The sequence below is a fragment of the Heliomicrobium gestii genome, from assembly GCF_009877435.1.
Lineage (GTDB): Bacteria > Bacillota > Desulfitobacteriia > Heliobacteriales > Heliobacteriaceae > Heliomicrobium > Heliomicrobium gestii.
The window spans coordinates 57,672-151,517 of sequence record NZ_WXEX01000009.1; the positions used below are offsets into that span (position 1 = coordinate 57,672).

The 93,846-nt window shown below is 54.8% G+C and carries 84 protein-coding genes (1 of these 84 cut by a window edge); 55 read left to right on the forward strand and 29 right to left on the reverse strand.

All coding sequences use genetic code 11. From position 1 onward, the window contains the following. The 4 genes from moaC to GTO89_RS11400 all read left to right on the forward strand — a co-directional run. Nucleotides 1-110, forward strand: partial view of a cyclic pyranopterin monophosphate synthase MoaC gene (gene moaC / locus GTO89_RS11385; RefSeq protein WP_161262217.1) — the 3' portion only. 370 nt of this gene lie to the left of the window's left edge; 110 of the gene's 480 nt are visible here — the last part of the coding sequence; its start codon lies off the left edge, out of view; it ends in the stop codon at nt 108-110. Nucleotides 111-112: 2 nt separating this feature from the next. Then, the gene (locus GTO89_RS11390) at nt 113-589 is read left to right on the forward strand and encodes an MOSC domain-containing protein (RefSeq protein WP_161262218.1); all 477 of its coding nucleotides are present in this window, start codon (nt 113-115) and stop codon (nt 587-589) included. Then, nucleotides 586-1,077, forward strand: coding sequence for a molybdopterin adenylyltransferase (mog, locus tag GTO89_RS11395; RefSeq protein WP_161262219.1), 492 nt, complete (start codon nt 586-588; stop codon nt 1,075-1,077). Before GTO89_RS11390 ends, mog begins: the two co-directional genes overlap by 4 nt. Before the next feature lie 106 nt (nt 1,078-1,183). Next, entirely contained in the window at nt 1,184-1,900 is a 717-nt protein-coding gene (locus tag GTO89_RS11400) for a hypothetical protein (protein WP_161262220.1), read from the forward strand. 93 nt (nt 1,901-1,993) lie between these two features. On the opposite strand, the gene GTO89_RS11405 is transcribed toward GTO89_RS11400, so the two are convergent. Beyond that, nucleotides 1,994-2,224, reverse strand: coding sequence for a hypothetical protein (locus GTO89_RS11405; RefSeq protein ID WP_161262221.1), 231 nt, complete (start codon nt 2,222-2,224; stop codon nt 1,994-1,996). 150 nt (nt 2,225-2,374) lie between these two features. Between GTO89_RS11405 and GTO89_RS11410 the strand changes: the two genes are divergently transcribed. From GTO89_RS11410 to GTO89_RS11430, 5 genes are all read left to right on the forward strand, one after another. Then, complete coding sequence (locus GTO89_RS11410; protein WP_161262222.1) at nt 2,375-2,686, forward strand: CC/Se motif family (seleno)protein; 312 nt, start codon at nt 2,375-2,377, stop codon at nt 2,684-2,686. Nucleotides 2,687-2,864: 178 nt separating this feature from the next. After that, on the forward strand, nt 2,865-3,407 hold the full coding sequence (gene hpt, locus GTO89_RS11415; protein ID WP_161262223.1) for a hypoxanthine phosphoribosyltransferase: 543 nt from the start codon (nt 2,865-2,867) through the stop codon (nt 3,405-3,407). A gap of 101 nt (nt 3,408-3,508) precedes the next feature. Beyond that, complete coding sequence (gene guaA, locus GTO89_RS11420) at nt 3,509-5,050, forward strand: glutamine-hydrolyzing GMP synthase (protein WP_161262224.1); 1,542 nt, start codon at nt 3,509-3,511, stop codon at nt 5,048-5,050. A 344-nt stretch (nt 5,051-5,394) separates the two neighbouring features. Then, complete coding sequence (locus GTO89_RS11425) at nt 5,395-6,651, forward strand: AAA family ATPase (RefSeq protein ID WP_161262225.1); 1,257 nt, start codon at nt 5,395-5,397, stop codon at nt 6,649-6,651. Beyond that, on the forward strand, nt 6,651-7,070 hold the full coding sequence (locus tag GTO89_RS11430; protein WP_204758231.1) for a hypothetical protein: 420 nt from the start codon (nt 6,651-6,653) through the stop codon (nt 7,068-7,070). Before GTO89_RS11425 ends, GTO89_RS11430 begins: the two co-directional genes overlap by 1 nt. Before the next feature lie 253 nt (nt 7,071-7,323). Here the strand turns inward: GTO89_RS11430 and GTO89_RS11435 are convergent, their stop codons facing one another. Then, the gene (locus tag GTO89_RS11435; protein ID WP_161262226.1) at nt 7,324-7,944 is read right to left on the reverse strand and encodes a hypothetical protein; all 621 of its coding nucleotides are present in this window, start codon (nt 7,942-7,944) and stop codon (nt 7,324-7,326) included. Between the two features lie 409 nt (nt 7,945-8,353). Between GTO89_RS11435 and GTO89_RS11440 the strand changes: the two genes are divergently transcribed. Then, nucleotides 8,354-8,677, forward strand: coding sequence for a DUF4405 domain-containing protein (locus tag GTO89_RS11440; protein ID WP_161262227.1), 324 nt, complete (start codon nt 8,354-8,356; stop codon nt 8,675-8,677). A 232-nt stretch (nt 8,678-8,909) separates the two neighbouring features. Here the strand turns inward: GTO89_RS11440 and GTO89_RS11445 are convergent, their stop codons facing one another. Both GTO89_RS11445 and GTO89_RS11450 read right to left on the reverse strand, forming a co-directional pair. Beyond that, nucleotides 8,910-10,868: an SLC13 family permease gene (locus tag GTO89_RS11445; protein WP_161262228.1), complete on the reverse strand. Its 1,959-nt coding sequence runs from the start codon at nt 10,866-10,868 to the stop codon at nt 8,910-8,912. Nucleotides 10,869-11,174: 306 nt separating this feature from the next. Continuing rightward, entirely contained in the window at nt 11,175-13,133 is a 1,959-nt protein-coding gene (locus GTO89_RS11450; RefSeq protein WP_161262229.1) for an SLC13 family permease, read from the reverse strand. Between the two features lie 205 nt (nt 13,134-13,338). Here GTO89_RS11450 and htpG point away from each other — a divergent pair, with 205 nt between their 5' ends. Continuing rightward, entirely contained in the window at nt 13,339-15,219 is a 1,881-nt protein-coding gene (gene htpG / locus GTO89_RS11455; protein WP_161262230.1) for a molecular chaperone HtpG, read from the forward strand. A gap of 67 nt (nt 15,220-15,286) precedes the next feature. Here htpG and GTO89_RS11460 read toward each other — a convergent pair whose 3' ends face one another. Then, entirely contained in the window at nt 15,287-15,937 is a 651-nt protein-coding gene (locus GTO89_RS11460) for a stalk domain-containing protein (RefSeq protein WP_161262231.1), read from the reverse strand. 245 nt (nt 15,938-16,182) lie between these two features. Here GTO89_RS11460 and GTO89_RS11465 point away from each other — a divergent pair, with 245 nt between their 5' ends. From GTO89_RS11465 to GTO89_RS11510, 10 genes are all read left to right on the forward strand, one after another. Continuing rightward, nucleotides 16,183-16,563, forward strand: a complete 381-nt coding sequence (locus GTO89_RS11465) for a restriction endonuclease (RefSeq protein ID WP_161262232.1) — start codon at nt 16,183-16,185, stop codon at nt 16,561-16,563. Nucleotides 16,564-17,328: 765 nt separating this feature from the next. Next, nucleotides 17,329-20,400 carry an anti-phage-associated DUF499 domain-containing protein gene (locus GTO89_RS11470; protein WP_161262233.1) on the forward strand — a complete coding sequence of 1,024 codons (3,072 nt, stop codon included), beginning with the start codon at nt 17,329-17,331 and terminating at the stop codon, nt 20,398-20,400. Next, nucleotides 20,397-20,993 (forward strand): anti-phage-associated DUF3780 domain-containing protein, encoded by a 597-nt coding sequence (locus GTO89_RS11475; RefSeq protein ID WP_161262234.1) that lies wholly within the window; start codon nt 20,397-20,399, stop codon nt 20,991-20,993. Before GTO89_RS11470 ends, GTO89_RS11475 begins: the two co-directional genes overlap by 4 nt. Next, nucleotides 20,993-23,830 carry an anti-phage-associated DUF1156 domain-containing protein gene (locus GTO89_RS11480; protein ID WP_161262235.1) on the forward strand — a complete coding sequence of 946 codons (2,838 nt, stop codon included), beginning with the start codon at nt 20,993-20,995 and terminating at the stop codon, nt 23,828-23,830. Before GTO89_RS11475 ends, GTO89_RS11480 begins: the two co-directional genes overlap by 1 nt. A 3-nt stretch (nt 23,831-23,833) precedes the next feature. Further along, entirely contained in the window at nt 23,834-26,551 is a 2,718-nt protein-coding gene (locus GTO89_RS11485) for a phospholipase D-like domain-containing anti-phage protein (RefSeq protein ID WP_161262236.1), read from the forward strand. A 411-nt stretch (nt 26,552-26,962) separates the two neighbouring features. Beyond that, a complete protein-coding gene (locus GTO89_RS11490) occupies nt 26,963-27,343 on the forward strand; it encodes a DUF262 domain-containing protein (RefSeq protein WP_161262237.1) in 381 nt (126 codons plus the stop codon). Between the two features lie 11 nt (nt 27,344-27,354). Then, nucleotides 27,355-27,609 (forward strand): hypothetical protein, encoded by a 255-nt coding sequence (locus tag GTO89_RS11495; RefSeq protein WP_161262238.1) that lies wholly within the window; start codon nt 27,355-27,357, stop codon nt 27,607-27,609. A gap of 189 nt (nt 27,610-27,798) precedes the next feature. Continuing rightward, nucleotides 27,799-28,806: an AAA family ATPase gene (locus GTO89_RS11500; RefSeq protein WP_235920421.1), complete on the forward strand. Its 1,008-nt coding sequence runs from the start codon at nt 27,799-27,801 to the stop codon at nt 28,804-28,806. 506 nt (nt 28,807-29,312) lie between these two features. Next, on the forward strand, nt 29,313-29,678 hold the full coding sequence (locus GTO89_RS11505) for a hypothetical protein (RefSeq protein ID WP_161262240.1): 366 nt from the start codon (nt 29,313-29,315) through the stop codon (nt 29,676-29,678). A gap of 14 nt (nt 29,679-29,692) precedes the next feature. Further along, entirely contained in the window at nt 29,693-30,415 is a 723-nt protein-coding gene (locus GTO89_RS11510) for a reverse transcriptase-like protein (RefSeq protein WP_161262241.1), read from the forward strand. A gap of 3 nt (nt 30,416-30,418) precedes the next feature. Here GTO89_RS11510 and GTO89_RS11515 read toward each other — a convergent pair whose 3' ends face one another. Genes GTO89_RS11515 through GTO89_RS11530 form a run of 4 tightly spaced genes read right to left on the reverse strand, consistent with a single transcriptional unit; the run spans nt 30,419 to nt 33,395 of the window. Further along, a complete protein-coding gene (locus tag GTO89_RS11515; RefSeq protein WP_161262242.1) occupies nt 30,419-32,158 on the reverse strand; it encodes a helicase-associated domain-containing protein in 1,740 nt (579 codons plus the stop codon). Then, on the reverse strand, nt 32,155-32,394 hold the full coding sequence (locus GTO89_RS11520) for a helicase-associated domain-containing protein (RefSeq protein WP_161262243.1): 240 nt from the start codon (nt 32,392-32,394) through the stop codon (nt 32,155-32,157). The genes GTO89_RS11515 and GTO89_RS11520 overlap by 4 nt, the downstream gene beginning before the upstream one ends. Nucleotides 32,395-32,400: 6 nt before the next feature. Continuing rightward, the gene (locus GTO89_RS11525; protein WP_161262244.1) at nt 32,401-33,159 is read right to left on the reverse strand and encodes a Fic family protein; all 759 of its coding nucleotides are present in this window, start codon (nt 33,157-33,159) and stop codon (nt 32,401-32,403) included. Nucleotides 33,160-33,179: 20 nt separating this feature from the next. Next, the gene (locus GTO89_RS11530; protein WP_161262245.1) at nt 33,180-33,395 is read right to left on the reverse strand and encodes a helix-turn-helix domain-containing protein; all 216 of its coding nucleotides are present in this window, start codon (nt 33,393-33,395) and stop codon (nt 33,180-33,182) included. A gap of 442 nt (nt 33,396-33,837) precedes the next feature. On the opposite strand from GTO89_RS11530, the gene GTO89_RS11535 reads away from it, so the two are divergent. The 5 genes from GTO89_RS11535 to GTO89_RS11555 all read left to right on the forward strand — a co-directional run bounded on the left by GTO89_RS11535 (nt 33,838) and on the right by GTO89_RS11555 (nt 39,269). After that, the gene (locus GTO89_RS11535; protein ID WP_161262246.1) at nt 33,838-34,140 is read left to right on the forward strand and encodes a nucleotidyltransferase family protein; all 303 of its coding nucleotides are present in this window, start codon (nt 33,838-33,840) and stop codon (nt 34,138-34,140) included. Beyond that, nucleotides 34,128-34,535: an HI0074 family nucleotidyltransferase substrate-binding subunit gene (locus GTO89_RS11540; RefSeq protein ID WP_161262247.1), complete on the forward strand. Its 408-nt coding sequence runs from the start codon at nt 34,128-34,130 to the stop codon at nt 34,533-34,535. The genes GTO89_RS11535 and GTO89_RS11540 overlap by 13 nt, the downstream gene beginning before the upstream one ends. A gap of 366 nt (nt 34,536-34,901) precedes the next feature. After that, on the forward strand, nt 34,902-37,019 hold the full coding sequence (locus tag GTO89_RS11545; RefSeq protein ID WP_161262248.1) for a methyl-accepting chemotaxis protein: 2,118 nt from the start codon (nt 34,902-34,904) through the stop codon (nt 37,017-37,019). 361 nt (nt 37,020-37,380) lie between these two features. Further along, nucleotides 37,381-38,010: a 5-bromo-4-chloroindolyl phosphate hydrolysis family protein gene (locus GTO89_RS11550; protein WP_161262249.1), complete on the forward strand. Its 630-nt coding sequence runs from the start codon at nt 37,381-37,383 to the stop codon at nt 38,008-38,010. Then, nucleotides 38,007-39,269, forward strand: a complete 1,263-nt coding sequence (locus GTO89_RS11555; RefSeq protein ID WP_204758232.1) for a toxic anion resistance protein — start codon at nt 38,007-38,009, stop codon at nt 39,267-39,269. The genes GTO89_RS11550 and GTO89_RS11555 overlap by 4 nt, the downstream gene beginning before the upstream one ends. Nucleotides 39,270-39,415: 146 nt before the next feature. On the opposite strand, the gene GTO89_RS11560 is transcribed toward GTO89_RS11555, so the two are convergent. The 7 genes from GTO89_RS11560 to GTO89_RS11590 form a co-directional block, all read right to left on the reverse strand. Next, nucleotides 39,416-40,252 (reverse strand): alkaline phosphatase family protein, encoded by an 837-nt coding sequence (locus GTO89_RS11560; protein WP_204758233.1) that lies wholly within the window; start codon nt 40,250-40,252, stop codon nt 39,416-39,418. Beyond that, on the reverse strand, nt 40,249-41,364 hold the full coding sequence (locus GTO89_RS11565) for an ABC transporter ATP-binding protein (protein WP_204758234.1): 1,116 nt from the start codon (nt 41,362-41,364) through the stop codon (nt 40,249-40,251). The genes GTO89_RS11560 and GTO89_RS11565 overlap by 4 nt, the downstream gene beginning before the upstream one ends. Beyond that, nucleotides 41,318-42,205 carry an ABC transporter permease gene (locus GTO89_RS11570; RefSeq protein WP_161262251.1) on the reverse strand — a complete coding sequence of 296 codons (888 nt, stop codon included), beginning with the start codon at nt 42,203-42,205 and terminating at the stop codon, nt 41,318-41,320. Before GTO89_RS11570 ends, GTO89_RS11565 begins: the two co-directional genes overlap by 47 nt. Then, on the reverse strand, nt 42,192-43,103 hold the full coding sequence (locus GTO89_RS11575) for an ABC transporter permease (RefSeq protein WP_235920422.1): 912 nt from the start codon (nt 43,101-43,103) through the stop codon (nt 42,192-42,194). Before GTO89_RS11575 ends, GTO89_RS11570 begins: the two co-directional genes overlap by 14 nt. A 9-nt stretch (nt 43,104-43,112) precedes the next feature. Then, complete coding sequence (locus GTO89_RS11580; protein ID WP_161262252.1) at nt 43,113-44,237, reverse strand: ABC transporter substrate-binding protein; 1,125 nt, start codon at nt 44,235-44,237, stop codon at nt 43,113-43,115. A gap of 306 nt (nt 44,238-44,543) precedes the next feature. Continuing rightward, nucleotides 44,544-44,993, reverse strand: coding sequence for a hypothetical protein (locus GTO89_RS11585; RefSeq protein ID WP_161262253.1), 450 nt, complete (start codon nt 44,991-44,993; stop codon nt 44,544-44,546). Nucleotides 44,994-45,012: 19 nt separating this feature from the next. Next, nucleotides 45,013-45,720 carry a nitrite reductase gene (locus tag GTO89_RS11590; protein WP_161262254.1) on the reverse strand — a complete coding sequence of 236 codons (708 nt, stop codon included), beginning with the start codon at nt 45,718-45,720 and terminating at the stop codon, nt 45,013-45,015. A 223-nt stretch (nt 45,721-45,943) separates the two neighbouring features. Between GTO89_RS11590 and hepT the strand changes: the two genes are divergently transcribed. Together hepT and GTO89_RS11600 are read left to right on the forward strand one after the other, a co-directional pair. Next, the gene (hepT, locus tag GTO89_RS17965) at nt 45,944-46,183 is read left to right on the forward strand and encodes a type VII toxin-antitoxin system HepT family RNase toxin (protein ID WP_161262255.1); all 240 of its coding nucleotides are present in this window, start codon (nt 45,944-45,946) and stop codon (nt 46,181-46,183) included. Nucleotides 46,184-46,254: 71 nt separating this feature from the next. Beyond that, entirely contained in the window at nt 46,255-46,509 is a 255-nt protein-coding gene (locus GTO89_RS11600) for a hypothetical protein (RefSeq protein ID WP_161262256.1), read from the forward strand. A 164-nt stretch (nt 46,510-46,673) separates the two neighbouring features. On the opposite strand, the gene GTO89_RS11605 is transcribed toward GTO89_RS11600, so the two are convergent. Next, nucleotides 46,674-47,447, reverse strand: a complete 774-nt coding sequence (locus tag GTO89_RS11605) for a 4Fe-4S binding protein (protein ID WP_161262257.1) — start codon at nt 47,445-47,447, stop codon at nt 46,674-46,676. A 108-nt stretch (nt 47,448-47,555) separates the two neighbouring features. Here GTO89_RS11605 and GTO89_RS11610 point away from each other — a divergent pair, with 108 nt between their 5' ends. The 4 genes from GTO89_RS11610 (at nt 47,556) to spoVG (ending at nt 51,609) form a co-directional block, all read left to right on the forward strand. Continuing rightward, the gene (locus tag GTO89_RS11610) at nt 47,556-48,248 is read left to right on the forward strand and encodes a Crp/Fnr family transcriptional regulator (RefSeq protein ID WP_161262258.1); all 693 of its coding nucleotides are present in this window, start codon (nt 47,556-47,558) and stop codon (nt 48,246-48,248) included. A gap of 135 nt (nt 48,249-48,383) precedes the next feature. After that, entirely contained in the window at nt 48,384-48,785 is a 402-nt protein-coding gene (locus tag GTO89_RS11615) for a hypothetical protein (RefSeq protein WP_161262259.1), read from the forward strand. A gap of 365 nt (nt 48,786-49,150) precedes the next feature. After that, nucleotides 49,151-51,091, forward strand: coding sequence for a methyl-accepting chemotaxis protein (locus tag GTO89_RS11620; RefSeq protein ID WP_161262260.1), 1,941 nt, complete (start codon nt 49,151-49,153; stop codon nt 51,089-51,091). A gap of 233 nt (nt 51,092-51,324) precedes the next feature. After that, a complete protein-coding gene (gene spoVG / locus GTO89_RS11625; RefSeq protein ID WP_161262261.1) occupies nt 51,325-51,609 on the forward strand; it encodes a septation regulator SpoVG in 285 nt (94 codons plus the stop codon). A gap of 108 nt (nt 51,610-51,717) precedes the next feature. Here spoVG and GTO89_RS11630 read toward each other — a convergent pair whose 3' ends face one another. Continuing rightward, a complete protein-coding gene (locus tag GTO89_RS11630; RefSeq protein ID WP_161262262.1) occupies nt 51,718-52,515 on the reverse strand; it encodes a creatininase family protein in 798 nt (265 codons plus the stop codon). Between the two features lie 179 nt (nt 52,516-52,694). Between GTO89_RS11630 and GTO89_RS11635 the strand changes: the two genes are divergently transcribed. Together GTO89_RS11635 and GTO89_RS11640 are read left to right on the forward strand one after the other, a co-directional pair. Then, nucleotides 52,695-53,111, forward strand: coding sequence for an EamA family transporter (locus tag GTO89_RS11635; protein ID WP_161262263.1), 417 nt, complete (start codon nt 52,695-52,697; stop codon nt 53,109-53,111). A 176-nt stretch (nt 53,112-53,287) separates the two neighbouring features. Continuing rightward, entirely contained in the window at nt 53,288-55,708 is a 2,421-nt protein-coding gene (locus GTO89_RS11640; RefSeq protein ID WP_161262264.1) for a DUF4855 domain-containing protein, read from the forward strand. Nucleotides 55,709-55,851: 143 nt separating this feature from the next. Here GTO89_RS11640 and GTO89_RS11645 read toward each other — a convergent pair whose 3' ends face one another. Continuing rightward, entirely contained in the window at nt 55,852-57,219 is a 1,368-nt protein-coding gene (locus tag GTO89_RS11645; protein ID WP_161262265.1) for a sodium-dependent transporter, read from the reverse strand. Nucleotides 57,220-57,471: 252 nt separating this feature from the next. Then, nucleotides 57,472-58,038 carry a hypothetical protein gene (locus tag GTO89_RS11650; protein WP_161262266.1) on the reverse strand — a complete coding sequence of 189 codons (567 nt, stop codon included), beginning with the start codon at nt 58,036-58,038 and terminating at the stop codon, nt 57,472-57,474. 334 nt (nt 58,039-58,372) lie between these two features. Between GTO89_RS11650 and GTO89_RS11655 the strand changes: the two genes are divergently transcribed. The 3 genes from GTO89_RS11655 to GTO89_RS11665 are packed head-to-tail and all read left to right on the forward strand — an operon-like array spanning nt 58,373 to nt 62,339. Next, the gene (locus GTO89_RS11655; RefSeq protein WP_161262267.1) at nt 58,373-59,974 is read left to right on the forward strand and encodes a spore germination protein; all 1,602 of its coding nucleotides are present in this window, start codon (nt 58,373-58,375) and stop codon (nt 59,972-59,974) included. Between the two features lie 54 nt (nt 59,975-60,028). Beyond that, the gene (locus tag GTO89_RS11660) at nt 60,029-61,147 is read left to right on the forward strand and encodes a GerAB/ArcD/ProY family transporter (protein WP_161262268.1); all 1,119 of its coding nucleotides are present in this window, start codon (nt 60,029-60,031) and stop codon (nt 61,145-61,147) included. Then, nucleotides 61,140-62,339 carry a Ger(x)C family spore germination protein gene (locus GTO89_RS11665; RefSeq protein ID WP_161262269.1) on the forward strand — a complete coding sequence of 400 codons (1,200 nt, stop codon included), beginning with the start codon at nt 61,140-61,142 and terminating at the stop codon, nt 62,337-62,339. The genes GTO89_RS11660 and GTO89_RS11665 overlap by 8 nt, the downstream gene beginning before the upstream one ends. A 72-nt stretch (nt 62,340-62,411) precedes the next feature. On the opposite strand, the gene GTO89_RS11670 is transcribed toward GTO89_RS11665, so the two are convergent. After that, entirely contained in the window at nt 62,412-63,221 is an 810-nt protein-coding gene (locus GTO89_RS11670) for a UbiA family prenyltransferase (protein WP_161262270.1), read from the reverse strand. Between the two features lie 131 nt (nt 63,222-63,352). Between GTO89_RS11670 and GTO89_RS11675 the strand changes: the two genes are divergently transcribed. From GTO89_RS11675 to GTO89_RS11725, 11 genes are all read left to right on the forward strand, one after another. Continuing rightward, on the forward strand, nt 63,353-64,717 hold the full coding sequence (locus GTO89_RS11675; protein WP_161262271.1) for an NCS2 family permease: 1,365 nt from the start codon (nt 63,353-63,355) through the stop codon (nt 64,715-64,717). A 458-nt stretch (nt 64,718-65,175) separates the two neighbouring features. Next, a complete protein-coding gene (gene purE, locus GTO89_RS11680) occupies nt 65,176-65,691 on the forward strand; it encodes a 5-(carboxyamino)imidazole ribonucleotide mutase (RefSeq protein ID WP_161262272.1) in 516 nt (171 codons plus the stop codon). A gap of 290 nt (nt 65,692-65,981) precedes the next feature. Next, nucleotides 65,982-67,274, forward strand: coding sequence for an adenylosuccinate lyase (gene purB, locus GTO89_RS11685; RefSeq protein ID WP_161262273.1), 1,293 nt, complete (start codon nt 65,982-65,984; stop codon nt 67,272-67,274). Nucleotides 67,275-67,369: 95 nt separating this feature from the next. Continuing rightward, entirely contained in the window at nt 67,370-68,095 is a 726-nt protein-coding gene (gene purC, locus GTO89_RS11690; RefSeq protein WP_161262274.1) for a phosphoribosylaminoimidazolesuccinocarboxamide synthase, read from the forward strand. A 3-nt stretch (nt 68,096-68,098) separates the two neighbouring features. Beyond that, entirely contained in the window at nt 68,099-68,431 is a 333-nt protein-coding gene (locus GTO89_RS11695) for a phosphoribosylformylglycinamidine synthase subunit PurS (RefSeq protein ID WP_161262275.1), read from the forward strand. 22 nt (nt 68,432-68,453) lie between these two features. Further along, nucleotides 68,454-69,899 carry an amidophosphoribosyltransferase gene (gene purF / locus GTO89_RS11700; RefSeq protein ID WP_161262276.1) on the forward strand — a complete coding sequence of 482 codons (1,446 nt, stop codon included), beginning with the start codon at nt 68,454-68,456 and terminating at the stop codon, nt 69,897-69,899. Between the two features lie 9 nt (nt 69,900-69,908). Next, complete coding sequence (gene purM / locus GTO89_RS11705) at nt 69,909-71,009, forward strand: phosphoribosylformylglycinamidine cyclo-ligase (protein WP_161262277.1); 1,101 nt, start codon at nt 69,909-69,911, stop codon at nt 71,007-71,009. After that, nucleotides 71,006-71,611 carry a phosphoribosylglycinamide formyltransferase gene (gene purN / locus GTO89_RS11710; protein ID WP_161262278.1) on the forward strand — a complete coding sequence of 202 codons (606 nt, stop codon included), beginning with the start codon at nt 71,006-71,008 and terminating at the stop codon, nt 71,609-71,611. Before purM ends, purN begins: the two co-directional genes overlap by 4 nt. Before the next feature lie 29 nt (nt 71,612-71,640). Continuing rightward, nucleotides 71,641-73,203 (forward strand): bifunctional phosphoribosylaminoimidazolecarboxamide formyltransferase/IMP cyclohydrolase, encoded by a 1,563-nt coding sequence (purH, locus tag GTO89_RS11715; protein ID WP_161262279.1) that lies wholly within the window; start codon nt 71,641-71,643, stop codon nt 73,201-73,203. Nucleotides 73,204-73,239: 36 nt separating this feature from the next. Continuing rightward, a complete protein-coding gene (gene purD, locus GTO89_RS11720) occupies nt 73,240-74,532 on the forward strand; it encodes a phosphoribosylamine--glycine ligase (RefSeq protein WP_161262301.1) in 1,293 nt (430 codons plus the stop codon). Between the two features lie 100 nt (nt 74,533-74,632). After that, entirely contained in the window at nt 74,633-75,061 is a 429-nt protein-coding gene (locus GTO89_RS11725) for a CBS domain-containing protein (RefSeq protein ID WP_235920423.1), read from the forward strand. Between the two features lie 96 nt (nt 75,062-75,157). Here the strand turns inward: GTO89_RS11725 and GTO89_RS11730 are convergent, their stop codons facing one another. From GTO89_RS11730 to GTO89_RS11750, 5 genes are all read right to left on the reverse strand, one after another. After that, nucleotides 75,158-76,015, reverse strand: a complete 858-nt coding sequence (locus GTO89_RS11730) for a methyl-accepting chemotaxis protein (RefSeq protein ID WP_161262280.1) — start codon at nt 76,013-76,015, stop codon at nt 75,158-75,160. A gap of 224 nt (nt 76,016-76,239) precedes the next feature. After that, complete coding sequence (locus GTO89_RS11735) at nt 76,240-76,737, reverse strand: DoxX family protein (RefSeq protein WP_161262281.1); 498 nt, start codon at nt 76,735-76,737, stop codon at nt 76,240-76,242. Between the two features lie 266 nt (nt 76,738-77,003). Beyond that, nucleotides 77,004-77,510, reverse strand: coding sequence for a DinB family protein (locus tag GTO89_RS11740; protein ID WP_161262282.1), 507 nt, complete (start codon nt 77,508-77,510; stop codon nt 77,004-77,006). Between the two features lie 158 nt (nt 77,511-77,668). Beyond that, the gene (locus tag GTO89_RS11745; RefSeq protein WP_161262283.1) at nt 77,669-79,333 is read right to left on the reverse strand and encodes a divergent polysaccharide deacetylase family protein; all 1,665 of its coding nucleotides are present in this window, start codon (nt 79,331-79,333) and stop codon (nt 77,669-77,671) included. A 211-nt stretch (nt 79,334-79,544) separates the two neighbouring features. Further along, on the reverse strand, nt 79,545-80,762 hold the full coding sequence (locus GTO89_RS11750) for a cation diffusion facilitator family transporter (protein WP_161262284.1): 1,218 nt from the start codon (nt 80,760-80,762) through the stop codon (nt 79,545-79,547). Nucleotides 80,763-81,320: 558 nt separating this feature from the next. On the opposite strand from GTO89_RS11750, the gene GTO89_RS11755 reads away from it, so the two are divergent. The 5 genes from GTO89_RS11755 (at nt 81,321) to GTO89_RS11775 (ending at nt 87,024) form a co-directional block, all read left to right on the forward strand. After that, on the forward strand, nt 81,321-83,267 hold the full coding sequence (locus GTO89_RS11755) for an HlyD family efflux transporter periplasmic adaptor subunit (protein ID WP_161262285.1): 1,947 nt from the start codon (nt 81,321-81,323) through the stop codon (nt 83,265-83,267). 2 nt (nt 83,268-83,269) lie between these two features. Further along, the gene (locus GTO89_RS11760) at nt 83,270-83,989 is read left to right on the forward strand and encodes an ABC transporter ATP-binding protein (RefSeq protein ID WP_161262286.1); all 720 of its coding nucleotides are present in this window, start codon (nt 83,270-83,272) and stop codon (nt 83,987-83,989) included. 1 nt (nt 83,990) lies between these two features. Next, nucleotides 83,991-85,208 carry an ABC transporter permease gene (locus GTO89_RS11765; protein WP_161262287.1) on the forward strand — a complete coding sequence of 406 codons (1,218 nt, stop codon included), beginning with the start codon at nt 83,991-83,993 and terminating at the stop codon, nt 85,206-85,208. A 262-nt stretch (nt 85,209-85,470) separates the two neighbouring features. Next, entirely contained in the window at nt 85,471-86,517 is a 1,047-nt protein-coding gene (locus tag GTO89_RS11770) for a PocR ligand-binding domain-containing protein (RefSeq protein ID WP_161262288.1), read from the forward strand. Nucleotides 86,518-86,550: 33 nt separating this feature from the next. Then, nucleotides 86,551-87,024, forward strand: a complete 474-nt coding sequence (locus GTO89_RS11775; protein WP_161262289.1) for a chemotaxis protein CheW — start codon at nt 86,551-86,553, stop codon at nt 87,022-87,024. A 126-nt stretch (nt 87,025-87,150) separates the two neighbouring features. Here GTO89_RS11775 and GTO89_RS11780 read toward each other — a convergent pair whose 3' ends face one another. Further along, entirely contained in the window at nt 87,151-89,130 is a 1,980-nt protein-coding gene (locus tag GTO89_RS11780) for a methyl-accepting chemotaxis protein (protein WP_161262290.1), read from the reverse strand. Nucleotides 89,131-89,501: 371 nt separating this feature from the next. Here GTO89_RS11780 and GTO89_RS11785 point away from each other — a divergent pair, with 371 nt between their 5' ends. After that, complete coding sequence (locus GTO89_RS11785) at nt 89,502-91,223, forward strand: putative bifunctional diguanylate cyclase/phosphodiesterase (protein ID WP_161262291.1); 1,722 nt, start codon at nt 89,502-89,504, stop codon at nt 91,221-91,223. 244 nt (nt 91,224-91,467) lie between these two features. Beyond that, entirely contained in the window at nt 91,468-92,679 is a 1,212-nt protein-coding gene (locus GTO89_RS11790; protein WP_204758235.1) for an MFS transporter, read from the forward strand. Here GTO89_RS11790 and GTO89_RS11795 read toward each other — a convergent pair. Both GTO89_RS11795 and GTO89_RS17180 read right to left on the reverse strand, forming a co-directional pair. Then, nucleotides 92,676-93,464: an EcsC family protein gene (locus GTO89_RS11795; RefSeq protein ID WP_161262293.1), complete on the reverse strand. Its 789-nt coding sequence runs from the start codon at nt 93,462-93,464 to the stop codon at nt 92,676-92,678. The genes GTO89_RS11790 and GTO89_RS11795 overlap by 4 nt on opposite strands. 179 nt (nt 93,465-93,643) lie before the next feature. Next, nucleotides 93,644-93,846, reverse strand: a 203-nt coding sequence (locus tag GTO89_RS17180; protein ID WP_207708926.1) for a hypothetical protein, incomplete at its 5' end; no start/stop codon positions are given.

Below are 93,846 nucleotides of genomic sequence, written 5' to 3' on the forward strand. Positions count from 1 at the left end.
TGACCATCTACGACATGTGCAAGGCCATGGACAAGGGCATGGTCGTCAGCGACATCCGGCTCGTCGAGAAGATAGGGGGCAAGAGCGGGCACTTCATCAGGGAGGAATGACTGTGGCAATGATCGTGGCTGTTTGCAGCAGCGAAAAAAAGGGGATGCGCAAGCAGAACGTCGGACAGGGGATGTTGGAGGCGGGCTTCGGTCTCACCGGTGACGCCCACGGCGGCCCCTGGCACCGTCAGGTGAGCTTGCTGGCGATTGAGAGCATTCAAAAGATGCGCGATCTGGGCCTTGATGTCCATCCCGGCGATTTTGCCGAAAACATCACCACCGAGGGCATCGACTTGACCGCACTGCCCATCGGCGCCCGGCTAAAACTGGGTTCGGAAGCCGTTGGCGAGGTGACCCAGATCGGCAAGGAGTGCCATACCCGTTGCGCGATTTACCACCAGGCCGGCGACTGTGTCATGCCCAAAGAGGGTATCTTCATCCGGGTGCTGGCAGGCGGCCTTGTCCGGGTTGGCGATGCGATAGAGGTCAGCGAACTTGAAACAGGAGCGAAGGTTGCCGGAGAGGGGGAGCGCCCATGATCCGCGTTGGCATCCTCACGGCCTCTGACAAGGGAAGCCGTGGCGAGCGGGAGGATCGCTCAGGCCGGCTGATCGAAGAAGCCGTCCAAACCATCGGCGGCGCGATGGCCGCCTACAAGGTCGTTCCCGACGAGCGGGATCAGATCGCCGCTGCGCTCCGGGAGATGACCGACGATCTTGGATTGGATCTGATCTTCACCACCGGCGGGACGGGTTTCTCGCCCCGTGACGTCACCCCCGAAGCGACCCTCGATGTGGCGGAACGAATGGTTCCCGGCATCGCCGAGGCGATGCGGGCGGAAAGCATGAAGATCACGCCCCGGGCGATGCTCACCCGCAGTGTCGCCGCGATTCGCGGCCGAACCCTGATCGTCAACCTTCCCGGCAGCCCCAAGGCGGTCCAGGAGTGCCTCGATATCATCCTGCCGGCTTTGCCCCACGGGATCGAGATCCTCAAGGGCGAAGCGAGCGAGTGCGCGCGCAGATAGACGGGCGATCGTGTTCCTTAAGCGAAGGAAAATTCCTCCGGTTCTAGCCCCCCTTGAAGGCAAAATACCCTCTCTGTAGGAGGTTTTTCCGGAAGGGGGGCTCCCCATGCGACGATGGTGGTGGTGGATCGCCGGTTTCACCGCCCTGTTTTTGATCGTGGGCCTCGGCGGCGGTTACCTGATGTGGAAAGCCCATGAAGAACTCTGGAATCCCAAGGATCCGATGACGGTCGTCAAGCGCGCCGTCGCGGGCACCCTGCAAAGCCCCAGTTTTTCCTTCGAGAGCACCTTTCTCATCCGTGTCGACGGGCGCGAAGAGGTGATCAGCCGGTTTTCTGGCGACCGGGCCGAAGGGGAGAAGTTTCACCTGAAAGGGACGCTCCTTCAATCGCCGGCCGAGATCTACACGGCGGGCAACCTCTTTTACCTCTGGGATCCCGTCAAGAAAAACTGGTACACCATTGAGAAAAACCGCTTTGGTCCTCAGGACTTGCTGCTTTCTGAGATCAGCCCGCTGACGGCGTTGGACATCAAAAACATCGAAGGCGTCACCGTCACCGGGATCGATAGTGTCGACGAAGACAAGTGCCTGATCATGGAGTGCCGGACCGAGGTGTCTAACCGCCTTTTGGCGGCTCTCTGGAAAGATTTTTACTACCGCATCTGGGTGGATCCTGAGAAAAACCGCATCTGCAAGGTGGTCGTCGAGGCCACCAGCCGCAACGGACCGAGGGATCGGCTGATCCTGATGCTGAAGTTTTGGAATTATGGCGGCCAACAGAACATCGATCTGCCGAGGGTGGCGGAACGGCAGCAGTTGTAAAATAGGAAAAAGGGATCGTGTCTGCCACGATCCCTTTTTCCCCTTGATCATTTGGCGCTTGGCGAAAAACCTACCGGTCGGCGGGAAGGTCCATCAAGAGGATTGCGCCAATTCGACGGGCACAACGGCCACCCAGGCTTTCTCTTTAGGGCTAAAATAAACACGATGACAGCGCAACTGCTGTTCTTCGACCCAACGGACGGCGTCGACGAGCCGTTCCGGATCGGCATCGACCGGGATGACAATGCCCTGCTCGGCGCTCCAGTTTCCAGCCCTATGTACCGCCTCAATGAAGGCCACCTTGGTTTTTTTCACCACCGGCATTCAATCACCCCCTTCAGGGAGATTATACCACCAAAATATGGAAATGACATAGGCGATTGTGATAAAAAACAGTTAAATCACAGCCCATCTGGTCTCGCGTTAACGGTAGAGGGCTGACATTGCAGCGAAAAAAGGCGCAAGGAGATAGATATGCATCATCACCGCTTTTTTCAGGATTGGACCATCACGCCGGCAGCCCAGGCTTTCATTGAACAAAAGGGCGGCGCCATCCATATCCCCATGAACCTGTCTGTGGGCTGCTGCATCCACCTGGACGCGCCGCCGGAGATCGAAGTGGGACCGCCTCGCCCGCAGGATCCTGCCGCCTATGAGCGCTTTGAAAAAGACGGTGTGACCATCTATCAGGACAAGCGCTTTGATTGCGGTCACCCGCTCACCATCGATCTCTCACGGGGCTTGCTCCGGGCGAAGCTGGCCGTAAAGGGCTGGCGGCTGGCCTAACAACGCCGAAGGATTTGAGCCGACCTTTGCGAAAGGAAACAAGGCTTTTCTGTTGACATCATTTTTCATTCGTTGGTATAATTTTAGCGATTCAACAAAGAGTATACCTGATTGGAACGTCGTCATGGCCGGGCTTAAGAGCCGGCCTTATTTCGTATTTCAGGAGGCGGCAACAGCGATGGACAAGGTCATCGATCGCGTACTGGTCAGTGAAGCAGCGATTCAAGCCAAGGTGCGCGAATTGGGCGAACAACTTTCTACGGACTATGCAGGCAAGGATTTGTTGGTCGTGGGCATCCTCAAAGGCGCCCTCGTCTTCATGGCCGACCTGATCCGGGCCATCCGCATCCCCATCGAGATCGACTTCATGGCTGTCTCCAGTTATGGACAAGGGACCAAATCATCGGGCGCCGTTCGGATCATGAAGGACCTCGATCGGGCGATCGAAAACCGGCACATCCTCATCGTCGAAGACATTGTCGATACCGGTCTCACCCTGAACTATCTGGTGGACAACCTCAAATCGCGGGGCGCTGCCTCGGTGAAGGTCTGCACCATTCTGGACAAGCCGAGCCGCCGCAAGACGCCTGTCGCCCCCGATTACAACGGTTTCACCATCCCGGACGAGTTTGTTATCGGCTATGGTCTTGACTATGCCGAACAATATCGCCACATTCCTTTTGTGGCCGTGCTGAAGCGGGAAGTCTACGAAAAAAAGTAGTCCTGCCAAAAGAAGTGGTTACGCGAGAAACATATCGACCCGCTGGAAACAAAAAGGTAAGCAAAACGGATCTGCTAGGACTTCGAGAGGAGCGAACTTTTTTGACGAAACCCCATGAAACCATCCTGGTCCTCGATTTTGGCGGTCAGTACAACCAACTGATCGCCCGCCGCGTCCGGGAATTGCACGTCTACTGCGAGATGCACCCCTTCACGATGAGCATCGACGCCATTCGGGAGATGAACCCGAAGGGCATCATCTTCACCGGCGGCCCGTCCAGCGTCTATGCGGAAAAGGCGCCTGCCGTCGACCCGGCCATCTATGACCTGGGCATTCCCATCCTGGGCATCTGCTATGGCATGCAGCTCATGGTCAACCAGCTCGGCGGCAAGGTCGGCGGGGCTGAGTCGCGTGAATTCGGCAAGGCGTCCCTCACCATCACCGTTTCGGAAGGTCCCTTCGCCGGCATGGAAGGCGATGTGCAGTGCTGGATGAGCCATGGCGACAAGGTCGAGATGTTGCCCCATGGCTTTGTCAGCTCCGGCAAAACGGACCATGCCCCCTTTGCGGCTATGGCCGATCCGGTGCGCCGCTTCTACGGCGTCCAGTTCCACCCCGAAGTGCGTCACACGCCCCAAGGCATGGATATGATGCGGAGCTTCCTCTTCGGCGTCTGCGGCTGCACCGGCGAGTGGACCATGGAGAACTTCATTGAAGAACAGGTGGCCGCCATTCGTGAACGCGTCGGCGGCGGCAAAGTGCTCTGCGCCCTCTCGGGCGGCGTTGACTCCTCTGTGGCGGCGCTCCTCGTCCACCGGGCCGTCGGCGAGCAACTGACCTGTGTCTACGTGGATCACGGCTTCATGCGTCTCAACGAATCGGAGCGGATCGTTAAAACCTTCCGCGACGAGTTGGGCATGAACCTGATCGCCGTCGAAGCGTCGGAACGCTTCCTGGCCAAGGTGGCCGGCGTCTCTGATCCGGAAACGAAGCGCAAAGGCATCGGCAACGAGTTCATCCGCGTCTTTGAAGAGGAAGCGGCCAAACTGGGTCAGGTCGACTTCCTGGTTCAGGGCACCCTCTACCCGGACGTGGTCGAGAGCGGCACCGCGACGGCAGATACGATCAAAACCCACCACAACGTGGGCGGCCTGCCGGAGGACATGAAGTTCGAATTGATCGAGCCCCTGCGCACCCTCTTCAAGGACGAGGTCCGGGAAGTCGGTCAAAAACTGGGCCTTCCCGAAGACATCGTCTGGCGCCAGCCCTTCCCCGGACCGGGCCTGGCCATCCGCGTTCTCGGCGAGATCACCAAGGAGAGCCTGGACATCCTGCGCCACGCCGACGACATCGTCTTCCAGGAGATCAAAAAAGCCGGCCTCTACCGGCAGATCTGGCAGTCCTTTGTCGTGTTGCCCACATCTGTCCGCAGCGTCGGCGTCATGGGCGACTGCCGCACCTACGAATACCCGGCCATCCTGCGCGCCGTCACCTCGGACGACGCCATGACGGCCGACTGGGCGCGACTGCCCTATGAACTGCTCGAAAAGATCTCCAACCGGATCGTCAACGAGGTCAAAGGGGTCAACCGGGTCGTCTATGATATCACGTCGAAGCCGCCGGGGACGATTGAGTGGGAGTAAGGGAGAGCCTCTCGCATAAATCGCTTGTCGCATAAATAGGCATATAAAGTGAAAAGAGGTGGCTATGATTTCCTGATGAATAGCGGAAATCGTAGCCACCTTTTTTTCGAATCTTTGTGAACGGTGCCCAGCAAGGATGGGTCAGCCCGCAAGGGTTGCTGGAACCGGAAGGAGGGGAAGGTCCCTCCTTTTCATTCATAGTCTTGGTTGCTCAAAACACATAACTAGCAGGGAATCGTCCCTGTTCAATCGAAAGAATTATGCGCGGATCGTGAGATGCATCGTCGACGCGGTGAAATAATAAAGCTCAGCTTCATCGATTTGGAGATAAGGGAGAATGACGGATGCTGCGTTGGATTGATTTACAGGGTGTTGGCCCTGCACCCAAAATGCGGATAGACTTCTCCGAACGAGTCAACGTCATCACCGGAGATAACGGGTTAGGGAAGACCTTTATGTTGGATGTGGCATGGTGGGCATTGACGCGTACTTGGGCTGACACACCAGCTTTGCCGCTCGGCGGAAAACGGGGGATTATTGAATACCAGATCCGGGGGAAAACAGGTGATGCGACGCCCGTTAAGTCCCTCTACCGGCCGGATGCGCAGGAGTGGCCTGTGAGAGCTGTCCGCCCAGCCATTCCTGGCATCGTCGTTTACCTGCGCATTGATGGTGGTTATTCCGTTTGGGATCCGGCTAGAAATTACTGGCGTAAAGAAAGTCCTGACCGTCCCGCCTCTTATCATTTTGACAACCGCCAGATCTGGGATGGTTTAAAAATTGGTGACATGAGTGTCTGTGAAGGACTGGAACGTGATTGGGTAAGTTGGCAGAAGGGGTCAGAGCCGCAATTCGAAATGCTGAAGGCGGTGTTGGAAAAACTATCGCCACCTGGAGAACGGTTATGTCCGGGAAAGCCAAAGCGGGTATTTTTGGGGGAAGGTTTTGATCGGCCGACCCTACAGTTTGGTCAAGAAGAAGTCCCGGTAGTTCTCGCTTCCGCCGGTTTGCGACGGGATCTAGCGTTGGCCTACCTGTTGGTTTGGGTTTGGCATGAACATCGACAAACAGCGAAACTCCTATATCGTGAACCAGAAACTCGGATAACGGTGCTGATTGATGAACCGGAAACCCACCTGCATCCCGGTTGGCAACGCCGCATTGTCCCGGCGTTGTTGCAAGCGGTTGACGTTCTTCAGGGCGACCAAGCCGCTCAGATCCAGTTGCTGTTAGCGACTCATTCCCCGATGGTATTGGCTTCACTGGAACCGATATTTGATGAGGAACGCGATGTGCTCTATCACCTCAAGACGGTCAGCGGAGAAGTGGAACTGAATCTTCAGCCATGGACAAAACAGGGGGACGTGACCAATTGGTTGGTTTCTGAGGTGTTTGGTCTCGAACAGGCTCGATCGGCGGAAGCGGAGCGGGCTATCGAAGCGGCAGAGGCGTGGATGCGGGGAGAAAAGGCTAACTTACCGGAAGGACTAAACGATGCGGCGAGTATCCAGCGAGAACTGGAACGAGTACTTGCTGGGCACGATTCCTTTTGGCCTCGATGGGTCATATCGGTAGGAACGGGCAGTGGAGGAACAGCTTGATGATTCACTTTGATCCTGTTCCGGAACCGCGTGACTTTGATGAAAAGTGTCGTAAAAGAGGTAGAACTTGGCTTGAAGCTCATCCCGATGTATCGCGACCCAAAGATTTTTGGAACCCTTTCAGGAGTCAACTCGCTGACGGATTTAGAAACTTATGCGCATATACAGCAATGTATGAACCGGTCGGCACGGTCGATCACTATCTGAGTTATACGAATCGACCGGAACTTACATATGAGTGGAGCAACTATCGATTTGCAGCCAGTTGGGTAAATTGCAGTAAACAGAATGCGGATGATAACATCCTTGACCCTTTCAAGTGGGGGATGATTGGTTTGAAATCATACTCTCGTCACTTCAACTGGTTGTCTCAGATTCTATCCCGGAGGAAAACAAAGAAATTGCTCTATATACGTTGAAACGGTTGCGCCTGCGCGATGATGAGCGGGTCATCCGCCAGCGTCGAGCGTGGTATCACTCGTATTGTGAAGGAAAGTTAAATATTGATGGGTTGCGTCAATATGCCCCGTTGATCGCACGTGCAGTTGAAAAACAGACTGCCGGGTTGAGGGACCCCCATAATTCTTGAAGTCAATCCTTTAAATCATCCGAAAAAACGGCCTGGGCCGCTCACGATTCTCGTGACGTCCAGGCCAGGGTATTGAAAACGAGTTATTTGTACAACCACACGACTTTTCTGTTTTTAACGATATTTGTAGCCCAACATAATACTCGGTGGTAATCATCCGAAACAATCAGATCCTCAACGAATGCATCATGTAAATCAGACGCTATTCTTAGAACGGCATCCGTTCCTAGTGTTTCATTAGGAAGTAGATCCTCTTTTTCAGGGTCATTACAATTGATTTGGTAATAGGCAGGGGTCTTTAATTGGGGGCAAACGACTACATGGATGTTTGAAATAGCGCCTTTTCTCGCTTGTTCCGCCATAGGGGGACTATAGGCCAGATAAGAGATTAGATCATCACCAGTAACATGCTTAAAAAAGCTCATGATGCCGTGGTGGTCCAAAGAACATCCCCGCTTGAATCCGGCTAATTGAAATATACGCTCTTCCTTAACTACCTCCATGATTTCTCTGATTTCTAACCCTAAGAGCATTGCAATCTCGAAGATTTCATTCGGCTCAAAAGAGTTTCTGTTTAACTTTCCCCATAAAGTTCTTTCATTTACCGGTTCACCGTCTGTTTGCCGGATCATCTGTCCCGATAACCAACGTATCGTTTTATTTTGCTTTTTTAGTTCGTCTAAGAAGTAGCGACCGAAATTCAAAGAAAGGCACCTCCATTGTTACCCCTTTCCGCATTCTGATTACGAGTATATTATACTTCAAAATAAACAACAAGTATTCGAGTGCAATTTTTTGGATGAAATATAAAAATAGATCGACTTCGTGCCAACCATAGTGGAATCAACGGTGGTTACGCGTTGCAGAGTATATGCAAAACCGTGACCACCGTTTTTCATTGCCCTCATGTTTTATCGATAAATCGCATAATCTGGGTAGAGTCGGTGCAGGATGGCGCGCTCCGAGTCGCCGTCGAGCGGTTCCGTGTGGGATAAACAGGCGCCTCTTCTTAAAACGTTCAACAAAAGGACACAAACCTTTCAGATGCATTTCATTTTTGTCTGATATCTTTAGTTCACAGACAAAAACAACAAACATCTGGGAGGTTTTCAAATGAGTTCCATCACCAATTCATCGATGCCCCACGTGAGCACCGATTGCAAAATCGCCACCCGCTCATCGGTAGGGAAAGTAAAAGGCATCCTTTCCACCGCCTTGGCCTTGCTCGGCCTGATCGTCACCGTAACCGGCGTCGGCCTGTTCGTCGCGCCCCATGGCCCTTCCGCTGCCAAAGGCTGGACCTTCTTGGGGATGAATGTGCCGGCCATGAAAGGCCTGCACATCTGGCTCGGATTTGGGATGGTTGCCTTCGTTCTCGGTCACTTTGCGCTGAATCTCAAGACGCTCATGGCTGAACTCAAACAGGTCTTTCGGTGATCTGACGAAGGAATCCTAATCCTCAAACCCCAGGAATAAAAACCCGATATTCCGCCCCGTTGAACCAAATCTGATCAACTACCCCTCCGACCGTCAGTTTCGACCGACGGTCTTTTCCTTTTCCACTCCATTCAATTATCTTTCCTTACCTTTCCGTTCCTGTCCTGTTCTCTTTTCATTGCGACTTCCTTTATCTTTTAGTTTCTGTCCCCAAGTCGGCGACAAGGAAACCCTAGTAAATCAGTCCAAGCATCTCCCAGTAGGGCTCGGCGACACAGATCGAGATCGCGCAGATCATGCCGTAGAGGATCGCCAACGACCGTGTCTGTCCGTGCGTAAATACCCGCTTATCGGTTCCGTCCAACAGGGTGAAGTAGATGGCGTTTTGGTTCGGCAGGATCCAGGGATTGCAGGCCATCAGCATGATCAGGCCGACCAGGAGCGGACTGAGGCCCATGGCCTCGCAGAGCGGCGTCACCGTCAACATGCCCACAAGCAAACCGGGCGAGATGGGCAGCACAAACCGCAGCAGGGTAATATAGAGGGCGACCGATAACAAAAAGATCAAGGGACTGCCCATGACCGACTGCAACAACGGTTGCAACAACCGGGATAAGGCATCGGTCAAGCCGGCCTCTTTCATGGCGTTGCCAAAGCCCAGCATCGATCCGAAGGTGATCAGAAAGCCCCAGTCGATGCCGGAGCGAATCGTTTGATCGGTCAGCACAGCGCCCACATAAAGAATCAGGAAGCTGGTCAGAGCCACCCAGGCGCCGTCGATGCGATGCCAAGACTGGGTCAGAAAGCCGATCAGGGAGAAGGAGGTCGCCAACAGGCAGACCTTTTCTTCGCCCGTCAGGGCGCCCAGGACCTTCAGTTGCGCCTCAATCATGGCGGGTTTGATCACCAGTTGTGACTTGTAGGGAAAGAGCAACAGAATCGCCAGGAGCGACAGGAGAAAAAAGGGGAGGCCCAGGGGAGCGGCGGTGAGAAACCAGGTCTGATAGGAGAGGGATTGCGCCAGCGGCTGGGGGAGCAGTCCGAGCACGACATAACAGACGGCCGCGCCGTTCATGAACAGGAAGGACATGTGGCCGAAGCCGAGGAGGCAACTCATCGCCAAGCCGACAGAGGCGCTGCTGCCGGCGGGAAGGCGCAGCGTTTCACTCAGCGCGACCAGCATGGGCGTCATCAGCGCCACCCGGCCGTTGGCCGACGGGATCACCGGTGTGAGCAGCATGCCCGTGATCGCCCATGCCAGGGTTTGTCCGCCATAGTTGGGCGGAAAGCGCTTCATCACCAGCAGCGCCAACCGGTACATCAGCCCGGTGCGTGAAATCCCTGCCGTGAGCGCCGATACGCCAAGGATCAGAAACCACGAGGAGTTCGAAAATCCGGAAAAGGCCGCAGTGGGTGTGGCGGCATGCAGCAAGACGGCGGCCAAGGGCAGGCACAACGCGACGGCATGGGGAGAAACCACGTCGACAGACCAGAACAACGCTGCTGCGGCGATGATCTGCAACAAGGCGATATGGGAACCCTTCATCCCGAGTGAGTGAAGGAAGATAGACAGAAGCGACTCCACCAGGACCACGAAGATCAGTAAAGCCAGCAGTTTTTGTTTTTTCCGGAGCCGCAGCCAGGGGGCGAGGGGGGACAACCAGGTCAGCGCAATGGTTGACCAAAGGGGCTGGCGCCGCGGGTGCGCTTCTTCTACAGATACGCCAGCGGAACGAGGGGAGAGCGCCTGTTCCTTCGCCCGAGCCACATCATGACCGGAGTGAATGGCCAACCGTTCTGACAGCAGCTTGGCCAAGTCGATGGCCAGGCTGTGATGCTTCGATAACAAGTCGTCGAAACGCTCCTTCGATAAGCGGGCCAGCAGGCAAGGCGTGTCGGTCTCCACGGTGGCGGTCCGGGGAACACCGGTCAGCAAGGCCATCTCGCCGAAACAATCACTGGCGCCAAACTGAGCGAGGAGGCGTGGTTTTTGTCCGGGAAGCGGTTCACGGTACACCGATACGGAACCGGAGAGAATCACATAGAGCGAATCGCCACGATCGCCCTCGCGAAAGATCACATAGCCCGCCGGCAACTGCACCTCTTCAAACTCCGGCAACAGTTTCGCCCGGTTAATGCGGTCCAGGCCCGAGAAGATGGGGATAGTGGATAACCGTTCATCAATGTCCACGAGGCAAACATCTCCTTTGGCGCCGGCGGTGTCCATGCGATTTTTAACTATATATACACATATGTGATGATTGAATCGGACATAACGCCAGTGGGAGCGTCGATCTCCCCGAAGGTGACACCGTCGCCGGTTTACCCGCCTCGAAGGGGTCGGCCATGGGTGTCCTGTTTGTGCGGCTGGCGCGGCAGCGCGCAAAAAAAACGAAGCGAAACCCACCGGGATTGACGGGGTGGCTCTCGCTTCGCCTTTGCTTCTGCATGGATGCTTACCGGCATCGCGCAGGGGGATGTTTATTTGAGCGGATCGCTAATAGATCAACCCCACCATTTCCCAGTAGGGCACCGAAACGCCGATGGCGATCAAACAGATCAGGCCATAGAGCATCGACAAGACCCGTGTTTGTTCATGCTTGAATAACCGGTCATCGGTTCCGTCCAGCATGGAAAAGTACATGGCGTTTTGGTTGGGCAGCACCCAGGCGTTGCTCGTCAGCAACAGGATCAGGCCGACCACAATTGGATGGATATGCATGGCGCCACAGAGCGGCGTCACCGTCAACATGCCCACGAGCAGGGCCGGCGTGATGGGCAGCACGAAACGGAGCAGATAGATGTACAGGGCGACAGCGAACAAAAAGGCGATCTGATTGCCCATGACCATCGCCAGCAGCGGTTGCAGCATATGGGACAGGGTGTCGGTCAAACCGGTGTCTTTCATGGCGTTGCCGAAACCCAGCATGGACCCGAAGGTGATCAGAAAGCCCCAATCGATGCCGGAGCGGATGCTCTTATCGTTCAACACAGACCCGGCATAGAGGATGAGGAAACTGGTCAGGGCGACCCAGGCGCTGTCGATCTGGTGCCACGTCTGGGTGAGAAAGCCGATGAGGGAAAAGGAGGTCGCCAGCAGGCACACCTTTTCCTCGCGGGTCAATGGTCCGAGCACGGTGAGCTGCGCGTCGATCATCTCCGGCTGGATCTGCAGCGGTTCCTTGTGCGGAAAGAGCAGCAAAATCGCCGCAAAGGATAAAATGAAAAAGGTCAAGCCCAGCGGCGCCGCATCAATCAGCCAGGTCTGATAGGAGATCCACTGGGCATCGGCGTGGGGAATCAACCCCAGAATCAAGTAACAGACGGCAGCCCCGTTCAGAAACAGAAAAGACATGTGCCCGAATCCCAGCAGGCAGCTCATGGCCAGGCCGGCGGTGGCGTTGCCGCAACCGGGCAGCCGCAGCGTTTCGCCGAGCGCGAGCAGCATGGGCGTCATCAGGGACACGCGGGCGTTGGACGAGGGGATGACCGGCGTCAGCAAGGCGCCTGTGAGCGCCCAAGCCAAGGCTTGTCCGCCATAGTTGGGCGGAAAACGTTTCATCACCAGCAGCGCCAGCCGGTACATCAGCCCTGTGCGCGATATTCCCGCTGTGAGCGCCGAAACGCCGAGGATGAGAAACCAGGAAGAATGAGAAAACCCGGAAAAGGCCACAGCCGGCTTGGTGGCGTGCACCAACACGGCGGCCAGGGGTAGGCATAAAGCGATGGCATGGGGAGAGAAAAAGTCATAGGCCCAGAACAGGGCCGCCGCGGTGATGATCAGCAACAGGGCGATATGGGCGGCTTGCATCCCCGCCGATTGGAGAAGGCAGTACAGCAGTGTCATCAACAGGGCCGTCGAGGAAAGGAGCCAAAAGGGCTTCGCCTCTTTCAGCCATCCTAGCCAAGCGGCGCCGCCGGCGCCGGAGGGGAGGGGCAACATGGCAAACAAGCGCCAGCGGCTCGTAACCGCCGCTTCGGGAAAATCATCGAGATCGATGTCCGTTGCCGCGATCACGTCGTGGAGCTTGCGGTTGTGACCGGAATAGATGGCCAACCGTTTCGACAGCAGCCGGGCAAAATCAATGGCCACACGGTGATGGTGATTCACCAGATCGTCGAAACGCTCCTTGGACAGGCGCGCCATCCGGCAGGGAGTGAGGGTCTTGGCGGTGGCGGTCCGGGGATCGCCGGCCAAGAGGGCTGTCTCGCCAAAACAATCGTTGGCGTCATAGCGGGCCAAGATGCGCGGCCCTTGCCCGGGGGCCGGTTCGCGATACACCACCACAGAGCCGGAGATAATGATGTATAGGGAATCGCCCCGATCGCCTTCGTGAAAGATGATCTGGCCCGCCGGAAAGCGGATCTCCTCAAACTCCGGCAGCAGCTTTGCCCGGTGGACCCGGTCCAAGCCGGAAAAGATGGGCATCTCCAATAAACGCAGATCGACATCCACAGACAAAAAACCCCCGTTTCCGCCAGAATTAGAGAGTCGATCTCATCTTACTTGATTTCACTGGAAAAGAACAATAACCGGGTGAATCTTTGTTGACATCCATCCTTTAATTTGGTAAAAAAAATATAGCGATTAGCACTCAAACATCGAGAGTGCTAATCGCGCCTGAAGAGGACATGCTCGAATTGCTGGAGGAGGAGTCGCGATGACAGTAAAACAGTTTCAAGCGGAATCCAAAAGACTGCTCGATCTGATGGTGAACTCCATCTACACCCATAAGGAGATTTTCCTGAGAGAACTGATCTCCAACGCCAGTGACGCCATCGACAAAATCTACTACAAGGCCCTGACCGACGAATCGATCAGCTTCAACCAAGCCGATTACTTCATTAAAATCGAGGCGGACAAGCCAAACCGGACCCTGAAGATCATCGACAGCGGCATCGGCATGACCCAGGCCGAGATGGAAGAGAACCTTGGCGTCATCGCCAAGAGCGGCTCCTTGGCCTTCAAAAAGGAAAATGAGCTAAAAGACGGCTTCGACATCATCGGCCAGTTTGGCGTCGGCTTCTATTCCGCCTTCATGGTCTCCGATGTGGTCACCGTGATCAGCCGCGCCTTAGGCAGCGATCAGGCCTACAAGTGGGAATCCCAGGGCGCCGATGGCTACACCATCGAACCCTGTGCGAAAGACACGGTGGGCACTGAGATCACCCTCAAGATCAAAGCGAATACGGAAGACGAAAGCTATGACGAGTTCCTGGAAGAGTACCGCATCAAGTCGATCATCAAGAAGTACTCCGACTTCATCCGCTACCCCATCAAGATGGACGTGACCAAATCCCGCCTCAAAGAGGGCAGCGAAGAGGAGTACGAGCAGTACACGGAAGAGCAGACCCTCAACAGCATGGTGCCCATCTGGAAGAAGAATAAGAGCGAACTGACCAAGGAAGACTACGACAACTTCTACTCGGAAAAGCACTTCGGCTTTGACAGCCCGCTGCGGCACATCCATATCAACGCCGAAGGCACCATCAGCTACAAAGCCATCCTCTACATTCCCGAGAAGATGCCCTTTGACTTCTACACGAAAGAGTACGAAAAGGGCCTCGAACTCTACGCCAACGGCGTGCTGATCATGAACAAATGCGCCGACCTGCTGCCTGACTACTTCAGCTTCGTCAAAGGGATGGTTGACTCGGAAGACCTGTCGTTGAACATCTCCCGCGAACTGTTGCAGCATGACCGGCAACTGAAGCTGATCGCCAAGAACATCAAGTCGAAGATCAAGAGCGAACTGGAAGACCTCCTGAAAAACGACCGCGACCAGTATGTGGAGTTCTTCCAATCCTTCGGAAAGCAGTTGAAATACGGCCTCTACAGCGATTTCGGCTCCCACAAGGATGTGCTGCAAGACCTGCTGCTCTTCTACTCGTCGAAAGAGAAGAAGCTCGTCACCCTGGACGAGTATGTCTCCCGCATGCCTGAGGACCAGAAGTTCATCTACTACGCCGCCGGCGACTCCATCGAGCGCATCGACAAGCTGCCCCAGACGGAACTGGTCGCCGACAAGGGCTACGAGATCCTCTACTTCACCGACGATGTGGACGAATTCGCCATCCGCATGCTGCGGAGCTACAAGGAGAAGGAATTCAAGTCCGTATCGAGCAGCGACCTGGGCATCGAGGCCGAGGAAAACAAAGAGGCATCTGATGCGGAAAAACAGGAGAACCAGGAACTCTTTACGGCGATGAAAGACCTCCTGGCCGACAAGGTCAAAACGGTCAAGGCGTCGAAGCGCCTGAAGCAGCACCCCGTCTGCCTGTCCAACGAAGGCGAACTGAGCATCGAGATGGAGAAGGTGCTCAAAGCCATGCCGAACGGACAAGAGGTCAAAGCCGACAAGGTGTTGGAGATCAACGTCAACCATGCGGTGTTCCAGGCGCTAAAAGAGGCGCGGGAGCGGGATCAAGAGAAGTTTACGCTGTACACGGATCTCTTGTACAACCAGGCCTTGTTGATTGAAGGCCTGCCTGTCGACGACCCGGTTGCCTTCTCCAATAACATCTGCAAGATCATGGCGTAAGCAAAATCATGGCGTAAAGGAAAAGGCGGCCTTTAAGAGCGAAGATTCTTAAAGGCCGCCTTTTTGTTCATTCTGCAACCGGATCCAGGTCATACGATGGCAGTTTTCCGCTCGTCACGAACCAGTTTGCGTAGTTGTCATGACTGTCGTAAGTAAACTTTTTGATGGTGATGCTCTCCTTTGACCGGTACTTTTGACCGGTCGAATCGGTCAAGACATAGCTGATATCGAAGGTCGCCGTATCGGCGTCATTGCCGGGTTTCTCCGATAACTCATAACTGACGATCCAAGGGCTGGAGCCCCCGATCACCCAGTTTAAATCCTTATAGTCCCCATACTGCTGCTGCTTTAATTCTGGAGACAACAGGGCGTAGCGCAGTGCGCCGTTCCTGTGCATGGCCGCCTCGGCCCAACGCCGCGCCGCCTCCTGTTTGTCTGCCGGTTTCAACGCCGATTCCAGCTGTTGGATTTGAGTTTGTCTTTGATCCAGTATGGAAATGGTCTGCTTGGCCTCATCCCATTCGACGGATCCGCCCATGGCTTCAACAATCTGCCGCACAGAACCGACGATGTGGCCGTTGTCGAGTCGCAAGGGAACAACCGGTGGGACGTCCTTGTAGTTGAGCGATAATTTTACTGTGCTCGCTGCATAGACAACGCCGGCAGATAATGCGGGGAGCAATAGGGCAATGGAGCCGAAAAGGAGTTTTTTGTTCATGGAACATCTCCTCCAATGCTGGTGTGTTTGACTTGAAGCTACACCTTCTTACGTTATATGGTAACACAAATGGGATTAACAGTAATACAGGTTTTCCTTGATCTCGTCATTTCCTTTGCACATCTGCCTGAGCTTTGAAGGGAAAGAGGCAACGATTTATAGAAATAGCTACATGACATAGGGGCAACAAGGTTAATCGAACATAATCACGATGAAACTACCCACTGTTCTGCTTGGAGAAATGTTTGATCTCTTTTGAGAACCTTTGCAAAGATCTATTTGAATTCAACGGCAACACCATCACCCAGCGCAATAAGTACGATGGCAAAGGTGGAGACATCCACTTCTGCTGCATTCGACAACGAATCGACCAGTCGCGCTTTGAGAATGGTCAGGTAAATTTATTTGTTCAGGTCAAAAAGCATGTGGGGACGATCGATGACTGGGCGGAGACACAATTGCTGCAAATGATGCAAAATGAGCCAGATGCCGACGGTTGCGTTATGTCATTGGCTGACGGTTTTAGCGATGACGCCCGAGCATTGGCCGAAAACAACAACATTCTGCTGATGGACGGCTTGAAGATCAGTGAATGGCTGCTGAAGAGAATGGTCGCCAAATTCTAAAGGCTGTGAAACAAGAGGGCCGTCAGTGTTCACTGGCGGTCTTTATGTTATAGCGCGTCAGGCATGGGCGTTGTTTCTAGAGTGAGAGTTCTGAACGATGAAGGTGCTAGTAAGCGTGGCGGTTGATTTACCAGAGAAAAGCCAACGCTGAAAGAAAAGAGGAACTTTACAAAAAGATGAATGAGGACGATGGTCGTAGTTGTAAAGCCTATGCTTCTAGGCGGCCCTGAAGGATGGGGATGGAATCTCGGGTGTGGTGGAAAGTTGCCGTCTTTGCACCAGCGCTTTCTTCGATTAACCATTGACGGCATTGAAGAAGATTTCGTCGTCGGCGATCACATGCTGAAAATCCTCGTAATGGGAAAATACAATTTATAACAAATATGGTATTTGCGCTGAGTTCCATAAAGTTATTATTTATTCGAAGTAATATAAAGCATGGTGAATGGCGGATAATCAGAACTTAAATTGCGTGCAAAAACAAATATTTGTATTTAGAAGGGAAAATAACCTTATTTGTAGAACCAATAAATGTTTATTAAAAACAAGCCTAGATAACTAGGGCCCTGTCAGAGCACGGTAGTCTGAAAAAAGGAGTTAATTTACATTTAAAGGAATCTGGACTTAAGGCTAATAAATACTGTGGGAGTTCGATATGTAACACAACGTTAAAGAAATGGTAAAAGTGGAAAAATAACATAAATCCCCGCGCCCTAATAATCCCACATTCCATGCAGGGTTTAGGTGAAAGAAAGGAGCTTGTACGTGAAAATAATCAAATCAGCATGCCAATTACACCCCAAGGCCCTTGAAATAAGTGTTGGTGACCAGATCGAGCAACTTGATCAGATCATTCATGGCACCAATGGGCAGGATTACTTTAAGAAAACGTTCATAACAGATGGAATGAAGACTCTTCTTTCCAAAGGTATGGCACGTCTTGCCGGAAAGTCAAATGATACAATATTCCATCTTAAACAGGCCATGGGTGGTGGTAAAACGCACTTAATGGTTGGGTTTGGACTTCTAGCAAAAGATCCGGCCCTTCGAGAAACACAAATAGGCTCCATACCATATCAGTCAGATTTTGATTCGGCAAAAATAGCCGCTTTTAACGGTCGTAACAATCCCCCGACTTATTTCTGGGGGGAAATTGCACGTCAGTTAGGCAAAGAGAATCTCTTCAGGGAATACTGGGAATCCGGCGCAAAGGCACCTGATGAACAGTCATGGTTAAATCTATTCGATGGCGAAGAACCCATTCTGATTCTCTTGGATGAGATGCCTCCCTATTTCCATTATTACAGCACACAGGTCTTAGGGCACGGAACGATTGCCGACGTGATTACCAGAGCATTTTCTAATATGCTCACCGCAGCTCAAAAAAAGAAAAATGTCTGTATTGTCGTATCAGACTTGGAGGCCGCCTACGATACGGGTGGGAAGTTAATTCAACGCGCTCTTGATGATGCGACACAGGAGTTGGGACGTGCGGAAGTTTCCATTACTCCCGTAAATCTGGAATCTAATGAGGTTTATGAAATTCTTCGCAAACGGCTCTTTCTTTCGCTACCGAATAAAAGCGAGATAGCAGAAGTTGCCTCTGTTTATGCGTCACGGCTGGCAGAAGCGGCAAAGGCAAAAACGGTTGAAAGAAGCGCCGAGGCATTGGCCAACGAGATTGAATCAACCTATCCCTTCCATCCGAGCTTCAAGAGCATCATTGCCCTGTTTAAGGAAAACGAAAAGTTCAAACAAACGCGTGGGTTAATGGAATTGGTTTCCCGTCTTTTGAAGTCTGTCTGGGAAAGCAGCGAAGACGTGTATTTGATCGGTGCTCAGCATTTTGACCTTTCCATCCACGATGTCCGTGAGAAGCTGGCCGAAATCTCTGAAATGCGGGATGTCATTGCAAGAGATCTCTGGGATTCCACCGATAGTGCCCATGCGCAGATCATCGACATAAATAGTGGAAATCATTATGCAAAACAGGTTGGAACCTTATTGCTTACAGCCAGCCTTTCAACAGCCGTCAATTCTGTAAAAGGGCTTACTGAATGTGAAATGCTTGAATGCTTAATTGACCCTATCCACAAAGCAAGTGGTTTCTTAACCGCATTTAGTGAGCTTCAAAAGTCGGCTTGGTATTTACACCAGACCCAGGATGGGCGTAATTACTTCAGTCGTCAGGAAAATTTAACGAAAAAGCTTCAGGGTTATGCCGATAAAGCACCGCAAAACAAAGTGGATGAACTAATACGCCACCGCCTTGAAGAGATGTATAAACCAGTTACCAAAGAAGCTTATGAAAAGGTATTACCTTTACCTGAACTGGACGAAGCAGAGGCTATTCTTAAAACAGGACGTGCCCTTCTGATAATTAGCCCTGATGGAAAAACTCCCCCGGGTATTATTACAAATTTCTTCAAAAATCTAGTTAATAAGAATAATGTACTGGTTTTGACTGGCGAGAAGTCGTCGATCGCCAGCATAGAAAAAGCCGCTCGCCATGTCTATGCTGTAACAAAAGCAGATAATGAAATTTCCGATTCACATCCGCAGCGAAAAGAACTGGACGAGAAGAAAGCTCAATACGAACAGGATTTCCATACCAACGTTCTTTTGGTTTTCGATAAAATTTTCTTTCCGGGAAGCAATCGAGGGGAAGATGTACTTCGGTCAAAAGCACTCGATAGTACCTATCCATCAAATGAACCTTACAATGGTGAGCGGCAGGTTGTAAAAACGCTCACTTCAGATCCCATTAAACTGTATACCCAGATCAGTGAAAACTTTGATGCTCTTCGCGCCAGAGTAGAGTCGTTGCTTTTCGGTGCTCAGGATGAGGCACGTAAGACGGATTTGCTAGATAAAATGAAGCAGAAAACTCAGATGCCCTGGCTTCCAAACCGTGGATTTGAACAACTGGCCATTGAAGCGTACCAGCGTGGTGTATGGGAAGACTTAGGGAACGGATATATCACAAAAAAGCCGAAACCCAAAACGACAGAGGTCATTATCAGTGGTGAAGATTCTTCCCCTGATGATTCGGGAACGGTACGTCTGAAGATTGATGTGGTGAATGCAGGCAACAGTCCCCGAATCTATTATGCAGAAGATGGTGAGGTATCTGAAAGCAGTCCCGTACTGAGCGAAAATACACTGGTAACTAAAGCACTGCGAGTTCAGTTTCTAGCCGTTGATCCTACTGGGAAAAATCAGACCGGTGCCCCAAAAACATGGACGAATCGCCTAACACTACGCAACCGATTTGACGAAATATCTCGAACGGTAGAACTGTTTGTTGCACCGAGAGGTACGATTAAGTACACTTTGGATGGTTCAGAAGCCCGAAACGGAACTGACTATACTGGATCTATTCAATTGGGAGATGAAGAAACGACAGTTTACGTCTTTGCCGAGTGTGACGGTCTTGAGGAAAAGCGAAACTTTACCTTCAACAAGGCGGGCTCCAAGGAAGTACCCATCATAAAAGAAGCCCCTGCAATCTGGCAAAGCGCGTCACCAAAACGCTTGGATAGTTCCTCGAAGACTTATGAGGGACTGAAGCTGGCTAAGGAGAAAAGCATCGAATTTGAACAGGTAATGCTGTTGGTTGGCTCTGCACCAAAGGCGATCCATCTTTCCTTAGGTGAAATTAAGATCAGTGCAGAGTATATCGAAAAGACATTGAACCATCTGCAAACCCTTCTTAGCCCGGACGTTCCTGTGATTATGACATTCAAAAAGGCCTATACACCAACCGGGTACGCTTTAGAGCAATTTACTAAGCACCTAGGTATTGAGATTGGCCACGGAGAAGTAGATCAAAAATGAGTAAAACTACAGATTTTGGCGCACCGACAGAATTCGGCATGCATCATTTTTATGTAGAAATTCCCACATCACCGCGGGATGCTATCCGTATTTATGAGGATTTTGGCTTCGACGGCGATGAAGCTCGTCGTGAGACTGTTGAATGCAGACTGGTTCTTGCGCGTGAGCTTTGGAACAAAATCAGGGATGATGCAAGACGAGACTTTAATGAGCGCCTAAAAAGCAAAAAGCAAAGTACCGGCAGTTGGACAATCGGAAAAGTCAAGTTAGACCGCTTTCTTGGGAGAGAGATTTGTGTTCTTGGCTGGGCAGCAGAACATGCCTCACCTGAGGAGTGCCTTGTAATCTGCCAAAAGTGGCTGGCATTGCGTCCTGAGGAACGCTGGTGGCTTTACAGCAAAACGGCCTCGGAGGCAGGGCTTGAAGATCAATCTGGACGAGGCTGGCGCAAAGCACTTTACTGCGCCTTGTCTGACGGTTCAAGTATTAAGGTGGAGCCTAAAAAAAATCCAAAGATAAAAGAGAAACCAGAGCAATCAGAGCAACAAGAGACACTGACTCTTTTTAATCTCATTGAAAAGGGAGACATCTAATGGCACTAGCACCATTTGAATGGAAAGATAAACCGGCACTGATTGAACATCTTTTTCCAGTACAAAAAATATCCGCGGAAAGCTATAAAGAGCAGATGGCGGGATCCGGTAAAACGCTTACAGCCCTTGGCAGCTATTGGAAAGGTAGAAAACCGCTCATTCTCAATAAGGCATGTATTCTGGGGTCATTACTTCCAGCCACAGAGGATCATCTCAAAGATCTGGAAATTTTTGAAATGCTGATGGGCATGGATACGGAGACGATGAAGAAACGCCTCGAAGCAACGCTTCCCTTTTCCAAACGCGATACTGTAGGAGAATTATTGGTGTTGCCTTATTCTGAACAAGTAAGTAAGGCGAAACGCTCCGAAGAACTGGGCGATCTCCTTTACGCACATATCTGGTCTCGCGTAAACCGACATCTAGATACATCTGCCAATTCTATTTCCGAACTGGTGGAGCAGATGGGCATTGCCCGCTTTGGAAGACGTCCGAAGGTTGCAGATGTCTTTTCTGGCTCAGGGCAGATTCCCTTTGAAGCGGCACGCCTGGGCTGTGATGTTTATGCTTCCGACCTCAATCCCATTGCCTGCATGCTCACCTGGGGAGGTTTTAATATTGTCGGAGCATCCAAAGAGGAACGGGCTAATATTGTTGAGGCTCAGAAGAAACTAATTGAGCATGTTCAAAAAGAGATTGATGATCTAGGCGTTGAGAAAGATGGGGGCGGCTGGAGAGCAAAGGTTTATCTTTACTGTGTTGAGGTTGTCTGCCCACAGTCTGGCTGGAAAGTACCACTAATCCCAAGCCTGGTTATTAGCAAAGGATACAAAGTTATCGCTGAACTGATTCCGATTCACATAGAAAAACGTTACGACATCAAGATTCGCTATGTCGATTCTACTGAAAAGGTTGAATTGGCAGAAAAAGGAACGGTTCAAGACGGAGATCTTGTTCATTCACCGGATGGAATTACTCAATATCGAGTGAGTATCAAAACTATCCGAGGAGATTACAAAGAGGGTAAAGAAAATAAGAATCGGCTTCGCATGTGGGAAAAAGCCGATTTTACCCCACGCCCGGATGATATTTTTCAAGAGCGGCTTTATTGCATCCAATGGATGAAAAAGAAGCCAACGGGTTCTAAATACGACTATGAGTTTCGCTCAGTTACACATGATGATCTGAAGCGAGAACAAAAGGTTATTAACTATGTTGGGAAGCATCTGGAGGAGTGGCAGGAGAAGGGCTATATACCCGATATGGTCATTGAAGCTGGAGATAAAACAGACGAGCCTATCAGAACTCGCGGCTGGACCCATTGGCATCATTTGTTTAATCCGAGGCAGTTGCTTGTAGCTACATTCGTGCAAAAATATCTAAGTGCGTACACCTCGTATATTTTAACAAGTATTTTAGATATAAACAGCCGAGTGTGCCGTTGGAATAATAGTGAAAGTAAAGGTGCTGGTGGCAATACTTCTAATACCTTTGACAATCAGGCTTTGAACACTTTGTATAATTACGGAACTCGTAGCCTGGGGAACATGATAAACTTTTTCTTCCCTCAATATAAAGAAAGCTCGATATATGGAAAGTGGAAAGTCTTTACGCACTCTGCGCAGAAAATTAATGAAGAAAATGACATATATGTGACTGATCCTCCTTATGGTGATGCCGTCAAGTACGAGGAGATAACCGAATTTTTTATCGCGTGGCTCCGCAAAAATCCTCCTAAGGAATTTGCTCACTGGACCTGGGACAGCCGTCGTACATTAGCTATTAAAGGAGAGGATGAGGATTTCCGTCAAGGCATGGTGGCTGCTTACCGAAAGATGGCCAATAATATGCCTGATAACGGAATCCAGGTTTTAATGTTTACCCATCAAAGCGGGGCTATTTGGGCAGACATGGCAAACATTATCTGGGCTAGTGGATTGCAGGTGACAGCCGCTTGGTATGTGGTAACTGAAACTGATTCAGCTTTGCGTCAGGGGGCTAATGTCAAAGGAACCATTATTCTGATTCTGCGAAAACGACATCATGAGCTTGAAACTTTCCGTGATGATCTTGGATGGGAGATTGAAGAGGCAGTTAGAGAACAGGTGGAGTCGTTGATAGGACTGGATATAAAGGTGAAAGCCCAAGGTTCCGAAGGGCTCTACACCGATGCTGACTTGCAGATGGCTGGATACGCCGCTGCTCTGAAAGTCCTGACCGCCTACTCACGCATTGACGGTAAGGACATGATCGCTGAAGCCGAAGCCCCTCGCCAAAAAGGAAAAAAGACTTTTGTCGATGAACTGATCGATTTTGCCGTGCAGACCGCCGTGCAGTTCCTTGTCCCAGTGGGATTTGAAAAAGTTGAATGGCAGAAGCTGCAGCCTGTGGAACGGTTCTATCTTAAGATGGTGGAGATGGAGCATCAAGGTGCCAAAACACTGGACAACTACCAGAACTTCGCCAAAGCCTTCAAAGTTCATCACTATGACCAGTTAATGAGTGATAACTCAAAGGCGAATTCTGCACGTTTGAAACTATCGACGGAGTTCAAAGGCGCGATGATATCCGGAGATGCTGAATTTGCGGGGACACCGCTGCGAGCATTGCTCTACGCTGTCTTTGAACTCTCCAAAGAGGTGGAAGTGGATGATGTGCTTTTGCACCTGATGGAAAACTGCCCCAACTATCTGCCTAACAAAACCTTGCTCGCCAAAATGGCAGACTATCTGGCAGGAAAACGGGAAGGTATCAAAGGAACGAAAACCTTCAAACCCGAATTGGAAGCAAGCTGTGCGCGTATACTTGCCGAGGCCATAAGAAACCAGAGGTTATAAGCGATGGCGTTAAAGCGTTTTTCATCTCGAACACAAAGATTGGATACGGAGTTTTTAGCGGAAACTCTAAAAGGTGCATCCAAGTATTTCCGAATTGCAGGCTATTTTAGGAGTTCTATTTTCGAACTGGTTGGCGAGCAGATAGCTCAAATTCCAGAAGTGAAGATCATCTGTAATTCTGAACTGGACCTGGCTGACTTTCAGGTGGCCACTAGGCGAAACACAGCCCTTAAAGAGCATTGGAACGAAGTGGATGTAGAAGCCGAAGCACTCCTGAAAAAAGAGCGCTATCAGATCCTCGATCAGTTATTGCAGTCTGGTAATGTGGAAATCAGGGTTGTACCGAAGGAACGCCTGTTTCTCCATGGAAAAGCCGGATCCATCCACTATCCCGACGGTAGTCGCAAGTCTTTCATTGGTTCTGTGAACGAGTCGAAAAGTGCCTTTGCCCATAACTATGAACTGGTATGGCAGGATGACGACGAGGAAAGTGCTGACTGGGTTGAGAAAGAATTCTGGGCTTTGTGGAACGACGGTATTCCTCTACCAGAAGCTATCTTGGCAGAAATCAATCGTGTCGCTAACCGTCGCGAGGTCACGGTAGAGGTATTAAAACCGGCAGAAGTCCCGGCTGCTGCAATCGCGGAAGCTCCCATATATCGAGGCGGGGAACAATTGCAGCCATGGCAGCGCTCCTTTGTCACCATGTTTTTGGAGCACCGAGATACATATGGAAAAGCCCGCTTGCTACTGGCCGACGAGGTCGGAGTGGGTAAAACACTCTCCATGGCAACCAGCGCGCTGGTGAGTGCTCTTCTCGAAGATGGTCCGGTTCTTATTCTTGCTCCGTCCACATTAACGATTCAATGGCAAATTGAGATGATGGATAAGCTGGGGGTTCCCGCGGCAGTCTGGTCTTCTCAAAAAAAAGTGTGGCTTGGTGTTGAAGGTCAGATTTTATCCCCACGCGGAGATTCATCATCGATAAAAAAATGTCCCTATAGAATCGCTATCGTTTCGACTGGATTAATCATGCACCAGCGCGAGAGATCCGAATTTGTCAAAGAAGCAGGAATGCTCCTTAAGAATCGATTTGGAACTGTCATTCTAGATGAAGCACACAAAGCACGAGCAAGAGGTGGACTGGGTGATAAAGCAGCTGAACCCAATAATCTTCTCGCTTTTATGCAGCAGATCGGAAAGCGTACCCGACATTTGATACTAGGTACGGCGACCCCCATCCAGACGGATGTCCGGGAACTTTGGGATCTTTTAGGGATTCTGAATAGTGGCGCAGAGTTTGTTCTTGGTGATTCATTATCGCCTTGGCGAGACCATGAACAAGCGATCCCACTGGTGACTGGAAAAAACCAAGTCACTTCCGAGCAAGAAGCCTGGCGGTGGTTAAGCAACCCACTGCCTCCGGCTAATGAGCATCATATTGTTCAGCAGATTCGCGATTATTTGGCGATCGACTCCCAGTCTTTCTTTTGCCCACACCGGTTTGAGGATTTGGACTATATGATTCAGAACATGTGGCTTTCTGAATGTCTGGTCCATGGATTTTTTAAAGAAAATAACCCCGTCTTGCGTCATACCGTTTTGAGAAAACGAAAGCAACTTGAAGACGATGGTCTGTTAGAAAAAGTTGGTGTTAATACGCACCCGGTCACCCGAAATCTTGCACAGTATCAGTCTCGTTTTGTCGGTTTGGGAATTCCAACAAACACACCCTTCCAGGTTGCCTACGAAAAAGCCGAAGAGTTTTGCAAGCTTCTTAATTCCAGAACGAAAGCCGGCGGCTTTATGAAATCACTGATGCTGCAACGCATTTGTTCAAGTTTTGCCTCCGGTTTGAAAACGGCGCAGAAGATGCTTAAGCATTCTATTTCCAATGAGGATGAGGACCGTATTGAAGAAGTAGAACATATCCTTTCTGAGATGACGCCTGCAGAGGTGGTCTGCCTCAAAGAAATAGAAACACAGTTATCCCGTGCTGAAGCCGTAGATTCTAAATTCAATACAGTGAAGTGGTTCCTCTCTGAATTTAGGACTGACGGAAAAACGTGGCTTGAACACGGCTGTATTATCTTCAGTCAGTACTATGACACTGCAGAATGGATGGCCAAAGAGCTGGCCAAATCCTACAAAGATGAAGTTGTCGCAGTATATGCGGGTGTAGGAAAGAGCGGACTTTTTCGGGGCGAACAATTTAACAATGTCGAACGTGAAGTCATAAAAGCTGCCGTTAGAACTCGTGAGATTCGTCTGGTCGTAGCAACTGATGCGGCCTGCGAAGGCTTGAACCTTCAAACATTAGGCACCTTGATTAACATTGATCTTCCGTGGAATCCGTCTCGCCTTGAACAACGATTAGGTAGAATCAAGCGGTTTGGTCAAGCCCGTAAGTTTGTTGATATGCTCAATCTTGTCTACAGCGAAACACAGGATGAGAAGGTTTACAACGTCTTATCAGAACGCCTGCGCGACACTTACGACATTTTTGGCAGTCTTCCGGATACAATCGACGATGAATGGATTAAAGACGAAGAAGAGCTTAAACGCAGAATGAACGAATACATGCACGAAAGGAAAAAGGCTCAGGACGCTTTTACTGTGAAATATCGTGGTACCATAGATCCTGAGGCGCATTTATGGGAACGCTGTGCCTGTGTTTTATCGCGTCGTGATATAGTAAAGAAACTCAGTGAGCCTTGGTAGTAAGAGTTGGATCCTCATTAATTGTCTATAAAGAAACGGTTCAAACCCCTAATTCTAGAGCATAGCCCCCTTCTATAAAGCCCCCTCATAATATTTGAGCTTAGACGCTCAAATGGGCTACAACGAGAACGCATGGATGGGACGAGAAAATGAGACGAACTCGATACCCAAAAGAACTAAATGAGCAACTGATCCAGGAAGCCATGGAAGTGGGAAATGCAACATAAGTGGCCCGCCGACATGGGATCGATCTGAAACGACTGAATTATTGGATTCGAGAATCGGACAATTAAGCAAGCAAAGAATTATGACGATTTTTTGCTGAACATCACTGTATAGCAAGCGAATTGCCAGTTCTGATGACTGTTGCAAGAAGATATGAAGGAACCTTGATGAGAAAGGAGACTTCTATTGAAAGCAAACGAAACCGTGTTGACGAATATTCTGGAGGGCACGAAACAGTACATCGTGCCTCTTTTTCAGCGGCCCTACACATGGCAGAAAAAGCATTGGGAAACGCTTTGGCAGGATATTATGGATCTTTATGAAGACGATACGAGAAGAACGCATTTTATTGGTGCGATGGTTACCTTTCCAACCGTCTCTGTACCGGAAGGTGTAGCCAAATATCTGCTCATAGACGGGCAACAACGCCTGACCACACTGGCGATAAGGTCATCCTATATCGACTGGGATCATTCGAAATACTTCCCAGCCCCATTGAAAACATCTACGAAGATGGAAAGGGTCGACGCTTTTCCAGCTACCGATGGGCCTCCCGGCTATCGTTAGAATGGGCAAAAGTGTTGGAAGAGTTGCTTTTAGAGACGGAACCGGAATGGCGGCTCTATGAATGGTTGAACGCCAATCAAGTTGCCTTTTCCTTAGACCCCGCGCAAGCACTATTAATGGATCCCGATGATCCGCAGGGCCGGGTTTGGTTTGTGATAGAGCAGGAAGGAATTCGTGTTCGTTATGCAGGTCCGTCGGGGTTCTTGATTCGGGGCCACAGTGGGAAGGAAAGAATTGAAGCGAATGTAGATGGGATTTTACAGTAACCGGAACGGGGTCGCAGGCGACTCACCTTTTGGCTGGGGTAGTCAAGAATGAGCACGTTTGATTCAACCGATTGTGCTGTTATACTATTTGTGAATGGTAAAAATTCCTTATAAATAATGTGATTGAATTAGTTCGGTCGCCCCGCGTGGTTTTAGAAAGGGTTATGCATGATGGCAAGAGCCGATTTATTGAAAAAAATATTTCGCGGATATAAACTGGGCGACCGTCAGATGTTTATGGAAGCCGCAAAAGACATCATTGATGAGGAACGCAAAAAAGCCCATGTGGTCTTAGCTAATGAACTGGCGCGGATATTGGAAAAAGGTAAGCCGCTTCCCGGACCGGGCGCTTTTATTCCGCTGGAACCACTGCCGAAGGATAGCGATCGCGGTGCGTCTCTGTTGGAGTTTCGGCAACCGGATCGCTATTTGGATGACCTTGTCCTCCTGCCGGAACAGCGGGATTGCTTTGAAGAGGTGCTGTACGAATTTCGCCGGTGGGATATACTGGAGTGCCACAATCTGCGTCCGCCCCACAAGTTATTGTTTTGCGGTCCCCCCGGATGTGGAAAGACGGCTACGGCGGAAGCCTTGTCGCGGGAACTGGGAATTCCCATGCTCTATGTGCGTTTTGATGCCGTCGTTTCCAGCCTGCTTGGGGAAACGGCGGCCAATCTGCGCAAGGTCTTCGACTATGCAGCCCAGGGCTCCTGGCTCATTTTGTTTGATGAGTTCGACGCCATTGGTCGTTCGAGGGACGATGAATTGGAGCATGGCGAATTGAAGCGGGTCGTCAATTCCTTTTTGCAAATGCTTGATCAGTTCTCTGGTAAATCGCTCGTTGTGGCTGCCACCAATTTTGAACAATCACTCGACCCTGCGTTATGGCGTCGCTTTGACGAGATCATCCGTTTCGACAAGCCGGCGCCCGATCAAATCGGTCTCTTGTTGCGAAAAAAGCTGGCTTCTAAAAAAGGAGCCGTGCTCCCCAGTGAATCAATGACACCTCGGCTTACCGGAATGAGCCATGCCGAGATCGAACGCATTTGTCTTGATGTATTGCGAGCGGCTGTGTTGCGAGGCGATTCAACCTATACGTTGCAGGATCTGGAGAAAGCGATTGAAAAACAAGAACGGCGCAAACAAACGTTGCAGAATATCACCGCTTCCGATAAGCCGCACATTGCCAAGGAGTGATGTTGCGTGCCAGTGCCACCAGGTTTTTATGACAACATTCGTTGGAATCGATTGCCGCAAGCGGCACGGAGAAGAACCAGACCGATAACACCTCCAGGACCGCCCCTACGGATAAATCCCGCGCAGCATGGCGGCAGACTCGTCCGGCAGGCGGGAGCGGCAATAGGTAACGAGCGTCGCATGCGGGAAAATCTTGGGATTGATCCCTCTCGTCTTTTCAATAATTTGCTGGCCTTCCTTCAGATAATCGCGCTGCGGACGAAGAGTATGTTGCTTGGAACGGCTACGCCCGTGCAGATTCACCCTATCGAGGCGTGGGACCTCTTACGTGTCTTGTCAATTGGCAATGAGTTCGTTCTTGGTAATCAGGTGAGTCCATGGCAGTTTACGAGTGAATCTTTGCCGGTCGTGATGGGTCAGGCAAAACCGCCGGAAGAGGATACGGAGCGATGGCGATATATGCGAAACCCCTTTCCCGTCGGGACAGAGGATCCGGAAGACCGCGATTGATCATCCGTAGATCCTTAAAGATTTCTGATGAGATTGCTGTGCTTCCTGTTGACGCCTTTGAACATATGACGGCGCAGGATCGCACGAGGGTTAAACGTATGGCAAAAACGTTTTTTGCTCAGCATAATCCCTACGTCCGGCACATCGTGCGGAGAACGCGCAAGTACCTGGAAGAAACAATTGATCCCGAAACACGAGAGCCCTATTTGAAGCCTGTGGGCATCGAGTTGTATGGGGAACGGGATGAAGATGCCATCGTGCTTCCCACGTACCTGAACGACGCATATCAAAATGCTGAAGAATTAAAGGCGGAGGCATTTGGCAATAGGATGGAATTAAATGGAAATCCTTCTGGTCACTAGGAAGGATGTAGTTAGTGACGGATGGCTATGATGATAACATAGAACCAGTCTCCCCGGCATACCAGGTGTTTTTCGACGTTTCTCCCCGCCAACGCTCTGATAAAGACACAACCTACAGCATGGGCATCTATATTATCGCAGAACAGCGAAGGGCGGAAGTGTCCTTCCTGTTTTCGGCCCACTCCTTCGCTGCTGCCGAAATGTCCGGCCTGTACGCGGCGATGAATGTCGTGAAACAGGAAGGGCTTCTGGCAGATGCGGTCATGATCGCAGGCGACAACCATCACGTCCTATCCTTTCCCGAAACGCGCAAGCCATCTTCAGACAAACATGCCAAAAAAGTGGCCAATAAGATTGTCGCGCTGTTGCCGAAGTTGCCGAATGTAACATTCAAGTGGGTTCCCCGTGAGGAAAACAAAACAGCCCATGGGCTTGCCCGCAGACAACTCCATATGAAAGGCCAGACGGCGTCTCCCGCTACGCCGCCTCCGGTTGAATGGTCTCAGCCAACGCTTGTGACGGCAAAGACCGAAGAAGTTGCAGAAAGCCCGCTTTTTTCAGGCATGCAGGTTACCGTTCCGGCGAAAAGCGTTCGTGAAGTGGTGGAAGGGGCAAAACGGTATTTTGTCGACTTGGATACTTGCTTTTGCACCTGTGGCCAGTCATCCTGTTCCCATCTGGTGATGGCCTTGTGGCAGGAATATCAGATGCAACGGGATATGGACTTATTCAAGTAGCCACTACTCCCCCTCGAATTCAACGATACAAAAGCGGTTCTTCTTCTCGATTTCCCGCTTCACCTTCATGGATGACTTCGGATCAAGTTCGATCATATAGGGCAATTCCTTGATGATATGGGCCCGGAGGGACTTGTCGCTTTTTAGTTCTTCCAGCACGAAGGGGTCATCGGTCTCCAGGATGAGCGCCTGTCGGATGCGGATTTTCTGACTGGCGGCGTTCCATTCTTCGAGCGTATGCAGGACGTTTTGAGGGAGGTCTTTGGTGCTCCATTTTTGCAAGTAGGCGATGATGTCACCGATAGAAACCCCTTGATCAAGGGCAGATGCCGCCGATTTGAAGGTCAGTTTATAGAGGCAGGCCGGGTGGTCAGATATCTTTTCCGCGACTTGGTCCAGAAATAATTCATGACTTTCTTTCATGGCGCCTTCCGAGAGAAGGATCTCATAGTTGGGCTGGACGATGAAGCCGGACGATTCCTCCCTTTTTGGTTCTCTGTAGGCATCTGTGGCGCCGAGCACATAGGCGCCGAGCGGGGTCAAGCGGATGTAGTTGACTTCAAATATGTCGGTTTCTTCGAAGTATCCACCGACGCTAAATGAAAGGGCCGTATCGATGATGCCCAGGGCACATAAGTATTCAAGACAGACCACTTCGACAAAGCGTCCTTCCAGTTCGCGCCAGCTTTGGGCGCGGCCGAGATACATCCGTTCGTATTCGGCGTAGGACAAAATCTCACCGGTAACCCTCTCGAGAAACAGAGCATCGCTTCTCTTTATGTATTTGAGGAGTTCTTCGATAGATATCCATTTGTCGACAGGACAGCGGGCCAAATGGTCGCAGATCATCCTTCGGCAGCTAGAGTACTTGGGGACGAAGGTTGTTTTTACTTTCACTTCTGGGATGCGGGACAGTTCATCAATCGCTGCCGATGCGATATATGCTTGAAGCAACATTGTGCATTTATCTACAGGGCTTGCCTGTAAAAAGGTTTCCACACCGTTGCCGGTAAGGATACGATCGCCAGCGATGGTCCATAATTGGCCGGCCAAGGCTAACTGGGCCATGCCATAGATGCGCACCGACGATTCCACCGTGCGCAAAGCCCAGATCCCATCAGACCCGTCAAGGCTATACTCCTTGATGACCAGCGCTTCGTTGATTTTCTTCATAGCGGTTTTTGCCGGCAATCCGCCGACTCTGGTGCAACTCAGTTTTGTCTGGTTGGTCAGTTTGATGAGACGAAAAAACTCTTTTTCGAAGTTCTCTCGAATCACCACCTCTTCATCAATGTCAACATCTTCCGGTAATGTATCCAGCCCTTGATATTGATACTGGATGGGTTTGAACCGTTTTTTGATAAATGACACCAATGGCGCGGGGACGCTGTTTCGAATGATAAAGGGGCGAGCAGGGGACATGTCATCAAGAACGTCAGAGATTCGGTAAGGACGGAAGAAGGAATCTTTTTGTGGACGGTTATGTTTTTGACAGAGCTCGTACAGGTCGTCGCTGTCAAGCCGGCCGGAACGGACGCATTCTTCCAATAGTTCTTTTTCAAAGGCATTGAGGCGATTCCACAGGGCGATGAGGTTTTCTTCGCGGCTGTAAAAGTTGTCCAGTGCGTTGATCATGTCGGCTTTACGTGTCGACGAGGCCTTGACGCCGGCCAGACGCAACAGTTTTGGTAGGCTGTCGCTATCATAGCCTTGGGTGGTTAATGTTTGGAGAATGGACTTCATCGTTCGCTTGTCTCCTCTAAGACGGCAAGGATGTGACTGGCGCTGTGGCCGCTGGCGGCCGCATTCCACAGGGACAGGGGAGAAAGGCGGTATGTATGGATATGTTCATGGCTTTTTTCCAGCTCCGAAAATTGGGCCACTTCGTCCCTCGCCGCTTCGAATAAGGGGTTGTCCACTTCTAGCAAAAGGCTGAAATCGCCTTGGACGATGACTGGGTTAGTCGGCTGATTGGTCATGATCAGTTATCTGCTCCTTGTTGAAGTCGGAACGGGAATATGCAACAGCCGCATGATCTCCTTCTGAGACTCCAGAACCCGCTCTGCCATAAAAGTCATGAACGGTCGATCATCGACGTGAGCCTTCTCCAGCAGTGCAATATACTCATGGCGCAAGACCGGAGGAATGATGGCAAGCATATATCCATCCTGGATTAGAGCCGTATTCATCAGCAAACGAGATATGCGCCCATTCCCGTCGATAAAGGGATGGATAAAGACAAAGCGCTTGTGCAGTTGCGCCGCAAACGATACAGGGTGATGCTTATCCCGTTCTCTCGCTGCCCATAGAAACAAAGCACGAACTTCTTCCTCGATCCGCTCCGGTTTGCACACGGCGTATTTCGAGCCGGAGATGAACACCGGGCCGATGCGGTACCGTCCTGCCGCGTTGGTGTCAATGTTATGATAGAACATCTGATGCATGGTCAGGGCATCGGCTTCGGTAATCTGGCGGTTATGCAACAGGGTGAACATATAATCGTAGGCGTTCGCGTGCCCCAGGGCTTCAAAGGTGTCCTTCAGGGGCTTGCCGCCGGCGGTGAGCCCCTCTTCCAACAGCACTTTTGTCTCACTCTCGGTGAGTGTGTTACCTTCCAGCGCATTGCTCGACCAGGTTAAGCCGATGCGGTAGTAGGCTTTCAGTTCGCGCAGCAGTTCGCCTTCGAAGGGACGCAGCGCGTCGATGGCTGCTTTATAGAGGTCAAGCTTTTTGTAAATGTCCATGAGCGCCTTCCTCCTTCCGGTCAATAAGTGACCTTTTCGCCGTTCGGGATCATAAAAGCGCCTTCATAGGTACAGCCTGCCGCTTCTGCGATTTGTTTCAATTCGTCAACGGTGAAGCTTTCCCTTTTCATTTTCTGGCTAAAGGCTTGCGGGCTTTTCCCGACCATCCGCGCCAGTTCGGAAACACTGATCCCGAGTTTGACGCATAGTATTTTCAGTTGCTCAGACACGGACATGCAACCACTCCTTTGTATGCTTATATTATAAACAATTATGTTTATGATATAAGCATCCGCATCGGCTACCCTGTGAAACCTACTTCAATATTCGCCCTGCAAAATCCCCCTCATCCCCCTCCGAAGCCCCGGCGTCTCCCCATTCGACAGGTGAAGGACATCACGATGTGGGATCCCCATCTTCGCCGGCGTCTCCTCCGGATGCCTGCCAATGGCGACCACGAGCAGGCCGTCTGCGTCGGACGCTAAAGGCAGCAGTTACCCAAAAAAACGCGGCCCCAGACGCCAGTTTCTCCTTCAAAGAAGCCATCGGGAGTACATTGACGAATTGAACATCTATATCGCGGCGGAAGTTCAAGCTGACTTGCTAATTTATGGGAAACGTTGTAAGATGAAAGATGATGACACGATATACCTCGCGCTGTGAGTGTGGTGAGTCGCTATGAAAAAAGAACGCGAACGTTTTTCCACGATCATAGATAACATCTTAAAGGATAATTTGGGTTCTTATCAGGTTAAGGTTTTTTTCTTTGGCTCCTGGTCTCGGTTCGAGGAACGCCCATCCTCTGACATCGATATTGCGATCTGGGCAGAGGAGCCGTTGCCTCTGGGAACATTGGCTAGGTTACGTGCAGCCTTTGAAGATTCTCCGTTACCCTACCCGGTCGATGTAGTAGATTTGACTAATACGGAGACGGTTTTTCGGGAGCACGTGATGAGGGAAGGGATTCCATGGAACGCCTGATACAACGTATCGAAACGGCAAGTCGAGCCGTTTCGACCCTGGAAGTATTATTGCAAGTGCCCACACCAAATGAGGTGGAACGCGACGCCTCGTTGCAACGTTTCGAGTATTCTTTCGAGGCAACCTGGAAATCGGCCCTTCATTACTTACGTGACATTGAAGGGATTGAAGTCGGCTCGCCCAAAGGAGTGGTCAGGGCTTGTATGCAGGTTGGACTGCTGACGCCATCGGAAACCAGTGAAGCGTTGGAAATGGTCGATGACAGGAATCTTACCGTTCATACATACAACGAAGAGTTGGCGAAAGCTATTTTTACGAAGCTGCCTCGTTATGCCGCGCTATTAAGACGTTGGGTGAGAGCGATACGAGATGGGATATACGCTGTCGAGGAGTAGATCTTCCTCCGCTCCTTCCCATTTCGCCGGTTGGGCATGGAGCCGTCTGTCGTAAGGTACGGAGGATATACCCGATTTGAAGTGCTCTGATTGTAGCTATGACGGACTTCATCGAATCGTTGCAGAGATGATCATGGACCGCTCCAACGAGCGCAAGAAGCGGAGTTAGCGAGGGAGAACCGACACGTTCGATGACGGGGAAAAAGTGATGCAACCTTGACCGGGGGAAGATTCCCTCCGGTCATTTTTTCTTTCAAAATAACCATCGTTTTGAAGGAGTTTGTTGCTGCACGTGGAAACATATCGAAAAACAATTTGTTATAACGAGTGCTATTCGCAACCGCTGAAAGGAACGGTGAGGTGCAGATGAACAGTTCATCACTGTTACGGAAGACGCTGGTCCTTGTCCTGTTGCCGACATTGCTCATTTTCATCAGTTTGATCAGCTTTGTTGCCTATCGGTCACAATCGGTTGCCCAGGCCAATGCGGAGGAGTTGGCAGAGCATCTCGGAAATGAAAAAGCCAATATCATCAAAGCCGAGATTGAGATCGCCCTTGATGCGGCACGGACGATGGCCCATTCTTTTGAAGGTGTCGGTGAAAGCAAAAACCGCATCACCCGCCAACAAGCCAATGACATCCTCTATAGCGTGTTGAAACATAGCCCGAACTTTTTTGGCGTCTGGTTGTGTTTTGAACCGGACGCTTTTGATCAGCAGGACCATCTCTTTCGCAATCAGCCGATCCATGATGCGACGGGGCGTTTCATCCCCTACTGGTATCGCTCCGGAAGCAGCTTGAAGACGGAGATGCTCCTTGACTACGATAAACCAGGAGCTGGCGATTACTATTTACTGGCGAAAAACAGCGGGGAAGAGACGGTTTTGGAACCCTATCCGTATACGGTCGATGGGAAGAGCTATCTGATGACCTCGGCTGTCATTCCGATCAAGGTGGGCGGAAAGGTTGTTGGTACCGCCGGTGTCGACTTCTTATTGACGTCTTTGCAAAGCCTTGTCAAGGATATCCAAGTCCCCGGTGGTGGTCACGTGATGACCTTGTCCAACAAAGGCAATTTTGTCACTCATCCCGATGAGACCTGGCTGGGGAAAAATATTCGCGACATGGGCGATCCAAAAGACATGGATGCGATCGTGCAGGCCATTCAATCGGGAAAAGCATACCAAGTGATCAGCGAATCACCGAATCAAAAGGGGGAGATCTTCAAGGTCTTCGTCCCGATTGAAATGGGTAGCACCAAGACACCCTGGTCTTTTGCGCTGGCCTTCCCGATGGAAGCGATTTTGGCCGAATCCCGTTCTGCCACGATGATGGTGCTTGTTCTAAGCGCCGTAGGGATACTGTTGATTGTGGGCGCAGTGTACTTGGCGATTCGTTCGATCGTCAAACCCATTGAAAGCTGCGTCGCTTTCAATGAAGCGGTTGCAGAAGGCGATTTCTCTTCCGATGTGCCGGAAGAGTTCACAGGGCGAAACGATGAGCTCGGAAAAATGGCTCGCGCCAATCAAAAGGGAGTCGAAAATGTTCGAGCCGTGCTCCAGCAGATCCGTACGACGTCGCTTACACTGTCCGAATCGACGCGCCAACTCTCTGAACTGTCAGAAAACTACTCCGCCATGACGGAAGAGGTGATCGCTTCGACCGGTGAGATTGCCTCATCCATGGAAGCCATGTCAGCCACGACAGAGGAAGTGGCGGCTTCCACTGTGGAAACGCAGGGGCTCATGGAGAAGATGAATCAACTTGCCCAAGAGGGGCAGGGAAAGTCGGTGGCGGTCGACAAAAAGGCGCAGGAGATTGGACAGGATGTGAAGCAAGCCCATCGCAAAGCCCGGGATACCTTCGCTGCGCTCAAGCAGAAACTGGAACATTCGCTCCTTGAAGCCCGTGTGATCACCCAGATATCGGGCTTGGCCGATTCCATATCGAACATTGCAGAGCAGACCAACCTGCTCGCGCTGAATGCGGCCATTGAGGCGGCTCGTGCCGGTGAACAGGGCAGAGGCTTTGCTGTTGTCGCAGAAGAGGTGCGCAAGCTGGCCACAGCGTCTGCGACGGCGGTGAGCGGCATCCAGCAGTTGACCCAGCAGGTGCTGCTTGCGATAGACGAGTTGATCGCCAATGCGAATCAGTTGCTGCAGTTTGTCAACAGCGATGTCAATGTGGACTATGAAAAGTTTTTGAATATCAGCCTCCAGTATCAACAAGATGCGCAGGAATTTTTCCAGGTAGTCCAGGCGATCGCTGACGGTTCCCATAAGGCGAAACAAGCTGTGGAAGAGGTTGCGACCGCCATAGAAACGGTGGCAGCTTCTGTTGAAGAAAGCACAACCAGCACAATGGAAATTGCCCAGGGTTCAGAGCAATCAAAAGAGTCGTTGCAAGATGTGGTCTTTGCGGTGGAGCGGCTGAGTCAAGAAGCGGAACAATTGACGATGCTGATGGGGAAATACAGATTGTAAAAAAACAAGACGATGATGACGCCGCCAAAAAGAGAAAACCCGCCTCCCCAGCATCAGCAGGGAGGCGGGTTATTTTTCTGCCTGCGATTCTGTTAATCCTTATCTTGCCAGATAGGCCCGTCCGATGGCGGCAGCGCCGAGAAGCGCCTGATCCACCATGGGTAGCCAGATCGTCTATTCGCATTTGGAGATGGCCTCATGGCAAGAATACCGGACATCCAATGAAATGAACGAATCGAATAAAGGAACAAATTCACCCTGTTGGGCAAATATGCCGATTGGAAGGAAAGACGCGCCGATTCTGATGCGATATAATAAGATGTAGTCGAAAAAAGTCCACGCTCTCGGAGGTGGGAAATTTGTGAAAGAAATATTGATAACCACACTGCGCGTCTTCCTCTCCAGTTCGATCGCTCTGACGGCCTTTTTGGTCACCTATCTGTTCAACGGGTTGGACCTGGCGCCGGCCCTGGGCCTTGGCGTCGTCGCCTATTGGTTGACATCAAAAGGGATCGCGCGCCGATTTGCCTTGCCTGCCGCGCAGCATCAGCTGATCGACGGGGCCGATCCCCATTACCAGGAAAAGAGCTATAAGGAAGCCCGTCGCAAGTGGAAAGTCATCGGGCGCTACCGCTTTCAGGTTCGCTCCCTGTCCGTTTGGCTCAAGGTGGCCCGCCTCTATAAAATCGCCGAACAGATCCTGGACATCACAGGGAAAGACCTCCGCCAGATGAATAAAGCGCAGGCCTTCTTCAACCATTACCTGGACGCCACCCTCACGATCCTGGAGAAATACACACTCCTGTCCAAACAACCCATTTCCAGCGATGAGATTCGTGAGGCGATGCAGAAGATCAACGTCGGATTGGAAGACCTGATTCGCGCCTACGAAGAAGAGCTGAACCATCTTATCGCCAAAGATTTGCTCGAACTGGATGTGGAAGTGAACGTCTTGAAACAGGCCCTTGATTCGAAAGGAGAGAAAAAATGACCAGCCCGAATCCGACCGATCCCTTCGCCATTCCGGGACCCTTTGATCAGGCGCCTGCGCCGCTGACGCCTGATCCCCTTCCGGTCGCTCCTTTCCTGACGAATCCTGCGCCGCTGGGAGCGCCCGGTCTGACGCCCAACCTGTCTTCCGCGCCGTCCGCAGCGCCCCTAACGGGAAAGCCGCCCGAAGCGCCGGCAGTGACGGTGGCCGCCCTGCCGGTCGATCAGCAGCCAAAAGCCCTGGCCTTGGCCAAACAAATTGACGCCAAAAACCCGCAGACCCTGTTGCAATACGGCTTGCCGATCCAGTCGGAGCTTTCCCGCTTTGCCGACAACATCCTCGATCACGTTCGGACGAAAGACGCCGGCCCCGTCGGGGAGATCATCGGCAGCCTGATGGTGAAGCTCAAGGAAGCCAACCCCGACGATCTGCAGGAATCGCAAGGCGGTTTTTTTACGAAGTTCTTCGGCTCGGCCAAACGTTCCGCCGAAAAGGTTCTGGCCCGTTACCAGACCTTGAGCACAGAGATCGACCAGATCAGCCAGCAACTGGACAAAGCGCGCCTCCAACTCCTCCGAGATGTCACCTTGCTGGAAGCCTTGTTCCAAAAGAACCGGGAGTACTTCAACGAACTGAACATTTACATCGCCGCCGCCCAGCACAAGCTGGAGGAACTACGCACCCAGACCATCCCCCAATTGCAACAGCGAGCTCTCGCCAGCAACGACACCGCCGCCGTGCAGGAGTTGAATGATCACCTCCAATTTGTCGACCGGCTGGAAAAAAAGGTGCACGACCTGTTGATCAGCCGCGCTGTCACCTTGCAGACAGCGCCGCAGATCCGCCTGATCCAAAACAACGATCACGTGCTGGTGGAAAAGATCCAATCGTCCATTGTGACAACGATTCCCCTGTGGAAAAACCAGATCGTCCTCACATTGACCTTGCAACGGCAGCAAACAGCCCTGGCGATGCAGCGCCAAGTCACCGACACGACGAACGAACTGCTCCTGCGCAACTCGGAGATGCTCAAAACCAATACCATCGGTGTGGCCCGGGAGAACGAGCGGGGCATCGTCGACATGGAAACCTTGAAAAAATCGCAGGAGAACTTGATGGACACGCTGGAAGAAACCTTGAAAATCCAGCAGGAAGGCCGCATCAAACGCCGCGAAGCCGAGACAGAACTGGCCCGCCTGGAGCAGGATTTGAAAAATCGCATGGCCGCCATGGTCACCGGCGGATACCGTCCGAAATAAGGACAAAAACGACAGAGGCACAAAAAGGACAGGCGTTACACCGGGGGGCACTGGACGGCCCTCGGGTTAACGCCTGTCTTTTTTCCTGTAGGATGTTTGAAAAAATCGCTGAAGGTTATGCATTGCCGCACTTTTGTTGACAGATGTCAGCGCATAAAATCCAAATCGCTCTGCCTCAACGGCATCATCCCATCGGCCGGCGCGATGCCAAGGAGTGTGCAGAGCAGCGGCGCGATGATCAACTGGGACTTTGCTTCCTCCCATCGTCCCGCCCGGAAGGCTGAACCGATGGCGAAGAGGGGCACCTGGCGTTCGTCAGGACCGGTGCCGCCGTGGCAGCCGTCGCGGTTCATGCCGTGATCGGACGTGACCAGAACCTGGTAGCCTTCGCTCAGCCAACGAGGCGCATACTCGGCCAGCAGACCGTCCATCTGAATCACCTGGCCGCGGTACTCCTTCGAGTCGGCGCCGAACAAGTGTCCTGCATGGTCTACCCCCATGGGATGGATCAGCAGAAAGGCGGGATCAAACAAGCGCCGCAGCAACTCGCCATCGGCAAAGACGTGGGAATCGGGATAGGCCTCGTCATGGTAAAAGCAACCGTGCTGGATCGGGAGAAAGGCTTCCTGATCAAACCCCTGAAACCGGTCGTTTTTTCGATCAAAGGGATACCGGTTGTACAACTCGCTGATCCAATAAAAGGCCGCCGCTCCGTTGCGCAGTCCCTGCCGGCGGGTCAAGTGAAAGAGGCTCTCCTGGCTGGACATGCCCTGAAAGTGGTTGCAGGTGATCCCGTTGACCGACGGCGGCGTGCCGGTCAGCAGCACCTCATAGAGGGGGCGCGACAGGCTGGGCAATTCGGAGCGAATCAACAGGCGAGCGGCGAGATGGTTCTCGACCAGATGGTGAAGATAGCCCATCTGGCTGCAGGCTGTCCCATAATGGAGACCGTCGATCAGCACCAGGATGACTTTATGTGTCAACAATGGCTCACCTCGTTTTTCGCCTCCGCTAGGAACACGCAACTGGCCGGATCGATCTGTAAATGAACCCGTGTGCCTTCGCCATATCTCTCGGCCTGATGCGGGTCATACAACTGGTCCACGGTGATCATATGATCCTGGACCTGCACCCGGTAGCGCATCAAGCTGCCGAGAAGGATCCGCGAACGTATCGTTCCGGTCAGGGCGTCGCAGCGACTGCTGGAAGGAGCGCCGGTATTTTCACTGGAGCGATCGGCGCCATCCGATTCGGTAGCCTCCGGCTCCGGCAGAGCCATGCGGATCTGTTCCGGGCGGACGGCGAGGCAGCAGATCTCCGGCGGAACGGGCCGGTCCAACACCAGCGGAAAGGGGACATAGACGCGGTTTTCCTGCACCCGCGCGATGGGGAACAGGTTGGTCGTGCCGATGAACTCAGCGGCGAAGGTTGTAGCAGGGCGGCTGTACAGGTCTACCGGCAGGCCCACCTGTTCGATGCGGCCTTCCCTCATCAGGGCGATCCGGTCGGAGATGGAGAGGGCCTCTTCCTGATCATGGGTGACGAAGACGGTCGTGATCGCCAACTCATTTTGCAGTTCCCGGATGAACTGGCGCATGGACAGGCGGATTTTTGCGTCCAGGGCGCTGAAAGGCTCGTCAAGCAGCAACACGCTCGGTTCCGGCGCCAGGGCGCGGGCCAGGGCGACCCGTTGCTGCTGGCCGCCCGACAGTTCATGGGGCATGCGGTGCCCCAGAGCGCCCAGACCGACTGTGTGCAGCATCTGTTCCACCCGCGCCCGTCGTTCCTCCTTGCCGATATTTCGCATCTTCAACCCAAAGGCCACATTTTCGAAGACGCTCATATTGGGAAACAGGGCGTAGGACTGGAAGACGAAGCCCATGTCCCGGCGGTTCGCCGGCAGACGGCTGATTTCCTTGCCGTCGACCCAGATTTGGCCGCTCTCTTTCGGTAAAAATCCCGACAGGACCCGCAGGAGCGTGCTCTTGCCACAGCCGCTCGGTCCCAGCAGGGTGAGAAACTCGCCTTTTTCCACCGTCAAGGAGATGTTACGCAGGGCGACCTGATCGGCAAAGCGTTTGTTGATGCCCTTCAACTCGATGTAACTCAGGGGGGTTCTCCTCCTCGACCGTTTTCACGTTCATTTTGGATTTTCCTCTGGCAGTCTGAATGGACACGATGGCCAAGGTGACCAAGAGGATGAACAGGGTGTAGAGGGACACGATAGCGCTGGAGAGATGGCCGTTTTCCCAACTCATCTTATAGAGAAAGAGCTGGACTGTCTGGAAGCCGGATCCGACGAGCAGATTGGCCAGCACGAATTCGCCGAAAAGCACCGAAAACGAGAGCAGGGCGGCCACCGTCAAGCCGGGGGCAAGGTTCGGCAGCACCACGTGCCAGAAGGCCTGAAGGCGTGAGGCGCCCAGGCTCTCGGCGGCGTTCAACAGGGTCGGCGCGTCGATGGCCCGAAAGCTGTTTACTGTGGCCTGATAGACGTAGGGCAGCAGGAGTACGAAGTAGGCGCCCAGGAGGATGTAGATGGAGCCTGTCAGCACGAAGGGCTTGTGGCTGTATAACTCCAGGAGGCCTACCGCCAATATGACGGGGGGGAAGGAGAAGGGGAGGGTGGAGAGAAACTTCAGCACCCCTTCCAGCCGGGGAAAATAGATGACAGTGACAAGCACGGCGGGAACGATGACGATCAAGCCGATGATTGTCGCCAGGGCGCTGACACCAAAACTGCGCCCCAGGGCTTCGATGAAGTGGTCGTTCTGAAAAAGCAGGCGGTACCATTCGAGGGTGTAGCCCTTCGGTAGGATGGTTGTCTGCCATTCCTGGGCGACAGAAAACAGGAGCGTCGCCGCCAAGGGCAACAGAAGATAGCCCACGATGGCGGCCAGGACGATCCGGGGCCGCCAGTCCTTATTTGCCGCCATGTTGCATCCTCCTTTGCACCCAGTGCGCTGTCCAGTGGTTGACAGCCATGGCGGCGATCAGCAGCGCCCCTATGGTGACGGCGATAGCGGCGGCCAGGTTGGGGTTCAGTTCCACATTGCCGGCGATCAGATTGCCGATGCGCAGCGGCGCGAGGCTGTAGTTGCCGCTCGTCAGGGCATAGGCTGTCGCGTAGGCGCCCATGGCGTTGGCGAAGAGGATGCTGAAGGCGCCGGCCAGAGAGGGGAGGATGTTCGGCAGCCCCACATAGAGCCAGTAGTGGCGGGCGCTGCCGCCCAGGCTGTGGACGGCGTCGCGCCAGTCGTCGCGCAGTCCGGCAAAGGCCGGGTAAAGGAGCAGGATGGCCAGCGGCGCCTGGAAATAGACGTAGACCAGCATCAAACCGGACCAACTGTAGAGGCTGAAGTGGTCGTAGAGGGGAAAACCGAGGGCGTTGAGGCCCAGGGTGAGCAGGCCGTTGGTCCCCAGCAGGACGATATAGGCGAAGGCGAGGGGCACGCCGGCGAAGTTGGAGGTGGAGTTGATCAGCACGAGCAGGCGATCGCGCCCATCCTCTCCGAGGAGGGTGAGGGCGTGGGCGCCGATCATGCCGATCAAGAGGCCGATGACGCTGCAGGCCAAGGACAGGCTGATGCTGTTTCCCAGGGCGATGAGGAAAAACTTCTGTTGAAACAGTTCGACGTAATGGATCAGGGAGTACCCCCTGGGTGACTCGATGCTCAAGCAGGCCATCCGCAAAAAGGGCAGCAGTTCAAAGGCGATCACGAAAAGGAAAAAGGGGAGAAGAGGCAGCCAGAGACCGCCTCTTCTCAACGCCGAGGGTGGGGATGTCGATGGGAGCCTGTCGGTGTTCCTATTCATGGCGCGTTGCATGGACATGGGCGTCCCTTACTGCATCTGGGTGAGGACTTGTTCCTGCCACAAACGGGGCAAATCCTTCGTCGTCTTTTCCCAGGTGGCAAAGTCTTTGATCGGCCGGGAGGCCTTGTAGGCTTCCTTCGGCAGCAGTTTGGCCTGTACATCGGCGGGCAGTTTCACGTCGCGGATCGGCCGGGCGAAGCCTTTGGCCAGCAGGATCTGTCCCTCATCGCTGAGGATGTGGTCCACCATGGCCCGGGCCGCGTAGGGATGGGGGGCGACCTTGTTGATCATGCACACGTAGGCGGAGATGGCCGAACCGTCGGAGGGGATGACGACCTTCAACTCATCCATCTTCAGTTGATCCTTATACCCCAGGGCGTTGAAATCGTTCAACACGGCGATGGGGACTTCGCCTTTTTGGATGTTCGCCACAGACAGGTCGATGGGCTTGAGGTTGCCCGCTTTGGCCAGTTTGGCGAGGAATTCGATGCCTGGCTGGATGTTGCTTTCATCGCCGCCATTGGCGAAGGCCGCCGACAGGACGCCCATCATGGCCTGATTGGCTTTCGTGGGATCGCCCAGCACCACCTGGCCCTTGTACTCGGGCTTCAACAGATCGGCCCAGGAGGTGGGCACATTTTTGACCAGCTTCGTATTGACGAGGAAGCTCGTCGAGCCCGTGTACCAGACACACCAGTTGCCGTCGGGGTCTTTCGCCCAATCGGGGATCTCATTCCAGTACTTGTTTTTGTAGGCAGCCGAGACGCCTTCCGCTTTTGCCTTGGCGCCGAAGCCGATGCCGATGTCGCCCAGGTCGGCCACCGGGTTGTCTTTTTCCGCCTTGAACTTGGCGATCTCCTCGGCGCTGGACATGTCTGTATCGGTGTGGATGACGCCGTACTTGCCCGAGAAGACCTCCCAGCTCTCTTTCCAGTTGGCCCAGGAGTCAGGCATGCCGTAAGAGATGATCTTGCCTTCTTTTTGGATCGCCCCTTTGAGCGCATCCCCTTCGAGCATCTTGAATTCGCTGGTGGCAGCGGGGGCTGTCGATTGGCTGGAGGTCTCTTTGGCCGGACCGCCGCAACCGGCCAGGGCGGCGCCGGTCAGTGTCAGGGCCATGAGAAGACCGGTCCCTTTTTTCCAGAGATTCATCGATTCCATCCTCTCGTCGCTTCTTTGGCAAACATCGACTCGCTGTCTGCCGCAACAAGAAAATAGCAAAAAAGGGTTGTGAATGATGTTATTGCCAGGTTAATCCCCTGTTAAGTTTCCTTTTCACGACAACTAAGGGGATGCCCCGCGCCGTCCAGGCGTCAGGGCATCCCCTCATCATCGCTATGTAGACTCTTCACCGAAGTAGACTCTTCATCGAAGACTGTATCGCTTAAAACACTACGGTGTTACCGCAGCACTGTTGATGGCTCTTTTATGTCTAATTCCCATGATGTCGTGCAAAAACTAGTGCTGGGCCGCCTTCAATGCAAGGAAGGTGTCTTTCAACTGCTTGCCGATCCGTTCGCTGGACTTGTGCGCGTCAAGGAAGTACATGGTCGTGCTGCCCCGGTAGGGGAAGGTGTCGCCGAAGAGGGCGTATTCCAAACAGAGGCGCACGATGTTGACGGAGCAGTCTTCTTCATGATTGTCCCGGCAGTCCTTGCATTCCAGGAGAACCATGGCGAGCGCTTCGATCATGTCCTGCTCGGAATAGGTCTTCAGGTCTTTATTCGGAATCATGGAGCTGCCCTGGGGAATGCTGGTGACCTTCTTCGTCACCACATAGGTGGCCACTTTTCGGGCAAAAAAGACGAGGCACTTGTTTTTTTCACAGGTCCCGCAAGCTTCTCCATGCAGGCACAGTGCATCCAGCTTGTGTTGGAGCGCCTCGAAGTTGATCTCTCTTTCAGTCACGCGTCGTCACGCTCCATTCTCAGTCGTTCAGGAAATCGAGAAAATCGTTGGCTTCTTCTCCCGCTTTGGGCAGCTTGTCAGCAGGGAGGATGAAAGGTTCCATGCCGACGCGGCGGATCGTCAGGCAGAGGCGCTCTTTCTCTTCGGCCAACTGGCGGTAGGTTTGCAGCACATGTTCCAGGATGGTGAAGACTGCCTCGCGGGAGACTTTTTGGTAGGCTCGCTGGGCATGGACCGGGTTGCGGCTGCCGCCCCGACCGCCGAGATAGATGTCAAAGTCGTTCTGGCCTACGGCGGTGACTCCGAAATCGGCGCAGTGCGGGTCGGTGCATCCCCGGTGGCAGCCGGCGACGCTGATCTTGAAGTCATGGGGTGTCGGCTGGTTGCTGAATTTGCCCTGGATCTCCACAGCCAGTTCAAAGACATCGCTGAGGCTGCGGTGACAGAGGGCAGGGCTGCCGGGACAGCCTTTGACGTTGCGGACGATGTCGCCGAAGCCGCCCAGTTCCAAGCCGAGGGTGCGCAACCCTGTGGTGAACCGTTCCAGATTCTCTTCCGGGAGCAAAACCAGCAGGGTCTGCCGGGTCGTCAGTTTGCTGCCGACGGCCCCCACTTCCGGCAATAACTTGCCCAGCCCCAACAACTGCTCCGGTGTGATAAATCCGCAGGGGGTGATGATCCCGACGCCGAGAACGCCGTTGCGCTGTTTGAAAATGGCTTTTCCCATGTACCGATCATCCTTTCTGAGTGGTTAGGGCGGTGATTTCCGGAGAATGACAGAGAAAGATAAAACTGATAAGGATTTTGATTATCATTGATCATTTTATCGTTTATCCATAGTGATTGGCAAGAATTACGATTTGTTGGATAATTCTAAGGGGAGAGATGTCGATGGGCTATCACTGGCTCGGTGCAAAACCAGCTTGTAAAATTATGGAAAGACGTGTAAGATGGAGTATGAACATAGAGCGAACAGCCACAATAGGGATATTTTCGCAGTGCTCGCTGAAAGTGGAGTGATTGCAGAGACGCATCTGGCGAATCTAAAAAAAATGGCGCAGTTTAGAAACTTGTTGGTTCATGACTATGCTCGGATTGATCCTGAGATAATATATGCAGTCTTATACAACGGGCTAAACGATATTGAAATGTTCTTTACGGAGATAAAGGAGAGATTTTTGCCGTACTGAAACAAACATGGTTTAGCAGGTGACAAAGCGGCATAAAGTGTATTACATGAGCGCTCTAGGGGGAGGGTCTGTTGGCATATAAGGTTACTTGTCCCAGTTGTGGGAACAGGACCTTTCGCAGCAAGGGCGGCTATTGTCAATGCTCTCAATGCAACCTCGTCGGTTGGGAATGGAACCGCTCACCGGACGGAGAGACGGAGGAAGCGGGGTTGACCTGCCCGGATTGCGGGTACAACGACTTCCGGCGTGTCGTTACCGTGGACTTCCGGTTCAGCCTCTATCGTTGTTCCGCCTGTATGTACACGCTGATGAAACCAAGTGAATAAAAAAGCGACAAGACGGAGCCAACCGGTTATGGTTGGCTCTCGTTCTGTCGCTTATAAACAATAGGGGTGCGCCCTTTCAGCGCTTTTTTGAGACCCCCATGATCAGGCCACGGCGAGGGACATCCGAATATCTTGTTAATGACCGTCAAGACAGGGCATTTCCTTTAGACCCCTTGGACGATGCGCCCGTCGGTGCCGATGATGACGATCTGCCAGGGGATGATCTTGCCGCTGGCGGCGAGGGCTTTCTTCACGGCGTTGACGATGCCGCCGCAGCAGGGAACCTCCATCCGGAGCACGGTCAGGCTCTGCAACTCATGGGTCGCCAGGATCTCCGTCAGTTTTTCGGCGTAGTCGATGTCATCCAGCTTCGGGCAGCCGATCAGGGTGATCTTGTTTTTCATGAACTCATGGTGAATCCCGGCATAGGCGAAGGCGGTGCAGTCGGCGGCGATGAGCAGGTGACAGTTGTCAAAGAAGGTCGCCCGTGGGGAGACGAGCTTCAGTTGGCAGGGCCATTGGCGCAGTTGCGACTCGACCCCAGACTGTACGGGCGCGTCGGAACCGGCGGAGGGAGCTACCGGTTCGGATGTTCGTTGGAAAAGGCGAGTTTTCATGCCAGGGCAGCCGCTGGGGCTAGCGGGAGCAGTGGCGGGCCTATCGCAAGCGGAAGCGGCCCCGTGGGGATGGGCCTGTTTCCGTTCCTCTATCCGCTCTTTCACCGCCACTTCGTCAAAGGGTTCCGCTTCTCGTTCCACCAGCGTGATGGCGTCGGTGGGGCATTCGGGGAGGCAGTCGCCGAGACCGTCGCAGTAGACGTCAGAGACGAGTTTCGCCTTGCCCTCGACCAGTTGCAGGGCCCCTTCATGGCAGGCGGAGACGCAGAGCCCGCAGCCGTTGCATTTTTCCTCATTGATTGTGACGATTTTCCGTTTCATATCGTGTATCCTCCTCTGGATTGGTTTGCTTTTGCATGTTCACTATAATAAAATTGAACGAAAAAATCGGTAGCCATAGCTACCGAAAACGCGCAAAGGAATGAATCCATGAACAGGGAAGAGATCCTCCGGCTGAGCGCCTGCCCGCTCTTCAACGGCCTGACACCCGAGGTGGTCAAGGCGATGCAGGTATGCCTTGAACCGAAAATTGCCCGGTATAAAAGGAACGATGTCATCGCCTTTGCCGGCGAAGCCTTTGACAGCATCGGCATTCTGCTCACAGGCGAAGCCCAGGTGATCAAGGAAACGGCGGCCGGTCACCGAGCGATGATGGACATGCTCCGTCCCGGGGGCCTCTTTGGCGAGATCGTTGTCTTTTCCACCAACGCCAGCTGGCCGGCCACGGTCATCGCTCAGGAAGAGAGTCAGGTCATGTTCATCCCCCGGCGCAAGCTGATCGGTCAATGTGAACGCAGTTGCGACTGGCACCGCGTCATCATCCAAAACATGCTTCGCATCATCTCCGAGAAGGCCATGATGCTGAACAAAAAAGTAGAGTACCTGTCCATCAAGAGCATGCGGGGAAAACTGAGCGCCTTTTTCTTGGAGCAGCAAAAAAAAGCCGGCGCCGCCACCTTTCGCTTGCCCATGAAGCGAAACGAACTGGCCGACTTTCTGAACGTGTCCCGGCCCTCTATGTCGAGGGAGATGGCGCGCATGCGTGAAGAGGGGTTGATCGATTTTCACCTGGAGACGGTGCGCATCATCGACATGGAGGCATTGCGAGACAGGTCTGAATAATGGTGTTCCGAACAGCTGAGCTGCGCTTGTGGCTAAAATCGCTCATTCAAATATTTTTTATCTTTTTCATCAATACTAGAAGGAATTTTCTGAATTTTGAAGAAAGTCTATCTTCATCTTAGTGGAGGTGATGCCATGTACGGACAACAGGCGATTCCCATGGTGGTTCGAGTCCCAGCGACCAGCCATCCGCCGATCCCCCATGGCCTTGTCGAGGCCGCGGCGTGGGGACCGGACGCCGGCGCGCCGAGCCCCACCCATCCGGTGATCCGTTGGGGTGGGTACACCTACTGGGTCTACAACGTAGTCGCCCGCAATGGCATTGGCATCGTCGCCTATGACGAGGCGGCCAACGTTGTGGGACAATGGGAAAAACCCGGCGCCAGTCATATCTGGCAGATCACGGTGGAAGCGGACAGCCAGCGGGTCATCTTCTGGGGGCAGAGCAACTACCGGGTTGTCATGCGCTGGCATGAACTGTCCATTCCGCCCCTGGCTGTTCCTGCCCCGGCGACCACCTTCCATTTCGCGAACTGACAACCGCATCGAAAAGCGAACCCGGCGGTCCACCGCCGGGTTCGCTTTTCGATGCGGACAGCGTTGCACACCGCAGTAGCGCCCGCTCATCTTCTCGTTCGTTACGTTGTCCCGAATCGCTTCGACGAAAGGCCCTGCGCCAGCTCTACCACAACGATCGTTGGCCGTTCAGCAGTTACCAAAAAAGCGAGCGTTTCTATGATAATATAAACCTTTTTCCGATAGAATTAGGTTCAACTTCATGAGCATGACATCCTTAGTGACAATCGACGTCGAGCAGGTTGCGAAAGTGAGAACCAGAAGGAGCCACAGCAAGCCCCAATCGTCCCGGTAATCAAGGCATTACTGTAGAGAGAGGGAAGGCCATGTCGATTCGCAAACAGATCCTTTTTTGGTTGGTCATGTTCGCGCTGTTGCCGCTGTTGTTGGCAAGTGGTTTGAGTTATTTTTCTGTCAACAAGAGCTTGGCTGAGATCGAACGGGAACAGGCGCGCTTTGCCGGCGAGTCCACCGTAAACACCCTGGGTGTTCTGCTGCAGCGGGCAGAGGTGGCGGCGAAGACCTATGCCTTTTGGGATGAGGCCCATGAGCATTTGAACGAAAACGAGAAAGAATGGATTCATAAGGAAATCATTGAAGGCGCGATCAATGATTATGAAATGGACTTTGGTGTTGTCGCCGATCTGTCGGGAAATATCCTGGCTTCCTACGGAAAGGAGGGTTTCTCCGGTGATCTGCGCAAACATCCCTCCATAAAAAAGCTGATCGCCGGGGAGAAACTGATCTCCGGTTTTTACCAGGGCGAACAGGGGCTGGCCTTGATCGGCGCGGCCAAGATCTTGGAGTCAAAGGGCCTCGGTCTGCCGGTCGGTTATCTGGTTTTGGGCACATATGTGGACACGCCTCATCTGGAGACCGTGAAAAAGTTGGTGGGCGCCGATATCACCCTCTTTTCCGATCAGGGAAAATGGCTCATGACGACCGATGAAGGGCTCGCAACCGAACAACCGCCTGGTGAGGAAGTGAGCAAGCGCCAGGTGAAAGAGACCTACTACCTGAGCACGATCCGTCCCCTTGCAGACATCAATGGCGATGTGGTCGCTCAGGTGGCGGCGGCGATCCCGGTGACGGCGAGCGTACAGACGGAGAAGAATATAAAAATGGTCACTGTTGGCACATTGCTGGTGAGTCTCCTCATCGCCCTCGCTTTCGGCACAGCCACATCGGGCCGGTTGGCCAAACCGATCACCGCCACAGCGGAATTGCTGCGGACGATCGCTGGCGGCGATCTGCGGCCTCGCGAGGTTCATGTTGAAGGGCAAGGGGAGATCAAAACCCTCATTGACGCCTACCGGACGATGGCGGAGAACCTGCGCGCGCTGATCCTGGGCGCCAATACCAGCGCCGATGAGGTTGCCCAATCATTCGATCTATTGAAGGTAAATATGAGCGATATTGAAAAAGCCACGGAAGAGATCACCAATGGCGTCCAAGAGGTGGCTGCTCGTTCCCAGGCTGTGGCCGAAACAGCAGAGCGTTCGGTCGATGTGGTCACCCAGATCCAGGGAAACATCCATGCCATGATTCAAGAATTCGAAGAGACGCGGACCGTTTCCCGGGCAGCGGCCGAGTCGGCCCAGGGCGGCGCCCGCGTGATCGATCAGGTGACCGCGCACATGGAGCGCATCCGGAAAAAGTCCATGGAAACGGAAGAGACCGTCACTGCCCTGGGTGAACAGTCACAGAAGATCAGCCAGATCATTGAAACGATCACGGCGATCGCTAGCCAGACAAACCTGCTCGCCCTGAATGCGGCCATCGAGGCGGCGAGGGCGGGCGACCAGGGACGGGGGTTCGCCGTGGTGGCCGAAGAAGTGCGCAAACTGGCCGAGGAATCGGCTGCCGCCGCTGCTGAGATTCAGTCGATCGTCCAGCGCGTCTGTGAGGGAACGGAGGCATCGATCCGAGCCATCGCCGAGGAAGCGGAGACCGTCCGGGACGGTTCCCTTTTGATTGAAAAATCGGGCCAGGTCTTTGCGGAGGTTGAGCGGATATCCACACACGTCGCCAGCCATGTGGAAACCATCGCCGACCGGGCGACAGAATTGCGCAGCCAGAGCGAAGCGGTGTTGCGCCAGGTGGCCGATGTGAAAGAAAACATCGTTACGGTGACAGCCCATTCGCAGGTCATCGCCTCTGCCTCAGAGGAACAACTGGCCTCAGTACATGAAGGAACCGATTCGGCGTCCAGGTTAGATGTGATGGCGCAACGGCTCAAGACCTTGACCGGGCAATTTTCCCTTTGAAACCGAAGGGAACTGGTTATGTGACCGGAGAACCCGATCAGAGGGGGGAATGACCCAAAAATCGAATCAAAAACAGGATTCGACTTACGAAAATTCACCTCTCCGAAACATCTCTTGAAGAAGGGTCGTCGGTCCAGCGAATTTATCTTTGTTTTTGTTCTTGCAAGGATTGACATTTGCAAAATACGTAATAATATAAGGTTAGGTTAACTTTTGAAGAGGGTGTTTCGAACGTGAAGATCACAGACATTCGGATTCGCAAACTGTATGTGGACAGCAAGATAAAAGCAATCTTCTCTGTAACATTCGATAGCGCCTTTGTCGTCCATGACGTCAAGGTGGTGGAAGGACCCAATGGCCTGATCGTGGCCATGCCCAGCCGCAAGCGGCCAGATGGCAAATACTGCGACATTTTTCATCCCATCTCTGCTGACGCGCGCGAGGTCGTCTCTTCCGCTATCATGAGCGCCTACAATGAAGCGGTCGATCAAAGCAGTCAGGACGGGGTCACAGCTTGAGCGGATCCCAAAGGGCGGGGCGCCCTCCTTTCCTTCCGCACAGCGCACGAATCGTATGCACGGAACAAACAGTCTGAACCGTTGCCCGAATGGCAGCGGTTTTTTCTTTTACGGATCCATGCGTAAGAATTTGTTCGTGAGGCCTTGGATCAAAGGAGGGGGAGGCCAGGCGACGCCTTTCAGAAGGTCCATGGCTGCGTCGGCCCAGATCTCCAGGCCAGGGAGCAATCGCTGCCCTTCTTCAGCGGAGGCCGCAGCAGGATTGCCCAAATACCCGCCGGACGCGCCTTTCTCCCGCCATGTGCCGGAGGAATGCAGGTTGTCGATCGCCACCGGGGAAAGTTGCCGCGCCGCTTCCCGGTCAACCTGTTCCGGATGCAGGGCCAGCATGAGCGATGTTTCGACGCGACCGGCATGAATGTCCGGAATGGCATTGGGCGCCGGATCATGAGGTAAATGGAAAAACCAGTGGGCAAAGGGCTCGGCGACCCTGAGCGGATGGTTCTTTTCGACCGCTGCGATGGCGGCGTGGATAGCGGCGAGATGGGCCGGCGATCCATGGGGAGAGACGACGACGGCATAGCGAAACCCCCACCGGCTCACCGAAGACAGCAGTTCAACGACCAAGGGGAAAAAGACCTGTTCGGTCAGAGACAGGGTGCCGGGAAAATCAGCCGTTTCCCTGGCCACACCCAGGGGGATCAAGGGAAAGACATAGGGGCGGAGCGAAGACTGGCCTTCCAGTTTGACTGCTGACCGCCGGCATCCCTCGACGGCGCAATGGCAGTCGACTCCGATGGGGAGATGAGGGCCATGTTCTTCGAGCGGGACAATGGGCAAGAACAAGAGGCTCTTCTCCGGGTCGATCGAACCCAAGCTCGGCCAGGACATGGTGATGATCTCCATGAGCGGTCCTCCTTCGACGGTTCGTCAATCTCTTGAAAGCGCGTCACTGGTTTTCAAAGAAAACGGAGCAGAAGAAGCGGTACACTCGCTGCTAGCCTATGCGTATAAAGATAGAAATGGCTATACCCATCACATGAATTGTTCGTTGACGGATCGCTCCAGGAAAGGGCGAAAACACGATGACCGGCTACATGCTGATGTTTGTCCTCCTCTGCTGGGGCTTGTGGCCGATCATGGACAAGAAGTTCTTGACCGGCATCAATCCATGGTGGGGCATTTTCTGGGCCGAGCTATGTGGGCTGTTGTTTCTGCCGCTGTTGTACTGGATCGCGAAGAAGTACGGCGGTGATGTAGAGGGAGTGCCCGCGACGTTGGGATGGGGCTTTTTGAGTCGGTTGTTGGATCTGATGGGGCTTATGTTCTTCTATATTTTGTTGAGCAAAAATCCTGCCGGATGGACGATCATAACGGTATCCATGTACCCGTTAGTGACCCTTTTCTTTGGCATCCTCTTCTTTGGGGAGACATTGAACGGGCGGGTGCTGATGGGGAGCGCCTGTGTGCTCAGTGGGCTCATGTTGCTGATGCGACGATAGCCTGTTCGGTGGAACTTTCATCGCGCCGCCTGCGTCTTTTAGGCAGGGGGCGATTTTTCTGCCGTTTTAGGGTAGGGGGACATGCTGGTCTTACAGATCATGGGAAAGGGAATTTGTGTTTTAAGGGCGAAGTTACCTTTAATAATCCAAATCGAAACGGAGAGATTTGTTCAAAGATGCAAAGAAAACTGGTTGCTTCCTGTACGGCAGCATTGATTTTCGTCGGTTCCTGTCTTACCCCCGTCACCATGGCCGTCGCCTCACCCGGCGAAAGCGGCGCGCCGCCACTGAGCAAGGAAGCCTCAACGCAAGGGCTTCCTCTAGAAGCACCGCGAGAGCCTGCCATCAAACGGCTGCAGTTCCTCTCCCAGTTGGCCACAGCGCTGGGAATCCAGCCCCTCTTCCCGTCAAAGGCGTCCTTCGCCGATGTTTCGCCCGGTTCCCTCGACGGCGGCGCTGTGGAGGCGCTGAACTGTCTGGGCCTGCTGTCCAACCTATCGCCGGACCGGCTGGGCGCTTCCGAGCCCATGACCCGGCAGGACGCTGCGTTGCTTCTCTGGCGCGCCTTGGGAGACAGCCAAGAATTGTACCCTGGCGACCCCTTCACAGATGAAGAGGAGATCGCTGAAGACGCCCGCTCTGCCGCTCGTTTTGCCGCTGGCAAGGGCTGGTTGGCGGCAGGGGATGGCCGATTTCGCCCACAGGACGGAGTGACCCTTTCCGAGACGGAGCGCTTGATGGAGGCGCTGCGCCAGTTCCGGAAATACCAGGCCATGCAAGCCGTCGCCGTTACATCGAAGCGTCAAGTCGGCCTTCGTCCCGATGAGACGAAAGCCGTTGAAGTCCCGCCTGGCGCGCCGGCCCAGTGGACACCGGGCAACGGGGGCGCTATCGGGTTTACGCCTGTCTTCGGTATCGACGACCTCAAGCTGGGGCGGCTGTCCGGCGATGACGGGTTTACCCTGGGACCCCAGGCGCCGCAGGGCCTCGTCACTGTCAACGCCGGCCTCGCCGCGTACCCCTTGGAGGTGGACGCCTACAATGCATCCAAGGTAAAAACGGCGTCGCCGGCCGATCAAAAGGATGCCCCGGCCTTGTCTGCGCCGATCGCGAATACAGAGTATACCGTCCAGATCAGCCAACATGGGCCTGACCTCGCTTTTCAACAGCAAGAGACAAAACTCTACCCCGGACCCAAGGCAGGGTTGGCATCGCCCGAAGAGACCTGGACCGGCTTTCTCCGCCAGGAAGGCCGCGATGTGCTGATCGATCTGCAGCGGCTGCGCCCGGTGACTGGAGTTTCCCTGGAGTTTCAGCAAAACCTGCAACTGGGGATCCTGATGCCCCCGTACCTGCAAGGCGCCATCTCTCCCGACGGCGTCAATTGGTATTACCTGGGCGAGGTCCGTCATCGCCTGTCGCCTTCTGATGCGAAAGCGCAGCAACGTATCCTGGCCTTGCGATTTCCGGCCGTAAATGCGCGGTACATAAAACTCAGCTTCCCTGTCGACAACTGGGCCTTTGCGCGGCGTTTGACCGTCGAGAGCGCCCCGGCGGCGACGAAACCGGTGGTGCTGAGCCGCGATGAACGGGTGGTCAAGTCGGCCGACAATACCCTTCAGATTCCCGGCGTCAATGACATCCTGCTCATCTACACAGGAAACTACGGAAAAGCCGGGACATGGACGAGCGATGAGTTTCTCCCTATGGTTGCTTACCGCAAGGACCAGCGCCTTCAGGGGCGGATGTTCGATACGATGCTTTTCCTCCCCTATGAGGAGACGGGCAGTGTCAAGGACAAGTGGAGCGCCTATCTGGAGGATCTCTTTGCTCCCGGCGTCCAACTGAGCGCCCTGAATGACGCCGTGGCCCAAATGAACAATGTCCTGGGAACGACAGAAAAGGAAAAGGTCATCCTCACGTTGCCCTACCCCAACAGCCGGGAACACAACTTCGGCAGCCTGGAGAAAAAGGGACCGGTTCTCTCATTCGACGCCGCTCAAGTGGGCCGCGAGCAGGCGCTGGCGAACCGGTTGGCGGCGCAGAAGTGGTATTACGGGGAACTGGTCAACCGGTGGAATGCCGCCAAGTTCGACCATCTGGAACTGGCCGGGATCTACTGGTATGCCGAGACGATTGACGCCAATATCCCTGACGAAACGGAACTGGTGCAGGGGGCGGCCCGCCTCGTCCGCGCCGACAAGCGCGACTTCTACTGGATCCCTTTTTATGGCGCCAACGGTTATGAAAACTGGCGCTCCTACGGGTTCGAATATGTGCTGTTGCAACCGAACTACTACGCGGAAGACAGCAAGCCCGATGAGCGAATGGACCGGACGGCGGCGCTGACCCGCAAGTACCGGCTCGGCATGGAACTGGAGATCAGCGATCAGATCTTCTATTCGCCCAGCCACTACGACACCTTCTACAAACAGCTCAACAAGGCCCACCAACTCGGCGCCGACGGTTCCATGACGAATGCCTACTACGCCGCCTCGAAGACCCTGGTCCGTGTCTGCAACAGCAGCGATCCGAAGATCCGCGCCATCTATGACGACCTGTACCGCTGGATGCGGGGGAATTATCGGCCCAAATGACCGGGCAACACAAGCGTTGGATGTAGACAGGCGCGTTAGGCCGATCCGGCAAGACAGCGAAAACGAAAAAAGACAGGAAAAGCAAAGACCGCGATGATAGGCGAAGAGCCCGATCATCGCGGTCTGCGTTTTTACGGTCGATTTTACAACACGCCGATGGAATGAAGGAAGACGATGATCAGCAGGGCCGGCGTCACATAGCGGGCGATAAACCGGACGACAGCGACGACGCCGGCAATGCCGATGCGACCCTGGTTGGTCAACTCCTGCTGCCATTGGGCCTTGTCGATGACATGACCGGCGAAGAGGGCGATGAAGAGCCCCCCTAAAGGCAGCATGATGTTGGAGGAGACGAAATCATAGAAGTCAAAAAAGCTTTTGCCAAAGAGGGTGACACCGCCGAGCAGGCCTGCGCTGTCTGCCGAGAGTGACGCCGGGATGCCCAGCAGGACGATGACGACGGCGCAGAGGAGCACCGATGTTTTGCGGGAGAGACCCCGTTCTTCACTGAAGTAGGCCACAGGCACCTCGACAAGGGAGAGCATGGCCGTCGTGGCGGCGATGGAGGTTAATAAGAAAAAGGCGATCAACAGCGCGTTGCCGAAGGGCAGCTGGGAAAAGACGAGGGGGATGGTCATGAAGAGCAGCCCCGGACCGGCTCCCGGTTCCATGCCGAAGGCGAAGACCGTCGGGAAGATGGCGATGCCGGCCAGCATGGAGACCAGCGTGTCCGCCATAGCCACCTTGGCGGCTGTGCCGAGCAGGTTGTTGTCTTCCGTAAAGTAACTGCTGTAGGTGATCATGGTGCCCATGCCGAGGGAGAGTTTAAAGAAAGCCAGGCCCATAGCCGTCAGGATGACGGCCCCGCTCAACTGGTTGAAGTCCACATGGAAGAGGAACTTGAGCCCTTCCGACGCGCCGGGCAGGGTGATGGCGCGGATGTCGATGATGACGATGATGAGGAACAAGAGCGGCATCAATGTCTTGGTGATCTTTTCGATTCCTTTTTTGACGCCCATCGTCAGGATCAACGAGACGACGGCCATGACGATGACCTGCCAGAGAATCGGTGAGACAGGGTCGGTGACGACACTGCCGAACTGGGCTTTTGCCGAGTCGAGGGTGACGCCAGCGAAGTCGCCACGGAGCGCCTTGAACAGGTAGTAGTAGACCCAGCCGGCGACACAACTGTAAAAAAACATGATCAGACCCGAGGCGGCGACCCCCATGGTGCCGATGTGTTTCCAGGGAGAGCGTGGCTTCAATTGTTCAAAGGCGCCGATGGCGTTTTTGCGAGTCTTGCGACCGATGAAGAACTCACTGGCCATGACCGGCAAACCGACGAAGAGGATACAGAGGAAGTAGACGAGCAGGAAAGCGCCGCCGCCGTTCGCGCCGACGAGGTAAGGGAACTTCCATATATTCCCCAATCCGACGGCAGAACCGAGGGTGGCGAAGAATACAGCCAGGCCGGAAGAAAAGGTCTCACGGCTGTTGCGGGTCTGGTGCATGGGATCACCCCCTGAGTGTATTTGTGAAATAGGAAACAAGATAACTATTATTGTAATGTGAAAAAGGTGATTTCTCTGTTATTAAAAGATTGCGAAAATTTACGCGATAACAAGGATGTGGCTTTTGCCGGCGCCATGGAAGCCTAATGCTATTTTTCCCGGAATCGCAACGATGTTGCGCCCTTTTCAGCGCGATAAAGCCCCGGACTCCATCAAGAGTACGGGGCTTTTTGCGGCATCACGATATGTTGTTCACTCCGGCCAATTGCCGCCGGTCAGGTGATCGCGCAGGTCAAGGAGGACACCTTCTTTGCGAGGGCCTTCACTGGATGAGCCGATCGGTTCACCGGCCCTTGCCGAGGCAACACCGAGCGTCGACGACGGGGCCGTGGCGGCCGCCGACGCAGCCATTTTTGAGGCGGTCGGTTCCGTTTCCGGAGTGTCGCCGTCACGGAACTGCCCTTTGTTCATGGCGTAAATTTGCTTTTCCAGCCGCTCCACCCGATCGGCCATCTTAAAGACGCTTTCCGTGACCCGGTTGCCGAACCCCTTCATGGCCGGAGAGACGGCTTCATCAAAGAGCTTGACGGCGACCATCGTCTTCTGGGTGATTGACATCTCAACCACATTGCGCACCGTCGATTTGATCATCGACTCCAATTCGGGACGAAGTTGTTCCAGGTTGTCGCGGGCGATGGCGTCATCGATCAGACGCGACAGGATCTCGGGAATCGGTTCACCCTGCAAATCGGATTGGCCTTCAAGCCAGTGGAGTCGTTCCGGTGATAGTTCCAACGTGATCTTCTTTGATTTGGTCAATTGGAAAACCCCTCTCTTTGTCTCGTCCAGTCTCTTTCTCTTGGGTTTCCAGATACGTCGTGCCCTCGTTCCCATTTTACCGGAAACATTTTGGGATTGTCGAGGGAGGTCGCGCCGCCTGTGACTTCGATTCTTGCTCCATTACGGAAAGTATAACAAATAATTAACTTTCACAACAGGTGGTGTTGTTTTTCACATTCGCAAGTCCTTTTTTATTGATTATTCAGGCGATGGATTCGGTGAGGGATTCCCTGTCCGACAGGCGACGCGTTTCAATGATTTGAAGGGCATGTCGCCTTCCGCTTCGGGGAAAAGCTACTGTAGGGTGAAAGGCATGGTCGAAGAGAACAAACAGAGCTTTTGGAACACCTTCCTCTACAAACACCGCAAGGACGAACTGCCTCCGCCCGATGACCGCTCCGGGAAGGTCGAGCGGGCCTTGCCGGCCTCCCTGGAGGCGACGAAGGACGCATTGAAACAAGCCCTCGGCGAGCCCAAGGATCTCTTTTTTCGCCCCATCGAGAATCCGGCGCTGGGTCGCAAATTTCTCCTGGCCGCCATTGAGGGTCTCATCGACAAAAAAGAATTGGCCCTCCATGTGATTGAGCCCTTGCAGAACGCGCCGCCCCAGGACGAGTCGTCCGATATTTTTGAGGCGCTTGGAGAGACGGTCATCTCTGTCCCCAACTGGCAGAAGATCAAAACGCTCGATCAGGCCAAAAGCCAGTTGCTTGACGGCAACACGCTGCTCTTTGCCGAAGGATTGTCTTCCGGAATCGTCATCTTCAACCACCAGTACGAACACCGGACTGTCGGCGAGCCGATCACGGAGCAGGTGATTCGCGGGCCCATTGAGGGCTTTGTCGAGGCCCTTCGCGTCAACACGGCGTTGCTGCGCAAGCACATCAAAGACGAGCGATTGCGTTTTGAATCGATGACCATCGGCCGGCGGAGCAAGACAAAGGCGGTCGTCGCCTATGTGGAGGGGATCGCCTATCCCCCCCGGATCGACGCTGTCAAGGAGGACTTGAAAAGCCTTGACATCGACGTGGTCCATGATGTGGCCGAACTGTCGCTGCTGTTACAGAAGCGATCCTTCAACATTTTTCCGCTCAGCCTGACGAGTGAGCGCACTGACCGGGTGACGGCCGCTTTGATGGAAGGGCGCATCGCCGTCTTCATCGACAACTCGCCATCGGCCATGGTGGTGCCGGCCATCTTCATCGATTTCTGGCGCACCCCGGAGGATTACTACTATTCGCCCCTTTTGGCCACCTTTTTCCGCATTTTGCGCATGATCGTCGGCAACCACCTGACCATGATGCTGCCGGCCTTATACATCTCCTTCACCGAGTTTCCCACGGGGATTATCGGTTCCCAGTTGATCATGAACATGGCCGCTTCCCGGGAGGGGATCGCCTTCCCCCCAACGGTGGAGGTGCTGCTCATGTTGCTCATGCTTGACATCATCCTGGAAGCGAGCCAGCGACTGCCGCGCATCGTCGGCGGCGCCGTCACGATCGTGGGTGGTCTGATCCTGGGACAGGCGGCTGTCCAGTCAAAACTGGCCTCCAATATCATCGTTATCATCGTGGCTGTGACGGCGATCACCAACCTGACCGTGTCCAATCTATCGATGCTTCAGGCCATGCGGCTCTTGAAATACTATTTCATGATTTGGGCTGCCTTCTTTGGTGTGGTCGGTGTCGTCTTTGCCGCGACCACCGTGCTGGCCTATGTGGGATCCTTAAAATCCTATGGCGTTCCCTATCTGAGCCAGATGTCGGCCATCCATCTCCGGGACCTTACCGATACGATCTACCTCTTTTCGCCCAAGTGGCGGACAAACCGTCCACGAACCTTTAAGGCTGAGGATGGACAACACTGGGATACCCAGTCGATGAAATACAACGAAGACAGCATGGACGATATTTGACCGGTTTTGGCGAAGGTATGACCGGCGCCAGATCAGCCGCTTGGAGAGGGTACTGTGTACAAAGAAGAGATCTCCATGATCCAGATCGGACTCTTGATGGGCTCCTTTTTTGTCTCCGGGGCCGGTCTCTACTACCATGGCTTTTTGCTGCACAGCGTCACCTACAATCCCTGGCTGCCTCTCCTGTCCGGCGGGCTGTTGTCGTTGCTGCCCTCCGCTCTGGCGTGGTACTTTTGCGCCCGTTTCCCGCGAGACAACATCGTCGGGGTTGCTCAAAAGCTGGCAGGACGCTGGCTTGGCGTCGTCATCACGCTGCCGCTGGTCCTGTTTCATTGGGCCCTGCCCCTTCCCGTCTTCCGGATCGCTGCCGAACTGCTCGTGGATGTGCATCTCAACCAGACGGCGCCGGTCGTCCTGTCCACCATCCTGCTGGCCATCGCCTGTTGGATCGCTCTCATGGGCACCGAAGTGGTGACGCGGACCAACGACGAGCACCTGGTGATCATCTTTCCGTTGACGGTGGTCATGTTTTATCTCTCCATCGCCGATATTCGCCTGGAACTGGTCCTTCCGGTGAACCAGTTTGATTTTTCCTACTGGGGCCGCCTCGATTTTTACGCTTCGCTGATGGTCTTTTTTGGCTTTAGCCTGCCCCTGTTCCTCAATGACTCCTTGGGGCATAGCAAGAAGATGTATTGGGTGATTCTCACCGTCACGATCGTCGGAATCCTCTACCTGCTGCTCACCCTTTTTTTGATCCTGGGGACGCTGGGGATGGAGATGGCCTCCAGCTTTGAGCAGCCCTTGAAAGTGAAGATGACCACCTTGCGCCAGATGGTCTTTTTTCAACGGGTCGACATCTTCTTGGTCCTTCTCTGGATGTTTCCCACGACGACGGCGATGGCGGCGATGATTGTCACCGGCGCGCGCGCGGTCGGACAGTGGTTAAACCTGACCAACTATCATCCCGTTATCTATGTGTATTTTGTGGTCGCCTTTTTGCTCCGGTCTTGGTTCGAAGCCTTTCAACAATCCACCCAGTTTCTCCGCTGGCTCGGTCCCCTCTGGGGGATCTTTATGATCGGCACAGTGGGGATTCTGTTGCTTCTGGCCCGCTTCCGCCGGAAAAAAACTGCGGCCTCTCGCGGAACCGGAGGGGATTGTCATGGGTAAGCGCAAAGACATCCGGGCATTGACATTCTTATTGCTTGTTTTCGGGGCGCTGTTGACGGGTTGCCAGGATAAGATGCCCATTGAACGGCGCGCCTTGGTCATGAATATCGGCTTCGATCTCGGTGAAAAAAAAGCGTTAGCATTGATCCCGGACATCCACAATCCCAAACAGTCGGAGTCCAACACCCAGCCCGCCCCCGACAAAACAGCCGGGCCGCCGACGGTGGCGCCACGCCTGGAGGGCGAGACCATTGATGATTGCGTGGAGCATTCGAAAACCGTCTTGCCTCGCCAGTTGGACTTTGGCTTGTCGGGGACGATTGTCATCCGAGAACGAGCCGCCCGGGAAGGTATCTTCCCATTTTTGTCTTGGAGCATGTTTCAGGCGTCGGTCCGGCACAACGCTTACGTTTTTGTGTCGGAAACAGACCTGCAGACCTTGTTTTCCGGCAAAACCATCACCCTGGAGGGGACGCAAGGGGGGAACATCCTGGTCAGTCAATTGAACGCCGAGACGCGATCACCGGCGATCGCGCGGACCTTTCTCTGGGACGCCTACCGGACCTATCTGGACAAGACCGGCTGTATCACCGTCCCTTACATCCGGGGGGAAGAGGGAAAGATCCGGTACATTGGCACGGCGATCTTCCACCATGACAAGATGGTCGGCGCCCTGAACGTGCCGGAAACAGCGTTGATGACGACGATCCGGGAAGAACGGGTCCCCTTCCTCTACACTTTCCGCTTTCACGCCCCCGGCGGGAGCGAGGGAGGGAGGGATCCGCAGATGAAAGGACAGATGAATGCCCGTGACGACAAGGTCGGCGATGTAACCGTCCGGATTCAGCAGGTGAAGAGTTCCTACCGTGTGCGCCGCGAAGGCCCTGGCCAGTATGCGGCGACGATCCGCGTCGATATGACGGGGATGCTCTCAGACGCCAACCCGCCGCAAGTTCGTTATACCATGGAGGATTTTGACGCCATGGGGGTTCAGGGGAGCCGATCGCTTGTCGATGACATGGATCGCATGCTGAAAAAAACGCAACAGATGCGGTCTGATGTGCTGCAGATCGGTCGCTTTGTCCGGCCGATCAACATCGAAGAGTGGCGAGCCTTGGACTGGCATGATGTCTTTCCCACGGTTCCGGTGACCTTCGAGGTAACGCTCCGGGTGGTTGGGGCGACACGATGACCGGCGGCGTACAGCGCGCGGCTCCCCTTGTTTGGCATGGCTTTTGCATGGTGGAGAAATTGTGGAATGCGCTCACCGGCTCAGACAGGCGCCCAGGAGCACGATGGCGGCGAGGGCGTGACCGGGACGACCGCCCGCTTGATCCATTCGCCAAGCGATCGCTTGTTGGAGGATACGAAGGGCCGGCGGCAGGGAGAATAACAGGTAGAGCGGTGGAAAGCCAAAGAAGTAGGGTAGGGGGAGCAACGCCGCTGACAGGGCGAGGACATTGCGGATAAAGCGGCGCGCTTTGGCCAAGGAAAGAGACGGCAGGGTTCGCAGGCGCGCCCGGTCGCCTTCCAGGTCCTGCTCGTCGCTGATGATCCGTGTGGCCACGTGCAGCACGCCGACCGCCTCGGCCAATAGAAACAGGCGGGACGAGAGATCGCCCGGCGCTCCCGCCGAACCGAGGACAAAGGCCGAGAAGACGAAGGCGAAGACCGAGAGGCCCCGTCCGATCCAGTGGCGCTCTGTGAGCCGGTGCAACGGCGGGATCGCCGCGAAGGTTGCCATCGCCGCCAGCGCCATCGCGCCCGTCCGGTCATGCAGGAACGATGCGAGCGCGACAGCTGCGATCAGGCAAATCACGCCGTAGGCGCGGACCGCTTTGACAGTGATTCTCCCGGCCGGCAAAGGACGTTCGGGGTGGTTGATCCGATCCTCCGGCAGATCTTCGATGTCGTCAAAGGCATAGACGCCAGCGGTAAAGATCATGCCGGACAAACCGGCCAAAAGGAGAGAGTGGGCCGAACCGCCTTCGATGAATCCGGCGGCGGCGGCGGTGACGCCGTAGCGCAGGGCGATAGGGGGGCGGCTCAAAATCCAAAAATCGATCCAATGCATCAGCAATCTCCTTTAATCTTCTTTCATAACCAATAGCCTGCCCTTTGTTGACACTGTTTTTTCGCCTCTGCTAAGATATAGAAGCCACAGGGCGGGCGATCCAAAACTTCAATGAAGAAGGAGACGCCGCCGTGCTGGAAAAACTGTTTCACCTGAGAGCCAAAGGAACCGACGTCGCCACGGAAATCACCGCCGGGATCACCACTTTCATGACCATGGCCTACATCCTGGCCGTCAACCCGGGGATTCTCTCATCGACGGGGATGAGCAAAGACGCCGTCTTTTTCGCCACCTGTCTCGGCGCAGGGCTGGTCACCATCGCCATGGGCCTCTATGTCAACTTTCCCGTCGCCCTGGCGCCGGGCATGGGCCTCAACGCCTACTTCGCTGTCGTCGCCTCCCAACGGGGCGGCATCCCTTGGGATGTGGCCCTCGGGGCGGTCTTCATCTCGGGCCTGATCTTCATCGTGCTCACAGTCACCCAGGTGCGCCAACTGCTGATCGAAGCGGTGCCCACATCGTTGAAAAAGGCGATCACCGTCGGCATCGGGCTTTTCATCACCATCATCGGGTTGAAGCTGTCCCACCTGACTGTCGCCAGCCTCCACCTGGGGCCGTCGCTGGGCAATGTGACCGGCACGGGCGGCTATGGACAGTTGCTCTACTTTGAGTGGGACCTGACCATCGGCAGCTTTTTGAAACCGGACACCATGCTGGCCCTCTTCGGCCTGATCGTGACGACCGTCCTCATGGCCTTGCGGGTGCGGGGCGCGCTGCTGATCGGCATCGTCACGACGACCCTGCTGGGGATCCCCATGGGCGTCACCCCGATCGCTGACTTTTCCTTCACCTGGCCCGCCTTCAATGACCTCGCCGTCGGGTCATTGAACCTTCGCGGCGCCTTGGAACTGGGGCTCGTCTCTGTTGTGCTGACATTTACCTTCGTCGAACTCTTCGACACCTTCGGCACCCTCGTCGGCACCGCCGGGCGGGCGGGGCTGCTCGATGAAAAAGGGCGTTCCCCCCAGATCGGCAAAGCCATGCTTGTCGACGCCGCCGGCGTCAGCCTCGGCGCCTTCCTCGGCACCTCGACGATCACCGCTTACGTCGAATCGGCCGCTGGCATCGGCGAAGGCGGGCGGACCGGCCTGACATCGGTGACGACGGGCGCCCTCTTCTTGCTCGCTCTCGTCCTGGCGCCCTTCTTCCGCCTCATCCCTGACGCCGCCACCGCGCCGGCCCTCATCGTCGTCGGCGTCCTCATGATCGGCGCCGTCCGCGACATCGACTTTGACGATTTCACCGACGCCTTGCCCGCCTTTCTCACCTTCACCCTCATGCCCTTCACCTACAACATCGCCAACGGCATCGCCGCTGGCATCGTCTTCTACACCCTCCTCAAAACCGTCACCGGCAAAGCCCGCCAGGTCCACTGGCTCCTGTACCTGCTGACCCTACTGGTCATCTGGCGGTATGTGATGTTAGGGGGGCACTGAAGAGGCATTGAATTGGCGATAGGGCAGGGCAAATTCGATGTCGATGTATTAGCAGACTGTGGCAGACTGTGATGGTAGGAATATGGGGACTGGTTTTTGTTTTCAGGCGGGGTTAGGGTGGAGGGGAATAATATCGCGGGAGTTGGGATGAACGTATGGGGCAAATGGGAACATCACTTTGAAACGTCAGGGGTGGCTAGGGACGGGAGCGGTTTGAGCGGAGCGGCGAAAAAGCGAGCGCAGGCGGTGGAGCGTCAAGGGCGCCATGGTTCACATGCAGAAAAGCCCAGAGGTTTGGCGCCCAGCGGAACCGCCGAAGCGAGCCGCCGCGCAGCTCTAAGCGACCGGCCCTAGCCGCCCCGTGACGAAGCGACAGCGGTCCAAATAATAGTCCAAACCCATCTGCAAATATATCGACTAACGCCCCAAAACAGGGGCGCAACATAGGGAGGATACCAATGAGCCAGCTTAACGACAAACCCCTTGTCGGCATCATCATGGGCAGCGACTCCGACCTGAAGGTCATGAAAGACGCCGTCGAAGCCCTGGAAGAATTCGGCGTCAAGTCCGAGATGATCGTCGCCTCCGCCCACCGCACGCCCGACCGCGCCGCCCGCTACGCCCAAACCGCCGAGGAGCGCGGCATCGAAGTGCTCATCGCCGGCGCCGGCATGGCGGCCCACCTGCCCGGCGTCATCGCCGCCTTCACCGTCCTGCCTGTCATCGGCGTTCCCCTGCAATCGGGCGCGCTCCGCGGCTGGGACAGCCTGCTCGCCATCGCCCAGATGCCGCCCGGCGTCCCTGTAGCGACGGTGGCTGTCGACGGCGCGAAAAACGCCGGTTTGCTGGCCATCCAGATCCTCGGCGGCAAGCATCCCCAATTGCGGGAGAAGTTCAAAGCCTACAAGGAGAAAATGGTCCGCCAGGTTGAAAAGAAAGATGCAAATTTGGGGGAGCCGAGACCGGTTTTTTAGGGTATAATAGAAGTTGGGTCTAATCAATTCTTATTCAAAACTTGAGGGAAGTGCAGCTCAGGGTTCCGCGTCAACGGTCTGGACCGAGCGCTGCAAAAAGGGGTTAACGTGACGATGTTCACCCTTTTTACACCGGAGGGAGAAAAGCCCAGGCGGATAGGTTCCTTGCATTGGCAAGGCGGGAATCTATCTGCCCGGGCTTTGCTTTTTGCAAAAAACTCAGCGACATTCACGCACGAACCGTCCTCACCCGATGAGGGACGGCGCAGAAATCAGGGAGGGGTATAGGGATGATCGAACGTTACACACTCAAAGACATGGGGGCCATCTGGGCCGACGAAAACCGCTTTCGCAAATGGCTCGATGTGGAAGTAGCTGCCTGCGAAGCCCTGGCTGTTCTGGGCAAGATTCCCCAGGAGGCTTTCGAAGCCATCCGCGACAAGGCTGACTTCAATGTCCAGCGCATCCTGGAGATCGAAGAAGTGACCAAACACGACGTGCTGGCCTTCCTCACCTGTGTCGCCGAATATGTCGGTGAGGAATCGAAATACATCCACATGGGCATGACCTCTTCCGACGTGTTGGACACCTCCTTGTCCTTGCAGATGCGCGAGGCTGGGGAGATCATCCTCCAAAAGCTGAAAAAACTGCGTGAAGTCATCGGCGAGCGGGCCAAGGAACACAAATACACCGTCATGGTCGGCCGCACCCACGGCATCCACGCTGAGCCCGTCACTTTTGGCCTCAAACTCGCCCTCTGGTACGACGAAGTCAACCGCTGCATCAAGCGCATGAACCACGCCATCGAGACGATCAGCGTCGGCGCCATCTCCGGCGCTGTGGGCACCTTCGCCCAGATCGATCCCTTCGTGGAGGAATACGCCTGCCGCAAGCTGGGCCTTCGTCCCGCCCCCATCTCCACCCAGGTCATCCAGCGGGACCGCCATGCCGAGTACATGACCACCCTGGCGGTCATCGGTTCGTCGCTGGACAAGTTCGCTACAGAACTGCGGAACCTGCAGCGCACCGACATCCATGAGGTGGAAGAGGCCTTCTCCAAGGGCCAAAAAGGTTCCTCCGCCATGCCCCACAAGAAAAACCCGATCACCTCGGAGCGTGTCGCCGGCCTGGCCCGGGTGCTGCGCGGCAATGCCCTAGCCGCCATGGAAAACGTCGCCCTCTGGCATGAGCGCGACATCACCCACTCCTCGGTGGAACGGGTCATCGTTCCCGATTCGACGATCCTCCTCGACTACATGCTGGCCAAGATGATCGACATCGTCGCCAACCTGAACGTCTACCCCGAAACGATGCAAGAGAATCTGGAAAAAACCCTCGGCCTTGTCAACAGCCAGCGGGTGATGCTCGCCCTCGTCGACAAGGGAGCCCTGCGCGAGACGGCCTACCACTGGGTCCAGCGCAACGCCCTCAAGGCCTGGGAAATCAAGCGGCCCTTCAAGGAACTGGTCCTCGAAGACAGCGAGATCATGGAAAAACTGAGCCCTGCCGAAGTGGAAGGTCTCTTCGATTACGACTACCACATCAAGCACGTAGACACCCTCTTTAAACGGGTCGGCCTGTAAGCTGCCAACCGGTTTCAACAAAAACGAAAACGACAAAAAGACGGGAACGACAAGTGACATAGATGCCGTAGGAGCGTAGAAAGGGGAGTCCATCCATGCCAGCCGTAAGCAAACTGGAACAGATCTACGAGGGAAAAGCGAAAAAGGTCTTCCGGACCGAAAACCCCGATATCTACTGGATCGAGTACAAGGACTCGGCGACCGCCTTTAACGGCGAAAAGAAAGCGGAGATCGAAAACAAGGGCGTCCTCAACAACCGCATTTCGGCCCTCTTCTTTCAGTACCTGGCCCAACAAGGCGTTCCGTCCCACTTTGTCGAGTTGATCAACGACCGGGAGATGCTCGTCAAGTCCCTGCAGATCATCCCCGTAGAAGTGGTCGCCCGCAACACCGTCGCCGGTTCTCTGGCCAAGCGGGTCGGTCAGCCTGAAGGAACGCCGCTGGCCAAACCGGTCCTCGAGTTTTACTACAAGGACGACGCCCTCGGCGACCCCATGATCAACGAGTATCATATCGCCGCCATGGAATGGGCCACACCGGCGCAGATGGATGCCGTCAAAGCCATCGCCCTCAAGGTTAACGACATCCTCAAGGAATTCCTTGCCGGTTTGAACATTGACCTTGTCGACTTCAAACTCGAGTTTGGCCTCCATAACGGCGAGGTGCTCCTGGGCGATGAGATCTCGCCGGACACGTGCCGCTTCTGGGACAGCCGCACGAAAGAAAAGCTGGACAAGGACCGCTTCCGCCGCGACTTGGGCGGTCTGGAAGAGGCCTACCAGGAGATCCTCCGTCGCCTGGAGAGCAAACTGAAGGGGTAACCCATGGTTAAAGCAAAGGTCATCATCACTGTGAAAACCGGCTTTCGCGATCCCCAGCGGGAGGCGCTCGAACAGCGCCTCCGGAAGGGCGGCGAAGGGTCGAACCCTCGAGCCGCATCGAGCCCCTTATTCACGCGAAACGGCTCCGGTCTTCCGGCAGCGCCGGCCATCCCGGTCGTGCCCGCCGGTCTCCGGACCGGTCGCTATGTGGAGTTTCTCGTCGATACAGACGATATGGAAGCGGCGCGGCGACAGGCGGAGGAATTCTGCCGCCAGCGGTTGTTGAACGAGGTATTGGAAGCCTTCACCTGTGAGATCGAACCCTTATCAAACTAAAACCACCGGCGGGAGGCCTATCATGTCATACGAATGCCCCCACACGCTTCCGTGGGACAAGATGGAGGAAGAGTGTGGCGTTCTCGGAATCTACGGGCCCGGCAAAGACGTGGCCCGGCTGGCCTACTTCGGCCTCTTCGCCCTGCAGCATCGCGGGCAGGAGAGCGCCGGCATCGCCGTAGGCGACGATCGGGAGATCGTTTTCCACAAAGGCATGGGCTTAGTCACGGAAGCCTTTGATGAGCGCAAGCTGAAAGAAATGCAGGGCAATGTTGCTGTCGGTCATGTGCGCTATTCGACGACCGGTTCGAGTCTGCTCGCCAACGCCCAGCCGCTGATCTTCCGGTACAGCAAGGGCATGATGGCGGTGGCCCACAACGGCAACTTGACCAACGCGGCGGAGATGCGCCACAACCTGGCCGTCACCGGCGCCATCTTCCAGACCACGACCGACACCGAGGTGGTCGTCAACCTGCTGGCCCGTTACGGCCAATCGTCCCTGGAAGAAGCCTTGATCAAGACGATGATCGACATCAAAGGCTCCTACTCGCTGCTGGTGATGACGGAGAAGCGGCTCCTGGCCGTCCGCGACCCCCATGGCGTTCGCCCCCTCTGCATCGGCCGGCTCGGTGACGCCTATGTGGTCGCCTCCGAGTCCTGCGCCCTCGACACCCTGGGCGCCACCTTCCTCCGCGACGTCGAACCGGGCGAGATCATCTCCATCGACGAAAACGGCCTGGTCTCCCTGAAGGCGCTGACCAAGCCGCGCCGGGCCGCCTGTATCTTTGAATACATCTACTTCGCCCGCCCGGACTCGGTCATCGATGGCATCAGCGTCAACCAAGCCCGCCGGGCCATGGGTCGCCAACTGGCCCGGGAGTGCAAGATCGACGCCGACATCGTCATCGGTGTTCCTGACTCGGGCACAGCCGCCGCCATGGGCTACTCCCTGGAATCGGGCATCCCCTTTGACCAGGGCTTGATGAAGAACCGTTATGTAGGCCGCACCTTTATCCAACCCACCCAGGAGATCCGGGCCCAATCGGTGCGCCTCAAGCTGAACGCCGTCGCCAAGGCGGTGGAAGGCAAGCGGGTCATCATGATCGACGACTCCATCGTCCGCGGCACCACCAGCGGCAAGATCGTCCAGATGCTGCGCGCCGCCGGGGCGAAAGAGGTGCACATGCTCGTCTCGTCGCCGCCGATCACCCACCCCTGCTACTACGGCATCGACACATCGGTGCGGAAGGAACTGGTGGCGGCGACCAAGACGCTCGAAGAGATCCGCCAGATGATCGGCGCTGAAAGCCTCCATTACCTCTCCCATGAGGGACTCTTGCGGGCCATGACGGAACAGAACCCCGACATCGCCGAAGACAACTATTGCATGGCCTGTTTCTGCGGCAGTTATCCCATCGAAATCCCCATCGGTTTGGACAAGTACGCCATGGAAGGCTGCGGCTGCTAGGAGGTACCTATGACGGAGCAACAAAAACAGGCAGGCCTGACCTACGCCCAGGCGGGCGTCGACATCACCGCCGGCAACCGGGCCGTCGAACTGATGAAGGGCCAAGTCCGAAGCACCTTTCGGCCGGAAGTGCTCACCGATATCGGCGGTTTTGGCGGCCTTTTCGCCCTCAACGCCCGCAAGTATGAAGAGCCGGTTCTCGTCTCTGGCACCGACGGTGTCGGCACCAAACTGCGCGTGGCCATGATGCTCGATCGTCATGACACGATCGGCATCGACTGTGTGGCCATGTGCGCCAACGACATCCTCGTTCAGGGCGCTGAACCGCTCTTCTTCCTCGACTACCTGGCCGTCGGCAAACTGGTCCCCGAAAAGGTGGCAGCCATCGTCTCCGGCGTCGCCGAGGGCTGCCGCCAGGCCGGCTGCGCCCTTATCGGCGGCGAGACGGCTGAGATGCCCGGCTTTTACGCCGAAGAGGATTATGATGTGGCCGGCTTTTGCGTCGGCGTCGCCGATCGCAAGAAGCTGATCGACGGCTCTGCCATCTGCCCCGGCGACGTGATGCTGGCCATTCCCTCATCGGGCCTGCACAGCAACGGTTACTCACTGGCCCGCAAGGTCTTTTTCGACCACGCCGGCCATAGCGTCGACACCTTCCTGCCCGAACTGGGAAAAACCGTCGGCGAGGAACTGCTGACGCCGACGCGCATCTATGTCAAGCCTGTCCTCGCCCTGTTGGAGAAAGTGGCGGTCAAAGGCATGGCCCACATCACCGGCGGCGGCCTGACGGAAAACATCCCCCGCGTCCTGCCGGCAGGAACCCAGGCGGCCATCGAACTGGGAAGCTGGCCCGTGCCGCCCGTCTTCACCGCCCTTCAGGCGAAGGGCCATGTGGCCGGTGCCGAGATGCTGCGCACCTTCAACTGCGGCGTCGGCTTTATTCTCGTCCTTTCCCCGGAAGAGGCCGACCAGGCGGCAGATATCCTGGCGGCGTTGGGGGAAACCTGCTATCGTATCGGTGTGATCGAAGCGAACGCTCAAGGCGCTGACGCGGCGCCTGAGGTTGTCTACAGCGGTGTCATGGAGTGGGAACGGGGGAAGAGCGAATGACGCTGAAGCTCGGCGTCCTCGCCTCAGGCCGCGGGTCCAACCTGCAAGCCGTCCTCGACGCCATCGACGCCGGACGCCTTGACGCCCAGGTGGTCATGGTCATCTCCAACCGCCAGGATGCCCTGGCGCTGGAACGGGCGGCGACGCGGGGGATCCCGGCCATCCACCTGCCGCCCTCCGAATACCCCCAGCGGACCGATTATGACCGCAAGGCGGCGGAACTGCTGAAAGGCGTTGGCGCCGACGCCCTGCTGCTGGCCGGCTACCTGCGGCTGATCACGTCAGAACTGCTCGAGGCCTTTCCCCAACGGATCATCAACATCCATCCGGCCCTGTTGCCGGCCTTTCCCGGCCTGCACGTTCATCGCCAGGCCATCGACTATGGCGTGCGCTTCTCCGGCTGCACCGTTCACTTTGTCGACGAAGGGCTCGACTCGGGTCCGATCATCCTCCAAGCGGTTGTCCCCGTCCAGCAAGACGACAACGAGGACACCCTGGCCGCCCGTATTCTAAAGGAAGAGCATCGCATCCTGCCCGAGGCCTTGCAACTGATGGCTGAAGGCCGCTTGCGGATCGAGGGCCGGCGCGTCCTCATCCAGTGAGCACGGAACCGAAACAAGGGAGGTACACCATGAATCGTCGTGCCCTCATCAGCGTCTCTGACAAGACCGGCGTCGTGGAATTCGCCCGGGGCTTGGCGGAGCTCGGCTTTGAAATCGTCTCCACCGGCGGTACATACAAGACAATCAAGGCCGCCGGCGTTCCTGTCACCTATGTCACCGAGATTACCGGCTTTCCCGAGATCCTTGACGGCCGCGTTAAAACGCTCCATCCCAAGGTTCACGGCGGCATCCTGGCTCGTCGGACGCCGGAACACCTGGCCCAGTTGGAAACCCACGCCATCGTGCCCATCGACGTGGTCGCCGTTAACCTCTATCCCTTCCGCGAGACCATCGCCAAACCGGGCGTGACCCGGGAAGAGGCCGTCGAAAACATCGATATCGGCGGACCGGCCATGGTTCGGGCTTCAGCGAAAAACCACGAATCTGTGGCCATCGTTGTCAACCCGGCCCGTTACGCCGTCGTGCTGGCAGAACTGCAAGAAAAGGGCGCTGTTTCCGATGCCACCCGCCGCGCGTTGGCGCAGGAGGCCTTCGCCCACACCGCCGAGTATGACGCCGCCATCGCCGCCTACCTGGCTGCTGGAGAAGGCGATCCCTTCGCCGGCATCTTCGCCCCCGGCAAGGTGGAAAAAGTGCAGGACCTGCGCTACGGCGAGAACCCCCACCAGAAGGCCGCCTTCTACCGCGAAAGGGGCTATCAAGGCGCCGGCGCCGGAACGGCGAAGCAACTCTGGGGCAAGGAACTGTCCTTCAACAACCTTCTCGACCTGAACGCCGCCCTGGAACTGGTTCGTGAATTCGACCGTCCCGCCGCCGCCATCATCAAGCACAACAACCCTTGCGGCGTCGCCGTCGCGGCCACATTAAAAGAAGCCTATGGAAAAGCCTTTGCCGTTGATCCCGTCTCCGCCTATGGCGGCATCATCGCCTTCAACGGCGCTGTCGATGCCGATACGGCCGCCGAGGTCGTCAAAACCTTCATGGAAGCGATCATCGCACCCTCCTTTGATGAAGCGGCGTTGGCGATTCTCCAGCAGAAAAAAGGCCTGCGCATCATGGAAGTGGGCCCCCTCGCCAGCGCGCCAGCCACGGCGGATGTGAAAAAGATCCGCGGCGGATACCTTGTTCAGGAGGCCGATCTGGGCGTTGTCACGGCCGAACAACTCCAAATCGTCACCGAACGGGCGCCTGAAGCAGGGGAACAGGCCGACCTGCTCTTTGCCTGGAAAGTGGTCAAGCATGTCAAGTCCAACGCCATCGTCATCGCCAAAGACGGCGTAGCCGTCGGCATCGGCGCCGGACAGATGAACCGCGTCGGCTCCGCTCAGATCGCGCTGGAACAGGCCAAAGCTTCCCAAGCCCTTGGCGGGGAAGGCTCTGCCGCCGAAGGCGCTGTCCTCGCTTCCGATGCCTTTCTGCCCTTTAAAGACACGGTGGACACGGCGGCCCAGTTCGGGATCCGCGCCGTCATCCAGCCGGGCGGTTCGGTCCGTGACGCCGAATCGATCGAAGCCTGCAACCGTCTCGGCGTCGCCATGGTCTTCACCGGAATGCGCCACTTCAAACACTAAGGGGGTAGGAAGGTGAAACCGATGAAAGCCAGCGGATTGAAAGTCCTTGTCGTCGGCGGCGGCGGCCGGGAGCACGCCCTCGTCTGGAAACTGAAACAGAGCCCCCGCGTCGCTGAGGTTTACTGCGCTCCCGGCAACGCCGGCATCGCTCAAATCGCTCACTGCGTTGACATCAAAGCCGACGATGTCACCGCGCTGCTCACGTTCGCCTGGGAGAAGCGCATCGACCTGACCGTTGTGGGACCGGAAGCGCCCCTGTCCGCCGGGATCGTCGATGTCTTCAACGACCATGACATGGCCATCTTCGGCCCCTCGAAAAAAGCGGCCGAGATCGAGGGCTCCAAAGCCTTTGCTAAGGATCTCATGCAAAAGTACGCCATTCCGACGGCCGCCTATGGCGTCTTTACCGAGATCGAACCGGCGCTGAGATTCATCGACGAACTGGCTGCCAACGGCCCGTCTGGCGCCGGTTGTCCCTGTGTCGTCAAAGCTGACGGTCTGGCTGCCGGCAAGGGCGTCATCGTCGCCGCTGATGTGGAGGAGGCGAAGGACGCCGTCCGATCCATGTTGGAGGGCAACGCCTTCGGCGACGCCGGCCGCCGTGTCGTCATCGAGGAATACCTGGAAGGCGAGGAAGTGAGCATCCTCGCCTTCACCGATGGCGATCATGTGATCCCCATGGTGTCGGCCCAGGACCATAAGCGCATCTTTGACGGTGATCAGGGACCGAATACAGGCGGCATGGGCGCCTACTCACCGGCGCCGGTCTACACGGAGGAACTGGCCCGTGAGGTCGAGAAGACCGTCCTGTTGCCCACCGTCCAGGCCATGAAAGCGGAAGGTCGCCCCTACTGTGGCGTCCTCTACGCTGGCTTGATGATCACCGCCCAAGGGCCGAAGGTGCTCGAATACAACGCTCGGTTCGGCGATCCCGAGACCCAACCGGTGCTCATGCGCATGCAGACCGACCTGGTCGATGTGATCGAATCCATCCTGGAAAAGCGCCTGAGCCAGCAAAGCGTTGACTGGCGCAGCGACGCCACCGTCTGTGTCGTCATGGCCGCCGGCGGCTACCCCGGTGACATTGAAAAAGGCAAAGCCATCGCCGGGCTCGGTGATGCGCTCCCCAGTGTCGAGGTCTTCCATGCCGGAACGGCGTCGAAGGAGAATCACATCGTCACCGCCGGCGGGCGCGTCCTCGGCGTGACGGCGATGGGGCCGACCATCCGGGAAGCCATCGACCTGGCCTACCAACAGGTGCAACGGATCCACTTCGACGGCGCCCAGTACCGCAAAGATATTGGACGCCGCGCCCTGGAACGACTGTAGCCATCACATCGCCCGTAAAGAGCCCGGCTCGTGGCAGGGATGAAAGGGCCGGAAAAGAGCCATCCTACACTTCGAAACGAATCGAAGGAGGGATGGCAGGTTGCGTCCTCTGCGCGAGATCATGACCCGCAGCATATCGGCCGTTCGGCCTGACGAGACCGTCATTGAGGCCGCCCGCATCATGAGCAAGCTGAACGTGGGCGCTGTCCCCGTCGTAGAAGGTCAAAGGTGTGTCGGCATCATCACTGACCGGGACATCGTCCTGCGTGTCGTCGCCAAGGGAATGGATCCCCGCGGCACGACCACACAAAGGGCCATGACGAGCGATCCGATCACCGGCACGCCCGACATGGATGTTCATGCCGCCGCCGATTTGATGTCAGACAAGCAGATCCGGCGGTTGCCCATCATGGAAAATGGACGCCTTGTCGGCATCGTCTCGCTCGGTGACTTGGCTGTGACCAACATCTACCGCAACGAAGCGGGCGATGCCCTTGGCGAGATCTCGGAGCCGTCAAAACCGATGTAAGGACGGGAAAAAGGATATCCACGCAAAAAAGCCGGCATGATTGCCGGCTTTTTTGTGTAAGAAAGCCTCCGCATGCTTCGCGGAGGCTTTTTGGCGTCATAACCGTTCCGCCAACTGGGCCAGCTTTCTCCCGGCCTCATTCAGCACCTCGACCATGCTGGCAATGTCCTGGGTGGCGCGGGCCTGTTCGTCGGCAACAGAACTGTTTTGCATGACCCCGACCGAGACTTTCTCAATGTTGCCTTTGAACTGAGTCAGGAGGGTGCTGATCTCGCGGGCCGAACCGCCGCTTTCCTCGGCGAGCTTGGAGACCTCATTGGCTACAACGGCAAATCCGCGGCCCTGCTCGCCGGCGCGGGCCGCTTCAATGGAGGCGTTGAGGCCGAGCAGTTTGGTCTGATTGGCGACGCGCTGGATGAAGCCGATGATGTTGGTCGTCGCCTTGACATGTTCCAGCGTTTCGACGGTCACATTGGCCAGTGCCTGGCTGTTGGCGGCCAGTTCCTGGGAAGAGGCGGTCATCTGCTCGATCGCTGCCATGGCCCGCTCCAACGATTCGGTGATCTCATTGATGACCGATTGCAGCGTTGATTTCATCGCATCATCATGGAGCATTTTGACCAACAGCCCGGAGGCCACTTTGGCGACAGGCGTCACCAACTCCAACTTGCCGGCGATGCCGAAGGTGCCGATTTTTACACCATCCACCTTCACGGCAAGATTGATGCCCATCTTCACCGCGCCGCCCGATTTGATCTCGTCTTCTTCCGTCATCACAATGGAATCGATGTCGCTGGTCATGATTTTCTGGGAGCCTGCATGGATGTTTCCCATACGTACATGACGGGAATCGGCGATGATGCGTCCTGTCGTGTCGCAGACGATGGAGTGGAAGTCGGTCTGGCGGTAAATGAATTCAGTGATTTCTATGGCTTTTTTTTCTGTGATGATCACTCGATCACGCTCCTTAGAATCAGCAAACCGGCAGATACCGGCGCATAAAAAGACTATTTCAAACGGTATTTCGACAATATAGCGCTTGTTCCTTCTACCACTATTGATTATTTATCATTGTAAGGTATGTATATGGCGCCTTCGAATTGTGGACGGACCCGGTCTTGTTGAGATACACCCGGGTCCGATCCAAGTGATGGGCGAGAAGAGGGGTGTAAGAGTCATTACCCCGGAGAGATCCGTTTTCGGAGGAACGGCATGAGGAAGCGGTCCAGGCCGATGGCCCAGACGACAGGCCCGGCGGTAAGCAGGAGGAGTTCTAGCGCCAGCATCTCTGGGTTTGTGCTCGATGTGCCGGCCCAGAGATAGGCCAGGTTCATAATGGCGCCTGCCAGAGCGGCAAAGTAGGTGAAAAGCCCGGCGATCAGCGCGAGACCGACCAGCAACTCGCCGTAGGACACCAGGTAAGAAAACAACTTCGCGTTGGGCAAGGCCACAGCGCGAATAAAGTCGGCGTACCATCCATGGACTTCCGGGTGGGCTCCTTCACCGGCTTTTGCGAGAGCGCCGTTCAAAAAACCGGTTACGGCTGCGCCTGCATTCTCTCCCGTCCAGGCGGGACTTGTCACTTTTTCTAGACCGGAAGTCAGCCATTCATAGCCAACCCAGAGGCGGACGAGCAGCCAGAGGAAAGCCATGTTTGACCGTCTGAGAATTTCCATTTCCGGAGTTCTCCTTTCACTTGGTGGCATCATCTGTTTTCCTGACGGAATCACAAGAATCGACATTCCGGCGGATTTTTCGTGACGGAAAACGTCATTCCTAGAATGCGCTGCCTCCGCAAAATCATGTAAAAAAAACTCCGCCAGGGTTCGGCGGAGTGGGGTAAGAAATGTGGTTGTGAATTTTACCGATTAAAAACTTACTGTTGGTCTCCCATAGCGGAAATCGGCGAAGGTCCAGTGGACGACGCGCCAGCGAAAGCGGATCAGACGCTGGGCGCTTCCATACCAAAACTGCTCCATTCTTCGCGGGAAGGACCGTAGACACCTGGAACAGAAAGCCCGGCCTGGCGCATCAGCACCGTCATCTGGCCGCGGTGGTGGGTCTGGTGGCGAAGGAGCACGCCCAGGGTAAAACCGTTTGTCCACCGTTCGCCGGAATACATTTCGTTTTCCTCCAGGAGCGTGGCGTCAGACCACTGGCTTTCGACGGCGTCGGCAAGCGCCTTTGCGGCCGCCCGGTAGCTGTCCGCGATCTGTCGCGCCGTAGCGGGAACGGTAGACTCATCGACGGTTACTTCCAGAGAGAGGCCGGTTCGTTCCAACATTTCCGGAATGGTGGTGACGATATGCCAGGCCAGGCGACCGAGGGTGCGGTCCTGCGCGGTGACGGCCTGTTGAAGCGATTCGTCGGTCAGGGCGTCCAGGATCCGCTGTGTCGATTCCGCTTCAGATCGCCAGTTCATGAGGAAGTCACTGACAGTGGCAAACAAAGCCTTATCCTCCTTCTTGCCTGCATTTCCCATTTTCATAGCATTGATTCGTGACTAGGCCGTCGTTTTCCTGCCATCCCGTGTCGATTCCTTCAACGATCATTACATTTTGTTGCTTTCGCCGCAGTTATGTGTGCCATGCTGTCAAATGAGCCGGATCAGTCGTTGGTGGGCATTTCCGGAAGAACAGTTCCTGATGCCATGACAGCGTCGCGCACCAGATCGGAAGCAAAGACAAAATCGACACCCAACTTTTCCAACGGCCCGATCATCTCCCGGATGGCGCGGGCCGTCGTTTTTCCTCGACCGCCCACATGGCCGATGGCGACGGCATGGCCTTGCTTGAGGGCGATCTGACCGGCTTTCTGCAGTTGGCCCTTGATGTACTCGATGTCATTGCTGTCATGGTCGAGAAAGACATCGCGGCGGATGAGCGGCGCGCCGATCTCTTTCGCCAGCCGTGGAAAGACAGAATCAGGGACAGTGACACTGTCGACGAAGTACCATTGCCGCTTTTTGACCTCCTCCAGCGTTATCAGCGCCGACGGTTCATCCCGGCTGATGACTATGCCCATATGATTGTTGACACCGGCGGCGAAGGGCATCACGTCGCGGGCGTCGTCGAGCAGGGAGGCGATCTGCTGCCGATCCATGCGGGTTGTCACATAGCGGGGGCCATACCAGGCGGCGGGCACGTGCTCCGATTGCATGGGCATGTGGACCATCACTTCAAAACCGAGGTGGCAGGCGCGCGTCGCCAGTTGTTGCGAGTCCTTGAAAAAAGGCATGATGGCGACGGTGAGGGGGCGATTGATGGACAGGATCTCTTCCACACCGCCGGCATAATTCCCCAGGTCATCGATGATGATCGCCAGCTTCCCTTTCCGTGACGACACTGATTTCTCCGTTCCTGTGGAAGAACTGGAGTTCTGCCTGTCATCCCTCTGCGGGCCGGGCGCGGTGACCATGTCCGCCCTTTCGTCCGAATTGCCGTCTTGGTGTCCCTGGCCGGGCCATAACCATTCCAAAAAAGTCTTTTTCACGGGTTCCTGCTTGACGAATTGAACGACCCCATCGGTGATTTTTTGGGCGAGGGCGTTGCGAAAGTCTGCTTTCAGGAAGAGTGATCGATCCTGGTAATTCGTGATAAAGCCCATCTCGATGATGACCGATGGCACTTTGACATATTCGAGGACAAAAAAATCGCCGCCATAGGGCTGGTGGAGGTAGCTCTCGCCTCGTTGGGCATAGTGGGCGTAAAATCCGTTCAGTTCCTTTTGCAGGGTATAGGCCAGCTCTTTTGAGCGGTCTGTAAAGGGCGTTTTGGGATGATAGAGGAGAATGGCGCCGCGCATCTGGGGATCGCGGGCTGAGTTGATATGCAGGCTCAGCAGCAGATCCGCCTGGTTATCGTTGACCCAGCGGACCCGGTTGGACAGGTCGGTTCGGTAGCGCTGCGGGTGATCGGGCGCCAGGCCGCTAAGGTCCACATCACTCTCACGGCTGAGCAGGACTGTGGCGCCCAGCTGTTCCAGGCGCGGTTTCAGAATCGTTGCCATCTCCAGATTGACCGTCTTTTCCAGAAAGCCTTCCTTGGTGTTCGTTCCACTGTCGATCCCGCCGTGGCCCACATCGATGAGTATCTTTTTTCCTGCGAGCGGTCGGTTTTCCGGTGATGGCCCCGGCGGAAGGTTGCGAGGTTGCAGGTAGGTATATACAGCGGTTGCGACCAGTCCGGCGACGATGATTGCCAGGAGGAACAGCGTTTTCCTCCGGATCAATAGAATGCCTGTTTTTTCAAAGATGCCGAAGAGCCAAGCCATCCCGACGCCTCCCCGCTCCAGCCGCCCTCGATAAACCCATCTTAAGAAAAACTACGCCCGCTTGGTGTAAGACAGACTATGTTCCGGTGAAATCCTTTAAGGCAGGAAAGGTCATCCAATCACGTCTTTTTTGTCATGGCAAAAAAGCATGATTGGCAAAAAAAAAACGCTCCTCCCGCGTAAGCGGGAAGAACGAGTGGGGGAAGCGATGTTAACTGGCAGCCGCATTGTCGCCTTGGTTGTCACAGATGGCTGCGGCAGAAGCGTTGGCGGACGTCGGGGCAACCTTGGCGCCAGTGGTTGGAGAAGCTTTCACGCCAAGGGCTCTCGCGACGCGAGTCACCTTCGCGCCGGTGGTTCTGCTGCTCCGGGCGCCTTTGGGGAGGGGTTGCACATTGTGCATATCGCTTTCGTCACCGGCCTTTGCCGGAACGGGATTGACTTTGCGACGCAATCGCCCATACTCACGGGAGCCCCAGCGGCTCAGGGCGTCGTCTTCGTGAACACTCAAGGTCAAGTTGTGGATGTTGGGGTAAATCTTCTTCAGGCGGCGCTGGATCTCGTATTTTACGTCTTCCGCTTCGGCGACAGACATGTCTTCCGGCAGTTCGATCGTGCCGTCCACATCGAGGAATGAACCCTCCTGGACGACATCGAGTTCGTACAGGTCTTCGACACCATCCACCTCCATGATGGCATCGCCGATCTCATCGACCACCTCTTCCGGGGCGGTGTACCCGATGAGGCCCTTGGCATTGTCCCAAGCGACCTTCAAGGCGATCCCGAAGAGCAACACGCCGATGGCGGCGCCGGCCAAACCATCGCCCCAAGGAGCGATGCCCAGATGTGAGGCTGTGATGCCGGAACTGGCGATGACGATGGCGGCTGTGGCCAGTAGGTCTTCAAAGAAGACGAGACGCGTTTCCGGCGAAGCCAGATGGTATTTGGAGAAGGACAGGCGGATCAGGGCGAGGCCCCGCGCATCGGACTCGGCCTCACGGCCGATGTCTCTCATGGCCTGGTAGAGGACGAAGCCGTCCACACACAACGATGCCAAGAGGACAGCCATGTTCCACCAGTACCCGGAGACAGGGTGCGGGTTCAGCATGGCGCCATAGGAGGTCTGAACCGTGCGAAAGGCGTTGTAGGCCATGAAGAGGGCGACAAAGAGAACGATCAGGTTGGACAGCCGGCCAAAGCCGTTCGGGAAGGTGGATGTCGGTTTGCGGGCGGCGAAGACGGATCCCGTGAAGACAGCCGCCTGGGCGGAACCGTCATTGAAGCTGTGGACCGCTTCGGCCTGCATGGCCGGGGAACCGGTCGCCACAAAGGCGGCCCATTTGAGTACAGCGAGTAGGTAGTTTCCGAGGGCGCTTTGAAGCGCCGTGTAGTTGGCCTGTTTTAGCAAGGCAACCGCTTGCTTACCCAAGTAGTTTTTTCCTCTCCTTTTTTCTGTGGGGAAGACGGACAACGACGGGTGATGCCGAAACGAAAGATGATACGAAACAGTTCGTTGTCAACGCCCATTGAAAGAAACAACAGTGAAAATGACCAGTGTGCTATCAATGTATTGTTTTTGGTTCATTTTAATCCCTATTGTATACGATTTTTCAGACTGTTTCCATCGCCAGTACAGCGCAAGGAAGGAGGCGACGAGGGAAGGGAGGCTTCTGGACCGATTTCCCGCTGACGAAGGTGTTCTTCTTGCCCGCTAGCGATGATTCTCTTCGTCTCTCAACGTTTTTCTGAGAAGAGGTGTTGACAAAGCCCATGTATTTTGTATAAAAGACGATTTTTCACTAGCATCACCGGAGAATGGCAATGAACTTCGGCCTGACCAACTCCTTACAGCGATGGTGGAAGCTAGATATTTTTCCGCAAAGACATCGCTGGTCGTTGATTGCACCGAATAGTACAATTGCATTGTGTCGATAGGTCTTACAATATATCACAGGAAATCGCAAGTACAGTAAGGAGCAATGTCGTGATGTCGAAGCCGAGGCAAAAGGCGATCGCTGCCGCTTTGGCCGTGATCGTTCTCACCGGAGCCGGATACGGTTACTATGCCCGCGAATCCGCTGCGCGGGAAAATGCGCAAGCCGTTCAGTACAGCGCCGTTGAGCGGGGTGACGTAACCGAAACCGTGTCCGCCTCCGGAACGATTCAGACGCCCCAGCAGATCAAACTGAGCTTCACTTCCGGAGGCGGTCGCCTCACCTCTGTGTCCGTCAAGGTGGGCGACCGTGTCGAGGCCGGACAGGTTGTCGCCACCCTGGACGACGCGAACGCCCGCGCCCAGATGGCCAGCGCCGAGGCGAACGTGTCTTCCGCCCAGGCGAAGCTCCAGCAGACCCGCCATGGCGCCACTGCAGAGGCGATCGCGGTTCAACAAGCCAATGTGGACAAGGCGAAAGCCGCCTGGGACGGCGCCATACAGGCCTATGAAAACCAACAGGTGCTCTACAATGACCGCAGCGCCGCCCAGCAGGCCGTCGTCAACGCCCAAAACCAAGTCGATACGACGGCGATTCAACTGCGGAACGCCCAGGCCGGGCTGGACTCCGCCAAAGCCAAGCTGACCGCCGCCCAGGCCGGTCCGACTGACGCCACATTGAACGCCGCCCGCATCGCCGTCGATGTGGCGGAACGGCAGCAATCCATCGCCGAGGAACAACTGGACAACGCGCGCAACCAGTTGAATGACGCCTACGGGATGCCAGGCCCCGTCGGGCCTGACGGCTTGCCGACCACCAACACCGCTGCCATTCATCAGGCCGAGTCGGCCTACAACCAGGCCCAATCCTCCTACAACCAGTCCAAAGTCAGCCTCGCTAACGCGCAAAAGCAATTGGCTGATCTGCAAGCCGGACCAGACAAGAATGTCCTCGCCCAGATGGAGGCGGCTGTCAACCAGGCTCAGGCAACGGCCGATCAGGCCCAGGCCAGCCACAATGCAGCCAAACAGGCGTTGACATATGGGCAACAAAACTATGAAAACCGCAATCAGGCCAAGGCTCAACTGGATCAGGTAAAAAACAGCCTGGATCAAGCGGAAGCCGCCTACCATGCGACTGTGGCCCAGATGAATCAGACCCTGGCGCCGCCGGACAGCGCGGCGATCACCGCCGCCCAGGCGACCGTTGCCCAAGCGGTGGCGTCCCTTCGCCAGCAACAAGTGGCGCTGAATAACTTGAAACTGACGGCGCCCATCGACGCCATCGTCGCCCAGGTGAACGGCAACGTCGGTGAACTTCCCGCCGCTGCATCGCCCCTCGTCGTTCTCAACGACGCCAACGGCGACAACCTGCAGGTGATGGCGCAGATCAGCCAGAGCGATGTGGGGAAAATCCAGGGGGGGCAGGCGGCAACCTTTACCGTGTCGACCTACCCGGAGAAAACCTTTACCGGCAATGTGCTTATGGTCTATCCGGAAGCCACCACTACCAATGGCGTCACCAGCTACAATGTGCAACTCACTGTAGACAACCGGGAAGGTCTCCTCAAACCGGGCATGACTACCAGCGCCACCATCACGACGGGAACCCGCCAGAATGTCATCTTCGTTCCTGCCCAGGCGCTGAAAGAGCAAAACGGCGTCACCGGCGTCTATGTCGCACCCGACAGTGTTGCAGGCGCGCAAGGGACGAAGAGCGAAGGAACGGCCCAACCGGAGCAGGCGGCTCAAACTGCGCCGTCGGGAAACGCCGCCGGCGCCACAAACGCCCGCACAGCGAAAAGCGCGGCGCCGGTCTTCCGTCCTGTCGTCACGGGCCTCTTTTCCACCGACCGTGTTGAGATCGTCTCCGGCCTCAGCGAAGGTGAGCGTTACACCCTCTCCATCGCATCGACCGAGAAAAAAGCATCGACCAGCCCCTTTAACTTCGGCGCGCCGAAGGCCGGCGCTGGCGCCGTCAAAACCGGGGGAGGGAAGTAACCATGAACCCGGTCATCTCACTCCAGGACATTGAAAAACACTACCGGATCGGCGACCAGGAGATCCGGGCATTGCGCGGTGTCAGCCTGGAGATCCATGAGGGTGAGTTTGTCGCCATCATGGGCCCCTCCGGCTCAGGCAAATCGACGATGATGAATGTCATCGGCTGCCTGGACAAGCCGTCACAAGGGGAATACTACCTGGACGGTCAAGCGGTCTCCAAGGCCTCTGACGACGAGTTGGCCCACATCCGCAACCACAAGATCGGCTTTATCTTCCAGAGCTTCAACCTGCTGGCCCGTACGGAAGCCGTGGAGAATGTGGAACTGCCCATGCTCTACGCCGGCGTCAACGCCAAAGAGCGGCGCCGGCGGGCGCTGGCTGCGTTGGAAGCGGTTGGCCTCGCCAACCGGATTCACAACAAACCGAACGAACTCTCGGGCGGTCAGCAACAGCGGGTCTCCATCGCCCGCGCCCTCGCCAACGACCCGGTCATCCTGTTGGCCGACGAGCCGACGGGCGCCTTGGATTCCAAGACAACCACCGAGATCCTGAGCATCTTTCAGCAACTGAATGACGCCGGCAAAACGATCATCGTCGTCACCCACGAGGTGGAAGTGGCTGAACATGCCAAGCGGGTTGTTCGGTTCCTTGACGGACAGATCATTGAAGACAGCCCTGTCGTCCAACGGCGATTGGCCAGCGGCGGGGAGGTGGCCTAGCGTGAATATCAGCGAGACGCTTCGCCTGGCTTTTCGCAGTGTCAAGGTCAACAAAATGCGCTCTTTCTTGACAGCGCTGGGGATCATCATCGGCGTTTCTGCTGTGATCACCCTCGTCGCCATTGGTCAAGGCGCATCGAGCAGCATTACTGATCAGATCCAGGGCCTTGGCAGCAACCTCTTGATCGTCACTCCCGGCCAAGCCTCCCAGGGCGGCGTTCGCATGGGCGCCGGCACCTTGAACACCCTGACGCCGGAGGATGTCAACGCCATCGCCAAGGTCCGCACCGTGTCCGCCGTCGCCCCGAGCGTGACCAAACAGGCGCAACTGGTCTACCGCAACCAGAACATGGCCGCCTCGGTAGAGGGAACCAGCGCCGACTACCCCCGCGTCCGCACCATTGATCTCCAGGCGGGACGATTTTTCAACAAATACGAAGCCCAGGGGCAGGCCAATGTGGCCATCGTCGGCGCGAACGTGGTGGAAAACCTTTTCGGAGATCACAGTGCCAACGTGATCGGCCAGAAAATCGAGATCAAGCAGATTCCCTTCACCATCGTCGGCGTCCTGGCGAGCCAGGGCGGCGCCGGTATGACCAACAACGACGACAAGGTCTTCGTCCCCGTGACGACGGCCATGAACCGTCTCTTCGGACTGACCAAGGTCAACACCATCTATGTGTCCGCTCAATCGACCGATGCCATCGACCAGGCCCAGGCCGATGTGACCTCAACCCTGCGCATCCAGCACAACCTCTCGGCCAAAGAGGACAACGATTTCTCCATCACCTCTCAGGCGCAGATCCTCAACACCGCCCAGGGGATCACCGGCATCATGACCTCCCTGCTGGCCGGCATCGCCGCCATCTCCCTGATCGTCGGCGGCATCGGCATCATGAACATCATGCTCGTGTCAGTGACAGAACGCACCCGTGAGATCGGCATCCGCAAAGCCATCGGCGCTACCCGCGGCGTCATCCTCCGCCAGTTTCTCATCGAGTCCATCGTCCTCAGCCTCGCCGGCGGCATCATCGGCATCCTCATCGGCGTCGGCGGTTCCCAATTGATCGGCAGTATCACCGCCCTGACGACCAAAGTAACCCTCACGCCGGTGCTTTTTTCCTTCTTTTTCTCCATGCTCGTCGGTGTCGTCTTTGGCGTGTACCCGGCCCGGAAGGCGGCGAGTCTGAATCCGATCGATGCATTGCGGTATGAGTAGGGAAGACTTTACGTAACCATATGCCCTGTTCTCAATATGAGGGCAGGGCATTCAAACATTTAAAAGAGGTATCGATAGTGTAGATTTTGGTTGAAAAGCATTGATAGATAATTTATGATATTGTCATAACATTCACAAATGCGTTTACTTAGGCAGAAATTTTCGCGGTTTCTTTTGCGGTGAGACGTAGTGGTTATCTCTAAGATACGTAAAAGACGTAAGGTCGTGATGCTGTAATTTATTGTAAGGTGGGGAAGTTGACATGAAGGAATTAAAACATTCAACAGAAGACTTCAACGATTTAAGCAAGGTAAAGATTAGCGAAGTAATCGACATTGATTTTTTGCAAAAGTTTCAAGATGATTTTGCCACTGGCATCGGATTGGCGAGCGTTACCGTTGATTTGGAAGGAAAGCCGGTCACTGAGCCAAGCCGGTATACTCGTTTTTGTATGGATTTTACCCATTCCACGGAGGTCGGAGATAAACGATGCGCTGAATCGCACCGCAAAGGTGGAGAAGAGGCTGCGAGAACGGGAAAGCCCTATATCTACGAATGCCATGCCGGTTTGATTGATTTTGCCGTCCCTATCATGCTGGAAGGCAGACAAATCGGCACGATCTTGGGTGGACAGATTCTCTCCCATTCGCCGGAGTTGGACAAATACGAGAGGATCGCCAAGGAAATCGGCGTGAAGTCAGAATCTTATGTTGAAGCTGTCAAAGAAGTGAAAACACTGACCGTTGAACGAATTGAAGCAGCCGCGAACGTCTTATGGACGGTGGCGAACAATATGACAAAGACATGGTATGACCAACACAAACTGGGTGGTATGGCGCGGATGTTGAACGACAATATCACCCAGATGTCGGCGACGATGGAGCAAATGACTGCCTCCGCCTCAGAAGTGAGCGACAATCAAGTAAAGCTGAACGAGGAAATTCAATCGGTGAGCAGTTTGACGGAAAAAATCGACGAGGTTATTGATTTTATCAAAGAAATAGCCGATGAAACACGGCTTCTGGGATTAAATGCCGCCATTGAAGCTGCCAAGGCGGGAGATGCAGGGCTCGGCTTCGGTGTCGTCGCTCAAGAGATCCGCAAACTGTCGAATGATTCCAAGCAAACAGTCAATCGGATTAAGGAATTTACATTGGAGATAAAAAAAACTGTCGCCCATACGGTCAAGATGGGAAACGCTACGACAACGGCAACACAACAACAAGCAGCTGCCATCGAAGAAGTGACCGCGAATCTCCAAGACATTACATCCCTTTCCGATAGCCTTGAGACGCTGGCCTCAAACTAACGATTACTTTATTGTGCGAAGAAGGTGAAGCAGATGGCGGTTTCTCAGTTAGTAACCTTCGAGTTATGCGAAGAGGAATTTGCAATTGACATTGAGGTCGTGAACGGAATTGTCAAGCGTAAAAACTACACCATTGTCAAGCTTCCCATCGCGTCGAACGGCCTGGAAGGACTCATCAATCTCCGGGGCAAGGCTGTCCCCGTTTACAATACGAGGAAACGGTTTCACTACCAGGATTCCCATGTGAACGAAGATAGCAAAATTATTGTGCTGAACTATAACGGATCCCTCGTCGGTTTTATTGTTGATGATGTGACAGATATTTTTAAGTTGAGAGATGAGGATTTTGAACCGATTCCCCAAAGCATCACTCATAATTGTGAAGGCTATATCAAGGGCGTTGGGAAAAATAATGATCAAATCATTATCATCCTCGATTTAATCAAAGCATTGTCTGACACGGAGAAGAAACAACTTCAATCCCTTCCCGGCGCGACGATAGCCTAAAAAGTTTTTGAATGGCAGAGCCTATGAATATCTGAACAAAAACGAAATCAAAAAGCGTCCGGTCTCTCATGGCCGAACGCTTTTTCCGTTTAAATTCAGATGCAAAATTTGAACGCTGGCAGGGGACTAGATATGAAACCGCTGCACCGACGCCTGCAACTGTTCGGCAAGGCGGGCCAAACTCTCACTGGAGACAGCGATCTGATCCATCGAAGCCGATTGCTCCTCTGTAGAGGCGGCGGCGTTCTGGGTTTGTCCCGTCGTATCGCGGACAATAGCCTGGATCCGCTCCATCTGGTTGACGATCTCCTGGCCGCCTGTTGAGACCTGTTGAACCGAGAGGGAGATCTCGCGGAACTGAGTTTCCACCCCGTCGATCAGGTTCTCGACGATGCCAAACTCCCGTCCAGCGGCTTGGGCGACTCTCGTTCCCGAATGAACCTCATTGATCCCGACAGACATGGCCTTTACGGAGGCTTCCGTCTCTTTTTGAATCGTGTGGATCAGCTTGATGATCTGCTGGGTCGACGACCTCGACTCCTCGGCCAATTTGCGCACCTCTTCCGCGACAACGGCGAAGCCCCGTCCCATGTCACCGGCATGGGCAGCTTCGATCGCCGCGTTGAGGGCGAGAAGATTCGTTTGCTCGGCGATGTTGCGGATCGCTTCGACGATGGCGTTGATCTCCTGGGAGCGCTCGTTCAATTTGGACACCATCTCGCCTGATTGGGTAACCGTGTTTTCGATCCGGTGCATCTGGTTGATGACTGCTTTTACCGCCCGGCTGCCTTTTTTGGCGGCGCCGGTTGATTTTTCCGCCGCCTCTTCCACTGCTTTTGCACGGTTGGCCACAGACTGAATCTCTTCGGCAACCGTGCTGGCGACGCTCGTCGTCGAGGACACGGAATTGAACTGTTCGTCGGCGCCTGTGGCGATGGCGCTGATCGATTCCGCCACCTGGTTGGCCGCTGCCGAGGACTGCTGTGCGCTGGCCGTCAGTTCTTGGGCCGATGCGGCAACGGTTTGGGTTAGGTCGGAGACATCCCGCACAAGCCGCCGGAGGTGGTCCGCCATGGCGCAGAGGTGAAGGTTCAGCGACTGCATTTCCGTTGTCTTTGATTGATGCAACTGGCTGGCGTCGACAGAGAGATTGCCCTCAGAAACCGCTTTGAGCGCCGCAGAAAGTTTGCGAAGGAAGGCGGTAAAGTCGTTGGTGACGACGATGATGATCAGGGTCAGCAGGGCGACGGTGGTCAACCCAAGCATCACGTCGCGAGCAGCCAGCGCATCGATGGGAGCAAAGAGTTCTTTAACAGGAACAGAAGTGACAATCGACCAACCGGACGTTGGAAGGGGAAAGGAGGAATAGAATTTGTCAACACCTTGAAAGGTCCGCTGCGCAAATGTGGGCTCTCCGCTAAGAAACCCCTTTGTCGCCTCTGCCAGAGCGCCCCCCTCTACCTCATACAGGTTGTCGGTGTGTTTTAACGAAGGGTGGGAAATCATAAAGCCTTTTCTATCGATCACAACACAATAGCCGCTTTGTCCTACTGTGTTGTCACTGAGCAAAGCGGAGATGGCCTCCAAATCCAAGTCTGCCGATACAACGCCGATCATCTGGTTTCCGGTGGTGATCGGCTTGACGATGCTGACGACGGTTTTTTTCGTTTTTACATCGTCATAGAGGTCTGTGTAGCTGATTCCCTGCCGGTTGATGCCGGCTTGGTAAGCGGCCTGTTGCCGTGGGTCGAGACCGGGCGGGGGCGTCCAACCGGAGGCGCTTAAAAATCGCCCATCTGCATAGGTAACGGTCAGATCCACCATGCCAGGGTGGAGTTGGCGCAGTTTTTCCAAGTTTCGGCGCTGCTCTTCCGGGGTGATGCCGCTGCTGCCGTATGACTCAGCCAACGCGGAGACAATCGATTGTTTGTCCTGCAACCAACCTTCCAACTCGTGCTTGCTGTATTCCGTTGTCTTGGATACGGTCTGTTGAATCTGATGATGCAAGGCATCCTTGGCGCCCCAGTAGGAGGAGGCGCTGATCAGACAAATCCCGATGATCACAGGCAGTACAATAGATAATAGCAACCGTGTCCGTAGCCCCATAATCACTGCTCCTCTAAAACGTTCTTCATGAATAGATGCGTTCCTCCACTGGATGTCAGGATCCCGATCAGAGACAGAACGGTTCCACCACAATATATTGACATTTTTTACTCGAAGGTTCGACAAAAGATACCTAGAACCCTGCCTAAAAAAAAGGTATTTTAATAATCTATTGTATAGAATATTTGTAGGCTTTTTCGAACAAAAACATAGTCAAAACCTATTGTGTATGGTACGCTTTCAGTAGTCTTTTACGCTCCTTGTACTAGCCTTTTATTTGCCTTTTTTCCTTGCCGAGTCAGCCCTCTACCCCCCGTGTCGAGAGCGAAAAATCAGTGACAGATAAATACATCAGCAGGGGGATGATCCGCATGATGGAAACGAAAGAGTGTAAGTGCAGCAGCGGTTGGCTTCCATTTGCGGAAGAAGAACTGCGGGCCATAGAAGAAAGCACCGTTGACGCTATTTTTTCTTGTTCGCTGGACGGAGTGATTACCCGGATTACACCCAGCGCATCCAGACGCAACGACACTTTGGAGCCTCTTTTGGGGCACTCGATCCACGAAGTCGTTCACCCGGAAGACTTGTCTGCTGTTAAGTCGTTTATCAGCAAGGTACAGCGCTTGGGCACGGTCCGGCCTGGTCCCGAATTTCGGTTGCGACAGCCCGATGGCGGATGGCGATGGTATAGCACCAACGCCGCTTTGGTTTGCGGCGTCGATGGAGAACCGCTCTACATCACTGGTGTAGCGAGGGATTTAAGTGAACAGAAAGAGACGGAAAAGCACCTAAAGCACCTGGCTACCCATGATTACCTGACCGGTATCCCCAACCGCTATCACTTTGATGGCGCCCTTTCCCGGGCGCGACGACTGGCCAAGGAAGGAACTGTCAGTTCTCTGCTGCTGATTGATGTCGATAAATTCAATCTCGTCAATGACCTGCTCGATTTTGACATGGGTGACCGTTTGCTTACCAACCTGTCGCGGCTGTTAAAGAGCCAGATCCATCGCGACGATGTGCTGGCGCGCCTGAGCGGTGATGAATTCGGCCTTCTTCTCCATGGTATCAGTGAAGCGGAAGCGGAACAGGTGGCGTTGAACCTCTGCCACATCGTCAAAGCTCGTGATCTTTGTCCTGTATTGGAAGGCTGTGACCTCCGTTTCACCGTTAGTATCGGCGTTGCCGAGATCAACGGTCACCAGGATGCCCGTCAGGTTTTAAGCCGGGCTGGCGCGGCCTTGCACCTGGCGAAAACAGCGGGGCGTAGTCAGGTCGTCGTTGCTTTTGCCAATGAGCGAATGTTTTCCCGCCTTGAAGAGACGAGTCGTTTGATACAAATCGTCCGCGGCGCTGACCGGGAGGGGCGTTTCCAACTCTTTTTTATGCCCGTCGTGCGTTGTTCCGATGGCGCGATCGAGCATTATGAGGCACTGTTGCGGTTGCGCGACGGAGCGGGAAAACTGATTTCACCGGCCACATTTATCCCTGTGGCAGAGAGTTTTGGATTGATGACCGACATTGAGCGTTGGGTTGTCACCGAAGCGATCCGGTTTTTAGAGAAGAATCCCCAGTTGCGTCTCTATGTCAATCTCTCTGGCGAAAGCCTCGGCGATAAAGAGGTCTTGAATTTTATCGAAGAGATGGTTCAGAACAAACCGGCGATCCACGGGCGGCTCGGCTTTGAAATCACGGAGACAGCGGCCATCCGGGATCTTATGTCGGCGGAACACTGGGTTCAGAAGCTGCGTGGCTTGGGCTGCCGTTTTGCCCTTGATGACTTTGGCAGCGGCTATTCCTCGATCGCCTATCTGAGCAAACTGCCGGTAGATTTTATCAAGATCGATGGTTCTTTCGTCCGTTCCATCGATCAGGACCCGGAACGCTGCGCCCTCGTCAAAGGGATCAATCAACTGGTCCATTCCCTCGGGAAGATGGCCATCGGCGAGTACGTGGAAAATGACCGCATCTGGCAACTCATCCGTGAGATCGGGATCGAGTATGGTCAGGGATTTTACCTGGGCGAACCCTCGCCGTTGTTGCAAGACAACCTATGCGAGTCCACCGTAACTAAAATGAGTCCTTCAAAATAAGGATTTATAGGGGCAACCCAAAAGACCCGCCGCTATCCGGGAGGATTACGGCGGGTCTTTCTCTTCATTCGCCCTCGCGTAGGGTGCTTGAAAAAGCTGTGCATGAAGGATCTTGAGCGGTGGAACAGAATAAAGGAAGGTATGGAACTGAAAGGGAGACGCCCATAATGGGGAACCGGCCACGATGGGGAACCACAGGGGACATCCCTCAACGTGAAGCCAACGACAGAATGGAGCAATGGTCATGAATCAAGGGGAAGCCTCGCGTCTCGTCGCGCCGTTATGGACAAAAAGCTTTATCTTCATCTGCCTGACAAACCTATTTATGTTTACCAGTTTCTATTTTCTGTTGCCTACGCTGCCCGTATTCGTCACCAGCGGTCTCGGCGGTGATGAGAGCAGCGTGGGTTACATCATCGGCATCCTGTCCCTAACGGCCGTCATGGTCCGCCCGCTTTCAGGCTACCTGCTGGACGCTGTGGGGCGAAAAAAGGTGCTCTTTTTGGCGCTGATCGCCTTCTGCCTGGCCACATCCGCCTACCATATCGTCGCCGGTTTGACAGCGCTGCTTTTATTGCGGGGCCTGCACGGCATGACTTGGGGATTTGCGACGACCGGCGCCGGCACGGTGGCCGCTGATGTGGTGCCAGCCCAGCGGCGGGGCGAGGGCCTCGGCTACTACGGTCTTTCCAACACACTGGCCATGGCCGCCGGTCCCAGCATGGGCCTCTTCGTTCTCGCTCAGGGAGGTTTTCCGGCCCTTTTTAGCGCTAGCCTCATTTTGGCTGTCCTGGCGTTGCTCAGTCTGCTCGGGGTGTCTTATGAGGACGCTTTTGATGGACGAGGCAACCGAAAGGGAGGCGGTTCAAAGGGGGATGCAAAAGAGGAGCCTCAAAAGCCCGGTCTATCACTGGTCAACCTATTTGAACCCTCGGTTTTTTCCCTATCTGCCGTCATGGGCTTTATCGCCATCGTCTACGGCGGCATTGTTTCCTTTATTACGCTGTTGGCAAAGGAGATCGGCGTGCCCAACGCCGGTATCTACTTCCTCATCTACGCCTTGACCCTGTTGGTCATCCGCCCTTGGGCTGGCCGCGCCTTCGATCGGCAGGGGCCGAAACGGATCATGATGATCGGTTTTATCAGCATGATTACGGCTTTTGTGCTGCTCTTTCTTGCCAAGGGTGTCGGATTATTTGTGCTTTCTGCTGTTTCCATGGGGGTCGGATTTGGTATCGTGCAACCCACCTTGATGGCGATGGCCATGAATCAGGTGCCGCCCTTCCGGCGGGGCGCCGCCAATGGCACGTTGATGAGCGCCTTCGACCTTGGGATTGGCTTCGGTTCCATCGCGCTTGGTTATGTTTCCAAACTGGCGGGTTTATCGGGGATGTATCTGGTCTGCGCGGTGATCATTGTGATTCCGGCGTTGCTGTTTTTCCGGTTTGCGCGTTAGTCGCCCCGTAATTCTTTGACCATCGGTTGCAGAAAACGCAGTTGAAAGGCCTTCTGCGCCATATCCCCGAGATCGCCGGCCAGCGAGTAGTTTGCCCAGGCGTTGACGGGAGCGCCGACAATGGGCAGGAAGCTGAGCAGTTTGCGTGTATCGATGCCGTCACGGTATTCCTTATAAAAACGCCGCCAATCAAAGTGGCTGCTTTCTGGGCTGCAAGCGGTCGCCGGCAGGCGATCCCAACGGCGGATGGTCTCGTAAATCTCACGCTGGACATCACCGGCGGCAAAGGCCAGCAAGAAGACATGGACAAGGTAATTTCGCTCCTGAGGGATGCGGGCGTCGTAACCGTACAGCCAGGCCATCTCTTGCAGCATCTTCAGCTTAATCGTGATCAGGGCAGGGAAGTCGACAGCGGCGAGAATCGCGCCGCCCATCCCCGTCCCTGCGCCTTCAATGGCGGCGATCTTTTTATATCTGTCGACAATGCGCTTCGCCTCATCGTCTCGTTGAGCCAGCGTTGCTGGACGCGGTTCTGATGAAGCGGGCAGCAGGGAGATGCCGGCGAGAAATCCTTTGACCACTGTTTCTAGAGCAACAGTGATGGCCTGATGCACTGATTCTGGGATCAGGCCATCCACTTTTTGTTGAAATTTGCCTGTCAGCTTGTCAAAGAATCCTGTTTGCATTTCCCGTATCTCGCCATCCCAGCGAATCAGGGATGCTACGAGCCGTTTCGTGTATTCGTCTTGAAAGCGACTTTCTATTTTTACTGTTCTTTCGTTCATAAGCGAACCTCCGTTATGTTTTTCTGGATGGTTATCGCATGGTCCTTGTTCGAAATATCCACCATGCGAAAAAGCGATTCTCCTATTTTCTCCTATCAAACAACCTGTCTTCGGGCTTATGGTGGACAATGGTTATGCACAGGCCACAAGGATTCCATTCTAAGTATAAACGCTTTTCGTCAGTGGCAGGATCGAAAAAATACATTTTGGAAAAAATTGATGCTTGCCTTTGTTGATCCTTTATGCGATAATAGCAAACGTCGCCGCTGCAAGGCGATGAAAAAACAGGTTGACGAAGCAACGTATGACAATCGCTCGTCACCTTGACGGTCCTTGAAAATCGAACAGTTGCGAATCAAAAGCGTGCGAAACCAATCGATTC

Excerpts from the sequence above, each read along its gene's own strand:
- mog (WP_161262219.1), top strand. The coding sequence starts at position 586 with ATGATCCGCGTTGGCATCCTCACGGCCTCTGACAAGGGAAGCCGTGGC.
- GTO89_RS11400 (WP_161262220.1), top strand. The coding sequence starts at position 1,184 with ATGCGACGATGGTGGTGGTGGATCGCCGGTTTCACCGCCCTGTTTTTG.
- GTO89_RS11405 (WP_161262221.1), bottom strand. The coding sequence starts at position 2,224 with ATGCCGGTGGTGAAAAAAACCAAGGTGGCCTTCATTGAGGCGGTACAT.
- GTO89_RS11410 (WP_161262222.1), top strand. The coding sequence starts at position 2,375 with ATGCATCATCACCGCTTTTTTCAGGATTGGACCATCACGCCGGCAGCC.
- hpt (WP_161262223.1), top strand. The coding sequence starts at position 2,865 with ATGGACAAGGTCATCGATCGCGTACTGGTCAGTGAAGCAGCGATTCAA.
- GTO89_RS11425 (WP_161262225.1), top strand. The coding sequence starts at position 5,395 with ATGCTGCGTTGGATTGATTTACAGGGTGTTGGCCCTGCACCCAAAATG.
- GTO89_RS11430 (WP_204758231.1), top strand. The coding sequence starts at position 6,651 with ATGATTCACTTTGATCCTGTTCCGGAACCGCGTGACTTTGATGAAAAG.
- GTO89_RS11440 (WP_161262227.1), top strand. The coding sequence starts at position 8,354 with ATGAGTTCCATCACCAATTCATCGATGCCCCACGTGAGCACCGATTGC.
- htpG (WP_161262230.1), top strand. The coding sequence starts at position 13,339 with ATGACAGTAAAACAGTTTCAAGCGGAATCCAAAAGACTGCTCGATCTG.
- GTO89_RS11460 (WP_161262231.1), bottom strand. The coding sequence starts at position 15,937 with ATGAACAAAAAACTCCTTTTCGGCTCCATTGCCCTATTGCTCCCCGCA.
- GTO89_RS11475 (WP_161262234.1), top strand. The coding sequence starts at position 20,397 with ATGAGTAAAACTACAGATTTTGGCGCACCGACAGAATTCGGCATGCAT.
- GTO89_RS11480 (WP_161262235.1), top strand. The coding sequence starts at position 20,993 with ATGGCACTAGCACCATTTGAATGGAAAGATAAACCGGCACTGATTGAA.
- GTO89_RS11485 (WP_161262236.1), top strand. The coding sequence starts at position 23,834 with ATGGCGTTAAAGCGTTTTTCATCTCGAACACAAAGATTGGATACGGAG.
- GTO89_RS11515 (WP_161262242.1), bottom strand. The coding sequence starts at position 32,158 with ATGAAGTCCATTCTCCAAACATTAACCACCCAAGGCTATGATAGCGAC.
- GTO89_RS11520 (WP_161262243.1), bottom strand. The coding sequence starts at position 32,394 with ATGACCAATCAGCCGACTAACCCAGTCATCGTCCAAGGCGATTTCAGC.
- GTO89_RS11525 (WP_161262244.1), bottom strand. The coding sequence starts at position 33,159 with ATGGACATTTACAAAAAGCTTGACCTCTATAAAGCAGCCATCGACGCG.
- GTO89_RS11530 (WP_161262245.1), bottom strand. The coding sequence starts at position 33,395 with ATGTCCGTGTCTGAGCAACTGAAAATACTATGCGTCAAACTCGGGATC.
- GTO89_RS11535 (WP_161262246.1), top strand. The coding sequence starts at position 33,838 with ATGAAAAAAGAACGCGAACGTTTTTCCACGATCATAGATAACATCTTA.
- GTO89_RS11540 (WP_161262247.1), top strand. The coding sequence starts at position 34,128 with ATGGAACGCCTGATACAACGTATCGAAACGGCAAGTCGAGCCGTTTCG.
- GTO89_RS11545 (WP_161262248.1), top strand. The coding sequence starts at position 34,902 with ATGAACAGTTCATCACTGTTACGGAAGACGCTGGTCCTTGTCCTGTTG.
- GTO89_RS11555 (WP_204758232.1), top strand. The coding sequence starts at position 38,007 with ATGACCAGCCCGAATCCGACCGATCCCTTCGCCATTCCGGGACCCTTT.
- GTO89_RS11570 (WP_161262251.1), bottom strand. The coding sequence starts at position 42,205 with ATGGCGGCAAATAAGGACTGGCGGCCCCGGATCGTCCTGGCCGCCATC.
- GTO89_RS11575 (WP_235920422.1), bottom strand. The coding sequence starts at position 43,103 with ATGTCCATGCAACGCGCCATGAATAGGAACACCGACAGGCTCCCATCG.
- GTO89_RS11580 (WP_161262252.1), bottom strand. The coding sequence starts at position 44,237 with ATGAATCTCTGGAAAAAAGGGACCGGTCTTCTCATGGCCCTGACACTG.
- GTO89_RS11590 (WP_161262254.1), bottom strand. The coding sequence starts at position 45,720 with ATGGGAAAAGCCATTTTCAAACAGCGCAACGGCGTTCTCGGCGTCGGG.
- hepT (WP_161262255.1), top strand. The coding sequence starts at position 45,944 with ATGGAGTATGAACATAGAGCGAACAGCCACAATAGGGATATTTTCGCA.
- GTO89_RS11605 (WP_161262257.1), bottom strand. The coding sequence starts at position 47,447 with ATGAAACGGAAAATCGTCACAATCAATGAGGAAAAATGCAACGGCTGC.
- GTO89_RS11610 (WP_161262258.1), top strand. The coding sequence starts at position 47,556 with ATGAACAGGGAAGAGATCCTCCGGCTGAGCGCCTGCCCGCTCTTCAAC.
- GTO89_RS11615 (WP_161262259.1), top strand. The coding sequence starts at position 48,384 with ATGTACGGACAACAGGCGATTCCCATGGTGGTTCGAGTCCCAGCGACC.
- GTO89_RS11620 (WP_161262260.1), top strand. The coding sequence starts at position 49,151 with ATGTCGATTCGCAAACAGATCCTTTTTTGGTTGGTCATGTTCGCGCTG.
- GTO89_RS11630 (WP_161262262.1), bottom strand. The coding sequence starts at position 52,515 with ATGGAGATCATCACCATGTCCTGGCCGAGCTTGGGTTCGATCGACCCG.
- GTO89_RS11635 (WP_161262263.1), top strand. The coding sequence starts at position 52,695 with ATGACCGGCTACATGCTGATGTTTGTCCTCCTCTGCTGGGGCTTGTGG.
- GTO89_RS11640 (WP_161262264.1), top strand. The coding sequence starts at position 53,288 with ATGCAAAGAAAACTGGTTGCTTCCTGTACGGCAGCATTGATTTTCGTC.
- GTO89_RS11645 (WP_161262265.1), bottom strand. The coding sequence starts at position 57,219 with ATGCACCAGACCCGCAACAGCCGTGAGACCTTTTCTTCCGGCCTGGCT.
- GTO89_RS11655 (WP_161262267.1), top strand. The coding sequence starts at position 58,373 with ATGGTCGAAGAGAACAAACAGAGCTTTTGGAACACCTTCCTCTACAAA.
- GTO89_RS11665 (WP_161262269.1), top strand. The coding sequence starts at position 61,140 with ATGGGTAAGCGCAAAGACATCCGGGCATTGACATTCTTATTGCTTGTT.
- GTO89_RS11670 (WP_161262270.1), bottom strand. The coding sequence starts at position 63,221 with ATGCATTGGATCGATTTTTGGATTTTGAGCCGCCCCCCTATCGCCCTG.
- purE (WP_161262272.1), top strand. The coding sequence starts at position 65,176 with ATGAGCCAGCTTAACGACAAACCCCTTGTCGGCATCATCATGGGCAGC.
- purB (WP_161262273.1), top strand. The coding sequence starts at position 65,982 with ATGATCGAACGTTACACACTCAAAGACATGGGGGCCATCTGGGCCGAC.
- purC (WP_161262274.1), top strand. The coding sequence starts at position 67,370 with ATGCCAGCCGTAAGCAAACTGGAACAGATCTACGAGGGAAAAGCGAAA.
- GTO89_RS11695 (WP_161262275.1), top strand. The coding sequence starts at position 68,099 with ATGGTTAAAGCAAAGGTCATCATCACTGTGAAAACCGGCTTTCGCGAT.
- purF (WP_161262276.1), top strand. The coding sequence starts at position 68,454 with ATGTCATACGAATGCCCCCACACGCTTCCGTGGGACAAGATGGAGGAA.
- purM (WP_161262277.1), top strand. The coding sequence starts at position 69,909 with ATGACGGAGCAACAAAAACAGGCAGGCCTGACCTACGCCCAGGCGGGC.
- purN (WP_161262278.1), top strand. The coding sequence starts at position 71,006 with ATGACGCTGAAGCTCGGCGTCCTCGCCTCAGGCCGCGGGTCCAACCTG.
- purH (WP_161262279.1), top strand. The coding sequence starts at position 71,641 with ATGAATCGTCGTGCCCTCATCAGCGTCTCTGACAAGACCGGCGTCGTG.
- GTO89_RS11735 (WP_161262281.1), bottom strand. The coding sequence starts at position 76,737 with ATGGAAATTCTCAGACGGTCAAACATGGCTTTCCTCTGGCTGCTCGTC.
- GTO89_RS11745 (WP_161262283.1), bottom strand. The coding sequence starts at position 79,333 with ATGGCTTGGCTCTTCGGCATCTTTGAAAAAACAGGCATTCTATTGATC.
- GTO89_RS11755 (WP_161262285.1), top strand. The coding sequence starts at position 81,321 with ATGTCGAAGCCGAGGCAAAAGGCGATCGCTGCCGCTTTGGCCGTGATC.
- GTO89_RS11760 (WP_161262286.1), top strand. The coding sequence starts at position 83,270 with ATGAACCCGGTCATCTCACTCCAGGACATTGAAAAACACTACCGGATC.
- GTO89_RS11770 (WP_161262288.1), top strand. The coding sequence starts at position 85,471 with ATGAAGGAATTAAAACATTCAACAGAAGACTTCAACGATTTAAGCAAG.
- GTO89_RS11775 (WP_161262289.1), top strand. The coding sequence starts at position 86,551 with ATGGCGGTTTCTCAGTTAGTAACCTTCGAGTTATGCGAAGAGGAATTT.
- GTO89_RS11780 (WP_161262290.1), bottom strand. The coding sequence starts at position 89,130 with ATGGGGCTACGGACACGGTTGCTATTATCTATTGTACTGCCTGTGATC.
- GTO89_RS11785 (WP_161262291.1), top strand. The coding sequence starts at position 89,502 with ATGATGGAAACGAAAGAGTGTAAGTGCAGCAGCGGTTGGCTTCCATTT.
- GTO89_RS11790 (WP_204758235.1), top strand. The coding sequence starts at position 91,468 with ATGAATCAAGGGGAAGCCTCGCGTCTCGTCGCGCCGTTATGGACAAAA.
- GTO89_RS11795 (WP_161262293.1), bottom strand. The coding sequence starts at position 93,464 with ATGAACGAAAGAACAGTAAAAATAGAAAGTCGCTTTCAAGACGAATAC.